Below are 115,343 nucleotides of genomic sequence, written 5' to 3'. Positions count from 1 at the left end.
CCACCCCACCAGCGGCCTCGCACGTGAACGCAATTCATCGGGCGATGTGGTAACCACCGGTGGCTCGGGTTTTGGCATTATGGCTATTGTTGCGGGCATTAACCGTGGTTTTATCTCCCGTGCCAATGGTTTAGCGCGGATGCAAAAGATTGTTGGCTTTTTAAATACCAAAGCTCAAAAGTTCCATGGTGCTTTTCCGCATTGGCTTAATGGCGTTACCGGTGCTGTTGTACCATTCAGCGCGCAGGATAATGGCGCCGACCTGGTAGAAACCTCCTACCTGGTGCAGGGCCTGATAACCGCGCGCCAGTTTTTTAATGGCACCGGTACAGATGAAACCCAGCTGCGTACCGATATCAATACTTTATGGAACGGTGTAGAGTGGGACTGGTTTCGCCAAAACAGTCAAAACGTTTTATACTGGCATTGGAGCCCCAACCAAAACTGGGCTATCAATATGAAAATTACCGGCTGGAATGAAGCGTTGATAGTTTATGTTCTGGGAGCAGCGTCAACAACGCATGCCATCCCTAAAGCAGTTTATGACCAGGGATGGGCAAATAATGGCAGCATTAAAAATGGCAGTACTTATTATGGTGTTACCTTACCGCTTGGTCCGGCGCAGGGCGGCCCAATGTTTTTTGCGCATTACTCGTTCTTAGGCATCAACCCAAAAGGCTTAACCGATGCTTATGCCAACTACGAAACGCAGAACAAGGCACAGGCCACCATCAATTATAATTATTGCGTTGCCAACCCGCAGGCCAATGGCGGCTACAGCGCCGATTGCTGGGGACTAACCGCAAGTGATATTGAAGGCGGCTATACAGCAAGCGCGCCAACTAACGATGTTGGAGTAATTGCGCCTACCGCGGCCATAGCATCTTTGCCTTATACGCCAACACAATCTATGGCGGCCTTAAGGTTTTTTTACTACACGCTTGGCGATAAATTATGGGGACAATATGGCTTTTACGATGCTTTTAACTTAACCAACCCATGGTTTGCAGATTCATACCTGGCAATTGACCAGGGACCAATTGTGGTAATGATAGAAAACTACCGCACCGGCCTGCTCTGGAACCTGTTTATGAGTGCGCCCGAAGTAAAAACCGGCATGAAAAACTTAGGATTCAGCAGTCCTAACCTATAAATTTTAATAACGATATTCTAAATGAAAAAAATTATAATAACCCCCATTTTGCTGATGCTTGCTCTGTGTTGCTTTGCACAAAAGCAAACAAAAACCACAGCAGCGGATGGCATTAAACCAGTAGGCATTATAAAAAATCTTAGCGATAGCGCATTACTTGATGTGGTGCAACGCCAAACGTTCCGCTATTTCTGGGATTTTGGTCACCCCGTAAGCGGCCTGGCGCGCGAACGCAGCAACAAATCATTTGATTATGGCGATGAGGTGGTAACAACCGGCGGATCGGGCTTTGGCATAATGGCGCTCATTGTTGCCGATAGCCGTAAATGGATCACCCATGAGCAGGCTGTTGACAGGATGGTGAAGATGGTCAACTTTTTATTTAAGGCCAATTCGTTCCATGGCGCTTTCCCCCACTGGATGAATGGCGAAACCGGCAAAGTGATCCCGTTTGGGCGCAAGGATGACGGAGGCGATATTGTGGAATCGGCCTATTTATTCCAGGGACTGATCTGCGCAAAACAATACTTTACCGCCAACAATCCTAAAGAGCGGCGCATCCGTGATGTGATCAGCTGGATGTGGGGCGAAATGGAATGGAGCTGGTACACCCGCGATGGTCGTGATGCCCTTTACTGGCACTGGAGCCCCAACAATGGCTGGGCCATGAATTTCCCTATCCACGGCTTTAATGAATGCCTTATAACGTACGTGCTGGCTGCATCTGCGGATAGATACCCGGTAAGTGCCGATGTTTACCACAGGGGCTGGGCACAAAGCGATTTCTTCAAAAATGGCAAAACTTTTTACGGTTATAAATTGCCTTTGGGCTTTGATTTTGGCGGACCGCTTTTCTTTTCGCAATACTCGTTTATGGGCTTAAATCCAAAAGGGTTAAAAGACCAATATGCCGATTACTGGGAGCAGAATAAAAACCATACCCTCATTAACTACGCCTATTGTGTTGATAACCCTAAAAAGTTTAAAGGCTATGGCGAAAACTGCTGGGGACTTACCGCCAGCGATAACTTTGAAGGTTATAATGCCCATTCGCCAACAAACGATCTTGGGGTAATAACACCAACAGCGGCATTATCTGCATTTCCATACACACCGGAGCAATCCATGAAAGCCCTGCGCCATTTTTATTACGATCTGGGCGATAAGATCTGGGGCGAATATGGCTTTACCGATGCTTTCAGCGAATCGCATAACTGGTATGGAAAATCATATTTGGCTATAGACCAGGGCCCAATTGTGGTAATGATAGAAAACTACCGCACCGGTCTGCTCTGGAAACTTTTCATGAGCAGCCCCGATGTGCAAAACGGTCTAAACAAACTTGGTTTTGAAAGCCCGGCAATCACAAAGAAATAACACGATTTAGGGATTTTTCAGGATTTACAGGATGCTGTGCAGTCGTTCAACTAAGTTGGGCGACTGTTTTTAATTTACACTACTCCTGTTCCGGCTTTTTAGGCAGGGTTTTCATGTTGAACTTTGGCTTATAAGCCGGTTTAGCGGTAGGAGTTTCTTCAGCCGGCTTTATTTCAGTTGATTCCGCCGATGGAGCAATTTGCTCCTCCTTTTCCGCGGATTTTTCCTCCGCCTCAACAGTTTTGGGCTTCATCATCGCGGCGTTAAAGCGCGGTTTAAAAGCAGGTTTTGCAGCTGGAATTTCTGCTGTTGGAGCGCTTGAGGACTCTGTAGGTTCCTCCTGTTTACCTTCTGCGGATGATTCCTCAACAACCGGCTTTGGTTTTACCATCGCGGCGTTAAAGCGCGGTTTAAAAGCAGGCTTTGTAACAGGCGTTTCTGCCGGTGGGGTAGTCGTTTCTTTTACCTCGGCCTTTTCCTCAACAGCATCAGTGCTTTCTGCAGGTTTAGGTTTTACCATAGCAGTGTTAAAACGCGGTTTAAAAGCAGGCTTTGTAACAGGCGTTTCTGCCGATGGAGTAGTTGTTTCTTTTACTTCCGGCTTTTCCTCAATAGCATCTGTGCTTTCTGCAGGTTTAGGTTTTACCATTGCCGGATTAAAACGCGGTTTAAAGGCAGGCTTTGCAGGTATATTCTCAACAGGAGGTTTATCCTCTTCGGCCTTAACCTCTTCCGGTTTTTCCTCCACGGGTTTAGGTATAGCTGTCGCCCTGAATTTTGGTGTAAAACCAATTTTTGGCGATGGCGTTGCCGGTTCTGTCAAACTATCGGTAATAGTTTGTTCGGCAAGAGGGTTTGCAATGGCAACCTTTTCGGTTTTTATTTCCTGCGGAACCGGGAACCGACGCCTTAGCTTATTGAACCAGTATTTCTTGGAATGGTCGAAACTCTTCTCTCCCATCTGTTCAAAGTGATCTTTAAATTCAGAAAACAACGATCCCTCAGCCGCTTGTAAAGCCGCCAGGTCAATCCTTTTCTTTTTAAAAAACTCTTCGAAAACCATTTAATTAGATTTGAGACGTGAGATATGAGATATGAGATAAAACCATTCCGGTCTCAAATCTCATATCTCACATCCCATATCTATGTTGCCACATCCACATCCAGCTGATTAAAATGGATGCCTTTATCTGTTTGTTTCCAGTCTGCACGCTCCTCGTCGGTAGCGTTCATCAGTTTGGGGAACCACTCCAGGGGGAAGGCCTGTTGCTTGCCATCAGCTTTTTCAACAAAAAGCAAGCCATTGGCAAAGGTTACCTTTACTTTCTTTTCTTCCTTACGTGAACTGAATAGTGGCATGGCATTAAATTTTAATCCCCGTCATTGCGAGGAACGAAGCAATCCCCTACCTACAGAGCAGCTTTGCAAATCCGATCTGCATAGTTTGGGATTGCTTCGTTCCTCGCAATGACGCGCTTTTTTTACTTGTCATTACTATTTTTTCCAGGTCACCCCTGATGATCACTCGCAATGACGCGTGGTAAAGAAATCTGAGATCCGTTTACTCCGCCATATTATGGTACACCGCCTGCACGTCGTCATCTTCCTCAAGGCGATCGATCAGTTTCATGATCTCGGTAACCTGTTCTTCTGTTACTTCATGAAATGATTGCGGCACACGCTCCAGCTTGGCTGATTTTACTTCAACACCTAATTCCTCCAGTGCTTTTTGCATTTTGCCAAAATCTTCAAAGGCTGTATGTATAACGCCAATATCGTTACCTTCTTCATCAGCTTCTACAAACAGGTCTTCCAGGCCGGCATCTATCAGTTCAAATTCCAGTTCTTCCAGGTCGCGCTCGCCGGGCTCAAATGTAAAAACAGATTTACGGGTAAAAATAAAATCCAATGACCCGGTTTTACCCAACGAGCCACCGTATTTTGTAAAGTAACTGCGCACGTTGGCAACAGTACGATTGGTATTATCGGTAGCGGTTTCAACCAAAACAGCAACTCCATAAGGTGCATAACCTTCGTAAACCAGTTCTTCGTAATCTTTTTCGTCGCGGCTTGTGGCCCTTTTAATGGCAGCTTCAACGCGGTCTTTAGGCATGTTAACAGCCTTGGAGTTTTGCACAGCTGTACGCAAGCGCGAATTGGTGGTAATATCGCCGCCACCGGCTTTTACAGCCATCACAATCTCTTTCCCTAAACGGGTAAACTGCACTGCCATTTTAGCCCAGCGCTTAAACTTTCTTTCTTTGCGGAATTCAAATGCTCTTCCCATAACTTTTTATTTGTCCATCGTCCATGGACGATAGACCATAGACTCAGCGAATATAATTTGTTTTTTGTATAAGTTTTGCAAAACAACAAAGGTAAAACCTTTATGCTTTCGCCTTTAACCTTTTATACCTCTATATTACCTTTTTCAAATTCTCCAGCATATCTGCCGTCATTTTTGGCAATTCGTATTCCAGTTTCCATCCCCAGTCCTGCTGCGCACGGCTATCATCAATTGATTTTGGCCAGCTATCGGCAATGTCCTGGCGCGGATCGCTTTCAACATAGCCCATCTCGAAAGCGGGAATATGTTTTTTGATCTCATCGGCCAGTTGCGCCGGGGTAAAGCTTATTCCGGCCAGGTTGTATGATGATCGGATCTTAACCTGCTCAGCCGGTGCATCCATCAAACTGATGGTGGCCCTAATGGCATCTTCCATATACATCATTGGCAGGGCAGTATCTGCAGAAAGAAAACTTTCATATTTGCCTTTTTTTAACGCTTCATGAAATATATGCACGGCATAATCGGTAGTTCCGCCACCGGGTGATGCCTTCCAGCCAATTAAGCCAGGGTAACGGATACTCCGTACATCAACCCCGTATTTGGTATAATAATATTCGCACCAGCGTTCGCCTGCCAATTTGCTGAAACCATAAACCGTGTTTGGGTCCATTACACAATATTGCGGTGTATTAAACTGCGGCGAATGCGGACCAAAAACAGCTATCGAGCTTGGCCAAAAAACCCTGGCAGTTTTAAATTCAACAGCAAAATCAAGTACGTGAATAAGGCCGGTCATGTTCAGATCCCAGGCCATTTTAGGTTTTTGCTCGCCTACGGCCGATAATATGGCTGCCAGCAGGTAAACCTGTGTCGGACGATGTTTATCAAAAATATGGTGCAGGTTATGCTTATCCAGCACATTTACAATTTCATAAGGGCCGCTATTTCGTATGGCATAAGTTGGGTCGTTAATGTCGGATGCTATTACATTTTCAGCTCCGTGAATGCCCCTTAAAGCCATCACCAGTTCGGTACCAATCTGACCATTGGCGCCAATCACTAAAATTTTTTCGGTCATCAACTTTTAGTTTTGGCAAAGGTAGGAATTTGGGTGAAAAGTTGATGGTTGATTGGTGAGTAGTTGATTAAGTTGTGACGTGTTTGAAAAGTATTCCTGTGTAAATAGTTTTCAGGTCACGCGGTTCAGGATATAAGCCACAATCCACTTAACCTACCCTTCACCTGATCAACGATTCACTAAAAACCTACTATTTCAGTAGATTATCCAAAAAATTATGCATCTTTGAAGTTTAATATTTTATTACATAACAAATTAACTCAAAATGAACCTCCAAAGGAGCTCATTACATTTAAAAACAAATTAACACAATGAAAGTCGCAGTAGTAGGTGCTACAGGATTAGTAGGCACCAAAATGTTGCAGGTTCTTGCAGAACGCAACTTCCCCGTTACAGAATTAATTCCCGTAGCTTCAGAGAAAAGTATTGGTAAAGAAATTACTTTTAAGGGTAAGCAGTTTAAGGTAGTTTCTGTTGAGGATGCGATTAAGATGAAGCCGGATGTAGCTATTTTCAGCGCCGGCGGAAGCACTTCATTACAACAAGCTCCGCTGTTTGCGGCGGCCGGCACAACTGTTATTGATAATTCATCAGCATGGCGCATGGACCCAACCAAAAAACTGGTTGTACCCGAAGTTAATGCCGATGTGCTGACTGCGGATGACAAGATCATCGCCAATCCAAATTGCTCAACCATACAAATGGTAGTGGCCTTAAAACCGCTGCACGATAAATATAAAATTAAAAGGGTGGTTGTTTCAACCTACCAATCGGTAACCGGTACAGGTGTTAAAGCTGTGGACCAGTTATTTAACGAGCGTAAAGGCATCGATGGACCAAAGGTATACCCTTACACTATCGATTTAAATGTTATCCCGCAGATTGACGTTTTCACCGAAAATGGTTACACCAAAGAGGAAATGAAAATGATCCTGGAAACCAAAAAGATCATGGGTGATGACAGCATCAGGGTAACTGCTACTACTGTGCGTATCCCGGTTATGGGTGGTCACTCCGAATCGGTAAACATTGAATTTGTAAATGATTTCGATTTGGGCGAAGTAAGAGAACTATTGGCTAACTCGCCAGGCATTGTAGTGGTTGATGATACCGCCAACCTGAAATATCCTATGCCGCTTGACGCGCACGATAAAGACGAAGTTTTTGTTGGCCGCCTGCGTCGCGACGAAAGCCAGGATAATACCTTAAATTGCTGGATAGTATCTGATAACCTGCGTAAAGGCGCGGCTACCAATGCGGTACAGATTGCAGAATACCTGGCTGCCAAGCATTTGATTGGTCAGCCGGTTGAGGCGTAATCGCAGTTAACCTATTTTAGATATACAAGCCCTGCGGTGAAAATTGCAGGGCTTTATTTTTTCAAAAAAAATAGAAACCCGGCAAATATTTTGAAAAGGCAAAAGAAAAATAAGTCAGTTTAGTTATAAAATTTAACTATTATTTACCACTTATAGCATTTTTTACTAACTTGTAAACGATGAAAGCCTTTAAGCTATTTGTTGTTTTCTGTTGTTGCTGTTTTATCACAGCAAATTTGTTTGCTCAGGAAGGTGTCAATCCGGATGCTATTGAGAATGACCTCCTCAGGGTTTTTAAAAGGGTAAATTATTATGGCGCTCACAAAAAAGAGTGGAAAGCCATTGATTCCCTCAAAAAAATGAATAGCATATTCGCTTATAAGCTTAAGTACTATACGGCTAAATATCCATATACTATCCACCTGAATTTTACCGCGCTAAAAAAGGAGCGCCTGGTTATAGCCACCGCTGCAGATGGCCTGTTCCGTACATATTCATGGGATACCAACCTGGGTACTAACGGGTACGATTTTGATAACGTATTGCAATACAGCGTTAAGGGAAAAACCTTTTCCCTGTTAAAAATGGATCCGCCGGGCAAGGAGGCTTACTGGTACCCTAAAATATACACCTTTGCCGCAAACAATAAAACGTATTACTTAGCGGTATATAATTCCATTCTTTCGGCCGCTAAAGCCGCGCAGGGCATCCGGGCTTTTGCCATCGAAAACGGGTTATTAAACGGACGGGTACCGATGGTAAAAACACCTACAGCAGTATTAAGCAGGTTATATTACGAATACAGCCTGCAATCGGTAGCCGACTGGGAAGCCTTCCCAAGTATATATTTTGATAAAGAAACTAAAACTATCCATACCCCCCTGGTTGATTACAGCGGCAAAATGACCCATAAACTTATTACCTATAAATTTACCGGAAGGTTTTTTGAGAAGGTAAAGAATTAACTTAGCGGAATGATATCCTTCGCCCACCGTGTTTTTATGGAAGTTGCTGCTAATTTGAGTTTCTCAAAAGCGGCGCAGGTACTGTTTGTAACCCAACCGGCCATCAGTAAGCACATCAAAGCGCTGGAAGATCAGTATAAGGTGCCGCTGTTCGAGCGTAAAGGCAACAGCATCCTGCTCACCGAAGCCGGCAGCAAGCTTAACGAATACCTGCAGCAAGCCACCGAGATTGAGCGAAAAATAGAATATGACCTATCGGTATTAAGCAACCTATCGCAGGCTGCCGGGCATTTGCGTTTAGGGGCCAGTACTACCATCGCACTTTATATATTGCCATCTATACTCTCAGGTTTTCAGCGGGAGTACGCCAATGTGGATGTACAGCTGGTTAACCGAAACTCCGAATATATTCTGAATGCCCTGCTTAATCACGAGGTGGATATTGGCATCATCGAGGTTGATAACAAACTCACCACCGTATCCTACAAGCCATTCATGAGCGATGAGGTGATCCCGGTATGCTCGGCTAAAAGTCAGCTGGCGGGCAAATCATTAACCTTAAAACAGTTTGTAAAAACACCATTGGCCGTAAGGGAGCGCGGTTCGGGTACGCTGAACGCGGTTTTGAAATCGCTATCCGCATTGCACATTAAACCGGCAGATCTATCGGTAAAGATCCGCCTTGGCGGCACCGAAGCACTAAAAAATTTCCTGCTGGCCGATCAGTGCCTGGGCTTTATGCCACGTCCCTCCATTATACGTCAACTTGCCGAGGGCGACCTGGTGGAGGTACCTATAGAGGGCCTAAAGATCACCCGTGATTTCTTCTTCATCCGCCGTAAGGGTACAGAAGATTACGGGTTAACGAGCAATTTTATCAATTTTGCATTGCAGCATATAGAGGGTAAATAATCCCTCAAACTTACCTTCTTTCAATTTAAAATTTTCTAAAACCATCTCCTTTTTTGCCTGTAGTTATATAGTAAGTTAATTTTTGTATTCAATAATTAATATAATTATGACAAACTTAAATAATCGTAAAGTAGCAATCCTTACCGAAGAAGGATTTGAACAAGTAGAATTAACAAGCCCAAAAGCGGCACTGGAGCAAGCCGGCGCTATTGTACATGTGATATCACCAGAAAGCGGCAAAATAAAAGCCTGGAACAAGACCAATTGGGGTATCGAAATAAATGTCGACAAACAATTAAGCGAGGTCAATCCCGATGATTATGATGCTTTGGTGCTTCCAGGTGGCGTCCTCAATCCCGATAAATTGAGGCAGAACAGAGATGCCGTGGCTTTTGCATCCGCATTTTTAGATGAAGGTAAACCGGTAGCAGCTATTTGCCACGGCCCGCAATTACTTATTGAAACGGGATTGATTAACGGCCGTAAGCTTACCTCATACGCATCCCTGCAAACCGACCTTAAAAATGCAGGTGCCAATTGGGTTAACCAGGAGGTTGTTGTTGATAACGGCCTGGTGACCAGCCGAACACCCGCAGATCTGGATGCATTTAACCGCAAAGTAATTGAAGAAATTGCCGAAGGGGTACATCACAGCGCGTAAAGATAATTCCTAACAAAACCTCTTGTAGTCCTGCGTTCCGAAGGGAAGTATCGGTTATTCGCTCTTTACAGTCTACGAATCGATGCTTTCTTGCGGAAGGCAGTATGACGAGAGGCATTAGCCTTACTTAAATTTATTCTTCAAAGCCGCCAATTTTATAGCTATATCCGTTTCTGGTGCAGGCTCGGGTCTTTTATTAAATTGTGGTTTATTTCCCGCAGGTCGCCTGTCCTCATTCCTTCTTTCGGATGGATTGCTTTTATCATTTTCTTTCATTGATAGCGCAATACGCTTGCGGTTTACATCAACTTCAGTAACAGTAACCTCTACTTTTTGATGCACCTTCAGCACTTCATTGGGATCTTTAATAAAGCGGTTGGTGATCTGGCTTAAATGTACAAGTCCATCCTGGTGTACGCCAATATCAACAAAAGCACCAAAATTGGTAATGTTGGTTACTATGCCAGGGAGTTTCATTCCCACTTTCAGATCGCCAATAGCGTTTACGCCGTCGGTAAAACTGAAAGCCTCAAACTGCTCACGCGGGTCGCGGCCCGGTTTGGCAAGCTCGGCCATGATATCATTCAGCGTAGGCAAACCAACCGTTTCTGATGTGTATTTCTGCAACGGGATACTCCTGCGAATAGCGGCATCGCCCATCAGGTCCCTCACCGTACATTTCATATCTTTGGCTATTTGCTCCAATAAGCTGTAACGCTCCGGGTGTACCGCGCTGGAATCGAGCGGGTTTTCAGCATGATGGATTCGTAAGAAACCCGCTGCCTGCTCAAAGGCTTTTTCGCCCAGGCGGGGAACTTTTTTAAGCTGATCGCGGCGTTTAAAAGCGCCGTTCTGATCGCGGTACTCCACAATATTTTGTGCCAATTGCGGCCCAAGGCCCGATACATAAGCCAGGATCTGTTTAGATGCTGTGTTCAACTCCACACCAACAGCATTCACGCAGCTCATCACAGTATCATCCAATGATGTTTGCAATTTATTCTGATCCACATCGTGTTGGTACTGACCTACACCGATTGATTTTGGATCGATTTTTACCAGCTCGGCCAATGGATCCATCAACCTTCTGCCGATAGAAACCGCGCCTCTCACTGTTATATCTTTATCCGGGAATTCCTCTCTTGCCACATCAGATGCAGAATAAATAGAAGCCCCGCTTTCGTTCACCATAACTATGGCTACGCCTGGCAGGTTAAGGTTGCGCACAAACAACTCCGTTTCGCGACCTGCGGTGCCGTTGCCTATGGCAATAGCTTCGATGTTATATTTTTCGAACAAGTGTTGTACTGTTTTCTCAGCCTCTCTTGCCTGGCCTGCACCCGTATGCGGATAGATGGCCGTATTCTCTAACAGCTTACCCTGTTCATCCAAACAAACCAGCTTGCAGCCTGTACGGAAGCCCGGGTCAATGGCCATTACCCGTTTTTGGCCAAGCGGCGCGCCTAACAAAAGCTGACGGGCGTTTTCGGCAAAAACACGAATAGCCTCTTCATCTGCTTTCTTTTTGGTAAGCAGGCGCACCTCTGTTTCCATAGATGGTTTCAGCAGGCGCTTATAGCCATCGGCAATGGCTTGTTTTACCTGGTCGGCAGATGGATTGCTGGCTTTAACAAAGCTATCTTCCAACGCGGCAATAGCCTCCTCTTCGGCGGGTTTAATATCCAGCCAAAGAATCTCCTCTTTTTCGCCGCGGCGCATAGCCAGGATGCGGTGTGATGGGGCCGATTTTACAGGCTCGGTCCAATCAAAGTAGTCTTTATATTTAATCCCCTCCTGCTCTTTGCCTTCAATAACTTTTGATTGAAATGTTCCCTTCTCCACAAACAATTCACGGATGCGGGTACGTACTTCTGCATTTTCGCTCACGGTTTCGGCAATAATATCCCTTGCACCGGCCAATGCTTCCTCGATACTGTTTACGCCTTTTTCAGCGTCAATAAATACAGCGGCTTCGGTTTGCAAATCGGCTTTGCGTTGCTCCAGCAGCAAATCGGCCAATGGCTGAAGGCCTTTTTCGCGGGCAGCGGTAGCGCGGGTTTTGCGTTTTGGGCGATAAGGCAGATAAATATCCTCCAGGGTAACCATGGTCTCGGCTTCATTGATCTGCTTTTCCAATTCGGGAGTTAATTTCCCCATATCGGTAAGCGATTTCAGGATGGCCTCACGGCGTTTATCCAGGTCGCGCAGTTGTTGTGCCCTGTCGCGGATCTCGGCAACCTGCACTTCATCAAGCGTGCCGGTAACCTCTTTGCGGTAACGGGAAATAAACGGAACGGTTGCGCCTTCATCAAGCAAAGCAAGGGTTGCGCTTACCTGTTTCTCTGAAATAGAAAGCTCTGCAGCTATTTTTTTAGAATGAGATATCATACATCAAATTTCGGACTGCGAAGTTGAGAAGAATACCTTTACAATTCAAAAAAAGATTGTTAACAATTGAGGGGGGCCCTTTACATATATGTAGCTTTCCGGTGCGGTATTCTGTAGCTACTGCATCGGCTTTCATTTAAAAAATGCAAACCGGTGTCAAGGATGGCTCGGTTAAACGCTACATCAACTTCTTCATTCATGGTACAGAAATGAATATTCCCATACTGACAGATACTTATCAAAGCATTAAAATCCTGGTCACTAAAATGAGGAGTAAATACAATCCCATTACACCTAACCAACCAAAATATATGTTTCAAAAATTCAAGTACATCTATACTATCAACTTGAATAGCACCATTAAAGCTTTTGCTTATCTTGTGTTGTATCAAATAATCTAATCCTTGTTTAACGGGTTTGTAATCATGATCTCTGAACAGCCATGGAGAAGTTGTGTCACCTAAAAACGACAGCTCCCGAAACTCCAATTTCTTAATTAATACAGACAGCCCTATCGATACATTTCTACATATTCCTATTGTAGATCTGCCTTCAGCATAGAGAATATAGTTGTTATACGTTTGGGGGAAGAAGTATTTATTCCTGTAATAGCTGGCTACAGGAAAATCTGGGTTCTTTTTCAAAAAAATTTTTCGCGGGATCTTTTTTATCATCTCAGAAACTCTGTTTAAAAATTATCCTTCACAATCTTATTGATCGCTCTCCCCCAAAACTCACCCAACGCAACCGCGCCTTGTTTATTAGGATGCAGGTAAAATATTCCTTGTTTCCCATTCTCCGGGATCAGATCTGTTAAGTGATGCTTCCTGAAATATTTAAAAGCCCTTTTATCGCCACAAAAACATGTTTGGGGCTTATCGTTGAATAGCTTGTTGCCAGGCTATCAATTTTAGGTATATAACTTTGCAGCCTGATTAAACCTTCCTGCAAATACTTCGAACCGTTTTGAGTATTGGGACTATACCATATGGGATGCTGCAATACGATGATGGCTTTTGGAAAATCAGCCAGCAGTTTATCGATAATGGTTTTTACATTCTGGATATAATTTTCGGGCGATACCGGTGCGCCGCGTGGGCCTTGTATCGCGCTGTCGTTAGTACCCAGTTTAACCGAAAAGATCAGTAACGCCTCCTTGTCTGTAAAAGCATTGGCTGCTGTTTCAACTTTAGTAAATGTATCGCCTGCACCGGGCAAAAAGTTGAGTGTGGTATAACCGCTGTGGCCCTGGTTACTAAACTCAACTGCTCCCAAATTTTCTTGTTTACGTAAATAAGCAACCGCGGTAGCGGGTGGCGCATCATTAGCAGCATCGGGCAGTTGAACGCCCTGGGTTATGCTGTTGCCGATAAAAACAATGTTGAGGTTTGGCTTTTTATCCTGGGCAAAAGAGGATAAAATGGAAAATAACAGTATAGTTATTGATAAAAGATATTGTTTCATATTGTTATTTTTTTTCCTTTCAGGAAAGAATCATACATTCCATTACTTTTTAACCCCGGTAATTCGCTCACCACTTCACGCCCATATTCCAAAACATAAAAGCCCATTTATCAACCTGCCCGCTTATAACCTGCGCGGTTGACTGGCCTGCGCCGTGCCCGGCATTTGTTTCAATCCGGATAAGTACAGGCTCGGCCCCTTTCTGGTATTCCTGCATGCGCGAACCAAATTTAAAAGAGTGGGCAGGCACTACCCGGTCGTCATGATCGGCAGTGGTAACCATAGTTGCAGGGTATTCCCGCGGCTGTAATGCATGGTATGGTGAATACTTATACAGGTATTCAAACATTTCTTTTGAATCTTCGGCTGTTCCATAATCATAACTCCAGCCTGCACCCGCAGTAAACTTGTTATAACGCAGCATATCCAAAACGCCCACAGCTGGGAAAGCTACCTTAAAAAGATCAGGCCGCTGCGTAAGCATAGCGCCTATAAGCAATCCCCCGTTTGAGCCACCAGAAATAGCCAAATGCTCTTTTGAAGTGTATTTGTTTTTGATGAGATATTCGGCAGCGGCAATAAAATCATCAAACACGTTTTGTTTTTTCATTTTAATCCCCTTGCGGTGCCAGGTTTCGCCATACTCGCCGCCGCCACGCAAGTTGGGTACAGCATAGATACCGCCATGCTCCAGCAGGATAATATTTGACGTACTGAATGCCGGGGTTAGGCTTACACCAAAACCTCCATAAGCATATAGTAATGTAGGGTTTTCGCCATTAAGTACTGTACCCTTTTTGTAGGTGATGATCATTGGGACCTTTGTTTTATCCTTCGACGTATAAAACACCTGTTTGGATTCGTACAGTTCAGGATCAAACTTTACCCCCGATTTTTTGTAGACGGTTGATTGCCCGCTTGCGATATCAAGCTTAAAAATTGTTGGCGGGTAAACGTAGCTGGTAAACGTGTAATAGGTTTCTTTTTCCTCCTTTTTAGCTCCAAAACCCGCTGCAGTACCTACCGATGGCAGGGTGATAGTACGCTCCAGCTTTCCGTCCATATCATATTGCTGTACAAGCGAAGTGGCATCTTTTAAATACTCGGCGAAGATTTTTCCACCAGCCGTACTGGCGCTTAATACATTCTTTGTTTCGGGGATAAGGTTTTTCCAGTGGGTAATGGTAGGGGTCTCCGCATCCACCGTAACAATTTTAAAGTTTGGCGAATAAATATTAGTGATGATGTACAACTTGCCGCCCACATTATCCAATACCGAATGCTGGTTATCAAAATTATCAACCACGTTCACAATCTGGCTGCCCGGTTTGCCCAAATCCTGAATGTAAAGCTCATTCCCCGTGGTTGATGTAGCCGCACTAATCACCAAAAAGCGTTCATCCTCGGTAAGGTAAGCGCCTATATACCTCCGGGGTGTTTTATCGCCACCAAAAATGAGTTTATCGGTGCTCTGCGGTGTACCCAGTTTATGATATTGTGTAAGCCCCGATAGCTGGCTGCCCGCCTTGGGTTTATCATAACTGCTGTAGTAAAAACCATCGGTACCTCTCCAGGCCAGGCCGCTGAATTTTACATCGATAAGCGTATCGCCCACCACACTTTTATCACTTGTCTTTATCACAATCACCTTCCGCCAGTCTGATCCCCCTTCCGAGACCTGGTAGGCGGCCAGGTCGCCGTTTTTTGTAAAGTCTATCCCTTGTAATGATGTTGTACCATCGGCCGAGAATTTGTTGGGATCCAAAAATATTTCGGGGGCGCCTTTATCACCCAGCTGGCGGTATAATACGGATTGACTTTGAAGCCCGTCGTTCTTATAAAAGTAGGTGTATTTACCTTCTTTAAACGGGGCGCTGTACTTTTCGTAGTTCCATAGCAGCTCCAGGCGTTTGCGCATTTCTTCGCGATAAGGGATCTGTTGCAGGTAGCCTTGGGTAACTTTATTTTCTTCTTTTACCCATGCTTTGGTATCGGCAGCCTGGTCGTTTTCCAGCCAGCGATAGGGATCGGGCACCTGGGTGCCAAAATAAGAATCAATGGTATCAACCTTTTTTGTTTGGGGGTATAACAGTGCTTTAGTATTCATTAGTTGTGCGTAGGTATAGCTGCAAAATAAAACAGCTAATGCAAATAAACAGGTTGTTTTTTTCATCCGGATTTAAATTACAGGGAACTAAAGATAGGGATTTGAGCCAAATGCCAGCAAATGATTAAGTCAATAAAGGTTAAAAGTTGTTAATTTTGCCCATTTCTGCCATTTAATTGAGCGGGGCAAGCTATATTAGCAGCCGTAATTAAAATGAGGCCTCTGCTGATGCTTTTGCCTGTTGGCATGTATAATTATTTATTGGCGACTGGTTTTTTATTATCAGTACGGGCAATTATAATAATGCATTTTTTTACACGTTTGCTAAACCAAATAACAAGGGCAAAAGCAAACCTTATTTATTATTAGGACTATTAAAACATGAAACAAACTTTTACACTTTTTGCTGCAGCTTTTTGTATGCTGATAGCGCTTAACTCAAAAGCCCAGGATATTAAAGAGGATGATGATGTGGCTCCCGAAAAATCTAAAAGCTATATAAGTTTAGGTGCAGGTTTGTCGAAACCATTTGGTGCATTTAAAGTAGCTGACTATAGCAATCCGAAAGCTGGTTTTGCAAAAAAAGGTATAGTTTATTCTTTAGACGGTGCTCATTACTTTTTTAAGCGTGTAGCTTTAGGCTACACCGTAAGCTATCAGGACCAGGGAAACTTAACTTACGATGATGATGCAAAACTTTCACAAGGATACACAGACGATTATATAGCCGATGGCTCGATAGTTACTGCCAACAAGCGCTACAGAAGCCTTAATGTTTTATTAGGGCCACAATACACTTTGGTATGGCATGCTTTTTCCTTCGATTTCAGGGCATCGGCCGGGGCAATAAAAAGCTTTGCAACACCACAGGTAGCGGTACAGATACAAGGAGTAGATGCGCAAACCGGAGAGTTTATTCAGCAAAGTTCAAATAAATTCGCATTTGCTTATGGTGGTAGTGCAGCCATCCGCTTAAATACCGGCGCGGGATGGGGCTTATTTTTAAAGGGAAATTACATTAACTCAACCGGACCAAAAATCACTTACACCGGTCGTACACTTGTTCTTGGCCGCACGGTTGCTAAACAGCCAATCACCGAGGGCCAAATGTTGTTTGGCTTGTATAAAGAATTTTAATTAAAACACTAATTGCACGAATTTTGCGAATTACAAAATGATTAGATTGGATCTATCCCATTTAAGAATTCGTGAAATTCGATTCAATTGTAGCCCGCTTCCAAGTATTCGTGCCTCTTATTAAAATTCGTGAAATTCGATTCAATTGCAGCCCGCTTTCAGGTATTCGTGCTTCTTATTAAAATTCGTGAAATCCGATTCAATTGTAGCCAACCTGCAAGCATTCGTGTTTATTGATTTTTATCCGGAGCAGAGGCTATATCGTCATCAAGATTTAAAGTAAAGGCGGCCTCCGAGGCCCGGGTTGCGGCATCAATACCGGCTGTATCGGCAATATCCTTATCCAGGCGTTCATTACCTGTATCCTTGCCTTCATTCTGTTCATATTCATTACCGGGATCTTTTTCATCCTGGCTATCATCAAGATTTGGATTTTCGGGAAGTGGCATAATTTTTATTGTTTAATATATAATTTATAACCCTCAAGATAGCCCGTTGTTTGCTTGTATGCCCAAATAATCTGTGCAGATGAGGTATATTTTCAGTTTCATGTTTTAATATTTTTCCCTTCCCCCTTCGCCGGGTTGGGCTGAGGTTCATTTTTTCCTTTCATCGTTTAAATGTATTTTTGCAGGTATGCCAACCCGTAACAAACTTTATTTTGCTTCTGATTTTCATTTAGGTACCGGCGGATACGCAGCCAGCCGCGAACGCGAAGACAGGATAGTACGCTGGCTGGATACCATAAAAACCGATGCCGCCGAACTGTTTTTAATGGGCGATGTATTTGATTTTTGGTTTGAATATAAAACTGTAGTACCCAAAGGATACATCCGTTTTTTGGGCAAACTGGCCGAACTTACCGATGCAGGTGTAAAGCTTTATTTTTTTAAGGGCAACCACGATATGTGGATGTTTGATTATTTAAAAAATGAGCTTGGTGCAACCATCATCAGCGATGAATTAGTTATTGAACGTAATGGGAAAAAGCTTTTTCTTCATCATGGTGATGGACTTGGACCAGGCGACCGGTTTTACAAGGTTTTAAAAAACTTTTTCCGCAGCGGTTTTTGCCAATGGCTATTTGCCAGGGTACATCCTAATTTGGGTGTGGGCATAGCCAACTATTGGTCAACCCATAGCCGCATAAGCAATCAGAAGAAAGAAAACCCTAAACCCGGAGAACAGGAATGGCTGGTTAGCTTTTGCCGGGAGGAATTGAAGACTAACTATTACGACTATCTTATTTTCGGCCACCGCCATTTACCGCTGGATATACAACTTACACCCCAAACCCGCTACATTAACCTGGGCGAATGGGTGAACTACTACACCTACGCCGTGTTTGATGGCAATGAGCTTAAGCTGGAATATTTTGAAAAGTAAATGGTTAATAGTCAATAAAAGTCTTTGACAATCCACTATAATCTACTGACTTACTATTTCAGCAGAACTTACAATCCCCTGAAAAAATATATGCACTAAAATGCGTATTTTTGTGCGTTTTTTGAAGCAAGCCTATAAACCGACCGAAACGTGACGCATTTCTTAGCCGGACCATCACCCAGGATAGCTGCTTCAATTAGCTATTGAAAACAGATTATGTTAGAGAAATTAGAACTGATATATCAACGCTGGAAAAACGTTGAAGGTGAATTGAGCAATCCTGAAGTTATGCAGGACATGAAGCGCTATGCCCAGCTGAATAAAGAATATAAAGACCTGGCCAAGATTGTTGATGAGTACAATATTTACCGCAACATCATGAGCAATATTGACAGCAACAAAGAAATTCTGGCTACCGAAAAGGATGAAGAATTTCGTGAAATGGCTAAATCTGAGCTTGACGAACTGCTAACCCAGCAGGAGGAAAAAGAAGAGCAGATCCGTTTGATGCTGATCCCTAAAGATCCGGAGGATTCTAAAAATGCCCTTGTGGAGATCCGTGGCGGAACAGGTGGTGATGAAGCAGCTTTGTTTGCCGGCGATCTTTACCGCATGTACATGCGCTATTGCGAAAAACGTGGCTGGAAAACCGAACTGGTTGATTATACCGAAGGTACAAGTGGTGGCTACAAAGAAATTGTATTCAACGTAAACGCCGAGGATGCTTATGGTACCTTAAAATATGAATCGGGTGTGCACCGCGTACAGCGCGTGCCGGATACCGAAACGCAGGGCCGTGTGCATACTTCTGCCGCATCTGTTGTGGTATTGCCCGAGGTTGATGAGTTTGATATTGATTTGCAGGTGAGTGATATCCGTAAGGATCTTTTCTGCGCCTCAGGCCCGGGCGGACAATCGGTGAACACCACCTATTCGGCCGTGAGGTTAACCCACATTCCTACGGGAATTGTGGCACAATGCCAGGATCAAAAATCGCAGTTAAAAAATTACGATAAAGCCCTGCAGGTATTACGTTCAAGGGTTTATGAAATGGAGCTGCAAAAGCACCTCGAAGAAACATCAAAAAAACGTAAAACCATGGTTTCCACCGGTGACAGATCGGCCAAGGTGCGTACTTATAATTATCCCCAGGGTCGCTTAACCGAGCACCGTATAGGGTTAACCATATACAACCTGCCCGGTGTATTAAACGGCGATCTGCAGGAAATAATGGAAGCATTACAATTTGCCGAGAATGCAGAAAAGCTTAAAGAAGGAACTGTTGTTTAAGCCGAATACTTAAAACTAAAGACAGAAAGTTTTTTTTCGAAAAAATTTATATCAAAGGCTTTGAGCATCGTGCTTAAAGCCTTTTCTTTTACCCCAAAAAAGCTTTCTGCCCTCAGCTTTGTGCTTTAAGCTTTTTTGTACCTTTAATACCATGGAAGAATCTGAAAAACTTGATCGTATTATCGAGGCCCGGATGAAACTTAAGGCCCGATTTGAAGAAAAGATGAAGCTTACACCTTCTGTTGCTGATGATACACCACGCGGATCGGGCAAGATAAACAGGCATGGCATGCCGGTTGTTCCAATTGGGCAAACCATCACAACAAAATGGCCCGTGCTCGATCTGGGTTATCAACCCAATATACCTACCGATCGCTGGCGGCTCACTATAGATGGCGCCGTTGAAAACCCGGTAAAGCTCTCCTGGAAACAGTTTATGGATTTGCCGCAAACCAAAGACACATCAGATTTTCATTGTGTTACCACATGGTCGAAACTGAATATGTCATGGAAGGGAGTAAGCCTGCTTGACCTTGCCGCATTGGTACACCCTCATGAAAATGCTACCCACATCATGTGCTATGGATACGATACCTACACTACCAATATTTCGCTTGAGGAAGCCTTAAAACCCGATGTGTTATTGGTGCATACTTTTGAAGGGCAACCTTTACCAATTGAGCATGGCGGACCAGTACGTATGATAACCCCGCAGCTATATGCCTGGAAAGGCTCCAAATGGATAAAGCGCATTGAGTTTTTAACCGAAAACCAATTAGGCTTTTGGGAAGACCGGGGTTACTCAAACACTGCCTACCCCTGGCGTAACGACAGATATAGCGATTAGCTGAAAGCTTAGGGTTAAAAGTCCAAAGCTTCGTCAAAAGGCCTTTAGCCTTTATGGTTTCCCGGTTATTTTTGCAGATTGCTCAAGTTCGCTTGCCACCGCATCATCAAAATACAGGCGGAATATTACCCAGTCATTTTTAGGTTTGTAAAACATAAATGTAAACCTTAGCGGCTGTGTTTGGTGTTTTACAAGGTAGCTGTAAAGTACAAAACTGTTTGATGCCTTACGCTGCGCAATTAAATCTTTACCAAGATAAGGCCCCATTACACTGCGCGTGGTATCTATTTTAGTTATCAATTTTATCAGGCTGTTGGTATCAATAAGCGGGTTGGTTTTAAAAATATCCAACATCGCTTTTGTGGTGCTTTCCTTATCGTAGCTTTTAAAAAATCTATCTATCAGGATAACCGGTGTAATAATCCCGGCTGCCGGTGCTTTAACTGCGGTTTCAGCCTTTACTACTGGCGGTGCGGTTTGGGCAGATGCACTACCGTAAATAGCTGATGCTAATAAGATGAAAGAAAAGGACTTTATGCCTTTTAAAAGGAGATTTCGCATGCTCATGGTGTTTGTGTGCCTAAAATAGGGAAATTATGCAAGATGGCGTATATCAACCAATTTTAAAATACGGTTCGCGATGTTAAACCCGTCAAAATTTACAGGAAGATTATTTTGACGATCAATGATGCGCGATTTATTTTGCTATCCGCTGCTTTATCAAAAACACAGAAACTGCTACTATGCCGACAGTATTATGTCCAGTAATTCCATTACTAATACTGTAGAAATTTATGCTCAGCATCACTAAAAAAGAGGCCGGTAAATAGCTATAATGTCCGATGCTGTTTTGCCATGATCTAAATTATTGATATTTAGATTAAAAATCAGATAGCAGCGGCTACCTTTTCTTCAAAAATTCGGTTTTTAGCACAATGCTCATGCCGTCAATTTTGCAATCCACTTCTTTATCATCATCGGTAAGGCGAATCTTTTTTACCAATGTGCCTTGTTTAAGGGTGACGCCGCCACCTTTAACTTTTAAGCTTTTAATCAGCGTTACCGAATCGCCGTCATTAAGGATGTTGCCGTTGCTATCTTTTACGTTTGATGTTTCCATTGTTGGTTGTATAAAAATAAAGAGCCCGGTACTTAAATACAGGGCTCTTTGTATATTTAAATTTAAAGGCGACAAGAAATCATGTCAATCCTAAAATCGTGTTATTATTTAGTAACGTACATTACCTCTTTAACTGCTTTAATAACCCTTTCCGGATTTGGCAGGTATTCCTGTATTAAAGTTGGTGCATAAGGCAATGGCACATCGCCACCCATAATACGCAGAATAGGCGCATCAAGATAATCAAAAGCGTCTTTTTGTACTTTAAAAGCAACCTCGGTGGCTATTGAGCCTAAAGGCCAGCTTTCCTCAATGATCACTAAACGGTTTGTTTTTTTAACCGAATTGATAACAGTTGCATAATCAATAGGGCGTACAGTGCGTAAGTCGATTACTTCGGCATTGATACCTTCTTTTGCCAGTTCGGCAGCAGCGGCAATAACTACTTTCATAATCTTACCAAAACCTACCAACGTTACATCGGTACCTTCGGTTACTACTTTAGCTTTACCTATTTCAATATAGTAGGTTTCTTCAGGCACTTCACCTTTATCGCCGTACATTAATTCTGATTCCATGAAGATAACCGGATCAGGATCAAGTATTGCTGATTTTAATAAGCCTTTTGCATCGTATGGGTTTGATGGAACTATTACTTTTAAACCAGGGCAGTTGGCGTACCAGTTCTCGAAACACTGACTGTGCTGTGAGCTAAGCATACCTGCATTGCCGGTTGGGCCGCGAAAAACGATTGGCACAGAAAACTGGCCACCGCTCATCGACATGATTTTGGCCGCGCCGTTGATGATCTGGTCAATGGCCACTAACGAAAAGTTAAAGGTCATGAACTCGATAATAGGGCGCAATCCATTCATAGCCGAACCTATGCCTATACCGGCAAAGCCTAATTCAGAGATGGGCGTATCAATAACGCGTTTTGCACCAAATTCATCCAGCATACCCTGGCTTACTTTATAGGCTCCGTTGTATTCAGCAACTTCTTCACCCATTAGGTATATTTTATCGTCGCTGCGCATTTCTTCGACCATGGCCTCTCTTAGCGCTTCTCTGAATTGTATTTCTCTCATTATATTATATAAAATGACGTTTTTTGCGACCGCAAATATAATCACTAATGTGTGAAATGCAATTACAGCCCACGTACTTTGCATTTTTAACACATATATTTTACAAAATGTAGTTGCATTGGTGGCTTAAACCCCGTCACAATGAAATTTTCGTCAATAAAAACACCGGCCAATGGCTTTTCATTCACTATAAAACGCTATCCTTTCAAGTTTGCTTTAATGGGCACAGTTGAAGTCGAGCTGCGCCACGGAAGCTTTCCGCACGTATCTAAATAAAATAGATGCCGAAACCTTAACTCAACTGTATAACCAGTGGTTCACCTTGCATTTCTTTAACCGATTTGGCCATCCGTTTAATAAACAGGTAATTAGTAGTGCCACCAATTACAGCGCCTACCACAGGCACTAACCTTTCGGCAGTGCGTACACCTAAATTCAGGATTATTTTTTCGGCAATGCCCTCCATCATGGTTTTGGTTAGGGCTACGCCTGTTTCTACCTTAAATGAAATAGCAACCAGTTTCATAAATTCTTCAAAACCCATCTGGTAGCTGCCCCTGTTATAGTACATAATAGCCATAGTAACCCTGAATTGCTGGGTTATCAGGTTCAGCACATCAACGGGCATGCCTATTACCATGGTTAAAACACCGCCGCTGCCGGATATAGCGCCTGTGCCCGCCGCCATGATGGCACATTGGTTAATAAATTTATCTAAACCAAGCTTATCAACGCCGTTTTTGATCTTGAATTGATCTATATGATCAAATACTTGTTTAAATCCATCGTGCGAGAGCTGTTCAGAGTAGCGTCTTATATCGGTGCCTGCTTTTTTTAATGATACCATTGGATTATTGAGTTAAATGTAACGGATATAAATCCTTATAAACTTATCCATGCTATTCCCGTGCCAGTTTATTTGGTTGTCAAATGTGGCAGGTTATTAGTCGGTATTATGTAATTAAGTTATAGGTATAAACAGGTAATCACATAACTATCATGGCTGTTTCGTAAATTTGCGGTTCATAAAAAATTTTAAGTTCAGTTGAAAAATAACATTCTTATTGTTGATGATGTACACCCCATTTTTATGGAGCAGGCCGAAGCCAGGGGATACCAATGCGATTACAGGCCCACAATAAAAACCGAAGAAGCTTTGCAGATCATTGGCAATTACGCCGGGCTGGTTATCCGCTCCAAATTTTTGGTTGATAAAAAAGTAATTGATGCAGCCACCAGCCTGCGTTTTGTTTGCCGGGCAGGCGCCGGCATGGATAATATCGACGAAGCTTATGCCATAGAGAAAGGCGTTACCCTTATAAATGCGCCCGAAGGCAACTCTGACGCTGTAGGTGAGCATGCCATTGGCTTATTACTTTCCCTGATGAACAACCTTAACCGAGGCAACGCCGAGATCAGGGCGGGCAAATGGGATCGTGAAGGGAACCGGGGCTATGAGCTAAAAGGCAAAACAGTGGGTATTATTGGTTATGGCCATATGGGGCGTAGCTTTGCCCGTAAGTTAGCCGGTTTCCAGGTTGACGTAATTGCTTATGATAAATACAAAACCGACTTTAGCGACAAATATGCCCGTGAGGTAAGCATGGAACAAATAGTTAAAAATAGCGATGTACTTAGCCTGCATATTCCCCTCACACCAGAAACCAACGCACTGGTGGATGACGAATACCTGTTCCATTTTAAAAAGCCTATATTTTTCATTAATACCTCCCGGGGTAAAACGGCTAAAGTAAGCGCTGTGCTGAATGCCATTAAGCAAGGCAAAATTTTAGGCGCCGGATTGGATGTACTGGAGATGGAAAAATTCCCTGCCCTTACCCAACAAGCCTGGTTTGACGAACTGCGACAAAGTGATAAGGTTATACTTAGCCCTCACGTTGCCGGCTGGACGTTTGACTCGTACCGAAAGATTAGTGAAGTAATGGCCGAGAAGCTGATTAATTTGATTGATTGAAAATAAATAAGTGCCTGCAGCTTAACCAAGCCAACTCTATCAACCATTCACTGCTCTCCATCAAAAAAATTTGGATATTAAAACTTAAATCACTTATCTTCGTTAAATACACAAACAAGACTATGTAGGCATGCCCATATAGTCTTGTTTGTTTTTATAGTCATTGCGTCCTTCTTAAAAAAGGGAGGGCGGTTTTTTTTGGATAAACATTAGGATAAACAATAATTAATTTACGTGTTATGGCAGAGGTATCATACTTTACCAAAGAAGGTTTAGAGAAATTAAAAGAAGAATTACAAAAGTTAAAAACAACCGGACGGTCGGACATATCAAAGGCCATTGCCGAAGCCCGCGATAAAGGCGACTTATCAGAAAACGCGGAATACGATGCCGCAAAAGAAGCCCAGGGGCTTCACGAAGCTAAAATATCCCAAATGCAGGAAACACTGGCAAATGCCCGTTTATTGGATGAATCTAAACTGGATTTATCAAAGGTGCTTGCCTTATCGATAGTAAAAATAAAGAACCTGAAAAACGGCGCCACTATGAGCTACCAACTGGTAGCAGAAAGCGAAGCCGATATGAAAACAGGTAAAATATCTGTAGCATCGCCTATTGCAAAAGGCTTGCTGGGCAAAAGGGTAGGCGAAAAAATTGAGATCACGGTACCTGCCGGAAAAATTGAATTTGAGATTCTGGAAGTGAGCAGGTAGTTTTAATTTACGAATTTGAAGATTTGATAATTTGAAAATGGTTGAAAAGCTATTAATTTTCAAATCCTCAAATTTTCAAATTGTTTAATCAATAGATAATGACCATCTTTTCAAAAATTATCGCAGGCGAGATTCCGGCACACGTTGTGGCCGAGAGTAATGAGTTTCTGGCTTTTTTAGATATTAGTCCGCTGGCCGAAGGGCATGTACTGGTGATCCCTAAAAAAGAGGTCGACTATATTTTCGATCTGGATGATGAAACCTATACCGGCTTGCAAATCTTTGCTAAGATAGTAGCAACTGCTATTAAAAAAGCCATTCCCTGCAAAAAGGTTGGTGTCGCGGTTATTGGCCTGGAGGTGCCTCACGCACATATCCACCTTATCCCCATGAACCAGGTAAATGATCTAAACTTCTCTCGTCCCAAATTGAGCTTTACCAACGAGGAGCTAAGCGCTACCAAGGATAAGATAAAAGCAGCATTTTAAATATGTTAATTTGAAGATTTGAAGATTTGAAAATTGATTGATTCATTTTCAAATCTTCAAATAAACACATTTTCAAATTCTTCAAACTACCCTCTTCGCGTTATCTTTCACAAAAGTATCCCACCCGGAATATGATTTTTTACTGCCTGGGCCATACTTACTCCCGGTGGTCATCCTTTGAAAGGAGTGACATACAGCAACAGCAAGGCCATCGGTAGCATCTAAAAAGTCGGGCGTTTCTTTAAAGGTGAGTAAGTTTTGCAGCATGGCGGCTACCTGCTCTTTGGTAGCGTTACCATTGCCGGTTATTGATTGTTTTATTTTACGGGGAGCATATTCTGTAATATCCAGATTGCGTGATAGCGCAGCAGCTATAGCCACCCCCTGCGCCCTGCCCAATTTAAGCATTACCTGGATATTTTTGCCATAAAATGGCGCCTCAATAGCCAGGCAATCTGGGTGGTAGTTATCAATAAGTGCAACGGTTTTTTCAAAAATGCGCTGCAGCTTCAGCATATGGTCGTCCAGCTTCTCCATTTTTACAACACCAAGGGCAATAAGTGCTATTTTAGGACCGGTTTCCTTAACCAATCCGTATCCCATAACTGCTGTTCCGGGGTCGATGCCTAAAATTATCCTCTCTTTTGTGTTAGCCTGCTGCATACCCTTCAAAGTTAACCAATCAAAGCAAACTATTGTGCAAAACGGCTATATATTGCTCCCGGTTTATCATCCTTGCCCCCATTGATTCCAGGTGACCGGTATGTACCTGGCAGTCTATCAATTTAAACCGATTGGTTTCACACAAGTAGATTAGTGCTGCTTTTGATGCATTGCTAACGCGGCTAAACATGCTTTCGCCACAAAAAACTGCGCCAACCCACATGCCATATAAGCCACCTACCAACCTGTTTTGCTCCCACACTTCAACGGAATGGGCGTAGCCATCTTTATGAAGTTTAATGTATGCAGCCTGCATATCATCGGTTATCCAGGTGCCGTCCTGGCCTTCACGCGGGGCTATTGAACAAGCTTTTATCACTTCGGCAAAGCAGGTATTGGTGGTAACCCCGAACTTACCAGAGCGCAGCACCTGCCGCATTGATTTAGAGATCTTCAACTCCTGTGGATAAAGCACAAAACGCTCATGCGGCGAATACCAAAGGATGGGTGTATCATCACTATACCAGGGGAAGATTCCATTTTGATAGGCTAATAATAAACGATCGGTTGATAGGTCGCCTCCTACAGCTAAAAGCCCGTCTGGTTCGGCCAGCTCGGGCTCAGGAAATAGTAAACGTTCATCAAGCCTGAATATCATCAGGGGCAAATTTAAGCTTTGCGGCGTATCACCAGTTTTTTATTTTGCGCTTTGGCAACAGCGTCCATATAAACCTGCATTTCGGTGTATTTAGCAGCGGGGATAATATAATTGTTAAGATTAAACTTAGCAGTACTTATCACCTGGTTTTTGGCAGCATCATAAGCATATTTTACATCATAGGTGCCATAGCTAAATTTTAAGCTTTGGCTGGTTGGCAGCGTTTCTAATTCAAAACCGGCAGGAAGGTCAATTGTGGTTATGCACGATTTTTGCAATGGCGTGTCGAAATAAAAATCATTTTTCCTCTTTTCCTCAATTGGCACTGTGTTTTGCCAAAGGGAAAACACGCCCGGTCTATAAAATTGCTTATCTCCTGTGGCTATGTCGCAAAACTTATCGTACTCCAGGATGATATCCACTTCTTTAATGCCATCCTTATCTGTTGCAGGTTTAAAATCAAATACAGATGGTTGCTTCATATGCAGATCGCGTATGATATATTCTTTTTGCTCATCTGTTTTTAAAGCGGCAATCCCTATGTAATCAGACCGGTATATCCCTGTACTAAATATTTTTAATTGTGCTTTAGCTCCGCCATCGGCATCCAGCACAATATGAACTTCACTATTAAACTGGTTATCGACAGCTAAGCTTCGGGGTGTATTTATTAGCCTGCCTCCATTTTCGGTAATTATTAAAGCCTTGGTGTTTTGTGTGGATGGATCTAACTTTCCAAAGGGTCTTGTATTGCTTGTGCACTCAAGCCAGGTAGTATCATTTTTAAAAGGGATACACAAAACAGCATGATTAAATGTGTTGGCCGGAAAAGCGGCATCAATAGGCTCGCTGTTACTTGCAGACCTGATGATGGTATAATAAGAATCAATATTAACGGCTTTGAGCAATGCACGCATATAATTAGACAAGGCTTTACAATCGCCGTACTTTTTCTGGTCCACAAAGGTTGCAGGGAAAGGTTTATATCCGCCAATACCCAATTGAATACCTACATACCTCATGCTTTTTTGCATATAGTTATACAAAAAACGAGCCTTATCTTTATCCGTTTTAATTGAGTCAGTCATCTTTTTTATCTCTGCTGAACGCTCGGGGCTTAATATGCACACATCGCCATTTAGTGATTTAATCCAGTTACCAAAAGATTGCCAGCTACTAAAATCACCAGGGTAACCATAGCAATCAAATGAGCTTGCAGCAAAAGAAATTTTTGGTAAAATAGTCCAGGCTAAAACATGCTCTTCTTTTTTAATTGCTTTCAAATTTTGAACCTTCCACAAATAGCTATCTAAACCATCGGCATTCTTTTTTTCGGGTTTGATGTTTGTGTTGGTATTTTTAAACCGAAGGCCAACTGAGGGACTAAATGAAATTTTATAAGACGAAAACTGAACAGATTGCTCAACCTGATTCTGAATATACCAGCTACCTAAACCTATAAAGCTACTTTCATCTTCTTCATAAATTTTCTCAATTGTAATTGGATAGGCCGCGATAGCATGCCTTACAGCCAGAAACCTTTCGTTTGTAACCATGGTTTCATCATCAGCGGCAGAGCCGTCATACATATCGCTTTTACGATATTTTTTTATTTGCTTGCCAGATGCATCAAAAATATTCATCTCGATATTACTATAAGAATCATATTTTTTATTGTAACCCATCTCCAATATAGCTTCACTATCGTCCTTTTCGTTTAGAATAGTTACAATGCTATGATGTTTCAGGAGCATTTTCCCCGGGCCTTTCACAATTACCTCATCATTTGAATACCTCAGCACCGAATTTGCGTCCTCCTTCAAAGAATCAGGAATGGTTGCTGCGATATATAAATCTTTAGGAATATTTTTATCCTGACTATAACCTTTACTGTATAGCGCACATAAGGCCGTTGTAATGAACAGCAGCCTGGTATAATATTTAATAAACATAGTTCTATCAGCCCTTTTTAAGTACAATCTGTTCGTTAAGCATATCGTACATCTTTTTACAAAACTCACGGAATTCGGGATAATTCTCCTTAAAGTACAACGACTTTTTATGATCAATACTAAAGCGCACCATTACAGATCCCTCCTGTTCGGCAACAAAGCGCTTAAAAATAACAGTACCATCAGGAATGGCCATACTTACGCTTTTGGGCATCGCATCTATCTTATATCCAGCGGGTATTTTAAAAATGCCGGTTATTGCATAGTTATCGCGGTAACCAAAATCAATATCGGTAAAGCGGTTTTCGGCCAAAAACGGGTTTGTTTTAAGGCCGGTAAACAGGTTTGAATTAAAGTAAATATAATTATCATCGCTCCCCGTTAAATCGAGGTTAAAGTTGAGTTTTTGGCGTAACGGCAGGGTGTCAACATCCAGGTTTTCAAAAGTCAGCGAGGATATTTTAAGGCTGTTGTTATCTTCTCTCAAAAAGTCGTTATACTTTTTTTCGCCGTCGGTTTTGTACTTTTTAGTGTAGTACATTTTGTTGTAGCTAAAGCTGCTGATATCGGCACTGCCGTTCATTTTACCATCGGGCTTTATTTCGGCATTTAGCAAAACAACCTGGCGTACAGGTTCTGGTTCCTGTAAAAACGAAAGGTCATATATCTTGTTCGCGTCATCAATGTAAAAGCCAAATGAGTTTAAAAAGGTACGGGGCACCCTGTTGTAAAGATTGTATTTACTGGTAGCATCAAGTGCATAATATTTAGCACTATCAACCGGTATATATGCTATCATACTGTTAAATTGATAAACACTTGGGTAGCTTGGGTTTATTCGGCCATTATCGCGTGTGCTTACCATCATCGGATAAACTGTGAGGCCCGATTTTTTTAGTAAGTGGTAAAGCACTATGTTTATTTCGGCTGAGTTACCTACCTTTTTTTCCCATGCCTTTGGCGTACCATCAGTACTGTTAATGTCATAAACATCATTCCACTTCATTGCATTTTTAACCTCGTTAAAAACATAAGCAATTTTTTCATCATCGGTTTTAAGGGCCTTTGCTTTGCTAATAATTAGTTCTTCGCCGGTAAGTTTCCTGTTTAGCTGACCGCCAAAATCCTCATTATTTATCCTGTTTTCGCCAACTTTTTTCCACGAGTCCTGGAAGTTAGGATAGAAATAGCCGGGTATGCGTATACTTAGCAGTTGGAAAAGAATACGCTCAGAATTGTCATTACGGGCATCCATGTAGGGCTCATCTTTTAACGATGGAATGTTGGCCATAGCCTCGATATGGGTATTTGACGAACTTGTTTTATCAACTACATATGGCAAATGTAAGTTTGGCAACCTTTTATAGGTTAAAATATCCGGTATGTTGGTATCTAGTTCGCTGTACCGCGTAGGCAGGTCGCTTTGAAAATACCAGTCGGGAAAACTGCTTACAGAGGCGCTGGTCAGCCTGTATTTATATTCAATTATACTGCCTGGTTTTACATTTGGGAATGAGAAAACGATTGCTGAGTAGTACTTATCCACGGCTTCGGTGAATATCTGTTTTTTATCAACCTTAACAATTTCAACCGCGCCATTGGTTAAATTAATGGTTTGCGCCTGCAGGCCGGTTATATATTGAGAGCGGTTGTTGCTATAAAACTTTATGCGGATGTTGGCCTCATCTTTACCGTTATCATTAAAAATTTTAATGCGCGTATGCCTGTCGGTATTGATATTGTATTGGGTATCAAAATAAGTATCGCCTTTATCAAAAAGAATTTCGGCGTTGGCGTCCGGCTCAAAATCGCATTTTGTCATTTCAAGATCGGCTTTATCTACTTTGCCAAAAGATTGAGCAGTGGGTACCGGGGTCGTAGTTTGGGCACCTGCAGAAAGGCCAAGCGTCCCTAAAAATAGCAGGGTAAAAAGTTTGTTCATTGCTGATAAGGTTTAATCAGCACGAATATAATAATTAGGTAAATGATTATTATAAATAAATAAAACTATTTCTGAGGTTATTTGTATCAATCCTTCAACACCATTATTAACTAATTTTATAATTTTTTATAGCCCCCCTGTTTTTAAATTACATTATACATGTTATTTTGGCATAAAGTACCCCCGTTTGTGTATATATTAGTAAACTGGCACTTTGATTGATAAACCATAGTTAATGAAGCAAAAATTTTACGATACTGCTGTGAAGCAGGAAAAAGCTATTTTGGTTGGCGTAATGACACCCCACGTAACCGATGAGCAGGAAAAGGAGTTTTTAGAGGAACTGGAGTTTTTGGTGGCCACAGCCGGTGGCGAAACCGTAAAAAGCTTCACCCAGAAACTGCAACGACCGGATAGGGCAACGTTTGTAGGCTCGGGCAAGCTGGAGGATATTAAAGCCTTTGTAATAGAAGAGGAAATTGACATGGTTGTTTTTGATGATGAACTATCACCATCACAACTCCGCAATATTGAGAACGAACTACAGGTAAAGATATTAGACCGTAATAACCTGATTCTGGATATTTTTGCAAACCGTGCGCAAACCGCGCAGGCTAAAAGCCAGGTTGAGCTGGCCCAGCTGCAATACTTATTACCCCGCCTTACCCGTTTATGGACCCACCTTGAGCGTCAAAAGGGTGGTATTGGTATGCGTGGCCCAGGTGAATCGCAAATTGAGACTGACAGGCGTTTGATCCTGAATAAAATATCGCTACTAAAAGAAAAACTAAAGCAGATTGATAAGCAAAACGAAACGCAACGCAAAAACCGTAACCAAATGGTGCGTGCTGCTTTGGTAGGGTATACCAACGTGGGCAAATCAACCATTATGAATATGATCTCCAAATCGGAGGTTTTTGCCGAGAATAAGCTGTTTGCCACGCTTGATACTACTGTACGTAAAGTAGTTATTGAAAATGTGCCATTCCTGTTATCTGATACGGTAGGGTTTATTCGTAAACTACCCCATCATTTGGTAGAGTGTTTTAAATCGACCCTTGATGAAGTGCGCGAGGCCGATATTTTGGTTCATGTTGTTGATGTTTCGCACCCCAACTTTGAAGATCAGATTCGTACGGTTAACGAAACACTGAAAGATATTGGCGCTATTGATAAAAAGATGATCACGGTATTTAACAAAATAGATGCCTTTAAACCCGAGCAGCATCAATTGGAACAGCAGGCCGAACCCCTTACCCTTGATGATTTTAAACATAGCTGGATGGCTAAAAACAACAGCCCGGCCATATTTATATCGGCCACAAAAAAAGAAAATGTAGATGAATTCAGGAGTTTGCTTTATGAAGAAGTAAAAGCTATACATACAGAAAGATATCCGTATGATCAGTTGCTTTATTGAGACCAAAATCCCGTAACTGTTAGGCTTGGCTAAAGCCCACTACATTCTGCAAATAATTATCCATCATATCAATATCAATTACATCGTTGATAAAACCGATATGCATATCCGGGCGGATGATAAGTGCTTTTTTTTGTTTTTCCTTAATCTCAAAAACATCAAATACCTGTTGGTTTTTGGCTGATGGAGGCAGGTAAAAAAAGTTGAGATTGTAAGGGTATTTCTGTGTGATCCATTTGGCAAGCGTAAACAGGTCTATCTCCTGCAGTTTGCCAAGGGCTATTATCGTAAAGCCAGGTTTGCTACACCAGTCGTGCAGGTCGGTTTCCTGTTGTTTTTTTTCATCAAACACTTTAAAGTATGGCAGCCTGTCGCCCGCCTTTATTTGGGTAGCGTTACTCAGGTGCAGGTTGATCTGGCTTTCGCGGTAATCTATTCCTATTTGCGAAACACGTATAAAAAATGCTTTTCTTAAATCGGGTTTATTCCAAACAGCTTTCAATACCGTTGGGAGCAGCCATCTCTTAAACAACCCTACAAACCAATTGCGGGATAGAATCATTTTAAAAACGCGGTCGGTGGTATTAAGCAGGGCTTTGGCTACGGGCATGCGCTCTTTGGCGTAACTGTCCAAAACCGATTCCTTTAGTTGCTTATTTACCACACAGGCCAGTTTCCAGGCTAAATTATAAGCATCCTGCAAGCCTGTGTTCATTCCCTGGCCGCCAACCGGTGAGTGGATATGGGCTGCATCGCCCACCAAAAAACAATTTTGCGACCTGAATTTATCTGCCATGCGGTGGTGCAGCCGGTAATCGGTGAACCAATTGACCTGTTCAACCCGGATATCCTGCCCGGTTATCTTATTAAGGAAGGGCAACATCTCTTCTATCTGTAAATCCGTTTTTCCATCAAATTCATCGGGCAGGTTACCAACAATACGGTAGCACTGTTCCTCGGGCATAGGGAAAAAACCGGCAAAGCCTTTTTTGGCCATGAACAAATTTACCCTATCGCCAAACTCATTCCCAATCTTAACATCGGCTAAATAAAATTTATGCTGATAGGTATCACCACTAAAAGGTATTTGTAATTGTTTGCGTACAACACTATGCGCCCCATCAGCACCTACTAACCAATCACAGGTGAGTCTTTGTATCCCGTCACCTGCCTGTAGCTCAACAATTGTCCTGGATGCATTTTGCTCGATGCTCAACAGCGAAGTATTCCAGTAAACCGGGCAGCAATTAAGGGTTAAAAAGTCAAGTAGCAGGCGCTCGTTCTTGCTTTGTTGGTACATTATAATATAGGGGAAAGCGGTTTGCCCTTCGCCTACATTATCCAGCGAAAGTTGGACACTTTCTTTTCCTTCCTGGTTAAATATAACCCCGTTGGCCTGCTTTCCCCCTTCAATTATCTTGTCGATAACACCCATCTGCCGGTAAATTTCCAGCGAACGGGCCTGCACCGCCAATGCTTTTGATTGATTGGTTGGGCCTTGCCTGCTATCAATAATTACGGGCTGCACGCCATAGCGCAATAGCTGGGCTGCCATCATTAATCCCGACGGACCTGCTCCTACTATCAATACGCTGGTATGCTGCTGCGTAATGGTCATTACTTAGCCATGATAAAGTAAAAAAATAGTTGGGCGTTTATGCAGTTCAGGCACTTTCTTCTGCCAATCCATGATAGTTTTGGTTTGCACAAATTCGGTAGTGGCGGTAAGATCACAGGCAATGCAAAGTTTTGTTTTGGGACTGGCTGTTTTCAGGATCTCTTCAAGCAACGGATTGTTGCGAAAAGGTGTTTCAATAAATATCTGTGTCTGATCAAGCCGGGTGGCCAGGCCTTCCAGTTCTTTGATCTTTTTACTGCGCAGTACCTTATCAATTGGCAGGTAACCATTAAAGGTAAAGCTTTGCCCATTAAACCCCGAGGCCATCAGCGCCAGCAAAATAGAGCTCGGACCAACCAAGGGTACTACTTTTATACCCATACGATGGGCTTTATCAATAATTTCTGCGCCAGGGTCGGCTATGCCGGGGCAACCGGCCTCGCTCATCAGGCCAACATCATTACCGGCCTGCAGTCCCTTAAAAAAATCGGCAGTGCCCATATCACGATTATACTTGCCATAATCATGAATTACGAGCTCACTTTGCGGGGTTTTCAATCCGGCCTCTTTTAAAAACTTACGGGCGGTTTTTTCATTCTCTACAATATATTCCTTAATACTATTAATAGTATCAACCAAATAAGGTGTAAATGACTTGGCAGCCGCTTCTTCGGCAAGAGGTACAGGGATTAAATAAAGGGTTCCATAGGGCATATTGCAAAGTTGGTGTTTTTTGTTTAATTTAAGCTATTGAAAGGAGCTTGAAAATTATGAAACCATTAGGTGTTAACTGGTTTATTGAGGGGTATATTGATTTTGAGCATAAAAAGTATCTCCTGCTTAACTATTTACAGGAAATTAACCGCCACTTTGATAAAAGCCGGCTATATCCCAACCTTGCCGACCTAATTTTCCACTATAATAACCTGGTAGATTTTAAAAAAAATAAAACGCTAATGCAGCAGGCCTTTCCGCAACGGTTAACCCAGGCAGATATTGATGCTGTAAAGCTTACCTACCAAAAAATTATCAGGGATGATCAAAGCATGCAGGAGATAGAGCAGATCATCTCCTATGCTATGTCCAAAATGAACCCGGCTATCCAAACAGGTAAAGAAATTTATGACTTTGTAGAGCGCCACCTCAATATCGATCCGATAGGCATAATACCGCTGATGCCATATCATGGCTACTTTTCGTTACGTAACGGCAAGGAACGCACAAGCTGGATCTATGAATACCAGATTACCATTTTTGAGGGAAAGGATGATAAGTACCGGGGCATTCACGTAAGTTTTATCGACACTTATGAGCATAGCATTGTCAATACGCCCGAAGCTATTAAACTGAATTTAATAAACCGCAATAAGTTTATGCCCAACCCGGCGGTATATTATGTACATAGTGATATCACTTTCCCGCTGGAGCAAACGTTGCTGCCAGTGGCCAAAAGGAGTTTGGTGAAGTATATTTCGAAAGCGGCATAATTTCTAAACCGGAATTTATCGTTTTTTTGAACTACAATTAATTTCCGAAGCTCGCTTTTAATTAATTCTTTAATGCGATAAATTCAGGCTCAGGCACAAAAAAGACCATTACCCTAAGCCTAAACTTAGCATAACAGCCCATTTTAAAAAATCATTAAAATCTTAAGTACCGTTTACTCCAAGGTAATCTGCCTCCTTATACTTTCTTCAAGCGAAATGAAGGTTTCTGTACGTTGAATGCCTTTTACGCCCTGAATCTGCTCGTTTAATACTTCGCGCAGGTGCGTGGTGTCATGGCATACAATTTTGGCAAAAATACTCCATTCGCCGGTGGTATAATGCAGCTCAACTATCTCTTTTATAGTTTTTAGCTGCTTAACGGCTTCATTATATTGCGAGCCTTTTTCCAGGTATATACCCAAAAAAGCTGTAATATCGTACCCTAATTTTTGCGGATCTACCTCTAAGCTGGCTCCCTTTATTACACCCATCTCTTCCAACTTTTTCATCCGCACGTGTATGGTTCCGCCAGAAACTATTAACTCTTTAGCTATCTCAGTGTATGGAGTGGTAGCATTTTTCATCAATATTGATAAAATCTGGATATCGAGATTATCAATTTCTAAATTTTGAGCTTTTCTGTGGGACATAAATTTGAATATCTATATTGAAATACAAGTTTAATTAAAATTTGAATAAAAATAAAATATTTTTGTTGAAATATTTGCAAGGAATTGATAGGTCTATTAGATTTGTATCATAGCAAACGACAAAATGCTTATCGTTCTTTAACAAGAAAAATAATGTTGGGTGGTGAAATTTTTGGCAGACACACCTCCTTGTCCCGGTGGCGGAGATCATAGAAAACCCGAAGCGGGCTAACTACTCTGTGGAGGTTCGAATCCTTCCCCAACAGCAAATCCATGAAAGACGGGATTTATATAATGTAGGATGGTGAAATTTTTGGCAGACACACCTCCTTGTCGCGGTGGCGGAGAAATTGGGAAACTTTCAGCAATGAAAATAACCACTCCGTGGAGGTTCGACTCCTTCTCCTACAGCTCTTCTCATAATTTAGGTTTATAATTGGTTAGTAAAGGCCCCTGCCCATCAGGGGCTTTGCTGTTTCTATAGGTTTTTTTCTCGGGAGCGGTGACTTTTGGAGCAAGGAATAAGGATTACTACGATTTTTGACTAAATTGTATGGCAATTTTATTCACCACTCACCACTCACCACTCACCACTCACCACTCACCACTCACCACTCACCACTCACCACTCACCACTCACCACTCACCACTCACCACTCACCACCACTCTTCCTATCAAAAATATTACTGTGTCATTATTACACATTGGTATTGACACATCAATATTTAATTATAAATTTGGCGGGAGCCAATTGATTGTAATAAATTGATACAATAGCTCCTGCAAACCGACATCTAAACTCCAATTAACTCAAACCCATATTAAGCCAATATGAAAAAAATCGCCCTTTTGGTCTTTGTAGCACTTAGCTGCATTTACTTTTCATGTAATAAAACCAGGCCCGGCAAACCCCGTGTACTTGTATTTTCAAAAACCATGGGCTTTCACCATGCATCAATAGATGCAGGTATAGCAGCCATCCAAAAACTGGGTAAAGAAAACGGCTTTGATGTAGATACTACCAAAAACGCAGCAATGTTTAATGAGGATACTCTTAAAAAATATGCGACTGTGATTTTTTTAAGTACCACCGGCGATGTGCTGGATTACCGCCAGGAAGCCGCTTTTGAACGATATATACAAGCTGGCGGCGGCTATGTAGGCATACATGCAGCAGCCGATACCGAGTACGACTGGGGATGGTATGGCCGCCTCATGGGCGATTGGTTTTATGACCACCCGGGCATTCATGATAAAAATCCGAATGTACAGCCGGGTACCTATAATGTAGTTGATGCCACCAATGATGCTACCAAACACCTGCCCAAAGTATGGAAACGTACCGATGAATTTTACAGCTTTAAAAAGGCCCTTGCCCCCGATGTTCATGTGCTGATTACACTTGATGAAAACACCTACAAGGGCGGCAAACGGATGGGCTTACACCCGGCCACCTGGTACCATGATTTTGATGGAGGCCGCGCCTTTTATACAGCAATGGGGCATACCGAAGAAACTTACAAAGACGACAACTACTTAAAAATGCTGCTTGCCGGCATTAAATACGCCGTCGGCGAAAACAAAGAGTTGAACTATTCAAACGCCAAATCGCAGTTGCCGCCAGATGAAGACAGGTTTGCCAAAACCCAGCTTTCAACAGGCCAGTTCTTTGAGCCCACAGAAATGACCGTTTTGCCCAATTTAGATATCCTGGTGATACAACGCCGCGGCGAGATCATGCGGTACAATCACGAAACTCAAAAAGTTAAACAGGTGGGCTTTTTTGATGTGTACTACAAAACCCTGCATACGCCCGGCGTAAACGCAGAAGAAGGTATGCTTGGCCTGGCTAAAGACCCTGATTTTGCCAACAACAATTGGATTTATATTTATTATAGCCCTGCTGATAGCTCTGTTAACCGCCTGTCGAGGTTTACATTTAAAAACGATACGCTGGATAAAAAGACCGAAAAAGTAATCCTCGAAGTAAAAGCGCAGCGCGAAATTTGCTGCCATACGGGTGGCTCTATCGCTTTTGGACCAGGCCCGGATAAGATCCTGTTCTTCTCGGCCGGCGATAACTCTACTCCTTTTGATGAAAAAGGACAAAAATATGTAACCAGCGGTTATGCCCCCCTGGATGACAGACCAGGCCACCTGCAGTTTGATGCCCGCCGGTCGGCAGGTAATACAAACGATCTGAGGGGCAAAATCCTGCGTATAAAATTAAAGGATGATGGCACTTATGATATTCCCGAAGGAAACCTGTTCCCCAAAGGTACGCCCAAAACCCGTCCCGAGATTTATGTAATGGGCGATAGAAACCCTTACCGTATTTCAGTCGATCAAAAAAACGGCAACTTATACTGGGGAGAGGTTGGCCCGGATGCCCATAATGATAGCCTTGACACCCGCGGGCCAATGGGTTATGATGAAGTAAACCAGGCACGCAAAGCCGGCAACTTTGGCTGGCCATATTTTGTTGGCGATAACAAATCTTACCGTCTTTATGACTATGGTACAGGAACTATTGGTCAGACGTTTGATCCCAAACACCCGGTAAATAATTCGCGCAATAACTCCGGCTTAACAAATTTACCACCCGCGCAACCGGCATTTATATGGTATCCATACGGGGCATCTGCCGAATTTCCGCAGGTTGGTTCGGGTGGGCGTAATGCAATGGCCGGCCCGGTTTATTATGCCGATATGTTTCCTGCCGAAACACGCTTGCCCGATTATTACAATGGTAAGTTTTTAGCATATGACTGGATGCGCGGCTGGATTAAAGCAGTTACCATGACGCCCGAAGGGGATTTTGATAAGATGGAACCATTCTTCCCCGGTTTGAAGGTAAACTCCATGATTGATATGGAAATTGGACCAGATGGCCGCCTATATGGTTTAGAGTATGGAAGTGGTTGGTTCACCCATAATCCGGATGCCGGTTTAATAAGGATTGATTATATCAAAGGCAACAGGCCCCCTGCTATATCCTATTTAAAAGCGAATAAAACATCGGGGCTTTTACCTTTTGCTGTTAAGCTCAGCACGAAGGCTAAAGATCCCGAAGGCGATAAAGTTACCTACACCTGGACTTTGGGCGATGGGACTACAAAAGAAACAGAAGTACCGGAACTTGATTATACCTACACCAAACCGGGCGATTATAAAATTACCGTGGACGCAAAGGATAGCGAAGGCGCAAGCAGCAAGAGCTCGCCGGTGAGCGTTTATGCCGGTAACGAGCAGCCGCAGGTAACTGTAAAATTAACAGGGGGCAACAAATCTTTTTATCTGCCTGGCTCGCCTTTAAGCTATGCGGTTACTGTAACCGATGGCGCCGACACTAAAAAAATTGATCCAAAACGTATAATTGTTAATGTTGATTATATCGATGGCTACAAAAAACCGGTAGAGGCATCAAAGCTGGAACAGGCATCGCCCGAAAACAGCGGCAAAGCATTAATGCTTACCATGGATTGCAAAAGCTGCCATAAAGAGGTTGGTAAATCAATTGGCCCTTCATTTATAGATGTGAGCACCAAATACCAAAAAGATCCTGATGCCATGGCTAAACTTAGTCAAAAGGTAATAAAAGGAGGCGCAGGAGTTTGGGGCGAAACTGCAATGTCAGCTCACCCAAGTATTAAAAAGGGAGACCTGGACCAGATCATCAGCTGGGTGCTTGGGTTGGGTAAGGATAACCAAAAGAAATCCCTGCCGCCATCAGGCACCATTTCGCCCGATCCTGGTAAACAACCTGCTGCCACGCTGGTACTCACGGCTAAATATACCGATGATGGCACCGATGCCATTAAAGCATTAACCGGTATCGGCATAGCTACATTAAACAGCAGCAACTATCTGTTTAACGGAACCGAAAAGGTTAACGGATTTACCTCGTTTAAGTACAACGGCATGAGCCTGCTAATCTTCCCGCCAAATGAAGGCTGGTTTGAGGTAGAGAACATTGATCTGACGGGAGTAAAATCAGTTAACATGACCGCCTTCTGGCAAACACCGCCGCCAATGGGCTTCAATGCTGAACTAAGGATTGATGCCCCAAATGGCAAGCTGGTAGGTAAAGGTGGCATGCCAACCCCAACCAAAGACCAAAAAGCGGGTATTGCCCATATAACCATTAACCCGGTAACCGATGGTAAAATGCATCAGTCGTATTTTATTTTCAAACCAATAAAACCGGGGGCCATGGTTGGTGGAGTTACCGGATTGATATTTAGTGCTAAGTAAAAGAATCTCACTCAGCCCTCTCCTTTTGGGGAGGGCTTTTTAAAAACAAAAAATCCGTCCATTTTTCAGGATAGTTTTTGTTTCTCAAACCCTGTACCAATCACACACCTTTGGTACACCGTTCATATACCTTTTGGTATACCTTTCAGGTACTTTTTAATATCTCTTCGAACGCCGCAAAAAAATATCCAACTACCTATAAATCATAAAGTTAAACACAGATTAATTACTTTGCACGATCTTTTTAACTTAAAAAACCAAGGCATTTATCGGGTTTGATAATTGCCTTGGTTCTTACAATACAAATTGTACAAAAAATGCGAAAAATATCTAACTAAATCTGTCCGGATCGGTTCACATTTTTAAAAAGTTGATTGTGTCCCCACAACCAACTTTTCAATCAGCCTTAAAATATTTTGAAGCCCACACTTAAAGCCCAAAGATTTTGGCGCTGGCCGTAGTTTGAATTTACTTTAGATAAACCGCCTTCATAACGTAGGTCGGCGGTTATAGCGCCGATATCAACACCCGCGCCGGCCTGGAAACCTAAAGTGCTTTTGTTATAACTTCCAAAATCATTGTAAGCACCGCTTACGTTATCGCTAAAGCTTTGATTTTTATCAAGTGCGTAACTATAAACCGGCCCGGCCATTATTCTAAAATTCAAATCTTTAGCTCCAAATGATTTTCCTAAAAGCAATGGAACGTTTAAGGTTGTAAACCTTACTTTACCTTGAGTTGTAACAGTAGCATTATTGGTTTGAAAATCAAACTTCCCTCCTTTACTGGCTAAATAAAGTTCGGGCTGTAAATAAAGACCGCTGCCAATCCGGCCAAATAACCCGGCCTGGTAACCGGTTACCGATGATTCACCAACTGCAGAAGTGTTAATTTTTGAAAAATTGACACCACCTTTAACACCTAAAGAAAACTGTGCTTGCGCACTGATGCTTACCGCTATCAGCAATGCTGCACTTAATAGATACTTTTTCATAGAATTTAATTTTTAGCGGGGCGAAGCTATGCTTTTTTGTATTATTTGCATAAAACCCCATTGTTAACATAGATAGTTAGTTATAAAACCGGCTGTATAGATAGCCTGTAATCGCCTATCAATTGACACGCCAAATTCTTAAACGTTGCCTTAAGCGTATTTTTTATAACTGCATCGAAATAATTTTTTCACAGCATTAACGTGCCGCCAATAGTTTTGTAAGTATTTCTACACAACATTCCAGCTCGGCCGGTGTTGAGGATGCAAAGCCCAACCGGGTAAAATTAGGTACGGCCGGGCTATTATCTCCCTGGAAGTAGAGGCCTTTTTTTAAAGCGCTTTGAGCCAAACGGGGTAAATCTATCTGCTCATCAAAATGTGTCCATACTGCCAGGCCGCCATCCGGCACTTTAAACTGCACGTAGTTTTTGAGGTAATCGTTCATCAGGCTGCAAAAAACATCCCGCCGCTGTTGGTACATCCGTAATGATTTACGCAGATGGCGTTGAATGATGCCATTTTGCAATAGCTCGGCCATTGCATTTTCAAGCAGTGTGTCGCCCTGCCTGTCAATGGTTCTGCGCAGTTGCGCCAGTTGTTCAATAACATTTTCGGGGCCAACCAAATACCCAACCCTTATGGCCGGCGATATCGTTTTTGAAAAAGATCCGCAATACAAAACCATACCGGCATCATCGGCACTGGCAAGCGGCATCAGGGGCTTGTTCTGATAATGGAAATCATAATCGTAATCATCCTCAAAAACAATGAAGCCATATTTTTGAGCCAATGAAAGTAAATGTACACGGCGGTCGGCCCGTAAAGCTACGGTAGTGGGGTAATGATGATGCGATGTAACATATACCAGTCGTACCGGCTGTTTAAGGCAAAGCGCTTCAAGCCTGTTAATATCCATCCCGTACTCGTCAACCGGAATTTTTAACAAGTTTGCCCCCGCCTGCAAAAAGTTGGTTTCGGCCCCGGCCCAGCCGGGCTCCGCTGTTACAACGGTATCACCAGGCTCCAGCAAACCTGCACAGGCTAAGTGCAGGCCCATTACGGTTCCGCGTACAATAAGAATATTGGCAGGCGTAACCCTTAATCCCCGGGTAATATTTAAATAAGCCGCCAGCTCCTGACGCAGCCATGCCGAACCTTTAGGATCTGCATAACCCAGGCGGCTATAAGGATTCCCGGTTAAAAGCTGGGTGCGGTAAGCCCGGGAGATATCAAGCACAGGCGCTATCCGCACATCCGGAAAACCGTCATCAAGGTGCAGGCCGATATTCAGATCCGCCATTGTTCGTTGTAGATGAGGTGCCGGTTTAATCCCGAATCCGGCTACCCTGGCCACATCCGGGGTATTATTTAATAACGACTGCGGTTTTGATACAGGCAAATGCGCCGCTACAAATGTGCCGCTGCCTGTCCGGCTTTCCAGCCAGCCCTGCGCCATCAATTCGTCATATGCCCTAATAACCGTTTTACGGTGAACATTTAATACAAGGGCCAGTTGCCGGGTGCTTGGCAGCCTGTGCCCCGCACTTAAAGTACCGGCCCTTATTAACCCCATTAATTGATTGGCCAATTGCATGTAAACGGGTAATACCGCTTCTTTATCTATAATTAAGCCTGATGAAAATACCTGCATAAAATTGGACTACCTATTTTGTTTTAATTGGGCGACAATGGTGATCCAATAAACGCATAATTTTATAAAAAAACAACATTATGACAACTCCGGCAGCACACCTTATTCCCAGCAGGGCAGCTAAAAGGGCAAATTATGAGCCCGAAACCATCAACAGCATTCTTGATGAAGCGTTGTATTGCACCATCAGCTATTCGTCAGAAAATAAACCCTATTCCATTCCTACCGCCTTTGTGAGGTACGCAGATCGTATTTATGTACATGGTTCTGTAGGCAGCCACCTGATGCGGGAGCTTGAAAAAGGTATCCCGGTTTGCATAACTGTAACACTGATGGATGCGCTTGTGGTAGCAAAATCAGCTTTTCACCACTCTGTTAACTACCGGTCGGTAGTGATATTTGCACAGGCCGAAAAGATTGAAAGCCCCGCCGATAAAATAGAAGCTTTTAAATGGCTCACAGACAAAATTGTACCTGGCAGCTGGAATTACCTGCGCCCGATAACCGACCGGGAAGTGCTTAAAACAACCGTGCTGGCCTTTAAAATTGATGAAGCATCGGCCAAGGTACGTACCGGCATGCCTGTTGATGACGATGATGACCTGGAGCTGCCTATTTGGTCGGGCCTTATTCCCCTGCAAACCAAACGACTGGCCCCCTTACCCGACAAATTAAGCGAAGAAATGCCATTACCAGCTCATCTTATGCATATTTAGTTTTAAAAATAAGGCATAACCTGATTTTTAGATTCTGCTGCCATGTATTTTTTATATTTTTGCTTAAAATAATTTAACGATGGCCGAGATCAGTATTACCAATAAAGATTGGGAACGTGTAAAAATTAAAGTTCAACGTAAATATAACAGCCTTACCGACGAGCAGTTAAAATATACCGAAGGACAGGAAGAAGCCCTGATAACCAAGCTAATGRATCTTGTAAACCGTAACAGGGAATATGTAGTATTCACCCTAAAAAAGGCATTGGTAAATATTGATAATAACAGGCTGTAAATAAGGCCGGATTTGTAAAAATCGATAAGCTTTTCGTATTTTTATATGTTTTAATGTTGTACAGGGTATGGTGATCTTAAGAAAATACAAAAAGATAGGCTTATTTGCCGGTATTATAACACTGGCGGTAGGTGTTGCGGCTTTTGATGACGACCTGTTCCAGATTTCAAAAAATCTTGATGTTTTTGCATCGGTATATAAAGAGGTGAACATTAATTATGTTGATGATATCAACTCGGCCAAGCTGGTTAAAACCGGTGTTGATGCCATGCTGGATGGCCTTGACCCCTATACCGAATTTGTACCCGAATCGGAAATTGAAGATTATAAGCTCCATTACGTAAGCACCCAATATGGAGGCATAGGCGCCAGTATCTTTGCCCGCAATGGCAAAGTGTATGTATCTGATGTATTTGAAGGCTTCCCGGCCCAAAAAGGAGACGTGCGGCCCGGCGACCAGGTATTAAAAATAAATGATATTGACCTTAGCAGTAAAAATAACGACCAGGTAAGCCTGTTGCTTAAGGGCTCAAAGGGTGCTGCTATAAAATTGCTGATCAAGCGCGACAATGTGGCCCAGCCGTTTGAAAAAAACCTGGTGCGCGATGAGATAAAACAACCAAATGTTTCTTACTACGGCATGGTTGCGGGCAATATGGGTTATATCAAACTCGATAAATTCCTGGAAAACTCTGCCGGTGAAGTTACCAACGCACTGGTGTCGCTAAAAAAAAGCAATCCCACTGGTATCATATTAGATCTTCGCTCCAATGGCGGGGGCATACTGCAGGAAGCGGTAAAGATAGTTAACCTTTTTGTGCAAAAGGATGTTGAGATAGTTTCGCAAAAAGGAAAAATAAAAGATAAAAACTTCACCTACAGCACTGTTAGCGCACCGCTTGAGCCTAATTTACCATTGGTAGTATTGGTTAACAGCCACTCGGCATCGGCATCAGAAATTGTTGCAGGCTCGTTACAGGATCTTGACCGGGCCATTATTATAGGCCAGCGCAGCTATGGCAAAGGGCTGGTTCAGCAAACATTTAACCTGCCCTATAATAGTTTGGTGAAAATAACCATCGCTAAATACTATGTTCCATCGGGCCGCTGCATCCAGGCACTCGATTACACCCATCGTAAGGATGATGGCAGCGTAGTTAAAGTGGCCGATTCACTGATCCATGAGTTTAAAACCAAAAATGGCCGCTCGGTTTATGATGGCAGCGGTATTTACCCGGATATTTTTATTAAACAGGAAAAATTTGCCAATGTAACCCAGGCTTTAGTAGGTAAACTTTTGATATTTGATTATGCCACCTTATACCGCGACAAACACGCTAAAATAGCTGATATCAAATCGTTCGGCCTATCAGATAATGATTATAACGATTTTGTAAAATACCTTGCTGACAAGAATTATAACTACATAACCTCATCAGAAAAATTGTTAAACAATCTTAAAACCGAAGCCGCCAGGGAAAAGCAGTTTAATGATATTCAAAATGAATATGATGTTTTGAAAACTAAACTTATCGCCAGCAAAAAGAACGACCTGCAACAGCATAAAGATGAAATAAAACAGGTGCTTGAAAATGAGATAGCATCCAGGTATTACTATGAAAAAGGCCGCTACGAAGCCAACTTTAAATATGATAAAGAACTTGCCCAGGCTGTAAAAACCATGCAGGATAAAACCCAGCTGGCATCTATACTGAAAGGCGAAGGAAATTACAAAGTTATTGGTAAACCAATGCTTGCCATGACCGCCAAAAAAGTGGCAGACAAGGATAGCGACGACGAGTAATTTAATCCACCGATATTTACCTACTGTTTAGTCTACAGCACTAAGTAGTAAGTTATAAGCCGGATTTGCGCTTTTTTGACTTCGAACTTAATACTTTCTACTAAAGGCTAACGTCAATTCAAGCTTGACACGCCCCCCAGTTCTTAGAAGCTGTTTAAATTTGATTTATTAATGTTTTTATACCTCCAATGAACCACATATCCACGCGTCATTGCGAGGTACGAAGCAATCCCCACCTTACAGAGTAGCTTTGCAAATCCGATCTGCATAGTCGGGGATTGCTTCGTACCTCGCAATGACGGTCTTTTTTTTATTTTTAAACAGCCTCTTAGCAAACTACAACTATCTGATTATCACCCTTAATAAACAATACACTAAACTTTTTTTATTTGTTATTGTCATACCTGCAAACAAAACAATAACGTTATGAAAAAAATCATTTTAACAGCCGCTATTTTTTTAGGTTGTTTATCAATAAAGCCTGCCGCCGCGCAAATAAGTTTAAGCATCAATATTGGCAATCAGCCCGAGTGGGGACCAGTTGGATATGACCATGCAGATTATTACTACATGCCCGATATTGATTCATACTACGATGTAAATGCACATCAGTATGTTTATTTCAATAACAATGTATGGGTGCATTCAATCGTATTACCTCCACGTTACAGCAATTATGATGTTTATAACGGTTACAAAGTTGTGGTAAATGAACGTACCCCATGGGTTCGTAATACAGTATACCGTACCAGGTATATAAAGTATAAAGGTCGCCGCGATCAGGTTATTATACGCGACAGCAAAGAAGCAAAATACAGTAAGCATTGGAACGGAAATGGCAAAGGTAACAGGGTAACTGAGCGCAAAGATGACCGCCAGGAACGCAAAAATGAGCGCAAAGAACGTAAAGATGACCGCAAGGCCGATAAAGGCCATGGTCATAAAGATTAATGTTTGATTGTTAGTTTTTGTATACAACAGGCTTCTTGTAACAAGGAGCCTGTTTTTTTATATTCGCCCCTTGTTTGGCCGCCGGTGAATATTTAATTTTTAAACTATTTGGATCAAACATTGTCATACATCACAAACAATGTAATCAGCCGGGGCTTTTAAGCTTATCAATGATTACACAATATTTAATTAAAACCATCAAATGAAAAAGATCATTTTTTCGGCAGCAATACTGCTAAGCTGCTTCGCAATTAAAACAGCCAATGCCCAGGTAAGCGTTAGTTTAGGGATTAACATTGGCAGTCAGCCAGCCTGGGGCCCGGTTGGGTACGAACATGCAAGCTATTATTACATACCCGATATAGATACCTATTACGATGTGCCTACTCATCAGTATGTGTATTTTGATAACAATGTATGGGTACACCGTACTTACCTGCCGGTACGTTACCGTAACTATGACCTGTATCACGGCTACAAAGTTGTAATAAATGATAGAAACCCATGGTTAAGGCATGACGTTTACAGAACAGAATATGCCGGCTACAGGGGCCGTCATGACCAGGTTATTATCCGTAACAGCCGCGATGCAAGGTATGCCAATTATTGGAGAGGCAATCATAACCGTAGAGTAGTTTATAATCGCGGTGGTGGCAATGGTCACTTTGATAATGGCAACCATGGTGGCCGCGGTCCGCAATTTCACGGAAATGGTGGCGGTCATGGTGGCGGCGATCACGGGAATCGTGGCGGTGGTCATGGTGATCACGGAAACCGTGGTGGTGGTGGTAATCATGGCGGCCATGGTGGCGGCCACGGTCATCATTAATCAGTAAATTAAAAAACAAAACAGGCCTCCCTTTAAATAAAACGGGGGCCTGTTTTGTTTAAACCGGTTTTTAGTAATTAGCCATCAGGGAAATCGCCTTTAAATATCTATAATATTTTTTGGCTAAAGCCCTAACTCATTTCTGCCAATTTAACCGTTGGCTGAAGCCCAACGGCAATGATTTAAGGACTGGTCCTGTTTAAGGCAGCTAAAAGTCCATTACCGTCCCATTTATGGGACGGTAGCGAAGGAACAAAAAGCGGCTTCAGCCAAAATTGCCATGCAAATATTTTAAAAGCGATTTCCCTGAATTAGCCGTGCCTGGCTATTACAAACAGGCTGGTTTTTATTTATGTTTGTATTATAAGGTCAACCGTAAATGTATACATTATCCGAAGAGAATTATTTAAAGGCTATTTACAGGATCGCACAGCAAAAGGATGTTAAAATAACCCCAACCGCAATTGCCGAAACCCTGGGTAACAACCCTGCTTCGGTAGTTGACATGATCCGCAAGCTTACCGAAAAGCAACTTATAGCATATGATAAAAAGCAGGGCGTAAAACTTACCTCACAGGGATTAAAAGATGCGGTGTTAATAGTTCGCAGGCACCGTTTGTGGGAAGTTTTCCTGTTAGAGAAATTGGGTTACCACTGGGATGAGATACATGATATTGCCGAGGAGCTGGAGCACGTAAGCAATGCTACACTTGCCGATAGGCTGGATAAATTCCTGGGCTTCCCAGACTACGACCCACATGGCGACCCTATACCGAAAGCCAATGGCAAAGTACCCAAATCATTTTCAATTACACTAACCGATCTTAAAGCCGGTACAGCATGCCGTGTAGCCGCCGTTCGCGATACCAGCAATGCATTTTTACAATACCTCCTGAAACTGGATATAGGTATAGGTACCCACATACAACTGATAGAAAAGATCCCCTTTGATAACTCGCTTGTAATTAGCATCAATAGCGGCGAAAACACAACGGTATCCCAAAAGTTTGGTGAGAATATTTTAATAGATTAACACCGGTACCAATTCAAAAATTTAGAATACCAGGTCTCTTTGTCTTCGCTTCATCGTGTCGTGTCAACCTTGAATTGACGTTAGCCTCTAGTCGAAAGTCATAAGTTCGAAGTCAGAATAGAGCAAATCCGACTTATAACTTACGACTTAGTACTAATGACTTAACACTGGTTCTTTTGTCCCCGGTCTTTAATCCCTTATCCTTTTTATCTTTTTAATGTTAAATAATATGAAAACCACCAATTTGCATTATTTACAACCCCGTTTTCATCTTATTTTCATGCAAGGCCGCTACTTTAGTTTTTAATAGAGTGGCGATGTAGTGTTTTTTGCTAAAAATTCCGCCATTTCTGTAACAAGGATTTAGAGGGTGTTTGATTTTTGACATAAAGAATTTATTTATGCTGGCTGTAAAAACTTTAAGTAACAATTTAACCATCTACAGGCGTAATGTATACGCAATGGGTGATAAGTTTGAGATTAGTGTAGTTGGAACCGATCATTTACTGGCCAACAAACAAATAGATATTGCTATTGGTGAAATTAACCGGGTCGAAAAACTACTCTCGGCTTTTGGTGATGACAGTAATATTAAACAAATTAACCGTAATGCAGGGATTGGGCCAGTAAAAGCTAATGGCGAAATATTCAGGCTGATCAACAGGGCTTTGCAAATATCCGATCTTACCCATGGCGCTTTTGATATTACCTATTTTACAGGCAACCGCATAGCAGGTAACGAAAACGCACTCGTTGAAAATTCACCCGTTAAAACTGCCCCCTATTCGGTAATGCAAACCAACTACCAAAGCGTTATACTTGATGCAACTAAACAAACCATCTTTTTAAAGGAAAAAGGCATGCGCATTGGCTTTGGAGCCAATAGCAAGGGTTACGCTGCCGACAGGGCAAAATATATTTTACAAATGAACGGTGTAAACAGCGGTGTTATTAATTCAGGCGGCGATTTGTTAACCTGGGGAACACAGCCAAATTCTAAACCATGGACCGTTGCAGCTGCCGACCCTGAGCAAAGGAAACAACCTTTTGCCCATCTCGACATTAGCAATATGGCCTTCGCGACATCGATAAGTGCCGAAAAATATGGCAGCGTAAGCAAGAAAAAGTTCCAAAGCGTTGCAAACACCGGCAAAGGATTTCCGGTAAGCGAAATTAAAAGTGTAAGCATCGTTAGCCCAACGGCAGAACTTTCTGACGCCATGGCATCACCGGTAATTAATATCGGCGTTAATGCGGGCATGTATCTAATAAACCAGCTGAATCAAATAGCCTGTATCATTATTGATGATCAAAACCGCGTTTACACATCAAAAGGTGTAAACATTTGATACGAATTTAAATTACAATCTATCATAATTATTCCGGCAAGGTGTGCATTTGCAAAATTATTAAGGCAACAATTGACCTTTAAATAATTTTGTAAAGCAATTGTTATCAACAGTACCCTTCCCCTTTGGGTTTTACTGTTTATATTGACCGATATTTGAATACAATTTTAAGTTTTTCTTCCTCCCAATGATAAAGTGGTTTGCGTATATTGTACTGTTATTGATATTTGCACCATGTTTATCATCTGCCGGTAATACCAACAACCCGTTAAATTCTGTTTATAATAATAACATGATCACGGTATCGCGTAATAGTTTGCCAGCGGACACGTTATTACCGAAAAGTAAAAAACAGCAGGAACAGGATGAAAAAAATAAAATTAAAGAAGTAGCCAAGGCAAAAAGGCAGGCAAAGCCCGAAAAGGTTGACGAAAATGGCACACTTGTGCCGGCCAAACCCAAACCAAAAAGACAGCGCCGGCCCGAAGGGTTGGAGCGCCCGCCCGAAATACCACGAAGAAATGGCAATTAAACAGGTTAACAAACAATTTACCAATTTTTGATGAAGTACCTTTGCTTACTTTTTTTAATTACCGGTTGTAATGCCTTATATGCCACCGGTATTAAAGCAACTGTTATTACAGGTAGCTACCCCCATGTTGTTGCCGATACTGATACTATTATCAGAAAGCAATCTGTTTCTGTAGGGGTAAACTATGGCAGCGATGCGCTTTTTTTCGGGCGTACAAGTCCTGTTAAATATCCGTTTGTTACCGGCGATATCATATATAATAGTAAACCCGGGCTTTTTGTATATGGCTCGGTGCTTAAAGTTTTGGGATATAAACCTATAGACGAGGTTGATGTTGGCGGTGGCTATTTCTACAAGTTCTCCAAACAATTCTCGGGGGCGGTAAGCTATACCCGGTTCATTTTTAATAAAAATGCCAATGTGATAAAATCGGCATCCTCTAATGATATCAACCTTAAAAACTCCTACGACTGGAAATTCCTAAAAACCAGCGTGATCACAGATTACCTTTTTGGTAAATCGAATGATTTCTTTGTTACCGTAACCAACTCCAAATATTTTGAAACCAGCTGGGGCATTTTTGACGACAAGGACTATCTTTCATTTAATCCATCCTTTAATTTTATAGCGGGCACACAAAATTTTGTGCAACGCTACTCTCTCGACCATCGCTTTCAGAATGAGATAGACAATATTTACGTGCATAACGACCCTAATTCTGCCCGTTATAACAGGCGGTTTAAAATGCTTAATTATAGCTTTAAACTACCTGTTGCTTATAACAGGCCGCATTATACCTTTGAAGCATCCTGGCGATATTCTATGCCCGTTAACGTTGAAGGTGCGCTTGAAAACCGCAGAGAATCGTTCTTTAACTTCACCTTTTACTACCTTTTTTATTAAACCGGCCGTATGAATGTTTTAATAATTGAAGACGAAAAAGCACTTGCACAGGAACTTGAAATTTTTCTGACTAATTATAACTACATCTGCGAGGTTTGTTTCGACGGGACTTCGGCATCAGAAAAGATAGCTACCAATTTGTACGATTTTATTTTAATAGACCTCGGATTGCCAGACTATGACGGACTTGATCTGCTGAAAGAAGCCAAAAAGCTCGATTCGGATGCGGCCTGTATAATACTAACTGCACGTGCCGAAATTAATGACCGCATTAAAGGCCTCGATCTTGGTGCTGATGATTACCTGCCCAAACCATTTTCATTACTGGAGCTTCAAAGCCGGATGCAGGCTATTATCCGCCGTAAGTTTGGGGTTAAAAACAATATAATTGAACTCGACGGCTTCCTCATCGATCTTACAAACCGTACCATATCACACGGCAGCAGCGTGGTAAACACCATCACCAAAAAAGAATTTGATCTTATTGCCTATTTAATTCTGCATAAAAATCGCACCCTCACCCGCATGCAGCTAAGCGAACACATTTGGGGCAGTGTGGTTAATAATGATTACGACTCTAACTATATTGATGCGCATATTAAAAATATAAGGAAAAAATTAAACGCCTTTGCATCGCCCGATTGGCTTGAAACAGTAAGAGGGCTGGGCTACAAAATAAAAATCAACGCTTAAGTATTGAAACTCAGAACAAAACTTACGCTCTTTAACGCCATATCAAAACTGGTGATAGTGATACTGTTTGTATTGCTTGTCCCGGTATTGATTAAAAATATCAGCAGCAATTATGTAGATAGCAAGCTGATAAAACAAAAAAACAAATTACTGCAAATAGTAAAAAGCCGGGGCATTGAAACCTATATTGTAAACGGCGAAGGCTATGGAAGCTACCTCCCCCTCAAAGACGAATACATAAGCCTTGATGAAGTTGAACCCGATTACTATTTAGATACCATTCAAAGGGGTAAGCGCCTTTTTAGCGAGGGCGATACCCTTGAATACCGGATATTGAGCCATACTTTTAAAGTAAAAAATAAAAATTACCTGCTGGAGATAGGCAAAAGTGTAGATACACTTGACGAAACCAGTAGCCCGCTACAAAGTATAGCATTCCAGGTACTGCTGGGGATGATCCTGCTTACCATCCTGGCCGACCAGGTTTACTCCACCTACGTGCTTAAGCCACTCCGAACAATTATAAAAACAAAACTGATAGGGCAAAAATTTCCCAATTTCCAGTCGTACCGGAAGGTACGCACCACCACATCTGATTTTGAGCACCTTGATCTGAGCATCCATAAAATGATTGAGACGATTGCCGATAAATTTCACAGGGAGCGCGAGTTTATCTCCAATGCATCGCATGAACTAATGACCCCTATTTCTATTCTTCAATCAAAAATTGAGAATATGTTTGAAGAGGAGGATATCAGTGATGAGGTTAAAGTACGTCTGCTAGAGATGCAAAAGATCCTGAACCGTTTAAAAAGCATTACCAAAACACTGCTCCTGATATCGCAAATAGAAAATGAACAATTTTTAAAGGAAGATAAAGTAGCCGTAAATGAACTGCTGCAGGATGTGTATGATGAGATCTCTATCCGCCTGCAGGATAAAAATATCAGCTATGATATTGCTGTACCCTATAACTGGTACATGGTTAACATCAATAAATTTTTGCTTTTCAATTTATTTTATAATCTTATCAATAACGCAATTAAATATAACCGGGAAGGCGGCAGCATCAGGATAGCGGCTGTGGCTGTAAATGATAAATTTGTGATCACCATTACCGATACAGGTATTGGTATTGCAGCAGAAGCACTCCCTTCTATATTTAACCGCTTTAAAAAACTCCGTCAATCTCTGCAGCAGGATAGTTTTGGCCTGGGCCTGCCTATTGTAAAATCAATAGCCGGCTTTCATGATATCGAAATTGATGTGGTATCAGAAAAAGGGATAGGCAGTACTTTTAAACTCATTCTTCCGGCTACATTAATAGTGGTTAATTAATTTAGCCGGGCACATCTCTTTTGTATCAATAATTTTACTTTTATGTACTAAAAATTGGCCATTCCTTTTGGTTCAGACTAAATGTCCATTACAAACCTGACATTAACTTTCCTAATTGTTAAAAAATTAAAACTATTTGGCGTATTTATCTCGATTTATATGGGATTTACCTTTTGGCATCCGCTTTGCAAATAGCAATTTATATATACAAATATTATTATGAAATCTTTAAGAATTAAGATTGCTACTTTCAGCTTAGCATTAGCAACAGCAGGCATTTTAGGTGCAGGTTGTAACTCATTAACCAAAACACAAAAAGGTGCTGCTATTGGTGCGGGTGCAGGTGGTACAGTAGGTGCCTTTATAGGTAAAGCTGCCGGTAACACCGCATTGGGCGCAATTATAGGTGGCGCTGTTGGTGGCACCGCAGGTGCTTTTATTGGCCGTAATATGGATAGGCAGGCTGCCGAAATAAAACAAACAGTTCCAGGCGCAACCGTAATCCGCGAGGGTGAAGGCATCCTGGTAAAATTTGATTCGGGGATCTTGTTTGATACCGATAAGTCGGCTCTTAAATCAGAGGCTCAAAGCAATTTGCAAAAACTGGCTGTATCGCTTCAAAACAACCCCGAAACCAATATTTTAATTGTTGGCCATACCGATAACACTGGTTCAGATTCGCATAACATGGACTTATCTGTACGAAGGGCTGAATCGGTAAAATCATTTATTGCAGCCACTAACGTTCCTTCATCACGTTTACAAACATCGGGTAAAGGCGAAATTGAGCCAATTGCCGATAACACAACAGCTGATGGCCGCTCAAAAAACCGTAGAGTGGAGATTGTGATTGTTGCCAACTCAACCATGAAAAACCAGGCTAAACAAGCCGGTCAATAATATACAGTTAAGTTAATATAAAAGATCAAGTTAATTATAAAACCTGGCCGCGAGGGCCGGGTTTTTCTGTTTTTACCGATATTACAATGGCACAAAAAACTATTTGTAATCAACAAGTTAATCTTCTATTTTTGTTATATGTTAAAAATATCCGGATATGAAAACGCTTAAAATATTCATCATCCTGTTTTCCCTTTCTGCCACCGTTGCCAAAGCCCAGTTTACCCGGGCCGAACTACAGGTTAGCGGTCTTACCTGCGCCCTTTGTGCCAGATCAACGGAAAAAGCTTTACGTGCACTGCCTTTTGTAGGCGATATTAAAACCGATCTGATCCGTAACACTTATCTCATCACCTTTAAAAACGATGTGCCTGTAAATTTCGAGCAGATCAGCAAAAAGGTACAGGGTTCGGGCTTCTCGGTAAACAGCCTTAAGGCCACCTATAATTTTGATACCACCAAAGTTACCGATAACTACTTCAGCTATGGTGGCGATACCTACAGGTTGCTTAACCCAGCCGATAAATCAATTAGCGGCGCTATTAATTTCACCATTGTCGACCAGGGTTTTGCGCCGAAATCGGTATCAAAAAAATACCTGGGCCAGTTAACAGATACAGCTCCTGCATCGGGTCGTATTTACCACTTAGCTATATAAATTCCGATTATATTATATAAAAGCAAAAAGCTAACGCTTTGGTGTCAATCATGTCAGATTGTTAAACTTTATATAAATAAAAAGCGCGATCATTTACATGGTCACGCTTGTATTTAGGGCATTAAAAATAGCTGTTAAACTCTGATATAGATCTTATTCTTATCCAGCACCCAACCCACAAACCAGCAGATGAGCATATAGCTGATAGCAAACAACAGCGAACCTATGGCTCCTGGCGTTATTACCTGGTAAAAATTATCGTTTATCCAGCCATATAAACTACCGCCTTTTACGGTTACCATGTAGAAGAAGATGACGAGTGTTTCTGACAGCACATATATTGGCAATGGGTTTTTCCCCATAATGGTGAAAAACCTTGTCCAGTTTCCTTTGTTCCAGTCTTTTATTTCGAGTGCATAAATCAGGAAGGATAGGATCACCAGATCGAGCCCAGTGGTTACAAGCACAAACGGGCTGCTCCACAATTTTTTATTGATCGGGAACACCATGTTCCAGCATAGGGCAAGGAATATGAACAGGCAGCCCATTAGCAACATCTTAGAGATCACATCGTAACCTTTTCCTTTTTGCTGAATGAATTTACCGGCATAATAACCAACAACTACATTCACAATAGCGGGGATTGTGCTCAAGATTCCTTCCGGATCAAAAGCAATCTTTTCACCGTGGTACAAGTGATTATCGCCCAAAACAAACTTATCAAGAAAAATACCGGCGTTGCCTGTCATGCTCAGCGGATTTGATGGATCGCCAAAAACCAGCAGGATTACCCAGTAACCTATTAAAAACAGCACTGATAATATGATAACAGACCGTTTTGAAAGGAAATGGATCATGAGTGACGCAAAACAGTAACACAAAGCTATCCGCTGTAAAACCCCCAATATTCGGGTATGGCTTATTGGCGAAAAAACAAGATGCCCGTTATCGAACCTGAAGAAAGGGAACCAGTACATAAGGTACCCTATTAAAAATATCAGCAGTGTGCGTTTAAATATCTTGGTAAGCACGGCCGCGTTACCCATCTCCAGGTAGCGTTTCATAGAAAAGCTCATGGCATTACCAACCGCGAATAAAAATGAGGGGAATACCAGGTCGGTGGGTGTGAAACCATGCCAGGCTGCATGATTAAGTGGTGCAAATGCTTCTGCACCGCTGCCGGGTGTGTTTACAATGATCATAAAACATATGGTCATCCCTCTAAAAACATCCAGCGATAAAAATCGGGTTGATGATTTGTTCATAAATTGGGTTAAAATAGTTTTACTGGTTTATAGCAGGGAAGTAATAAGCGGCAATTTGATAAAAACTGCCGGGATATTCAAACCCCGGCAGTAATAATTAATTAATGATAACCGGGGTTTTGCTTAAGTACCGGGGTACCACCTTTTGCGCTTAAATCAATTTCGGCAAGTGGGATAGGATAGTATTCGCTTTTACCTTTCACAAATTTACCGCCTTTAACATCGTTAGTTAAAGTACCCTGGTAAGCTATGTAAGCATTAAGTTCGGTATCGGCAATACCCCATCTTACCAGGTCGAAAAAGCGATGACCTTCCATGGCTAACTCAATTTTTCGCTCAAAATAAATGGCTTTAAGTGCAAAGTCCTTGCCGGCAAAAGCGCCTGCCAAATAAGGGCTAACTTTGTAATTAGCAGCAGCTGTATTGGTAAAACCGGCGGTCGGGTTATCGTTATCCTTATAATTATGCACCCACCCGGATGTATTGGCGGCCCTGTTACGTACCATGTTAACATAACTTTCGGCTTTATCAAAATTGCCAAGTTGTGCCTCAGCCTCGGCGGCCATTAGTAATACATCAGCATAACGGATAAGGTTATAATTGATGCCAGAGCCAGGTGCCCATGAAGTATTATCGCCGTTGGTAGTCTGCTCGGCCTGGCCGTATACATTTTTAATAGGCGAGTACGGCCCTCCGTACTGTTGATCCCGTATCCAATCGACTCCCGGATGTAAACCCCAGTCAAGATAAGGTATTCCACGGCGGCCAACTGTCCAGTCCAGCCGCGGATCTATTGTACCGGCATCTGGGGTAAAATCCTGGTTAGCGGCTATATTCAAATCTGTTTTTATTGCATGGCTGTTGTAATCATCAAGGTATGGCAGCCCGGTAAGCGAATTTGTGCGGTAATGATTTGCCAGGTCAATTGAAGGCTGGTAAAAACCGCAGCAACTAAACGGGCTGCTGTTACCGTACGGAAAATTCAGCATATCGCCATTATTGGCATTTGAAGGGCCGTTAGGATCGGTATTGGCTGCTGCCTGCACTGCAAATACCGATTCGGGGCTATTATTTGTAGCCGTCCGGAAATTATCATTAAAATTGGCATTCAACTCATACTTCTGGCCCGAGGCTGTTACACCCTGTGCTATAACTGCATCAAAAACCACCTTGGCTTCGGCGTATTTATGCTCATATAAATATGTCTTTGCCAAATAAGCACCTGCAGCCCATTTGTTTGCCCGGCCAACATTAGGTTGTGTATTAGGCAGGTTATCATATGCATATTTAAAATCGGCCTCAATTTTTGGCCATATATCGGTTGTATTCGGCTGATTGAGATCGGTTGTGGTTTCATCAATATATGGCACATTATTAAACATTTTTTTAAGGTCGAAATAATAATGACCCCGTAAAAACTTTGCCTGGGCCAATATATTGGTTTTTGCCGCATCCGCAATTGAAGCAACTTTTGCAGTAATCTTAATAGTGTTGTTAGTACGTGAAACACCCTCGTAATCGGCCCTCCATTTACTGTCAAAAAACCCGTTACTGGCATCCGGGCTATACTTCATTATCGGCTCAATAGGCTGCTGATCGCCTGCTATACTCCCTTTTGAAGCATCACCTCCTGCAACACCACCATATATCCAGTTATCGGGCGATACTTCCCATGCACTGCCGCCACCTATGGCAGCGTCTCCACCCTGCTGCCCATCTAAAGCTGCATAAGCACCTACAAGCAATTCGTTGGCACCGGCTTCTGTTTCCAAAAATTTTGGCTCAAGCGCGCCTGTAATTGGTTTATCAAGAAATGTTTTTTTACATGCACCAAGCGACAAAACGCTGAGCAACATAATACTGAAATATATTTTTGCTTTCATTGTAATACTTTTAATGCTGTTGTTATAATGAAAAATTAACTCCGAATAAAAATGTACGCGGACTGGCATAACTACCTTCGTCAATACCAAAGTCTTTGGTGTTGCCGCTCAGCTCCGGATCAATGCCGCTGTAAGCTGTTAAGGTAAACAGGTTGGTTGCCGATACATAGATCCTTAACTTTTGGATACCGTCTTTCTTTAAACTACTGATATTAAAGGTATAGCCAATCTGCGCGTTGCGCATACGTACATAGGTTCCGTTTTCAACAAAGTATGAGTTAGGTGTTGCACCGCTGCTTGTAGATGCATCCAATTCCTGGATAGGCGCTTTTGCATTTTGATGCGTTGGCGTCCATGAATCATAAAGAGCGGTGTTGCTTTTTGCGGTTCCAAACGATGCATAAAAGTCTCTCCAGTATTTAACGCTGTTCCATAATTTGTTGCCGAATGAACCATACAGGAATATGCTGGCATCAAAGTTTTTATAATTTACACCCAGGTTTAACCCTGCAGTAACTTTGGGATTGGGATTGCCTATGAATGTACGGTCGGCATCCGTTATTATACCATCCCCGTTTACATCTTTATATTTAAAACGCCCAACCTTTGTATCTGATTGATAAACAGCATTTGGATCATTACTTATTTTTTGAGCACCGGCATCGGCGGCATCAATCTGGGCCTGGGCATTCCAAAAGCCGACTACCTGATATCCGTAAAATTCACCTAATGAATGGCCAACAGCGCTCCTCGTAATTGGACTATCAAAACGACTTGTGGCATCGCCCACAAAATAGTCTCTGTCATCAGATACTTTTAAAATTTTGTTGTTATAGGTGGTTATTGTACCTGTGGCATTAAAACTCAGATCTTTATTTACCGCTATATTGCCTGTTACAGATATATCAAGCCCATCTGTTTTCATTTTACCTACATTTTGAGCAGGCACATTACCGTTACCGGCAGTACCCAACTGCCTGGCAGCATATAAAAGATCCTTAATATCCTTGCGATAATAATCGGCTGTTACGGCTATTTTTCCGTCGAGGATGGTGGCATCAAAACCAAAATTGGAGTTGATATCTTTTTCCCACAAAGCATGGGGGTTGGCAATCTGATCCTGGTAAAAGCCCGGTGATAATTCTGCATTACCATCCAACGGATAATATGACTGGCCAATATTAGTACCAAAGGTGGTATAGGCATCCTTTGACCCCATATTGATCTGGTTACCCATTATACCCCAGCCGCCTCTTACTTTAAGATCGGTAAGCCATTTTACATCCTTCAGAAAACTCTCCTGCGATATACGCCAGCCTGCACTAAATGCGGGGAAATAACCATAACGCTGGTCTACCGGAAATTTTGAAGAGCCATCCCGGCGAATTGTTGCATTAAACAGGTATTTATTGTCGTAAATATAATCGAGGCGGGCAAATTCCGAGAAAAGGGAAGTTGAGCTTTTGCTACTATAATTGTTTTTGTTGTTTGTACCGGTGGAAAGACTAACGTAATCGGGATCAAAATTATAAAAGCCCTGTATGCTGCCTCCAAGGCTTTTATCATAAGTTTCAACCGATTCGGTACCTACAACTATATTAAGACTATGCTTGCCAAAGGTTTTTAGATAAGTAAGGGTATTGGTCCAGTTGTAATTATAACTATTGGCCGAATTTTCATTATAGACGTTTATTTGAGAATTTTCAACATTTTCATAAGTTGGATATGTAAATGCATGATCATTACTATTAACAATATCGCCGCCAAAACTGGTACGCAGGGTTAGGCCCTTAAAAATATCCACTTCGGCAAACACGTTACCCAGCAGGCGATAAGCTGTAGAACCGTTTACCTTTGTGCGTTGCTGTATGGCTACGGGGTTATTGGAATCACCTAAGCCTGTACCATAACTGCCTGCATAATTACCCATTATATCATAAACAGGTATAATTGGTTGCTCCCTTAAGCCCATGGCAATAACACCATCCGGATTATTGGCACTTATCTGCGCATGATTGGCGGCAGCTACCTGGGGCGTTTTTGTGATAGAATAAGCCAGGTTTTCGCCTACCCTGATATGTTTGGTTATATTAAAGTTTGTGTTTGAGCGCAATGTATATCTTTTAAGATAGGTATCTATCAATGTACCTTGTTGATTGAAATAATTAAGCGAAAACAGGTAGTTTGCCTGTTCGGTGCTGCCGCTTAATGTTAAGTTGTGGCTGCTTATGGGCGCGGCTTTAAATAACTCGTGATACCAGTCGGTACCGGCCTTATTTGCCTTGGTTATTCTGTAAAAGGAATTATAATCGTCGGGCGTTGTATAGTTAGGATTAACGTAGTATAATGAAGGATTTACCGAAGGATCGCCTTCTTTTGCCCCTGCGGGCGTTATATAATCGGGCAGTGTAAAGGTTGAGCCCGTGCCCGAAGGATTATACAGCGGGTCCTGAAAATCGGTAATGCCAGAGTTTTTTTCGGCTGTTAGCTGCAGGTTGGCCATTTGCTGCGGATTGAGTGTATTCCAAACGTTGCCGCCCCTGGGTAACTGTGAGCCATAATAAGCATCGTACTGGATACTCACTTTGCCCTTGCCTCTTTTGGTAGTAATGATGATAACCCCGTTTGCTGCCCTGGCGCCATATATAGAAGCCGAACTTGCGTCCTTTAACACCTGTAACGATTCAACATCATTTGGGTTAATAGTACTTACATCATAGGTTTCCATACCATCAACCACATATAATGGTGTATTATCCCCGAATGTATTAAAACCCCGGATATGTACCTGGGGCTCTTCGCCCGGCTGGCCCGAGCCTGTTACCGTAACGCCCGATGCCTGGCCTTGCAACTGGCTGTTTACTGATGATGAAGACTGTTTGTTCAGGTCCTTAACATTTACAACGGCTACGGCGCCGGTAAGGTCCTTTTTCTTTTGGGTGGTATAACCCACCACAACCACCTCGTTAAGGGCTTTTGATTCTTCGGTAAGCTTTACATTAATAACAGTTTGCCCGTTAACGGCAACTTCCTTTGATGTAAAACCCAAAAAGTTGTATATCAGTGTGCCGGTACCATCGGGCAGTGTTATAGTATATTTACCATCAATGTTGGTTATGGTACCTAATGTACTTCCCTTTAGCTTTACGCTTACTCCGGGTAAGGGTAAACCACCGGCATCGGTAACAACACCTGTTACTGTTACAGTAGCAATGGCCTTTCCATCTGCAGGTTTAATAACAATAATATCACCAACCACCTGGAATGTAAGCTGTTGATTTTTAAGCACATTTTTCATTACCGTTTCAATACTGGCGTCTTGTAGCTCAACGTTTATCTTTTTATCTACGTTAACCTGGTCAAGCCTGTAAAAAACCGTGTACTTGCTGCTTTTCTCAATCTGTTTAAACATCTGCTTAACAGATATATTATTCACGTTAAAGTTGTAAACGTTTTGCGAGTAAGCGGCAGCGTGTATTTGCATTATTCCCGTTAAGAGTAAAACAGTTACAAGCTTCATAATTTTAATCGTTTTTTGCCATGCATGCACAGCCCTTACAGGTTTTCTGTCAAAATTTATCATAAATTTGTTTGTTAATCAGTTAATACGATGCTTCCCCAAGCGTAGGGTATTAGCTATTGATTTTATAGAACCCGGGTGTTAGCGCACTTCGGGTTTTTTATTTTGAAAGAGAGCGTTAGTTTTTTATCATAGTTGGATTTTTGTTTTTTAAAGGTTTACAGATTAGTTTTTATTGTTTTTAGTAATATTTACAGTGTTACCGGTTATGGAATAATTGATAGCTGTATTGCCCTTAATCAGTTCCAAAACCCTTTCAATACTGGCAATGCTTTTAAAGCTGCCAGAGTAGCGGATATTTTGCAGCCCGGTATCGTCCATAACTATTTTTACATTGTACCTGCGCTCCAGCACCCGGGAGATCTCATCAAGCGTATTACCGTCAAACACCAGCAGGTCATCTTTCCAGCCGTCATAACGGTTCATTTTTGCCGAATCTACCTGTAGCACCTGGATCTCATTCAGGTTTTTAAGATCATCATCCTGCTTTACCGCATATTTTTCTGGCTTTGGATAGTAGATCCTGAGCACCTGTTGTGGCTTAACATATATGCGGTTCATTTCCCGGGCGTTATTATCCACATTGCCCTCAACTGCAACCTCGCCTTTTACAACTGTTGTTTCAAAAAACGAATCGTTAGGATAGGCTTTCAGGTTAAACTTTGTGCCGATATCCCTGATAGTGTAATTTTTAGTGTTCACCAAAAACGGGATAGTCTTTTTTCCTGGGGCGATCTCAAAAAAGGCCTCCCCCTCCAGGTAAACCGTGCGGTTGGTTTTATTAAAATCGGTATTGTAATTGAGTTTGCTGCCTGCATTTAGCCAAACCAGCGTTCCATCACTTAAAACTATCTTTTTTATCCCCCCGTTTTGAGCCGATACCTGTCTTGCGCTTTGTACATTTTGCGAATAATGATTTACCAGGAGTACCGTAAGTACACCAAACATGGCTATAACTGCGGCAACCCTGCCCCATACAGCAAACGTTCTGTACTTTGCTTTGCGCGGAATTGTCGCCGAAGAAAATTTATCAAAGGCTTTTTCATCGTTAATAACTTCTGGCTGCAGGTACAGCATATTCTGCCAGGTTTCGTACAGTTGGGCAAAATACTGTTCATTCTCCGGGTGCGCACTTACCCATTCCCTTACCTGCTCCACCTCTTTTTCATCAGCTTCGCGGGTTATATACTTTACCAGTAAAAGTTTAATTTTTTCGTTGTCCATTCTTATTATAATAGCAAGACAATTAAAAAGGGCCATACCCTCAAACGGGATGAAAATATTTTTCATTTAATTTGGATATCCTCTATAAACCTAACTGCTAATTGCGCGGAGCATCTCTGTCACAAAATATTTGCAGATTAGTTTATCATTATTTCCATATTAAATTTGAAGCATTCGAATATTTATTCCTAACTTGTTAAAGTTTTTTAAAAAGTAATTCATTTTTACTGATTATATGCATAGATGATTACCCAAACCAACAACACCTTAATTACAAAACTTACACAGGGTGACGCCCGGGCTTTTGAAGTTTTATTTAAACTTCATTATACCCGGCTTACACTTTTTGCCAATCGTTTTGTGAATGATTTGTCGGTTGGCGAGGAGATAGTCGCTGATGTATTTACCGATTTGTGGGAGAAAGGGCACGAGGTTACCTTTTCAACATCGGTAAGCTCGTACCTATATAAGATGGTGCAAAACCGCAGCCTTAATTATTTAAAGCACCAAAAGATAGAGAATCTGTATGTTAGCTATCTGGAAAAAAATAACCTGTTTGATGAAGTGCGCAACACTGTTGAAAATGGGTACGAGGAAAAGGAGCTTGTTTGCCAGATAAAGGCCGCAATTAATACCCTCCCCGAAAAATGCCGTGAAATTTTTGTGCTGAGCCGCTTTAGCGACATGAAATATAAAGAAATTGCCAGTCAGCTTAACATCTCGCCTAAAACTGTAGAGCGGCAGGTAAGCATCGCCTTAGAAAAGTTGAGGCAGGTGTTGAAGCATGTGAGTTATTTGTTTTTGTTTTAGTAATGATAACGACATTGATGTATACAAAACAAAAACCACATGTACAACAAGCTGTACATGTGGTTTTGCAAAGCATTTTCTATTTAATCCCCATTTCCTTTTTCAAAAACTGCCCGGTAAAACTATCTTTCACCTTACACAAACCTTCGGGAGTGCCGCTGAATAGAATCTTTCCACCACCAGAGCCACCTTCAGGACCAAGGTCAATTACGTGATCTACTACCTTAATTACATCAAGGTTATGCTCTATCACCAATACCGTATTGCCTTTATCAACCAATTGGTAAAGCACTCCTAATAACACATTGATATCTTCAAAATGCAAGCCTGTTGTAGGCTCATCCAATATGTAAAAGGTGTTGCCTGTATCCTTTTTAGATAGCTCGGTTGCCAGTTTAACACGCTGTGCTTCGCCACCCGATAAGGTAGTTGATGCCTGGCCCAGGGTAATATAGCCCAAACCAACATCAAACAAGGTTTTTATTTTACGGTAGATGGCCGGGATATGTTCAAAAAATGGTGTGGCATCTTCAATGCTCATATCCAGTACATCGCTGATGGATTTACCCCGGTAACGCACTTCCAGTGTTTCGCGGTTGTACCTGCGGCCCCCGCATTCTTCGCAAGGCACCTGTACGTCGGGTAAAAAGTTCATTTCAATAACCTTCATGCCTGCACCCTGGCAGGTTTCGCACCTGCCCCCTTTTACGTTGAACGAGAAACGGCCGGGTTTATATCCCCTGATCCTCGACTCGGGCAAAGCAACATACAAGTTACGGATATCCGAGAACACACCTGTATAAGTAGCCGGGTTTGACCGCGGCGTACGCCCGATAGGTGTTTGATCTATCTCAATCACCTTATCAATATTCTCCAGGCCTTCAATTTTTTCATAAGGCAACGGGTGCTTTTTAGCCCTGAAAAAGTGATGATTTAGTATTGGGTACAGTGTTTCGGTAATCAAGCTTGATTTACCGCTACCCGATACGCCTGTAACCCCTATTAGTTTACCTAAGGGAAAATCAACCGATACCTTTTTTAAATTATGACCGGTAGCTTTTTTAAGGCTTAATGTTTTGCCATTACCTTCTCTCCTTTTTTCGGGTACTGCAATGGAACGCTCACCATTAATATAGGATGTGGTAAGGGTATGCTCTTTCATTAGTTGCGCGGGTGTTCCCTGGGCAACTATCTGTCCGCCGTGTACACCGGCTGCCGGGCCCATATCAATTACATGGTCGGCTTCCAGTATCATATCCTTATCGTGCTCAACTACCAAAACGGTATTGCCAAGGTCGCGCAGGTTTTTGAGGGCGTTTATTAAGCGCTCGTTATCACGCTGGTGCAGGCCAATGCTTGGCTCATCTAAAATGTACATCACGTTCATCAGCTGCGAGCCAATTTGCGTGGCCAGCCTGATACGTTGCGCCTCGCCGCCCGAAAGGGTTTTGGCAGTACGATCCAGCGTTAAATAACTCAGCCCTACATCCAACAGGAACACGATACGTGCGCGAATCTCTTTCAGGATTTCTTTGGCAATAACATTCTGGCGCTCGGTAAGCCTGTCTTCCAGGCCATTAAACCATTCCTGCAGGTGATTGATATCCATACAGGCCAGCTCGAATATATTTTTATTATCTACCTTAAAATGTAACGATTCTTTCTTCAGCCTTGCACCATCACAAACCGGGCAGGTTTTAAGTACACGATAGTTTTCCATATCGTCCATCCCTTCATCGTTACGGCGTTCCTGCTGCTCTTCCAGCATACGCACAATGCCATCAAAAGTGATAGAGTAGCTTTGTACATTCCACTTATTGTATTCAACAGAAACGTTGATGGTATCGGGCGCTCCGTTCAGGATAATATCCAGGTGATCTCTGCTCAGCTTTTCTATTGGAGTAGTTAATGAAAACTCATATTTTTTTGCCAACGCTTTCAATACCTGGAAGATCCATGTTTCACGATACTCGCCAATTGGCGCAAGGCCGCCGTTCATGATGGTCAGTTTTGGATTTGGGATAACCGAAGCTTCATCAACCTCAAATATATACCCAAGTCCATTACACTTTTCGCAGGCTCCGTAAGGCGAGTTGAACGAAAATGTATTAGGCTGCGGCTCATCATAAGAAATTCCCGAAACCGGATCCATCAAATACTTACTGTAATAGGCTACATTATTGTCCTTATCGCCAACACGAATGATGCCTTTAGCTATCTTGAGCGCTGTTTGCACCGAGGTGTATAAACGCTTGCTATCTTTTTCGGATACCACCAAGCGGTCAACCACTATATCAATATCATGAATCTTGTACCTATCCACCTGCATTTTGGGTTCCACATCAGCCATTGCACCATCAATCCAAACCTTAAGGTAGCCCTGCTTACGTATCGATTCAAATAACTCGCGATAATGACCTTTACGGGCCTTTACCACCGGTGCCAGGATATTAACCGGCTGCCCGTCGAACTTTTCGGTAATGGTTTTCAGGATCTGATCTTCAGACATCCGCTCCATTTTCTCGCCCGTAGTATAGGAATAAGCATCCCCGGTACGGGCAAAAAGCAAGCGCATAAAATCGTAGATCTCGGTAATGGTGCCCACCGTAGACCGTGGATTTTTACTGGTTGTTTTTTGCTCAATAGCAATAACCGGGCTAAGGCCCGATACCTTATCCACATCGGGGCGTTCCATACCCCCCATGAACTGCCGCGAGTAGGCCGAAAATGTTTCCATATAACGGCGCTGCCCCTCGGCATAAATGGTATCAAATGCCAGTGATGATTTCCCGCTGCCACTTAAACCGGTAATTACCACCAGCTGGTTGCGCGGAAAAGAAACATCTATGTTTTTTAAATTATGTACCCTGGCTCCATAAACTTCAACTTCGCTTTGCTCGCCCAGGTCTAATGGTTTTTCGTTCATACGTGTTTTTAAAAACAATACAGCCTGGCCGGGTAAAAAAGGCCAGTTAATTATACTAATATTTTTCGCAAATATACGTAAAAAGCTGATGCTTATAAGGCACACACCTGGCCGTTAAGTTATTTGACGTAAAAACAACAGCGCTAAACTTACGCTATTGTTTCAAGTTGTTTTTAAGTTAATAATATGTTTACAACACCGGGATTTATTTGCAGAAATAAAAAAATGTTTTTTAACTAACCTTTTATCTGATGAGAAAATTACTCCCCTTTGTTTGTATGGCTGCCGCATTAGGCTTCCAGGCCTGTAAAAAAGACCATCCCCAATCAACAACTGCCATCACCTACCCAGACATGGCCGAAGCCACAAACCCGGCATTGCTGATGACGACTGCTACCGGTGTGAAAGTTTATAACGGTGGTTTTGGCTCCGCTGTTGCTGCCGACCCAAAAGACCCATCGGTATTTTATTTACTTACCGACCGCGGGCCAAACGTTGCCGGTACAATTGCCAATTCTATCATTATTGGTAAACCCGATTTCGACCCTCAAATAGGCAAATTCAGATTAAAGGATAATAAGCTGGTATTGGAACAAACTATCGAATTAAAAAATGCGGCCGGGGTTAAACTTAACGGCCTGCCAAATCCGGTTGGAATGGGCGCCACCGGCGAGGTTCCATATGATCTTTCCGGCACGCAGCTTAGCCCAAGCGCAGATGGCATTGACTCTGAAGGAATTGCTCTGGCATCTGACGGTTCATTCTGGATAAGCGATGAATATGGGCCCCACATAGTACATTTTGATGCAACCGGGCGAACAATTGAACGCATAAACCCATTTGGTACGGGTACGGGCGGGCGTAAAATACCGCTTGTATTTGCCAAACGCAAGCCCAATCGCGGAATGGAGGGCCTTACGATTACACCAGATGGTAAAACACTGGTAGGCATAATACAATCGCCAATGTATAACCCAACAAAGGCCGCCGTAAGCAATTCATTGGTATTGCGCATTTTAACTTTTGATATTGCTACCGGAGCAACCAAACAGTACATCTATTTAATGGAAAATGCATCACTTACCGGCTGCAGCGAAATACTGGCTGTAAATGCCACCACATTTTTAACCATTGAACGCGATGGCAATTATGGCGGCGCGCCAACCAACCCCGCAACCTTTAAAAAGATATTTAAAGTTGAGCTAACAGATGCCACCGATGTTTCTGATGCTGCAAACAGCGAAACCGGCAAGCTATACAGCGGTAAAACCGTTGAAGAGTTAAAAGACATTGCCGGTTTAACTACGGCCGGAATTACCCCGGTTAAAAAAACAGTTGTACTTGATCTTTTAAAAGATCTCCCAACCGTTTACCCGCATGATAAATGTGAAGGTATAGCTTTATTACCCGGCAACATCCTGGTGATATCAAATGACGATGACTTTGGTGTAACCGATAACGGTGCAAGTGGCTTTATGGCAAAAATACTTCCGGGTACGGGCACCGTTGACCATAACAGGCTATATTTTAAAAAGATAACCCTATAGTTAAATGACCACAAAAAAAAGACCGACCTTCCAGCTGGGAAGATCGGTCTTAAAGTGCTCCGTATGTAATCTTTAACTAATTATGACATTTACAATCAATGTTAATTAAATGCCAGCAGTTGCGTTGGCTGGGTAATATTAATGTAGTTTTTATACCCAAACTTTTTAGGCTGCTCAATAATTGCTTTCATGGCAATAAGCTTGTAAACATATGAACCGGTTTCACGGTTCAGGCTCATGCGGAAATAATTATCTTCGTTTTGCTTATTAATGGCTTTAGCTAATTTAATAGATCCATTATTATAAGCGGCGGCAGCCAGCGTCCAGCTGTTAAATTCACCGTATAGTTCCTTGATATACTTGCAGGCCGCGATAGTAGATTTACGAACGTTTTGCCGTTCATCAACCCCATGACCCACCTTTAGCCCATAGGTACGCGCGGTACCTGCCATAAATTGCCATAAACCCGATGCCCCTTTTGGAGAAGTGCCCGATTTAAGGCCCGACTCGACAAGCGGGATGTATTTAAAATCATCAGGGATACCATAAAACTTCAATATGGGCTCAATAATAGGGAACAGTACTTCGGCCTTACGGTGTAGCAAGGTTGATTGTACGTTCTTAAAAGCATGTTGTCTGAGCGATTTGTTGAGTTTAAATGTAACCCTGGCATCATTAACAGGTAAAGCTTCGTCTGCAAAATTATAAGCAGCAGCGGTGCTTTTAATAAAAATAAATTCCGAGGTTCGATGGCTTAATTTGGCTGGTTTTGCAACCGTTTCAGTAATAGTTGTACTGAAAATATTAAGCTTGGAAATGAGAACCAGCACCAGCGTTACGGAGCACGTAAGTAAGTGTTTTTTAATCATTTCTTTTTTTATCATTAACTATACATTAGGTAAAATGTGCTGCAAAGGTAGGTCATACAAATCACATAATCAAATACTTAGCTTTTTACTAACTTTTTTAGCGCTGGTTTTCGGTTCAAAAACACGGTTTAAAACAGTTTAAACCGTGTTTTTGAACCGCATTATTTTTTTGATTTTTTTGATTGCTTTTTGCCAAAAAACCGTAACTTTGATCCTCACGCTGCGAAAGCGCTAAACAAAAAAATATGGTATTTAAGAGACCAACAGGTAGTCGCGACGACAAGCCGGGAAAATCAACAGGCAGAAGCTCAAGAGGCGACGATAAGCCTAAAAGACCGGCAACCGCAAAAGGCAAAGCCTCTCCGGACGGGGAGAAAAAGAAACTATCCAGACCGGATAAATCATTCCAAAGCAACAGATTTAGTGACGATAAGCCCAAAAGCAATTTTAGGGACAGCGCGTCATCAGGCGATAAAAAATCATCTACAAGATCAAGACCATATTCTGGTCGCCCAACATCCGGCGATAGCGATAAACCCAAAAGCAATTTCAGAGACGGAGCTTCGTCTGGCGATAAAAAAAGCTTTTCGCCACGCGCCAAGCCATACTCTGGCAGGCCAACCTCTGGTGACAGCGACAGACCGCCAAGAAGCTTTGGTGCAGGTTCAGGTGGCGGTGAAAGAAAACCTTACTCAGGCCGGCCATCATCCGGCGAAGGCGAAGAAAGGCCTAAAAGAAACTTTGGCGGCAGTTCTGCCGGCGAAAAAAAGCCATACTCTTCTCCACGCACACGTTCATCTAATGCAGATTTTGGAGACAAGCCCAAAAGAAGCTCCGGTGCCGATAAAGGTGGCGAACGTAAATTTGGTGCGGGTACAGAAAGATCAACAGACAGAAAATTTGGCGACAGGCCTGCCGAAGGCGGATTTAAAAAACGCGAAGGCAGCTTCTCAAAAGATAAACCGGCTTATAATGCCGACAGGCCGCAACGCAAGCCGGTATATGATAAAATAACCAAAGACCTTGACGCACCGGCCAAAACTATGCGCGGCCGTAAAAAACCCGCCGAAAGCAAAACCAAGGACGATGGACTGATCCGCCTTAACCGTTATATTTCAAACGCAGGCATTTGCTCGCGCCGTAAGGCCGATGAGCTGATTATTGCCGGTGTGGTATCGGTAAACGGCGTAGTAGTTGACGAGCTGGGTGCTAAAATTGATCCGGCAAGAGATGAGATCAAATACAATGGCGAAACCCTGCGCCGCGAAAAAATGGTTTACGTATTATTAAATAAACCAAAGGATTATATAACCACAACAGAAGATCCGCAGGAACGCCGCACAGTAATGCACCTGGTTGAAAAAGCAACCAAAGAGCGTATTTACCCTATTGGCCGTTTAGACAGGAACACTACTGGCTTACTATTAATGACCAATGATGGCGAGCTGGCCGATAAACTATCGCACCCACGTAGCAACATCAGCAAACTATACCAGGTTGAGCTGAGCAAAAGTTTATCACAGGGCGATCTGAATAAAATTCAATTCGGTATTGAACTGGAAGATGGTTTAATAAAACCAGATTCGGTATCATATGTTGCAGGCGCTTCAAAAAGAGAAGTAGGTATCCAGATTCATAGTGGTAAAAACCGTGTGGTACGCCGCATATTTGAAAGCCTGGGTTACGAGGTTGTTAAATTGGATAGGGTGGTTTATGCCAACCTCACCAAGAAAGATCTTCCCCGGGGGCGCTATCGCCACCTGGAAGAAAGCGAGATCATCCAGCTAAAACACCTGATAAAATAATAAGAATGCCTCGTTAAACAACGGGGCATTTTTTTTGTCTATTTTATTAACTTGCATCCCTTAATCAATTCATACCAACATGAAAAAAGCCCTTTTGATCATAGCGATGCTATCGCCTTTGCTTAATTACGCCCAGGATAAAAAACTCGTCCCCAAAATGTTCAATCTTGTTGTGGGTACTTATACCACAGGTTCAAGTAAAGGTATTTTGGTTTATCGTTTTTATACACAAAGCGGCAAGCTGGCTTATTTAAGCCAGATAGATGGTGTAGATAATCCATCCTACTTAGCAGTAAGTAAAAACAATAAATTTATTTACGCCGTAAATGAGTCGACCAAAGGTGAGGTGAGCTCATTTTCATTTGATGCTAAAAGCGGCAGAATGGAATTTATCAACAAGCAATCGTCATTAGGCGCCAACCCATGTTATATTGCTGTTGATAAGGCGCAAAAAAATGCATTTGTTGCCAACTATTCCAGCGGCCAGGTTGCTGTACTGCCCATTAATAAGGACGGTTCATTAGCTAATGCCATTGAAACCGTGCGTAATGAAGGCCAGGGACCAAACAAGGAACGCCAGGAAGGCCCGCACGCGCATATGAGCATATTATCGCCAGATGAAAAGTACCTGTTTTATAATGACCTGGGCACCGACAAGATAAATATTTACCGTTTCCGTTCAGGTAAAAGCTCACCCTTAACAGGTGCCAATCCCTCGTTTGTAAGCATTACACCTGGCAGTGGCCCACGCCACCTGGAATACTCGCTTGATAAAAAACATGTTTACCTGCTAACAGAAATGGCTTCAAATATTATTGTGTTTGATTACGATAATGGCAAATTCAAACAAAAACAAGCAATAACCCTATTGCCTGATGGCTTTACAGGCAAAACAGGGGCTGCAGCTATTCATATATCGCCCGACGGCCGTTTTCTTTATGCCTCAAACCGTTTAGAAACCAACGAGATCATTTGTTACGCCGTAAACCAGGAAACAGGCGAGCTTACTTTTGTATCGCGCCAGTCAACCTTTGGTAAAAACCCGCGCGATTTCGCTATCGATCCAACAGGCAATTATTTGGTAGTAGCCAACCAGGGCAGCGATAGCATGTTTGTATTTAAAATAGACCAAACTACTGGTAAACTACGACAAACAGGCATCAAAATAGACGTTGGGAACCCGGTATGTTTGAAGTTTACACCAGCTGAATAAGCTTAAAGCCTAAGGCTGAAGGCCAAAAGCTAATAAAGTAAAAAGCTCAAAGCTAAAGGGAAATTCCTTTTTTGCTTTGAGCTTTTTGCTTTATGCCTTAAGCTTAATTGGCTTTAGTAAACGAATAAATAATATATCCCGTTCCGCCACCAACAGTAACCGGGGATTTAAGTGTCATGGCCGAGCCATTGTTACTTACAATATCCAAACGGTAGCCTTCTGCTACATTTTTGGCTTTATCTCCTTCAAATATTTTTTTGAACTGGAATTGCGTGCCGGTTGTTCCTCCGTTAAAAACCGACCAAAATATGGTTTGGGCCGTACCATTTGCAAGGGTGTAGATACCGTTACCGCTATTGGTTAGTTTCCAGGTACTGCCAACAAATGCTTCTGGGGCGGCCTGGTCAAACACGTTTTGAACAGCATTTTGAACCAACCCATCGTAACTTACATTGTTAAGTGTCCAGGTGCCCACAAATTTACCGCGGGATACATTGGTTGTAGTTACATTTTTTGTAGATGAACAGGCAGAGAGTACAAAAATAAGGGATAGGATAGCTATCGGGGTTTTAAGAAAATTTTTCATGACAGTGTTTTATTTAAATGCATATAAGCATAAATCCTGCCAAAGCTTAACCTAATTCAATACTTTTTGACTTAAATGTCTTTTGAATCTCCAGTAAACGTTCGGTAATTGATGCGCTCACCTCATCAGCCTCTTTTACTTTCTTAAGGCTTTTAGCAAAGCAACGATCTGTATCTGTTGAAAGCAACTTGTGTTTAATTTGAGCTATTAATTCCATGAGGTAATCGATATGGCCCTATTTACGGATAAATAGCATAAAAGTTACATCAAATTAATCACTGTTTAATATTTTTCTCGTTGATTAAAAAATCAATTAACAGTTCCATGGCTTTAGCCCGGTGACTGATCTTATTTTTCTCATCCATGCTCATTTCGGCAAAGGTTACATCGTAGCCATCGGGCTCAAATATGGGGTCGTATCCAAAACCATCTGTTCCGCTGGGCGCAGTGCGAATAGTGCCTTCAACAGTTCCATCAAAAAAATGCTCTTCCCCGTTCCATATCAATGATATTACTGTACGGAAACGGGCCTTGCGGTTGGTTTCGTCTTGTAAATTATCCAATACCTTTTTAATATTGGCCGCATGATTACCATGCTCGCCTGCATAACGTGCCGAATAAACTCCCGGGGCGCCATTAAGCGCGTCTATCTCCAGGCCACTGTCGTCCCCAAAGCAATTAAGATTATATTTTTGATAAATGTACCTGCTTTTTATTGAAGCGTTCTGTTTAAAGGAGGTACCGGTTTCTTCAATATCATCATAGCAACCAATATCATTAAGGGTTAGCAGTTTGATTTTTTTTTGAAGCTTGTTCTCAACCTCCTCAAGTTTATGGCGGTTATTTGTTGCGAAAACCAATTCTGTCATATTACTTTTAACCTTTTAGTTGTTCAATTCGTTCTTTAATCCGTTTCAAAATATCCTCACTTGAATCTGCATGAATATCCCGGCAAAGAAAATCCTTATTTGATGGATTATTTTTATCCCGAAACTGATTGATATCTAAATTAAACAGGAGTTGTCCAAAACGTTGCGAAGGATTCTCTTCAGCGTATTCGGTTAAGATCCGTATAATTTCTTTGTTGAAGCTAATGTGATCGTCCATCCTGTTAAGTTACAATCCTTTCATCTGCTCCCAGAAGGCTTTTTTATTATCAACACTGTCCATCATCTCGCCAAAGCTAAAGCTATATAGCCCTGTAAAGCCCTCAAAGGCTTTAGGAGTATTTAACACCAGCTCCGGGATCCCTTGGGGCAATGCACTTTTACCTAATATCAACAGCTTCGCGGGTTTAAAAAACTTCACCAATCCATCATAATGGGTATTACCCTGCTTAGCCAGGTTAACTATGGCCAAATCATCCACATTTAATTCTTTGCGCTTAATAATATTGGTTAATGCGGTTAAATGCGCATCATCAATAAATTCCAGGTGTGGATAATGTACCAGCACCAAAAAATTCTTTAAATTTTTACCCAGATAATTAAAGCCCGGCAACTGCGTTTTTATTTCGGGTTGTGATGCTGTTATTACGGGTTCTGGCTGTTTAACTATTGGTACAGCTTCATCAGCTACTGGTGCGGCCGTTGCCATGTTATTATATAGCGGCCTATCAGCATTTAGCAGATAAAGCTCATCCTGCAAAACAAAGCGTAGGGCAACCGGGTTTTCAACTTTCACTTTAACAAATTTTAACCAAAAGTAGTTAAACGGTTTCAAGCATTATAACCATATTAGCACAATTATAGCCAACCGTGTTTATTGAAATTAATTGTACAGCTATAATTAATAAATTTTACCGAAATTTGAAGTTTTAACGGATACGTTATTTCCGTTTTATTTAGTACAGAAGCATTACATGAGAAAGTTAGGGTTATTAGTTTTAAGTTTTATATCCATTATATCAGTTACCAGGGCACAGGTAAAAGCCGATTCGGCTGCCGCGGCCAAAGCCGATACAATTACGGCAAGAACGCCGGGCAAAACACTGGATAAAATTGCCGCCGTTGTTGGTAACAGCCCCATACTACTATCTGACATTGAACAACAATACGCCCAGTATCTTGTACAGGGCATGCAGCCAAACCCGGATATGAAATGCCGGATTTTGCAATCATTGCTAACTCAAAAATTACTGGCTCAGCAGGCAGTTATTGATAGTATCGACGTAAAAGACGATGATATTGATGCCAGTGTTGACCGCCGCATGCGCGAAATGATGCAAAGGGCCGGAGGCCAGGACAAACTGGAAGGCTTTTTAGGCCGCTCAATTATCCAATACAAGGATGAAATACGTCCCGATATGAAAGAGCAAATGATTGCACAAAAAATGCAGTCTAAAATTACCGAAAAGCTGAATGTGACCCCGCAGGATGTAAAAGATTATTTTAACACCATTCCGAAAGACAGTTTACCCTCCTTTAATAAAGAGGTAGAGATTGGCGAGATAGTTTTTCAGCCTAAATTGAGTAAAGAAGAGAAGGAATTATATAAGGAAAAGGCAGAGGAATTGCTGGCAAGGGTTAAAAAAGGTGAAGACTTTGGAACCCTGGCAAGGCTTTACTCACAGGATCCGGCATCGGCGGTTGAAGGCGGCGATCTGGGTTTTGCAGATCGTACCACATTTGTAAAAGAATTTACAGCAAATGCATTTAAACTTAAAGCCGGGCAAATATCGCCGGTATTTGAAACCGATTTCGGTTTTCACTTTTTACAGGTTATTGAACGCCGCGGCGAGCAGGTGCACGTAAGGCATATATTAATTACACCTGCCATAACCCAGGCCAGCCTGGATAGGGCTAAAACAAAAGCAGATAGTATTTATACCCTGATGCAGGCAAACAAAAAAACAATTGACTTTTCATCAGCAGCCGCTTATTACTCAGACGATAAGGAAACCAAATTTAACGGTGGCATGATGCTGAATGCCGAAAATGTACAAACCCGATCAACCTTTATACCTACTGATAAACTTGACCCTAAAGTTGCGCTTATTGTTGATACCATGAAGGTGGGCAGCATTTCAAAACCCGATTTGTTTACTGGGGCCGATGGTAAAAAGAGTTACAAAATTTTATACTTAAAATCGGCTACGGATGCTCACAAGGCAAACCTGGCACAGGATTTTCCTAAACTGAAGGAGTTTGCTTTTGAGGACAAAAACAGTAAAACCGTAAACAAGTGGTTTGATAAACGCCGAAAGGAAACTTTTATCAAAATTGACAAGGAATACCAAACCTGCGATATCCTGAAAAAATGGATAGCCGCTCCAACCGCAACCGCTCAAGCTAAATAACAACCAATTTATGCCACACCGCTCTGATGTTGAAGCTGCCGATGCTTTAAAACTGGCTTACCAGCAAATACGATCCGAAATAGGGAAAGTTATCATTGGGCAGGATGAGGTGGTGAAATTTGTGCTGATCTCTATCTTCAGCAATGGGCATTGTTTACTGGTAGGCGTACCGGGCCTTGCTAAAACCCTGTTGGTGCAAACCGTATCGCAGGTGCTCGACCTTGATTTTAAACGCATCCAGTTTACTCCCGACCTGATGCCATCAGACATCATAGGTTCGGAAATTTTAGGCGAAGACCGTAATTTTAAATTTATACCCGGCCCTGTTTTCAGCAATATCATCCTTGCCGATGAAATAAACCGTACCCCGCCAAAAACTCAGGCTGCCTTACTGGAAGCCATGCAGGAAAAAGCGGTTACCGCCGCCGGGGTTACGCACAAACTTGCCAAACCTTTTTTTGTATTGGCCACGCAAAACCCCATTGAACAGGAAGGAACTTATCCCCTGCCCGAGGCCCAGCTGGATAGGTTTATGTTCAACGTAGCATTAGATTACCCATCGTTTAAAGAGGAGCTGCAGGTTGTTAAAAACACCACAAGCACTTTAAAGGTAGATGTTAAAAAGATATTGAATGCCGAGCAAATCACTTACTTTCAGCAATTGGTGCGCAACATCCCGGTTACTGACCATGTGATGGAATATGCCGTAAAGCTGGTGTCAAAAACCCGCCCCAATACCGCGTTTGCCGCACCACAGATAAACCGCTTACTTACCTGGGGTGCCGGTCCGCGGGCATCACAGTTTTTGGTTTTGGGAGCTAAGTGCCATGCCGTGATCAACGGAAAATACTCACCCGATATTGAAGATGTGCAGGCCGTTGCCAAACCTATTTTAACCCACCGTATTGTACGCAGCTACCACGCCGAGGCAGAAGGACTTTCGGCAGCTGATATTATTGAAGGGTTGTTTTAGGGGGCGACTTCAAAGTACTCGTCAAATCTATTTTTGTGTTTTTTTTCTTCGTGTTAAAAAAATGGGACATCAGGAGTTCGGTTCTCGTCGGGACCACTAAATGACCCACCTTGGAAACGACATGGGAAGATTATTAAAACCCTTTAGATAAGATCTGAGGGGTTTTTTGTTGGGATAGTTTTTTATCTTTACTTCAGGCTTGAATCCCAATCATTAATAATGTTTTTCAAAAAACCATTCGATTACGAAAAAATGCTTCTGAAATATATAGATGAAGATTTTTCGCTTTTCGCCTGTGGCAAAGACGCACCTCAACGTGATGTTTTAAATAAAGTTGAGAAACGATATAAAATCAAGTTACCAAAGGATTTTAAGGATTATTCACTTTCGCCATTAGGTGGACTTAGGATTGAAATTAAAGAGGATATCTGGCCTCGACCTAAACAGTTAGAAGTTGGTCCATTTTGGTCTTTTCTTTATGGATTGGAAGTTTTTGGATTTGCAGCTGATATACCAGAGTGCTTGGATATTAATATCCAAACAGACGCCTTTACGAACCAAACTAATAACGACTATATTCCATTTATGAAAGTCATTGGAGATGCTGATGTGTATTGCTTTAACAAAAAGGGGATAATTTATAGATGGGATCATGAACTTGACCTCTTTAATAAAGTAGATAAGTCGTTTATTGAATTATTGGAATATGAAACTGCAGAATTGAGAAATCGAAAAGACAAAAAAATACTGACACTTAACTCCTAAGAAATACTTCAGAATCGTAACTACGATCTTCTAAACCAGCCGCACAATGCAAATCAGCCATAAAAGAGTTCGAGTTTTGTAGTCTAAGGACCACATTTAAACCCATCCATGGGAACGGCATGGGAAAATTATTTAAAAGCCCTTGGATGAAATTCTGAGGGCTTTTTTGTTGTCGTATTCAAAACGATATTAATTACCTTTAGCTACAACTTATGAAACATATTATTCTGCTTTAATTTTTGACAGAATATTTACTTAGCAAGAAATGAAAATGAGGAAAATATTCGGGCTCCTAATACTCGTTTTAAGTATATTTTTTTTGATAAAAAAAATATACCCGTCTCGTGAAAAATTGGATGTTAAGAGAATAAATAAGTTGTACTACGCCAGAGAATTTGAAAAAGCAAAAAATGAGTTAGATGCACACATAAAGACATATCCCGGTTCTTCTCAAAGTTGGACTTATCTGGGCTTGGTAAAACTTGAGCTAAATGATACACTTGGGGCTGAATTGGCTTATAGAAAGGGCTTTGAACTAGATAAAGAGAATGATAAAGCTATTGTAGGCTTAGGAATAGTAGAAAGGATGAAAGGGAATTATGCAAAAGCAAGGCAATACTATGAAAATGCAATAGCGATAAATCCTAACAATCCCGATTGCTATGCGAGTTTGTTGGTGCTGGAGATTAAAAATAAGAACTACTCAAAAGCTGTTGAATTGGGGGAAAAAGCTAGGAGACTGAATCTGACTAAAACTCGCCCTGGAATTCTCGGAAATTTAGTAATTGCCTATCATTTTAATCATCAGATAAAAGAACGAGATAATGCATTAGCTGAGCTTCAGAAAATGAATTATCCGGATATTAAATACACTAAAATGATAATTAACAATGAGCTTGATGTCAATGACTTTCTTTAGGGTGAGGCCATTCTTAATTAAGAAAATGCTTTTAGAACACGGCATCATACATCGATGTTTTATAGATCGGCATTTTCAAAACTCGGACAAATTATCCTCTAAACCCGCTGCTTTATGGAAATCATCCATAAAAGAGTTCGAGTTTTGTAGTCTAAGGACCACATTTAAACCCATCTATGGAAATAATGTGGGAAGCAATTCAAGTACAACCTCACGCCGGGGCACTAAACAAACAATTTAGCTTAAGCAGGATTTACTCCACAAATCTCTATTGTTATTTCAGGTCGAATCGCTTTTAAGCCCCTTATTACGCCGTAATACTTTAAACCCAAATGTTAAATATGATAATTTAACATTTTCCTGCCTCCTCTTTTCATCCAATATTCATTTATTCCCCCTAACTTTATCCAATGTCATCCCATCATATTGTTCGCGAAAAACAGGAACCCGCACTGCTGGTGCTGGGTATAGATAATTTTGAGGAAGAGTTGCTGGGACAATTATTGGAGTGGAGCCCAACGGTGATTACTACACCCGATACTGCCGAAAAGTTAAACAGTTTTGGGATTAAGGTAGATTGGATAATTAGCTATGGTGATGAAATGATCCCGCAGTCGGATATTAAACTGATCCCGGCAGGGAACAACAGCCTGGCGGTAGCGGCTTTAAAGTTCCTTACTGCTAATAATTACCCGGCGGTGAACATTATTACTGACGAGTTGGCATTAGCGGATTTTTTGCCTTACGCAGGTAAAATTAACCTGGTTATTTTTAACGCGCAGCAAAAAATTTATCCCGTTACGTCGGGTTTCAGCAAGTGGAAACCGGCCGGGGAGCAAATTGAGTTATTGACAAAACCTAACGCATTGCAATACAAAGGCTTGCAAAATAATGGGCAGGGGCTTTACAAAACTACCGGCGATGGTTTTTTCAGCCTGCAGTTTGAAGACCCTTTTTTGCTGATTGCCGAGGCATTAAATTAGTAAGTGTATTGCAATAAAAAGGTAATTTGAGGGTTGTTGTTAAGGTAAATTTTATATTGGTGTACTTTTTGTAATATTTCTAAATAATTATAAATATAAATTAAACCGTTTAAACATTTTTTGGTCTAAATATATACTCAGCAAAATACCTGCTGAACAGTAAAAACTTTCAATCATGAAAAGGACATATAAAAATTTATTTTCATTCGCTTTAGCAGGCTTGTTGAGCTTGCCTTTAGCTTTTACAGCATCGGCACAACGCAGAGGCGGCGGCGGTGGTGGCGGAAGCAGCAGTGGCGGTGGCGGCGGCTCAAGATCCGGCGGCGGCGGTGGTAGTGTTAGCGTTTCCCGTCCTTCTGGTGGCGGCAGCGTTGGTGTTGCCCGTCCTTCATTTAATGGCGGCGGCGGCGGTCAGCGTGCTGCAGTGGCTCCCCCATCACGTGGCTTTAGCGGCAGCGGCGATGTAAATCGTGGTAATGTAACCCGTGGCAACGTAAATGTAGCGCCCCAGCGTGGCAATTACGGCATGGGCACAAGGTCAAATAACGTAGCTGTGGCCCCTCAGCGCAGCGGCGTAAACACAAACGGGCAACGTGTTTACACTGGTGGCACCCGTAGCTATAACAGTGTTGACAGGCGTGCTTATAATGGCGGCCGTGGCTCTTACTACAACAACGCTAACGGATACGGTACCAGGGTTTATAACCGCGGTTCTTATCGTTACGGTGGCCGTGGCGGATATTTTGGAAGCCACTATTATTATCCATATCATAACTACTACAGTTCATATTACTACCCACGTATTGGTTTCAGCATAGGATTTTTACCTTACGGATATTATCCATTCTGGTATGGCGATTACCAGTACTACTATAGCGATGGTTTATACTACCGTCAATATAATGATCAGTACACTGTTGTTGAACCACCTATAGGTGCCGAGGTTAAAACCTTACCAACAGATGCAAAATCAATTACCATTAATGGCGAGCAGTACTATGAATTAAATGGTGTGTACTATCAACCATATACCAAAGATGATGGCACACAGGTTTATGTAATAGCAGGTAAAGATGGCGAGTTGAATACCGATAACAGCGGCAATGGCGACTATCAGCAAGGCCCCCAAATAGGTGATATTGTTACTCAGTTACCTGATGATTGCCGGAAAATAAAGATCAACGGCGAAAAATTATATGTTTCTCCTGATGGTTTTTATTACCAGGAAAGCAAAAACAACAACGGCGATACTATTTATAAAGTTGTAGGTACACCATCTGATGAACCAGATCAGCAACAATAAATTCCGTTTAAATACATAATGAACAGGCTGCTTCAAATTTGAGGCAGCCTGTTTTGTTTATGGAGCCTGCCCGAAACAGCTGTGTAAACTCAGCGCAGGATTAATCACCAAAAGAGCAAACTTTTTCAGGGCGACACCTTATATTTCCCCGTATCCTGGCAAATATTACGCAATTCATAAAAACCTAACATATTGGCTTACAGGACAAAGGCGTTCCATGCCTTGTTTTGACCATATGTTAACTTATTGACCTACAGGCAAAAAGATGTTCCACCCGTTCCAGTCTTCAGGGGCGTTCCGGTGGAACGCCTGTTATTTTAATTGCGGTCCATTGAACGTTATAAAAGTATTAATTGCATACCTTAGCTATTTTTACAATAACCATTGCGCTTTACCCATCATGAAATATTTAGCTGTTTTATTACTTACTATATTATCATTAAGCGCCAAGGCGTCTGCGGTTGATTCCCTTATACTATACAAAGCCAACAACCCGCTCATACAATATGTTGGCCGGGTTGATCTCTCGAACCCAATAAGGCCAAGGATGTGGTCGCCGGGAGTGTATATTAAGGTGCGGTTTAAAGGCAGCAAATGCCAGGTACTTATTAACGACCAGGTAATTTATGGTAAAAATCACAACTACCTGGAGATAGCCGTTGATAACGAAAAACCCTATCGCATCCAAACCACCGGCAAAACCAATGTGATTACTGTGGCTGATGGATTGGCGGATGGCATCCACACCGTATTGATCTGTAAAGACACCGAATCAATGATCGGATTTATTGATGTTGTTGGCATCCGCTGCGAAAAGCTGTTGGCACCCCTACAGGCAAAACATAAGATAGAGTACATCGGCGATTCCATCACCAGCGGTGCTGGCATGGACCAATCGGTAGTGCCATGCGATAAAGGCGAATGGTATGATCAGCACAATGCCTATATGAGCTACGGGCCAACCACATCACGTAATTTAAATGCCGACTGGCAGCTTACCTCCGTTGCAGGCATTGGCCTTGTACACAGTTGCTGTAATATGGATGTAGTAATGCCACAGATATTTGATAAGGTATTCCTGCGTAATGATTCGATCGCCTGGGATTTTAAGCGTTATCAGCCCGATGTGGTTACCATTTGCCTGGGTCAGAATGATGGTGTGCAGGATTCAGCCCTGTATTGCAGCGCTTATCTTAAGTTTATTGGCACATTAAGGCAAAAGTACCCCAAGGCCGATATTGTTTGTTTAACCAGTCCCATGGCCAATGGCATCCTTACCGACGTTTTGCAGCGTTATATTAATGCCATAACTGCCTATGCCAACGCCAGGGGAGATAAAAAGGTTTATAAATACTTTTTTTTACGCAAGTACAATAATGGCTGCGGTGGGCATCCCGATCTTTATGAACACCAGCTTATTGCCGGAGAGCTCGTCGCTTGTTTAAAAAAGCTGACTGGCTGGTAATAAGCCCCATATCCAGGGAATTTACGGGGGACGTATTTTTATTTTACAAACGCATACCCAAATTATCATAAAACACGTTGCTTTGCTATATAATCACATACTCCTATGAGCAACATTCTTCATATTCTTAATGGCGACTCTACCCTGTATGGTTTTAACCAGACCGGGCTTGATGGCGATGTAATGGTATGGCGCGAGGTATTATCCGAAGGCCCATTGCAGGAAAACATTTCCTCGGGAAGCTTTTGGAGTGCCCGTTCCAAATGGATCCATAAAACCTTTAATGAGCCTGTTGAAGAGTATCAGCATAAAGTGATTGATGAACTGGGCAAACTGAATGAACCTTATGAAGAGATTAACCTATGGTTTGAGTTCGACCTGCATTGCCAGGTAAACCTATTGGGCGCAATGCGAATGTTGAACCAGCAAACCAACATGTCGGCCCCGGCGGTTTACCTTATTTGCCCGGCAGATTATCCGGAGGTAAAAGATTTCAGGGGCATGGGTGAGTTAACCGGAGATCAGTTGGAAGATCTTTACGACAGCCGGGAGCAGTTAAACGAATGGGAATTTGAGCTGGCAGCAGAAGCCTGGCCCCTGTATGTAAACGGCAATGCTGATGAACTGGAACTATGGCTTAATGAAAACTCCTTTTGGGGAGTATTACACCTGCTTAAGCCCGCCCTGCAAGCCCACTTAAAAAGATTACGAACAAATGCAGAGGGCCTAAATTACATAGAACAAAAGCTGTTGGGTATCTATAATAGCGGCATCAAAACAAGAATCGAAATATACCTGGCTTTTTGGTCGACAGAGAAAATATATGGCATGGGCGATTCGGAAATTGATATTTATCTTAGCCGCCTTAAACAAAAACAGCTTATTGAGCTATAATAATTATTAGCTCCTATATCATCAGCTGCGTGAAGAATAACCAGCCAAAGTATAGCTATCAATTGCAGGAGCTACAATGAACAGCTAAACATTAAGGTACCGTGACCGCTATGGTAGGCGATCGTTCACTCTCGTTCTTGAGCCTGTCCAATGCCGTTACTACATAAAAATAAGTTTTACCTTTTTGAACAGTGTTATCCTCGTAGCTAAGGTTAGCATTATAGATGATCTTCAGGATGTTTTTGGGATCGTCGATATTTATTTTCTCATTATCAAAGCGGTAGATAACATAGCCGTACACAGCCTCTTCATCTTTTGCAAGTGTGGGTGTAAGCCACTTTACCATTACGCTGTTTTTATTTACCGATGGTCTTGCTGTAACATTTTGCGGGGCATTAGGAGCTACTGAATCGCGCCAAAGCATAACAGGCGGCAATGCCGGATACCTGTAATAATTATCCCGTAATGAATCGATAATGCCGAGGGGGTTATTGGTAAGCGAGGTGGAACTGAAATAAACACTCCCCTGCACTCTAGGGTTATTTCTGATCATGTTAATCTGGTCGGGCAACTGAGTGGGATCTTTAAAAGCTGCGGTTTTTCGTTCATTAATGCGGTAAGCGGCCTGGCCTATATACAAATGCCGGCCATAGGTATTATTGCTCCACCAGTTTAGTAATTTATCAAAGGCTGCGGCCCGGTTGCCAATAGGCCAGTACAGTTGCGGGTTTATATAATCTACCCAGCCTTCTTTGATCCACTCGCGCGAGTCGGCATAATTTTCATAATAGGATGATCCGCCATTGGTTTCAGATCCCTCTTCGTCCTGGGCTTTATTAGCCCAGATCCCAAACGGGCTGACGCCGAATTTAATGTTGGGATCATGCGCATGCACGCTGTCACCAATCATTTTTATCAATAGGTCAACATTATGGCGCCGCCAGTCTTTTATATTATCGTATCCTTCGCCATATTTGGCATAGGTATCTTCATCGTTTATTTTTTGCCCGGCAATAGGATAGGGATAAAAATAATCATCCATATGTACGCCGTCGATATCATAATTATCCACCACATCCAGTATTACCTGTACTATATAATCGCGCACTTCGGGCAGGCCTGGGTTAAATGTTTTAATACCACCGTAGGTAAAAAACCATTCGGGTTTTATTTTAGTGATGTGCTGTGGACTAAGCGCTGCAAAATTGCCGTCAAAAGTTGCTCTATATGGGTTAAACCAGGCATGTAGTTCCATGCCTCGTTTGTGGGCTTCGGTAATGGCAAATTCAAGCGGATCATAAGCCGGGCTTGGTCCCTGCCCCTGCTTGCCCGTTAAATATTTTGACCATGGCTCACGGCTTTTGGTGTAAAAGGCATCAGCAGCGGGCCTTACCTGTAGCATAACCGCATTAATACCGGTTTCCTGGTGCGAGTTTAATATATCAATCAATTGCTGTTTCTGACGGTCGGATGTTAGTTTGGTGCTGGTTGGCCAGTCGATATTCACTACGGTTGCAACCCATACCCCTCTAAATTCGCGCTTTGGTTCTGTTTTAGCTACCGCAGGCGAGTTTGTCGGTTCAGCCGGTTGTGCCTTAATGCTTATTACAATAAACAAGAGGGTTATCAGCAGTAAAAAATGGCGGTATATATACATTAAAACGAATTAATTAGAAGATACAAAGATATAAAACTCCTATGGTAGGCCTTTTATTATCCTATATAAATTTGCTTTGATATTGCGATTTTGGCATATTGTACTTATTTTTATGCGTCGCCAGCATAATTTTAAAATCTCAATTTTAAAAAAAAATCATATTTTAAATCTTTTTACGTTTAATAGCGTTGTGTAATTAATTTGAAACAACACTTAAAATTGCAATAAAAGCAGGTTATATCAATTTATATGGATATGCTTGTAAACTAAACACCACAGTTAAACAGAAGTTTTTTTAATAGCTTTCTACTTTAAACTGTATTTAAACTTTAAACATTTAATTGCTATGGAAAATCAATCTGGGCAACCACCTAAAAAAAATTCGAACGTAATTTATTTTCTTATTGTGGTGGTATTGGCTTTATTAGGTACCGATGTGTACCTGTACCTCCAAAAAAACAAATCGGATGTGCGGATAGTTACCCAACAGGATGAACAAACAAGGTTAAAGGCCGATCTCGACAGCCTTGAGGCCCAGGTTGATCAGGTGAATGCTGGTAAGGCCAAAATGTCCAAAGAGCTAACAGCCAAAAATGACTCGTTAAAAGCGAAGATTCAGGTATTAAGAACCCAGTTGGCCAAGGGTAAACTTACCAAAGCCGAATTGGTAAAAGCAGAGGAAGATGTTAAACAGCTACGGTACTTTGTAACTAAGTATACGGCCGATATTGAAGAGCTGCACAAACAAAACGCCACCTTAACAACCGAACGGGATACCTTAAAAAGCAACCTGGCCAATGTTGCTAAAAAGGCCGATACCCTCCAGAAACAAAACCAGGATCTTGACGCTAAAGTAAAAGTAGCACAAGTCCTTAAGCTGGCCACATCAAATATAGTTGCCTATAAAATTAAAGGCAGCGGTAAAGAGGTTGACGTTACCCGTGCCGGACCAGCTAAAAAAATCAAGATCAATTTTACAGTTGCAAGCAACACATTAGCTGACAAATCATTGCACGATATATATGTACGTATCATTGACCCAACCGGTAACCTCATTACGGCGCCCGATGGAGGAACTTTTACTGCTGATAATTCGGAGCTGCAATACACCTATAAAACATCAATTGATTTTAAGGATGACGGTACCGAATATACAATTGACTGGCTTAACCCTACCCCACCTTTTGTAAAAGGCACTTACACCGTATTACTTTATGCCGATGGTGGCACTATGGGTAAAACGGGTTTTACACTAAAATAAAAACAACTAATTAAATTAAATATCCAAAGCCCTGTTCCGTGATCGGAACGGGGCTTTGTGCCTCATAGTCGCCCCCAATCCACTCCGAAACATAGGCTCCGGGTGAAATATTAACTTTTCTGTTACAACTTTTTAATATTCTTTAAAAAGTTTAATTTGCATGCTGTTTCCCAATTAAGTATTTCAAAACCAAGTTCATGTATGAAAAAACTATTCCTGTTACTATGCTGCTGCTGTCTGCATTTTTTTTCATTTGGCCAGGCGCCCAATAATGGTTTGTCCATTATTCCGGAGCCGGTTAAGGTCACCCGGAAGGTGGGCAAATTTATATTACCCAAAATTGTTATTCTTGAAGCCGGTAATCAGCCCGAATTAGTGCCTGTAATTACCTATCTTAAAAAGAAGCTAAACACCGCGGCAGGTGCCGCTGTCGCTGTAAAAAGCATAGCGCCATCTGCATCCATCAAATTCGTTTTGAACAAGAAAAATGATCCGCTGATCGGGACTGAGGGCTATAACTTATCGGTAACCGCAAAAAAGGTGGTAATAAAAGCCAACGAGGCCGCCGGCATATTTTACGGCTTACAAACCTTTATACAGCTATTACCTAAAGAATTTGAAGGTAAGGAATTTGCAAAGGGCATTAAATGGACAGCTCCTGCCGTTGAGATAACCGATTATCCCAGGTTTGGATGGAGGGGATTAATGTTTGATGTATCGCGCCATTTTTTTACCAAACCCGAGGTTGAACAATATATAGATGCTATGGTTAAATACAAACTTAACCTGCTGCACCTGCATTTAACCGACGACGAAGGATGGCGGGTTGAAATTAAAAGCCTGCCAAAACTTACCACAGTTGGGGCTTATAATGTTAAAAAAGTTGGACAGTTTGGTACATTTACCCCGCCCACTTTGGATGAGCCGCGCACCTACGGTGGCTTTTATACCCAGGAAGATATTAAGGAACTGGTACAATACGCAAAAGACCGCTTTGTAAATATACTGCCAGAGATTGATGTACCGGGCCATAGTCTTGCCGCTGTAGCCGCTTATCCGGAACTTTCCTGTACTCCGGGTGCTGATAAATATGTAGTAAACTCTGGCGAGCCATTTATGAAGTGGGAGGGCCCGCATAATACCGCCATTGTTGATAATACCTTATGCCCGGCCAATGAAAATGTATATGCATTTTTAGATAAGGTTGTTACCGAAGTTGCCCAGCTTTTCCCTTTCCCATATATTCACATGGGTGGCGATGAGTGCGCCAAAAACTTTTGGGAACAAAGCGAAGCCATAAAAGCCTTAATGGTTAAAGAAAACCTGAAAACCCAACAGGAAGTACAAAGCTATTTTGAAAAACGCTTGGAAAAAATTGTTGAATCAAAGGGCAAAAAATTTATGGGCTGGGATGAGATCCTGGAAGGCGGCCTGGGTCCTAATGCTGCTGTAATGAGCTGGAGGGGTATTGCAGGTGGAATTGAAGCTGCAAAAATGGGCCATGATGTAGTGATGAGCCCTACCACCTTTGCATATCTGGATTACATGCAAAGCGATGTAAACGAAACCAAAGTTTACGCCAAATTACGCCTGAATAAAACCTACGAGTTTGAGCCGGTGCCTGATAGCGTTGATGCTAAACTGATAAAAGGTGGCCAGGCTAATTTATGGACCGAGCAGGTTTATAACATCCGCCAGGCCGAATATATGACCTGGCCAAGGGGCATGGCCATTGCCGAATCGGTATGGTCGCCAAGAGAAAAAAAGAATTGGGAATACTTTTTTGGCAAGGTAGAAAAACAGTTTGAACGCTTTGATGAATCTGAAACCAAATATGCGCCGAGTGTATATGATCCATCATTTAGCGCAACTAAAAACCCCGATAACACCCTCAAAATAACGCTTATCAACGAAGCGCCGGGACTGGATACTTATTACAGCTTTGATAACTCTTTACCCGACAATTTTTATCCTAAATATACAGCTCCTATTGATGCGCCTAAGGATGCAACAATGCTAAAGGTAATTACCTACCGTGGTAAAAAGCCCATCGGCCGTATGGTTACCATGCCATTGGCCGATCTGGCTAAACGGGTTAAATAAAGGAGTAAAGATGTATAGATAAAGGATCAAGGACTTTTATGATCCAACGATATTCTAAGCAACTTTAAAAACTATAAAGATTCAAATAAGAAAGCCTCTCGGATATATGAACCGAAAGGCTTTCTTATTTTGCATATGCGTCTTCCTTAGTGTAAGCGATTGAAGCATGCGCCCATGAATGGAAAGCGCAGGCCAAATAAAACGCCCATATGATAGAATTTCATCCTTGTTCCTTTATCCTTCCATCCTTGCTCCAAAAGCCCTTGCTCCCAGGAAATTAATGCTTATTGCCAAAACCAAACTCCTTATAAGTATCGGGCATGGTACCATTATTGGTAAAGGCGAAAGTGAAGGTAGTACCCCAGCTTTCAAAGTCTGCATTTTTATCTTTAGATGTTTCGATATGTACCGAGCTTAACATATAGATCCCTTCACGGCTTAGCTTAAAATAAATAAGCCCGCCTGCATCGGCACTCAGCTTTTGCGGAAATACGTTACCATTAATGGTTTTAACATACAGTATAACCACAGCCTCTTTTAACGGCTTTCCCCGAAAAAGCACCTGGGCCGTTACATCGTCGCCATAATCGGCTTTGTATGGGTTTTGTTTTATAATTATTTCGTATTCCTCGTTTAATGATTTATCAAAATCCTTATCGCTCGGTTTATCAACTGTTATAAGCGTTTTTAAATAGCGGGTTGTTTTTTCTACAAAATATTGCTGATTATTATTTTTGGCCTCTTCTGCAATTTTATCAAGACCCTCGTTGTTCAGGTATTTTAAAAACTTATTCCTTTCAGATTCCACATTTTCACTTTTAACCACCTCTATCATCGCCAAACCCGGACTTTCCAGTTTATAGTTCAAAAAATTAGCCGAGGTATCTTTAGGAGACTTACTGAGATCGGTTTGCTTCTTTCCTTCGTACAACATAAATTTAGAGATCTTTCCGCTTTCATACTTGTATTCACCCTCTTTTACAAATTCACTGCCGCTTAATAAATGCAGATCGAGTTTATCTCCCTTTTTCATATAAAAGCTGCCGGGTAATAAAAAATAATCCTGAGAAGAAGCCGCAAAACCAATGAGCAACAACACCACTATAAGTAAAAATCCAATTCGTTTCATAAGTTTTTTGTTAGGATTACCAAACATACAAAGTTTAACCCGAAAATATTATTTTTTAGCCTTGTTGAGGGCGTTGCCATTTAAAAACTTCAGTAGTTTTACATTATGATTTTTGACCGTAAAAACCTTGATACTGAAACTTTAGTGTCTTTTTACAAAAAATTGTTGCTTCCGCGCCTGGTTGAGGAGAAAATGCTGATCCTGCTAAGGCAAGGGCGCATCGGCAAATGGTTTTCAGGAATTGGCCAGGAAGCCATTGCCGTGGGCAGTACACTGGCCATGCAGGCCGATGAGTATATTTTACCCATGCACCGCAACCTGGGCGTTTTTACAACCAGAAATATCCCACTCTCGCGTTTAATGGCACAATGGCAGGGCAAGCCATCGGGCTTTACCAAAGGGCGCGACCGCTCCTTTCACTTTGGCACGCAGGAATATAAAATCATCGGGATGATATCCCATCTTGGCCCGCAACTGGCCCTTGCAGATGGCATTGCCCTGGCTGACATGCTATCCAACCAAAAGAAAACCACCCTGGTATTTACCGGCGAGGGCGCTACCAGTGAAGGAGATTTTCATGAGGCCCTTAATATTGCTGCCGTTTGGAATTTACCCGTTATTTTCCTGGTAGAGAATAATGGTTACGCCCTATCCACCCCTACTAACGAACAATACCATTGCAGCCAGCTGGTTGATAAAGCCAAAGGTTACGGCATGGAAGGCCGCCGCATTGATGGCAACAACATTTTAGAAGTTTACCATACCATAACTGATATTAAAAACAGTATCCAGGAAAACCCACGCCCGGTTTTGCTGGAATGCATGACCTTCAGGATGCGCGGGCACGAGGAAGCATCGGGCACCAAATATGTTCCGCAAAATTTGTTTGAGTGGTGGGGTGCTAAAGACCCGCTGGCTAATTTTGAGAAATACCTGTTGAACGAGCGGGTGCTACTCCCCGAATGGATCCCACTGATCAAAAAGGAGTTTACCACGCTTATCGAGTCGGAGTTTGAAAAGGTTTATAGCGAGGCCGATATTGTTCCGGATATTGAAACAGAGGTGGCTGATATGTATAGGCCTTATCACTTCCCGGCGAATCAGCCATCGGTTACGCCAGCAACCGGCAAACGTTATATTGATGCCATAAGTGATGGCTTAAGGCAAGGCATGCGCAAACATGCCAACCTGGTGATCATGGGACAGGACATTGCAGAGTATGGCGGGGCCTTTAAAATAACCCAGGGCTTTGTGGAAGAATTTGGCAAAGGCAGGGTACGTAATACCCCTATTTGCGAATCGGGTATTGTTGGTGCCGGCATGGGCCTGGCGCTTAACGGTTATAAAGCTATTGTTGAAATGCAGTTTGCCGATTTTGTAACCTGCGGCTTTAACCAGATCATTAACAACCTGGCCAAAACCCATTACCGCTGGGCACAGGCTGTGGATGTGGTAATACGCATGCCTACAGGTGCCGGCACGGGAGCAGGACCGTTTCACTCACAAAGCAACGAGGCCTGGTTCACCAAAACGCCGGGATTGAAGGTTGTTTACCCGGCCTTCCCGGCAGATGCCAAAGGGCTCCTGCTGGCCGCTATTGACGACCCTAACCCGGTGATCTACTTTGAGCACAAATACCTGTACCGCAGCATCAGCGGTGAAGTACCTGATAATGATGTACTAATAGAAATAGGCAAAGCTAATATTGTACAACAAGGCGAAAAAGCCACTATTATTACCTTTGGTTTGGGTGTACACTGGGCGTTGGACTATGCAGCGAAACATCCAGACCAATCTTTAGAGATCATCGACCTGCGCAGCCTGCAGCCATGGGATAAAGAAGCTGTTGAACAAAGCGTAAAGAAAACCGGCCGGGCACTGGTACTGCATGAGGATACCCTCACCAGCGGCTTCGGGGCCGAAATAGCTGCCCACATAGCCGAGCACTGTTTTAAATACCTTGACGCGCCTGTAATGCGCTGTGGCAGCCTTGATACCGCTATACCAATGAACAAAGCATTGGAAGACCAGTTTTTGGCGAAAGCGAGGTTGGGGGAAACGGTGGACAAGTTACTCACCTATTAGCCGAATTAATACAATAGGGTGTTCCACCGGAACGGTGGAACGCTGCGGAACGGCTGGAACGCTATTTATGCTGATAGTCAACACTTTAAGCTTTACTAAAAATAGGCAATGGAACACTATATTTCCTGACAATCAGCAAGTTACATTTTTAACTAATTGTAACTTTTAAGCTTTAAACTTCAAATTAACCGATGTTTTACAGAATTAGCGCAGGGCCTACGGGATCTGGCACCAATGCTTATTTCTTATTTCCCGCTTGTTAATTGGTTGAACATAATGCGCTTTTAATAAATATATATCTACTTTTAGAATACATACATCTACTTTTAGTTGTATAAGTCAAGGCATAATAATTCCTTAATTTAACATTACTTTAAATGCAAGTCTCACCTAAATACTACCTGATATTTGGCGCCGTTTTGTTGTTGCCAATGATGATTGCAATGCGTGCACTGGCGCAAAGCGACCCCGAATTTAAACCAATACCAGCAGAAACTATAACGATTACCTCAAAGGTCCTGAATGAAAAAAGAAAGATATATATTTATACTCCGGCTAAAGATTCTTTAAACACCGGCAAACGTTACCCGGTATTGTATATACTGGATGGCGACAATCATTTTGGCATGGTAGCCGAGTATTGCAGGTACCTGAGCCGGCCGGATGTAAATGTGATGCCCGAAATGATTGTTGTTGGCATAGCTAACACAAACCGCACCCGCGACCTTACACCTACACATTCAAATACTGATTATTACGGAAAACCCGATACCAGTTCAACATCATGGCTTAGGCCAAGCGGGGGCAACGAACAGTTTTTTCAATTTATACAAAATGAACTTATACCTTATATAAAATCGAATTATAAAACCCAGCCGTTTAGTGTTTTCGCAGGCCATTCATTTGGTGGTATTACCGCCATTAATTGCCTTTTAACGCGCCCGGAAATGTTTAACGCTTATATTGCTGTAAGCCCGTCATTTTGGTGGGATAGAGAATATTTGCTGAAGTTGGCCGATAAAAAACTGCAAAAAGGATCAACCCTTAATAAGATACTTTTTTACAGCGATGCCAGCGAGGGTGTAGCCGATAAATCGGCATTTCATGCCAACCTGCTTACATTTGATTCGCTCCTTATAAAAAGGCAAGTCACAGGGCTCGATCATAAATATGTTCATTACCCGGAGGATATACATATGACCGAGCCTATAACCGCATATTATGATGCACTGCGTTTTATTTTTAAACAATGGGACCTTCCGGAGCAGGACGCCAGGCAAGTTAACAGCACTGTTATAGCTAAACACTATCAGCAATTATCGCAGCGATATGGATACACTATTTTGCCCGGGGAAACAGCTATTAACAACTGGGCATTATACCTGGTGCAAAATGCCGCAACTATTGATAATGCCATCAGTCTTTTTGAGATGAACACGGTAAATTACCCCCGGTCATATAAAGCTTTTAACAATCTTGGCGATGCGTGGTTAAAAAAAGGGTTTAAAGAAAAAGCAATAACCAATTATAAAAAAGCCCTTGAAATAAATCCTTTGGATACCGGTTTAAAGGGAAAAATCAGGATGATGGCGCAAGGGAAATAAAACCCTGAATTGACGTTGGCCTTTAGTCGAAAGTTTCAGAGGCTGTCGAAAAATAAAAAAAAACCGTCATTGCGAGGTACCACCAGGAAAATCCCGGAAAAATGGGGATCACGTGCTGGCTTTAGCGGGCTCACAACAACCATGTCATTGCGAGCGCAGCATGGCAATCGCGAACTGTGCAGGTCCGCCCTGTATAGCATGCGATTGCTTCGTGCCTCGCAATGACATAGATTATATTAAAAAATAGCACTGATAATCAGCAGCTTGCAAACACGTTATTATAAGGCACGAAGTAATCCCCGATTTACAGAGTAGCTGTGCAAATCCGATCTGCATAGTTGGGGATTGCTTCGTACCTCGCAATGACGGTCTGTTTTTTTATTTTTAGACAGCTTCTTAGCCAAGTCAAAAAAAGAAAAAATCCGACTTATAACTTACGACTTAGTACTATTGACTTAACACTCCTGCCTATCTCCATTTAAAACTTTTGATCAAAACCTGAAGGTCTTTCTTAACAAAATTAAGGGCAGGCTGAATGGAATCCAATTTTGGTTCGGAGTTAAAATAAAGTGCCCCCCTAAGATAGTTTTTTGTACTATCCGTCAGGAAAAACTGCACAGAAGATGCTGCATTACCATCAATGGTGTAATAAATGCCATAAACTTTGCGCCCGGGGTAAGCTATTATACCTTCATCAATTGAGGTTGCTTTTACCGTATGTTTAAAAGCAAAGGTGCGTGCATCCTCCACTAACTGATTGAATTCTTTTTTTGAAGTAACCTGCTGGTAGCTTAAATGCAGCGTTGCATTAAACTGCGGAAACTGCATATTTACCCAGCATGGTTTTGCATTTCTGCTCAGATCCGGCTCAATAAATGCATATTTGGGATAGGTAAATGTGTAAGGGCAGCCTGCCGTATAATCCTGGTATTCTTTTTTAGGGAACTTTATACGGAAATACCCGCGCGGCTTGGGTGAGTAATCATGATTGCCGCCACAGGCAGCAAACAACATCAACACTAAAACTATTAAACCTGTATATCTCATGTGCGCAGGTCTGGCGTATTCCATATTTCCCATGATTTTTCTGCCTGCAACACCAACATTTCGTAGCCGTTTTTGATGGTTGCTCCCTGCTCACGTCCGCGTTTCAAAAACAGGGTCTCTTCTGGGTTGTAAATCAGGTCGTACAATAAATGCTCATCGGTAATAGCCTCGTAGGGAATCGGCGGGCATTCATCAATATTGGGATAAGTACCTACAGGTGTTGTATTAATGATGATTTTATGCTGCTTAATGTGGTGTGGTTTCAGATCGCTGAATAGCAAATGATCTGGATGGGGTTTCCGGGTTACTGTTTTATAGGCGATGCCCATATTTTCCAACACGCATCTTACTGCTTTTGCAGCCCCTCCATCACCCAATATAAGCGCCTCGTCATTTGTATCGTTGATGAGCGGCTTTATCGACATTTCGAAACCATACAAATCTGTATTATATCCTTCAAGCCTAAAATCGTGACCTTGTATTCCAACCTCGCCGGTAAAAGCCGCCTGCAGCGGGCTTTCGCTACTGATACAGATACAATTTACGGCTCCGGCCATGCGGGCATCATGCTCAACCCAATCAAGGTATGGTATAATGGAAACTTTGTGCGGTATGGTAACATTAAGCCCCACAAGGTTAGGGTTTTCATCCAGCAGATCCTGCAGATCTTTAACATGCTCAAGCGGATATAGATCATAAACGGCATCTTCAATACCTTCTGCTTTAAACTTTTCGGCAAAATACTTTTTTGAAAAGGAGTGCGAAAGCGGAAAACCTATTAGCCCGTAATGTTTCATGTATTATTATTTGTTATTGCCTAAAATAAACGCCTAAAGATATACACAGAAACGATAAGTGCCATACTCAAAATTATAATACAGTATTTATTATCAAAGAAGCTTATCTAAAAATAACAAACAGACCGTCATTACTGCAAATGGGGCTGTTGTAGAGACGCATAAGGACATTCAGGATTTGCAAGGCAAATTGCAAGTTCAATTTGCATGTGTGATTTGCACGCGGGAGACACAATTATGTGTCTCTACGTTGAAAACTCAAAAAAACATATTTAATAATCAATAACTTACGGTCACATCATTATAAGATACGAAGATAACCGACCGCAGGGAGCTCATTAATACCTGTAAAAATAAAAACACAACATTAATAATCCCCAACTTACAGAGTAACCGTGCAAATCCGACCTGTATTTTGGGGATTGCTTCGTCGTACCTCCTCGCAATGACGATCACGAGGCGATTGTGGTGTCCCCATACATGTAATTACTGTTTTTTCCAGCCTGGCTGGTGGATACTTGTATGACAAGCCTGTTTTTTATTTTTAAACAGCTTTTAAAGAAACGCTTGACTATGAATTTATTAGTATAAAAAAGCCCTCTGAATTTCATCCGAAGGCTTTGTCAGTATATGATAAGGTTAATTATAAGCTCAGAAAATGATCAAAGGTATCGCTCCGGATACCCAGGCGCAATGTTTCCAATGGGATAATATCCGAAGGAGCAATATTGCCTAAGCTTACGTTGGCCCCAATAAGTTTGATGAACCAAACCTGTTGCGCCTTTTGCGGGGCCTCCCAAATAATAGTACCCTCAGGAATCTGGGTAAGAATCTCGTCAACCAAACCCTGTCTTACCTCGCCAGAATCACGATAGATCCCCACATTACCACTTTCGCGGGCCTCGGCAATTACTTTCCATGAACCGGCTTCAATTTCGGCGTTCATCAATTTTATCCATTTATATGGGGCAAATATTTTTTGCACATCTTTTGACCCTACTTCCGATATCACTGTAACGTGCTTTGCCAGCTTGCTGATGTATTCGCATTTAACATCGTGTTCAATGGTGATCGAGCCATCTGATACTTCGCAATGCTCCATCTGGTATTTGTCGAGCAGGCGGCAATAATCATCAAACTGGTTACGCACAATAAAGGCTTCAAACAATGTACCCCCAAAATAAACAGGGATTCCCGCTTCCTTGTATAGTTTTAATTTCTCGTTGAGATTGGGTGTAACGTATGATGTGGCCCAGCCAAGCTTAACAATATCGGTATGTGTACTGCCAACTTCAATAAAATCCTCCACCTGCCTTAAACTTAAACCTTTGTCCATCACCATCGTAATACCTTTATCGCGGGGTTTAAATGTGCGCTCTGGTAAATTATTGATATTGTAATTCATATACATTGCTGGTTATAGCCTATAACTAAAAGTTCTAACGGGGTAAATGTCGGAAAAAAAATGCAAAGGATAAATGATGTAAATGTTAAATCTTAGACGCAGTTTAAAAATAGATCATCATTGCGAGTATCCCACCAGCCTGGCTGGAAAAAACAGTAATGACATGTATGGGTACCATAATCACCTCGTGATCGTCATTGCGAGTATCCATCAGGTAAGAACCTGAAAAAAACCTTGATGACGTGCTGGCTTTTGGGGCTCACAACAACCATGTCATTGCGAGCGCAGCGCGGCAATCGCGAACTGTGCAGGTCCGCTCTGCATAGCATGCGATTGCTTCGTACCTCGCAATGACATAGATTATATTAGAAAATAACATTGATAATCAACAGCTTGCAAACACGTCATTATAAGGAGGTACGACGAAGCAATCGCAATGACGCGTGTTTTTGAGATGCAGGCGCGGAATTTAAAATCGTGTTAATGATGTAAAATCCAGGAAATCGTGCACAAAAAAGCCCCGCATTACGCAGGGCTTAACACATATTAACTATTTATAACTGAAAAAACTTAAGTTTAAATAATCGCCTGCACCTATCATCCCTAATATTTTATTTGCTGTAGTAATTGGGGCCTTATTAGGGCATCTTATATCAAAAATATTATTCTTAAATTATCATTCAATTTTAGAGTTTTCCACATTGTGTTTACAAGTGCACGTTTTTACTCAAAATTGTAAAATTGTTGTCATAATTTTTAAGCACAAAACCCGTATTTCACTCATTTTATGTAGCTTACGGTACTTATTTACCGATGCCCCTTATGAAAAAACTGTTTTTTATAACTTTGATCTCTGCATTTGCCTTTAGTGCAAAGGCACAGGATAAACCCCATATTTACAATCCAGCCGCCGATGCAAAAGCAGATATTGCCGCTGCTGTTAAACAAGCGGCAAAGCTGCACAAAAATGTGCTTTTACAAATTGGCGGTAACTGGTGTAGCTGGTGTATCCGTTTTAATGAGCAGGTTACTACAGATACCACGCTGGATAAATACCTGAATGACAATTACGTTGTTTTGCATGTAAATTACAGTAAGGAAAACCAGAATGAGGACGTTTTAGCCAACCTGGGCTATCCTCAACGGTTCGGCTTCCCGGTTTTTATAGTGCTTGATAGCAAAGGTATACGCCTGAACACTCAAAATTCCGAATACCTGGAAGAAGGTAAAGGCTATAACCGGGACAAAATTTTAGACTTTTTTAAAAGCTGGTCGCCAACCGCGCTTGACCCTAAAAGCTACACCAAAACCAAATGATTTTTTTGATAAAGCACTAACCAACAATTCCTTACCACACATGCCTGTTTGCTTGACAGGTAATAAACCATGATTTGCTATTGTAATAAAGCTGATACAAGGGAAATTTAATTTTTTCAAAGGTTAAATATTTTCGCAAATGTTAATTATCTTAGGTTTTTATTGTTTCACCCTTTAAAACTCTAACTTATGGCAAAGCACACAACATTAAAACGTGGTCAGTTACTTAAGTACATTGGTAAAAGGTGGAAAAACCTTAACATTAGCAACCCCTTCATGAAATTTTTAGGTTATGATGGCAACGGCTTTGCCGATGTTTGGGTTGAATACCAGGGCCGCCTTATGTTGCTGGCTATTAAAGAGGTTGAGCTTGTAAGCTTAACCGCCTGATTTCTGCCGTGTAGGTATTCAAAAAGCCCTAATCAAATTATAAATTGATCAGGGCTTTTTGCTGCAGTATTTTTCAATAAAACTATCGGCTTTGTTGCTGCCAATATTGCGGATAAAATTCCAATCGGTGCAGGCGCCTTCGGTATCCCTTTGTTTTAGCTTTTGGTTAGCCTGGCCAAGCAAATCATTTACCAGTTCGTCATCAAATCCTAATTGTTTTTTAAGGGCAATAATGGTTGCTTCTTTAGATAGATCGGCCTTGCCCTGGTATTTATTGATGTAGTAATTGGTAACCGCGTTCTCCAGCTCCTGCCTGTTCTTATAATCGTCAATGGCGGCCTGCATATCATTTGCGGATGATGAGCTGCAACGTGTTTGATCGGGGTTAAAGCGGATAGGCTGCACCAGGTAAGTAGTTGATTTATAATCAGCCGGAATTACCCATTGCCCCGATGTTAATTTGATCACCCTTAAAGCTTCGTCATCCAGGTCGATACCAGGTCCTTTTTGCACCCTGGCATCAATCACCTTACCACTTTTATCGAGCCGGAAAGCGATATTAACAATCCCCGAAATACAATTTCGCCTCGAATATTCGGGATAAACAATTTTCGACAGCAGGAAATTATCCAGTGCCCGTTGGCCGCCTTTAAATGCTGGCTGAGCGCAGGCAGCAAATGCTGTGGCTATTGAAATAACACCGATGAGCAAACACCTTATCATAGTATAAATATCGACAATAAAACGCGGATAATGTTTGGGATTGTAAAGGCAGCTACTAATATTTATTATCAATATAAAACTGTAAATCTGGATTGTAATCTTTGGCGACGAGCTCAAACTCTTTATAATCACAGTTGAGATACCCTTCCTCGTCTAAGTGGATAATTCCGTTACCATAGCATTTAGCTATCACATTAAACATAATTGTTAACGAATTATATGTGTAATCCGGATCGGTACCAAATGTATTAGTCCAAAATATTTTGCCGAAGTTAGCTGTAGCGTCATTTAAGTCAACCCAATAACAATTGCCGGCATTGTCTTCTAAAAAAGGGAATAATTTCACATCTACAGAAAAGCCATACTTCCAATTATAGAAACTTTCTTTAAAGTCAATTCCTTGCTTGTAGTAGGTTATCGCGTCATTTAAACTTAACAAGTCATGAATTGGTATTAATCCGGTAAAGCCGGAAGGTGTGATGCCATCTAATTCTATTCCATCGGCTAATAGGTATAGCTCCTTTAATTCGTTGTTAAACTTAAATCCAAGCCGTGCATCCGCATCGGAAATATCTTCAATTCCAGCAGGAGATCTTAGCATTTCCGGCATAGGGTATTTCAATCCTTTCTGTTTAGAGATGATTTTTTTAAAACAATTTGTTATCGTTTCCATCGTCAGGGCTATTGGTAACTCATTTTCAAAACCCCAGTACCAACGCCGGATCAGGGACATTAGCCTTATACTTTTCCATCTCCGAATATTTACATACACCTGGATAATCGCCAAACTTGCCTTCCATATCAAACATCAGTTGAAAGTGCAGGTGTGGCGGCCATTGGCCATTCTCGGTATTGTTACCAAGTGTAGCTATACGCTGATTCTTTTTAACCGGCATACCTACTGTCAACCCGTCCAGGCTTTTGCGGCTTAGGTGACCGTAAAGGCTGTAAAGCGTTAGTCCATCCAGGTCATGCTCCAGTATAATTGCCGGGCCGTAATCACCCAGGTTATTATTATCCTGGAAACTGTGCACCTTACCATCAAACGGACTGTAGATAGGCGTACCATCGGGCCCCCAGATATCAACCCCTAAATGAAGCCGGCGGGGCTCACCTTCGGTATCAAAATGGGCGCTAACTGCATAAATAGTCCGATGTTCCAGGTAACCGCCAATACCGTACCTGCAACCGTTGGCCTTTAGCTTATCATTTACCCAATTGGTAAACTTTTGGGTATCGGCAATTATCGCGGTAGATAATTCTGTATTGGCAGCGGTAAAATCCAACGGAAAAAGCCGGTCGGTGCCGGCATTATAATCAACCACCTTGCCTGCGGCTCCGGGGTATTTTTGCAAATACGTTTTTAGCTTTTCGTGTCTATCCATCAGGATAAATAACTATTCGGTATCCGGCTGGCGTTCTTCTTTGCTTATCTTATCAAAAATTTTATCCATGCGCTCTACATATTCGCTGGTATCATCCACAAAAAATTCCAGCTGCGGTATTATCCTCACCTGGTCTTTAATACGGGCGCCCAGTTTATAGCGGATCTCCGACGCATGCATTTTGATAGTTTGCAAAGCCAGCTGTAAATTGGTATTGCCAAAAAAGCTTAAAAAGATGCGGGCAATAGCCAGGTCGGGGGTTACGCGCACTTTGGTTATGGTTACCAGTGTATTAGGCAAATAGTTCATGCCTTCGCGCTGAAATATAGCTGCCAGGTCCTCTTGTATTACTCCGGCAAATTTTTGCTGACGTTTTGATTCCATGATGATAAGTTAACGCCAATTCAGGCAGATGAGTTTTATTTATTTTGATTTACCAATGCTGAATATCGTGTTAATTACACATATCCTGCGGTATCTCTTTTGTTATTTTTATTACTTTTTTTACAACAAGGGTACTGTCATATTCAGACCCCATACCCTCCTTACCCGATTTTGATTTGAGCCCTTCTACCTCAACGTAAACCGGCTCATAAGGTTTCTCGAAATTCATTTGCGAATATTGCAGTTCAAGTGTTGCCGAGCTATCGGTAACCCAAAATTCAGTCCCGCTATCGCAATCTTTAAACGACTTTATTTCGGGACCAAAACTGTATAAACCTTTGAAAACAACAGGTGTTTTTGTTTTTTGCGACTTTTGGTTACATGAGCATGCCGCTATAAAAAGAATAAATAAGAAGGCGAAATATTTAATATAGCTTATCCTCATATAACAAATTTACAAATCCTGTTTGATTTCATCCAGTCCTTTGATACTTAATCGTGCACTAATACCCGATGCAATAACCGAAATGGCCCCTACTGTTAAAAATACCAGCCCAAAATCGGATACTTCCAGGTCAACCGGGTAGGCATCAATCACCGTGTTAGCCGCTCCCATCTTTATTAATCCAAAATGCTGTTGAACAAGGCAAAATGCCAGGCCCAGCACAATCCCCACAACACAGCCAAATACCGATATCATCATTCCCTCGAAAAAAAATATGCCCTGTATAATTCGTTTATTGGCACCGAGGCTGCTTAAAATGGCTATATCCTGTCGCTTATCAATAACCAGCATGGTTAACGATCCTATAATGTTAAATATAGCAATGATAAGTACAAAGGTTAATATCATGAATATACTCCAGCGTTCGTAGTTCAACGTTTTATACAGCTCGGTATTTTGTTCCTTGCGGTTTTTTACAGTAAACTTATCGCCTATGGCATCCTTTATCTTATTTTGTACAGCCGCAACGTTGGTACCCGGTTTGTACGTAAGCTCAAGCGAGGTAATTTCTTTTGGCTGATCGAGCAGATCGCGCGCAAACTCGATGGGTGTAACCACAATATCATCAAACTCCTGCTGAATGCCAAACACACCGGATGCATTGATGGAGCGCACAACAAATTCATCAAGCGGATTAGCTGAGTTTACTACGGTGCGCCGCGGTGAAAATATTTGAATAGGCGACAGGTCATCATGAACATTGATGCCCAGGTTACCCTGTATGGTTCTGCCTATAACCGCAAAATACCTATCGCCGCTTTTAAGGGTAAACGAGCCGTTTTCAACGGTACTATCCAGCTGTTTATTTTTTAAAAAATCATCACTTACACCCTTTATAGTACCTATTAATGGCTTATCTCCATATCTTATCAGGGCCTTTTCCTGCAATACCTCCGTAAATGAAAAAAGGCTGGCATCCTTATGCAATGCTTTAAAATAAGGCGTATTAGGATCAAAGGTTTTACCCAGCCGGGTTTCGATCTTTAATTCGGGCGTAAAGTTGCTATACAAGGAAAGTATAACTTTCTCGAACCCATTAAACACCGACAAAATAATGATCAAAGCCGCGCTGCCTATCAAAACACCCAGCATAGATATGCCCGATATGATATTAATGACATGCATTTTCTTGCCCGAAAACAAGTATCTTTTAGCTATATATACCGAGGTGTTCAAATTAGTGACAAGTATTAAGTTATATGCTTAAGTAAGAAACGGGTTGTTTTGTTTTTCAAAACCAATAGTAGTTTCGGGCCCATGACCCGGATAAACGGTACAATCATCGGGCAGGGCAAAAAGTTTGGTTTCAATATTAGCTATCAGCTGTGTAAAATTACCTCCCGGCAAATCTGTACGGCCAATACTCATTCTGAATAAAACGTCGCCGCCTATTAAAATATTGGTCGTTTTATCATAAAAGCATAAATGCGCAGGTGAATGCCCCGGCGCGAAGATCAGATCGAGGGTAGTATTACCAAACAGGATAGTTCCTGTTTCAGCCAGGTACTCGTCCGGCACCGGCGATACCTCGTACCTGATGCCCATTTGAGGAGCGTAAGCAACTACAGCCGCTAACACCGGCAACTCACCCACATGAAATTTAGGCTTTAGTCCGTATTTATCAAAAACAAATTTATTACCAAGCACATGATCTATATGGCAATGGGTATTCAGCAGCAAAACGGGGGTTAAATTATTATCCTTTATAAAATTCACCACCACATTTTGCTCGGTGGCGGTATACATTCCGGGATCAATAATTACACATTTACCTGTTTCGTCATATAAAATATAAGTGTTTTCCTGGTAAGGATTATTCACAAATGATTTAACTTTTGCCATGGGGTAAAAGTACGGATTTAATTTATTGGGTATGAAGGTTTGAAAAAAACGTGATTGGGGTTGTAAAATTTGGGGAAACAGAAAGAGAAAGGACGTTTTGAAAGGTTTGTCATCCTGAACGCAGTGAAGGATCTAATCGCAGACTTTACAGGGCGAAGAAGCATGGCGAATAACAGATTCTTCACTGCGTTCAGAATGACAAATCTTTTTTATAAACCCCATTGACAGGGGATTATACTTTACCCTCAACCAACTCCACCTCGGCAACCGGGCTAAACAGGTAAACCCGTTTGGTTTCTATTTCCACACATTTAAAACGCTTGCGCAACTGCTCCTCCTTCCGAAAAACGCGATCGCCTTTTATTTTAAACAGGGCTTTAAAAGGCACTTTATCTATAGTAAGTACCGATTCTTTTGGTGCATCATATTTGCGCAGGGAACGGTACAGGTTCAGGTCTGAACAACTGGAAGCCGCAGGGTTATCAAGGTAGCTGGTTATGGCATGCTTTACATCGTGCGGAAAAATGTCCTTTTCAAAAAAGGGCTGCATCATTTTTTTGAAATTACTTTTCCACTCGGTGCCATGCGGCTTAGCCTTTTGTTTATGCTCGTTCCAGGTGTGCAGGTGTGCAAACTCATGTACGGTGGTAACCAAAAAAGCGTAGGGGTTAAGATCATAATTTACCGAGATCCGGTGACCTTTACCGGCATGGGGCGAACGGTAATCGCCAAATTTTGTGCCCCGGTTGCGCGAAATTTTAAATTCGCATTTAAAATAGTCGATCCAGCGGCCAATGAGCGGAGCAGCATCGGGTGGCACATATCTTGCTAAAACTTTTACTTTATCCAATTTTTACCTCAATACAAATATATGTTTTGAAGACCATAGTCCATAGACGATGGTCCATAGTTTTAGGTTGTAATTAAATAAAATAACAATTGATTGATAATTACCCTGGTCTATGAACTATCAGCCATGGACTACGAACCTATTTAAGCAAATTGTAAACAATAAAACTGGCCACATATGCCAGCGCTGTCATGTAAGCAAATTGGGTGGCCGGCCAGCGCCAATCTTTGGTTTCGCGGTATACCACAGCCACAGTACTGGCGCACTGCATGGCAAAGGCGTAAAACATCATGAGCGAAAACGCCACAGCCAAAGTAAACACAGGCTTCCCGGTATCGGGGTTAGTAGCACTATGCATTTTTTGCTGTACCGATTCCAGCTTGTCTGCATCGCCGTCCACACTATAAATAGTGGCCATGGTACCAACAAACACTTCGCGGGCGGCAAAGGAGCTGATGAGGGCTATCCCTATCTTCCAGTCGAAGCCCAGTGGTTTAATAACCGGCTCTATCACATGGCCAAACACACCGGCGTAGGAGTTTTCTAATTTTTCGGATGCCACAACTTTGTTCAGGCTATCGGGCTTCATGGTTTTGGTGTATTGCGGCTGGCTGTATGTTTTATCTATCTGCGCAAACCTGTCGCCAGGGCCGTATGATTTCAACACCCACAAAATAATAGATACCGCAATGATTACCTTACCCGCCTGCAGCACAAAGGTTTTTGAACGATCGTACATGGTAAAAGCCACATTTTTCCATCGGGGCATGCGGTAAACAGGTAACTCCATAATAAAGTAACCACGCTCGCGGGCCTTTAAAATGAATTTCATTACAAAAGCTACCAATACTGCCGATATGATGCTCAACAGGTACATGGCTGTAAGTGCTAATCCCTGAAGGTTAAACAGCCACCAAACATTGCGGTTTGGCACTACAAGGGCAATTAACAAAGTGTAAACCGGCAAACGGGCCGAGCAGGCCACCAATGGGGTAACCATAATGGTTATCATCCTGTCCTTCCAGTTCTCGATGTTACGGGTGCTCATGATAGATGGCACGGCGCAGGCAAAGCCGCCGATTAGCGGCACTACCGATTTACCGTTGAGGCCAACCTTACGCATTACCTTATCCATCATAAAAGTAACACGCGACATATAGCCTGTATCTTCCAGTATGGATATCATGGCAAACAAAATGGCTATCTGCGGTACAAATACCAAAACACCGCTTAAACCGGCAATAATACCATTAACCAGTAAGCTGGTGAACGGACCGGTTGGTAACGCCTTATTTACGCTGCTTTGCAGCCAGATAAATAAATTTTCGATAAGCGACATCGGATAGGCCGACCAGGAAAATATAGCCTGGAATATGAACATTAGTATGGCAAAAAATATCACAAAGCCGAATATTTTGTGCGTAAGTATCTTGTCAATTTTATTGCTTACAGATTCGTCATGTGCTGTTTCTGGTTTTTTAACGGTATCGTACAGCAGATCGTTAATAAAACTGTAGCGGGCAATGGTTTCTGTAGCCTGGGCTTTTTGGGAGTGAAAAGAATGCTCTTTTTCCAGGTCTTCTATGCGATCGCTTTCTTTGGCAGACAAAAAATCAAGCGTTTCGTGCTGATGGGCAAGCTGCAGGGCGAAGTACGGATTATCTATTTTTAATTCTTCCTGTATCTGCGCTATAAGTTGCGGGGCTATGGAATCAATATCAATGGTATCCTGCTGCAGCGCAATTTTATTGGAATAAGCTATAGTGCTTTTAAGCAGATCGATCCCTTTTATCTTGCGGGCCGAAATAGGAACAACCGGCACGCCCAGCTTTTTGGCAAACAGATCAATATTGATAGTAATACCTGCTTTATCCGATACATCTATCATGTTAAGCGCTACCACAACCGGTATTTTTAAATCGGCTATCTGTGTATACAGCAGCAGGTTGCGCTTAAGATTGGATGCATCAAGTATTACCACGATCAAATCGGGAACAAGCGCTTTGGCTTTGTCGGCTAATACAGAAAATACAATGGATTCATCCTTACTTTTTGGATAGATGCTGTAAGTACCGGGCAGGTCGATAATTTCGGCGGTACGCCCATCGGGCAACTGGCAAAAACCTGTTTTTTTATCAACAGTAACCCCCGGAAAATTTCCTATTTTTTGATTAAGACCGGTTAAAATATTAAAGAGAGTTGATTTACCGGTGTTTGGATTTCCTACAAGTGCAACTCTTATATCGGCTTTCAATGTTTACAAAAACTACTGCAAAATAATGGTGGAGGCTTCAAATTTACGCAAGCTTAACTGGTAACCCGAAACATGAATGGCTATAGGATCGCCAAGCGGAGCAATACGTGAAATTTTAATCTCTTCACCTGGTAAACATCCCATCTCCATCAATTTTACCGACATTTCCAGATCAGTAAATTCCTTTACAATTCCTATTTCGCCTACTTCAAGTTGTGAAAGTGTCATCCTATATCTTTTTAACCTGAGCAAATGTAAGCTTATTTATATTAAATCCAAATAAAGCAGGCGCTTTGATGTGCAAATTTTAGATGTGCAGATATGCAGATGAAAAAACTGATTTTCAAATGAGATTTATGATTGCGCTCACGCAGTCTGAATCAGATTTCAAGAATGAACAGAATTTCAATCTATCAGCACCAAATCTGCATATCTGCACATTTGGAATCCGCACATCCATTTTTCCCTACAGATTTTACCTTCCCAAACGTAGGGCATCCGCAGCCCTTTTTAAATATACCGCAGGATGAGCAGCTGAGCAGCAGGGCAACTCCTATTATGATCAGTTTACTTTTTTTCATTACCAATTGCACTTAATGTTAGCATAACACCAAAAATCCCCATACAAATTCCAAGCATATCACAAAACATATCATTCCAGTCGCCGCTGCGCCAGGTAAAAACAGTTCTTTGCAATACCTCTATCAACCCACCAAAAAATACAGAGGCCACAGTAACTAACAGTACCTGCTTATACGAGAATGAGCGGATTTTTTGTTGCCGTATGATACCATTGCAGAATAGTACAATCAGCGTAAAAAATAACCCGGTATGCGTAAGTTTATCAAAGCCCTCGAAAAACATTGGAGAATTATCTACCGAATCCAGTTTAGCTGAGCACATGATGAAAATAAATAAGGCCCACAAAATTGTGAGCCCATGATATTTTAATGTCGCTTTCATTTAAGCGCCAACAACAGCTTTATAATCACCGGCAGATAACAGGCTATCTATTTCTGATACATCAGCAATACTGATTTTCACCATCCAGCCTTCGCCATACGGATCAGCGTTTACCAGGTCGGGTTGGTTGTTAAGTGCAGGGTTAATTTCAGTTACCGTTCCTGTTACAGGCATAAACAGGTCTGATACCGTTTTTACAGCTTCAACAGTACCAAAAACTTCATCTTTAGCAACTTCTTTCCCTAAGGATGCAATATCCACATAAACAATATCGCCAAGTTCGCTTTGCGCAAATTCGGTAATACCGATAGTAGCTTCATTGCCTTCAACCTTTATCCACTCGTGGTCTTTAGTATATTTTAATTCAGCGGGAAAATTCATGTCGTTAATTTTATGTGCTCAAAAATAACAAAACTTTAGGCTATAGCAATAATTAAAGATTTATTGTAATACAGCTTAGGGTAAGCTACAAAACCCTGACTACACCCCCACAAATTGACACCTCGAATTTAAAATCATTATGAGTTGTCATAATGTTTAAGGGTGTGCTTTTTCTTCCCGTGTTTAATTGTTAATTTCCATAAACGGTTTAAAAAATTTATTTTGCACACTTTTAATGACCAATTTTATTAAACCAGGAAAAACAGCCACATCAACCGATGACCAACTGCTTAACACCTACCGTGAAAACGGCGATGTAGCGGTGTTAGGAAAACTATATGAAAGATACATGGTTTTACTATATGGGGTTTGTTTAAAATATCTGAAAGATGAGGAACTGGCCAAAGATGCGGTGATGGGAATATTTGAAGAGCTGGTAGTAAAGGTTAAAAATCACAATATCAACACATTCAGAAGCTGGTTATATGTATTAGGGCGCAATTATTGCCTGATGCAGTTAAGGGCAGGCAAAAAAATAGAGACGGTAAATTTGCATGATGTTATGGAATTTACCCCGCTTTTGCATCCTGATGATAGTAACCGCGAAGAGGCCTATAAAGCATTGGAGCAATGTATTGATAAACTGGCCGGCGCGCAAAAACAAAGCATTGATCTATTTTATTTAAAAGAGAAATGCTATAAGGAAATAGCCGAGATAACCAATTTTAGCCTGAATGAAGTAAAAAGTTACATACAAAACGGGAAGCGCAACCTTAAAATTTGCCTGGAGAAGAAAAGTGAATACTAAAAAAGCCGACATATTGCAGATCAGGAAGTACCTTAACGGGGAACTTGATGCCAAAGCTATGCACAAGCTTGAACGGGAAGCGCTTGACGATCCATTTTTAATGGATGCCATTGAAGGATTTGAAACAGCACCCAAAGATCAACAAGCTAACCTGGCCGACCTGGCCGGAAGGTTACAACAGCGAATTGAACCAAAGAAAGGCCGTATTATTTCATGGCAGATGTGGTCAATTGCCGCATCGGTTGTGGTGGTATTAACCATTGGCGGTTTGTGGTTAAAGAAAACACCCACTCTGCCCGAACAAAAAACCAATGACATTGCAATAATTAAAGAGGATAAGACCAAAGTTGAGCTAAAGGACACTGTGGCTTTAAGTGTTCAGGGTACAAAACAAGCACCTTTGCTTGCTCAAAACACCAAAAAGCACCCTCCCATATTAAAACCGGGAAATAAATCCGTTTACCAACAGGAGATCTCCTCGGCAGATAATGCAGATAATAATGTGGCGGCGGTTTACAAAGCTCCAACAACAGCTGCTCCAAAACCCGTAGTGCAAACTGATGATGATTCAAAAGAAGCTGCATCGGTAAGTGAGATAGTAGCTTCAAATTACACGCAAACCCGAAAAGAAAAGGATAATACCGATAGTCTCGCAGCTGTCGCTAAAAAAGCACGTGATAAGGCATCAATGCCCAACGAATCTAAATTACAGGGAAAGGTTGATGGTTTAACCATAGTAACCTCAAAAGATTCAAAATCGCAGTTTGGCTACACAAACATTAACGGCGTAATATACGGCAAACCCGATGGCGCCCCTGTTATTGGCGCAGCCATCCGCATAGCAGGAACCAATAAGAGTACAGTTACCGATGTTAATGGCCATTTTTCTATGCCTGCAACCGGGAGTAAGCAAACATTGGATATAGCATCTATAGGGTTTTTGCCCAAACAGGTAAGTGTAAAGAGCGGGGATAGCCTAAAAGTAGAACTTAATCCCGTCAGCAGTTCCCTCAACGAGGTTGTGGTTGGCTATGGTACGCAAAAAGCTGTGAGCGCGCACCCCCAGGGAGACATGAGCGCCCTTAAAAAATACCTGCAGGCCAATGCCGTTTTACCCGATAGCGACATTACAGGTACAGTAAGTGTAACATTTACCGTTAATGGCGATGGCGCATTGAGCGATTTCAAGATCAAAAAAAGCCTTACACCAGCAACCGATCAAAAAGCGATAGATTTGATAAAGGCGGGCCCCACATGGATTGGTAACAGTACAGGCAAACCAGAGGAAGTTACAGTTAAGGTAAAATTCCAGAAACAAAATTAAGAATCAAGAGGTTAGCGCCAGGAATCAAGACAAAAAGCAGTGTTTGATTTAAAGGTAATCGCTCAATACAACCCGCAATATCTCCACTAGTTCAGGATCATTAAACCGGTAATTGTCTTCAATTTCAAGCACAATTAATTGTTTGCCATTGAGTTGAAACCGCTGCTTGAGTAATTCTTTATGCTTATGCTCCATTACAAATATCACATCTGCCCTGTCAATCATTTTTTGATTTACCCTGGTACGCGCCTTATCACTTGTGCCGGCAGAATATGCCTTGTGTTCCGGGTGATCTTTAAACAACAGCTCGGCAGTAGGGCTGCGCCATTGGTTTTTACTGCAGATGAAAAGGAGATTGGCCAAACAGACTGGAGATTATTTTATAAAATTATTGACTAAAAGCCGGCGCTACTCGATAAATAATACAAAGCACGGTAACTGCCGTGGCTATGTACAAGATCCATTTTCCCTGCTGCCTGTCGTTTTCATTATAGGCATATACTCTTTCGCCATCGGGAAGTGTTTTTTTGCAGGTTGCCAGGTACCACCCTATAAAAATGCCAAATACGCCACCGGCCATGGCAAATATATACCCTACAATTATCCATGAGTTTTGAGGCGGTTCCGGCTTTTTTAATTTTTCCAGGCGATCATTTTTAAGTTCGGTTAACCTTTTTTCACTTATGGCAGCGCCACGTTCGGTAAGTATTTTACGGGCAAGCTGGTAATCAAAGGCACTCCATTCATCGGCCTTTGCAAGTACATCTACCAATTCCTCGTCAGTAAAACCATACAAATAATGATCCTTGTCTGCATTGTTAACGTTTTCCGTTTCGCTATCTTGTAGCAATTGATTCACCAGTTCAAAATCCCGGGCTTTTATTTTTACTGAGTACTCTGCTGCCAGGTCATTACTCCTGAATGCGGGATCAAATGATGCAGCACTTTCTTCAACGGTATATTCAATACCATGCTCATCCAATACCGTGGTAAGGGCATTGGCCAGGGCTAAATCATTAAACCTTTTAAACAATATAAACACTGGCTCCATAATAACAGATTTTGGGGATTAGATAGATCAGAGGCCATTTTTGGGCACCCAGGCCTGGCTTTTGATCAGCCATTTACCCCCTACAATACGAAACACAAAAGAAAACGCTCCTTCCTCATTAAACGGGTCGCCATTAACTGTACCGGTATATTCAACAGGTACAATTAAATAGGCTATTTCATCGGTTTGCCTAAAAATTTTTATGCGTTTAACAACAACCATAAAATCTTTTATCTTAAACTCCTTAACCGCCTTTTCAACCGAGTTTACCCATTGTACACCCGCAAGCTGACCATTCCATGAATAGGGCATCTGCTCATCGGTAACAACCGCGTTTGGCGCATACATATCGGTAACCTTATCAATATCAAAAGTATATGAGGCCTTTAATACAGTATTAACTGTTTGCAAAACTTCGGGGTTTAGCTTTTTTACAGTATCGGCAAGGCTTAAACCTGTCGCGATGGCTTTTTGTCCCGCCACTACAATTAGTAACAGCGTTATGTAAACCATTGTTAATATGTTTTTCCTCATCTTATTCAGTTAATATACTTCGCGCCTTTTGCCATTAAGTTTATAAAGTTAAACATCAATTACAATAAAAAGACAGCTGCGTCTATAAAACACGTCATTATTATCACTTCCCTTTTGATGCCATATAATCTAATGTTAAATTGCATAATGCCTTAACACCTAAAGTAAAACCACTTTCGTCAATATAAAAATCAGGGGTATGGTGCGATGGGGCTTTAAGCGGGTCCTGTCCTTTTGGCATCCCGCCTAAAAAGAAAAACAGTCCCGGTACTTTTTCCTCGTAAAAGCTAAAATCCTCGGCCCCGGTAACCGGCGGCTTTAACATTACATTTGCTGCCCCCGCGGTTTGCTGCAAGCTGGGCAACATTTTTTGTGTAAGCTCGGGGTTGTTATATGTAACCGGGTAGTGATTGCTATAGGGTATCTTAACTTCGGCAGTCGCGCCTTGTGCTTCGGCGGTTTTGGTAGCTATTAGCGTAACGCGGTCAATCAGCATCTTTTCGTCGGCAGCTGTAAATGAACGCAGGGTACCCAGCATTTCAACGCTCTCGGGAATAATGTTTGAGCGGTTACCACCCTTTATGGCTCCAATGGTTACCACCGCCGGGTTTTCGGTTATGTTGATATTACGGCTTACAATAGTTTGCAGGTTGTTTATTATCTCGGCAGAAACCACTATGGGATCAACGCTCGACCACGGCGCGGCTCCGTGTGCCGACCGGCCTTTTACAATGATCTGCATATCGTTAACACCGGCCATCGTTCCACCAGGGCGGTAGGTGATCTTGCCAACCTCGGTTTGCGAGTTAATATGCAAACCAAATATCACGTCAACCTTTGGATTTTCAAGTACCCCTTCTTTCACCATTTGCTCAGCGCCGCCCTTTTGACCCGGCTCAACGCCTTCTTCGGCGGGCTGAAAAATAAATTTAACGGTACCATGTAGTTCGCTTTTCATAGACGATAGCACCTGGGCTACCCCCATTAAAATAGCCATATGCGAATCATGACCGCAGGCATGCATTACGCCAACTTGTTGTCCGTTGTAAGTAGTTTTTTCTTTTGATGCAAATGGCACAGGAGTACGTTCAATTACCGGCAATCCATCCATATCGGCACGCAATGCAACTACCGGGCCTGGTTTACCTCCTTTTAAAATGCCCACAACCCCGGTTGTGGCTATACCTGTTTGCACCTGGATACCCAATGATTGCAAATGTTTGGCAACAATTGCCGATGTACGTACCTCGTGGTTACCAAGTTCGGGGTGTTCATGAAAATCGCGCCGCCAGGCAGTTACCTGGTCTTTTAAGGCATCGGCTTTAGTATTAACCTGTGGTAAGCGTGCGTTTTGCGCAAATGCCTGTACCGAAAACAATAAAAAAAACAGGATGGAAAATATTTTCATAGGGACTTTTTTGGAACAGTTAATATAAGAACAATACTTCAAATCTAATAACCTGTGGCTGATGATATTTCAGCCGCTGTTCCAACCCGCTCAACAAAGCAGCATTATGGGATGATTTATTTAAAATCGATAAGGTCGATATCAAATATCAATACAGCGTTTTCTGGTATCGGACCACCGCCGCTCGGACCATAACCCAATGCTGATGGAACAAATAACTGGATATTACCCCCTTTTTTAACATGCGGAATTCCAATTTGCCAGCCTTTTACCAACCTGTCCAACGAGCTCGAAAAACCATCAGCGGAATCAAAGGGCGCTCCGTTGATGAGCTTGCCATGGTAATTTACTGTCACCGTTGAATTGCCGTCGGGATAAGCGCCTGTACCTTGTTTAACTACCTGGTAGTACAGTCCAGATGGATCTTTAACCGCCTTAATCATAGGGTTGTTGGATAAATAAACCCGGATGATAGAATCATCGGTTTTGGCTTGCTTTATCATTTCTACAGATGGTGCTCTTGAGCAGGATGCCAGCGCGATTAATGCGATAAATAGCAGTAGCACTATATTCTTCATGCGTTAATAAGTTAAAATTTGGTGCCGGTTTACGGCTCGGGAAGATACCCAAATAAAGAGGTCCGAAATGATTAATTCCGGACCTTCTTTATTTTATTTTTCTATTTATTGATTAGTTACCGGTAGAAGCTCAACTGTAAAAAGCAGCTCCGAATTAGCGGGGATAATGCCATTAGCTGCATTCCGGTAACCATAAACAGATGGCACGATCATTAAAATTTTTGACCCTGTTCTTACATGCGGCAGCACAATTTTCCAGCCATCTATTAAATTGGCCAAAACTGCAATAAAGTTTGTATTGGAGTCAAACTGGGTACCATCAAGTAGTTTGCCGGTATAACTTACCCTAATAGTTGAATTTATGCCCGGATAATCACCTGTGCCCTGTGTAAGGGTTTGGTAATATACCCCTAAAGTATCTTTAACGGGGCTTATTTCGGTATGTATTGCAAGATAGGCCTTAATAGCGGCATCATCGGCGGCAGCCTGTTTTACCACATCATAAGATGACGGGTTGTCAAAGCCTTTAGAACAGCCCGATAAAATGACCATGGGAAGAATTACAAATAATAAAAAATTTTTCATTGTTAAAGATCAGTTTAATATGGATACGTTTTAACCGCAATAAACGCTACAATTCAAAAAAACTTACTTATACCGTTGTTTTAATTTTAAGTTCATTCATCTGGGTATCAGCAATGGTTGATGGTGAATCGATCATCACATCGCGGCCCGAATTGTTTTTAGGGAATGCGATTACATCACGAATAGAATCCAAACCGGCAAAAATAGACACCAGGCGATCAAACCCAAGGGCCAAACCACCGTGCGGGGGTGCGCCAAATTCAAAGGCATCCATTAAAAAACCAAACTGCTTTTGCGCTTCTTCTGCAGAAAAGCCTAAGTGCTTAAACATCAGCGACTGGGTGGCACGATCATGGATACGGATAGATCCGCCGCCAACCTCGGTACCGTTAATTACCAGGTCATACGCGTTTGCACGTACAGCTCCCGGGTTGGTATCAAGCAGGGCGATATCCTCTGGTTTTGGCGAGGTGAACGGGTGATGCATGGCATGGTAACGGCTGGTTTCCTCGTCCCACTCCAGTAAAGGAAAATCCAATACCCAAAGCGGTGCGAATTTATTTTTGTCGCGCAACCCTAAACGACTGCCCATTTCCAAGCGAAGCTCATTCAGTTGTTTACGTACTTTATCGGTTGGCCCGGCCAATACCAGCATTAAATCGCCTTTTTCAGCTTCAAACGCGGCAGCCCAGTTGGTCAGCTCATCTTCACTGTAAAATTTATCAACCGATGATTTTAGCGTACTATCATCGTTGTAGCGGCAATATATCATGCCGGTAACACCAATTTGCGGGCGTTTTAACCATTCGGTAAGCTCGTCTAATTGTTTACGGGTGTAGCTGGCGCAACCTTTGGCATTAATACCAACTACCAGTTCGGCATTATCAAAAACGCCAAAACCTTTACCTTTAACTATATCGTTCAGCTCTACAAATTCCATCCCAAAACGCACATCAGGTTTATCCGAACCGTACAGGCGCATGGCATCTGCATATTGCATACGCGGAAAATCGCCCAGATCGATACCTTTTACTGTAGTAAACAGGTGGCGGGTAAGGCCTTCAAAAATATTCAGGATATCTTCCTGTGTAATGAACGATAGTTCGCAGTCAATCTGCGTAAATTCCGGCTGACGGTCGGCTCTTAAATCTTCATCCCTGAAACATTTAACGATCTGGAAATAACGGTCGAACCCGCTCACCATCAGCAATTGTTTAAATGTTTGGGGCGATTGCGGCAAGGCGTAAAACTCGCCCGGATTCATGCGGCTTGGCACCACAAAATCGCGTGCACCTTCAGGTGTCGATTTAATCAGTACCGGGGTTTCTACCTCAATAAACTCCAGGTCGCTTAAATATTTACGAATCTCCTGTGCCATTTTGTGGCGAAGGATAAGGTTATTGCGTATTGGCGCACGGCGCAGATCAAGGTAGCGGTATTTGGCGCGAAGCTCCTCGCCCCCATCTGTTTCGTCCTCTATCTGGAATGGAGGGGTTTTAGCCGAGTTAAGTATTTCTATATCCTCAACGGCGATCTCGATCTCGCCGGTTGGTATTTTTGTGTTTTTATTGGAGCGCTCAAGCACTTTACCTGTAACCTTTATCACAAACTCACGA

107 protein-coding genes and 1 tRNA gene (2 of these 108 cut by a window edge) are annotated in these 115,343 nt (G+C 42.1%); 51 read left to right on the top strand and 57 right to left on the bottom strand.

The genetic code is table 11. The features are described 5' to 3' along the window. Positions 1-1,153, top strand: partial view of a glucoamylase family protein gene (locus AC1DQW_RS04635; protein WP_477453044.1) — the 3' portion only. Its footprint begins 491 nt before the window's first position; only the last 1,153 of its 1,644 coding nucleotides appear in the window; its start codon lies beyond the left edge, outside the window; its stop codon occupies positions 1,151-1,153. A gap of 21 nt (positions 1,154-1,174) precedes the next feature. After that, positions 1,175-2,530, top strand: coding sequence for a glucoamylase family protein (locus AC1DQW_RS04630; protein ID WP_477453043.1), 1,356 nt, complete (start codon positions 1,175-1,177; stop codon positions 2,528-2,530). Positions 2,531-2,609: 79 nt separating this feature from the next. On the opposite strand, the gene AC1DQW_RS04625 is transcribed toward AC1DQW_RS04630, so the two are convergent. The 4 genes from AC1DQW_RS04625 to AC1DQW_RS04610 form a co-directional block, all read right to left on the bottom strand. Next, the gene (locus AC1DQW_RS04625; RefSeq protein ID WP_477453042.1) at positions 2,610-3,593 is read right to left on the bottom strand and encodes a hypothetical protein; all 984 of its coding nucleotides are present in this window, start codon (positions 3,591-3,593) and stop codon (positions 2,610-2,612) included. Positions 3,594-3,673: 80 nt separating this feature from the next. After that, positions 3,674-3,889: a DUF2442 domain-containing protein gene (locus AC1DQW_RS04620; RefSeq protein WP_477415937.1), complete on the bottom strand. Its 216-nt coding sequence runs from the start codon at positions 3,887-3,889 to the stop codon at positions 3,674-3,676. Between the two features lie 202 nt (positions 3,890-4,091). Further along, positions 4,092-4,817, bottom strand: coding sequence for a YebC/PmpR family DNA-binding transcriptional regulator (locus tag AC1DQW_RS04615; protein ID WP_477400747.1), 726 nt, complete (start codon positions 4,815-4,817; stop codon positions 4,092-4,094). Positions 4,818-4,947: 130 nt separating this feature from the next. After that, complete coding sequence (locus AC1DQW_RS04610; protein WP_477453041.1) at positions 4,948-5,898, bottom strand: NAD-dependent epimerase/dehydratase family protein; 951 nt, start codon at positions 5,896-5,898, stop codon at positions 4,948-4,950. Positions 5,899-6,209: 311 nt separating this feature from the next. Here AC1DQW_RS04610 and AC1DQW_RS04605 point away from each other — a divergent pair, with 311 nt between their 5' ends. From AC1DQW_RS04605 to AC1DQW_RS04590, 4 genes are all read left to right on the top strand, one after another. Next, a complete protein-coding gene (locus AC1DQW_RS04605; RefSeq protein ID WP_477400744.1) occupies positions 6,210-7,217 on the top strand; it encodes an aspartate-semialdehyde dehydrogenase in 1,008 nt (335 codons plus the stop codon). A gap of 179 nt (positions 7,218-7,396) precedes the next feature. After that, a complete protein-coding gene (locus AC1DQW_RS04600) occupies positions 7,397-8,182 on the top strand; it encodes a hypothetical protein (RefSeq protein ID WP_477453040.1) in 786 nt (261 codons plus the stop codon). A 9-nt stretch (positions 8,183-8,191) separates the two neighbouring features. Beyond that, entirely contained in the window at positions 8,192-9,094 is a 903-nt protein-coding gene (locus tag AC1DQW_RS04595; RefSeq protein WP_477453039.1) for a LysR substrate-binding domain-containing protein, read from the top strand. 106 nt (positions 9,095-9,200) lie between these two features. Next, positions 9,201-9,755, top strand: a complete 555-nt coding sequence (locus AC1DQW_RS04590; protein ID WP_477453038.1) for a type 1 glutamine amidotransferase domain-containing protein — start codon at positions 9,201-9,203, stop codon at positions 9,753-9,755. Positions 9,756-9,878: 123 nt separating this feature from the next. Here the strand turns inward: AC1DQW_RS04590 and AC1DQW_RS04585 are convergent, their stop codons facing one another. The 4 genes from AC1DQW_RS04585 to AC1DQW_RS04570 form a co-directional block, all read right to left on the bottom strand. Further along, complete coding sequence (locus AC1DQW_RS04585; RefSeq protein ID WP_477453037.1) at positions 9,879-12,143, bottom strand: Tex family protein; 2,265 nt, start codon at positions 12,141-12,143, stop codon at positions 9,879-9,881. Positions 12,144-12,223: 80 nt separating this feature from the next. After that, on the bottom strand, positions 12,224-12,817 hold the full coding sequence (locus AC1DQW_RS04580) for a hypothetical protein (protein ID WP_477453036.1): 594 nt from the start codon (positions 12,815-12,817) through the stop codon (positions 12,224-12,226). Positions 12,818-12,956: 139 nt separating this feature from the next. Continuing rightward, on the bottom strand, positions 12,957-13,607 hold the full coding sequence (locus AC1DQW_RS04575; RefSeq protein WP_477453035.1) for an SGNH/GDSL hydrolase family protein: 651 nt from the start codon (positions 13,605-13,607) through the stop codon (positions 12,957-12,959). A 67-nt stretch (positions 13,608-13,674) separates the two neighbouring features. Beyond that, positions 13,675-15,714, bottom strand: a complete 2,040-nt coding sequence (locus AC1DQW_RS04570; protein WP_477453034.1) for a prolyl oligopeptidase family serine peptidase — start codon at positions 15,712-15,714, stop codon at positions 13,675-13,677. A 381-nt stretch (positions 15,715-16,095) separates the two neighbouring features. On the opposite strand from AC1DQW_RS04570, the gene AC1DQW_RS04565 reads away from it, so the two are divergent. After that, positions 16,096-16,851, top strand: a complete 756-nt coding sequence (locus tag AC1DQW_RS04565) for a hypothetical protein (protein ID WP_477453033.1) — start codon at positions 16,096-16,098, stop codon at positions 16,849-16,851. A gap of 230 nt (positions 16,852-17,081) precedes the next feature. Here AC1DQW_RS04565 and AC1DQW_RS04560 read toward each other — a convergent pair whose 3' ends face one another. Then, positions 17,082-17,300, bottom strand: a complete 219-nt coding sequence (locus AC1DQW_RS04560; protein WP_477453032.1) for a hypothetical protein — start codon at positions 17,298-17,300, stop codon at positions 17,082-17,084. A gap of 187 nt (positions 17,301-17,487) precedes the next feature. Here AC1DQW_RS04560 and AC1DQW_RS04555 point away from each other — a divergent pair, with 187 nt between their 5' ends. The 3 genes from AC1DQW_RS04555 to AC1DQW_RS04545 all read left to right on the top strand — a co-directional run bounded on the left by AC1DQW_RS04555 (position 17,488) and on the right by AC1DQW_RS04545 (position 20,374). Then, positions 17,488-18,237, top strand: coding sequence for a UDP-2,3-diacylglucosamine diphosphatase (locus tag AC1DQW_RS04555; protein ID WP_477453031.1), 750 nt, complete (start codon positions 17,488-17,490; stop codon positions 18,235-18,237). A gap of 216 nt (positions 18,238-18,453) precedes the next feature. After that, entirely contained in the window at positions 18,454-19,527 is a 1,074-nt protein-coding gene (gene prfA / locus AC1DQW_RS04550; protein ID WP_477400731.1) for a peptide chain release factor 1, read from the top strand. A gap of 151 nt (positions 19,528-19,678) precedes the next feature. Next, positions 19,679-20,374: a molybdopterin-dependent oxidoreductase gene (locus AC1DQW_RS04545; RefSeq protein ID WP_477453030.1), complete on the top strand. Its 696-nt coding sequence runs from the start codon at positions 19,679-19,681 to the stop codon at positions 20,372-20,374. Positions 20,375-20,425: 51 nt separating this feature from the next. Here AC1DQW_RS04545 and AC1DQW_RS04540 read toward each other — a convergent pair whose 3' ends face one another. The 3 genes from AC1DQW_RS04540 to AC1DQW_RS04530 form a co-directional block, all read right to left on the bottom strand. Beyond that, positions 20,426-20,941 carry a hypothetical protein gene (locus AC1DQW_RS04540; protein WP_477453029.1) on the bottom strand — a complete coding sequence of 172 codons (516 nt, stop codon included), beginning with the start codon at positions 20,939-20,941 and terminating at the stop codon, positions 20,426-20,428. Positions 20,942-21,275: 334 nt separating this feature from the next. Further along, positions 21,276-21,494, bottom strand: coding sequence for a zinc ribbon domain-containing protein YjdM (locus AC1DQW_RS04535; RefSeq protein WP_310504195.1), 219 nt, complete (start codon positions 21,492-21,494; stop codon positions 21,276-21,278). Positions 21,495-21,598: 104 nt separating this feature from the next. Next, positions 21,599-22,582 carry a pyruvate dehydrogenase complex E1 component subunit beta gene (locus AC1DQW_RS04530; protein ID WP_477453028.1) on the bottom strand — a complete coding sequence of 328 codons (984 nt, stop codon included), beginning with the start codon at positions 22,580-22,582 and terminating at the stop codon, positions 21,599-21,601. Positions 22,583-22,723: 141 nt separating this feature from the next. Here AC1DQW_RS04530 and AC1DQW_RS04525 point away from each other — a divergent pair, with 141 nt between their 5' ends. Further along, positions 22,724-22,858, top strand: a complete 135-nt coding sequence (locus AC1DQW_RS04525) for a hypothetical protein (protein ID WP_477453027.1) — start codon at positions 22,724-22,726, stop codon at positions 22,856-22,858. A 16-nt stretch (positions 22,859-22,874) separates the two neighbouring features. Here the strand turns inward: AC1DQW_RS04525 and AC1DQW_RS04520 are convergent, their stop codons facing one another. Then, positions 22,875-23,429: a hypothetical protein gene (locus tag AC1DQW_RS04520; protein WP_477415967.1), complete on the bottom strand. Its 555-nt coding sequence runs from the start codon at positions 23,427-23,429 to the stop codon at positions 22,875-22,877. 198 nt (positions 23,430-23,627) lie between these two features. Between AC1DQW_RS04520 and AC1DQW_RS04515 the strand changes: the two genes are divergently transcribed. From AC1DQW_RS04515 to AC1DQW_RS04505, 3 genes are all read left to right on the top strand, one after another. Continuing rightward, a complete protein-coding gene (locus tag AC1DQW_RS04515; protein ID WP_477453026.1) occupies positions 23,628-24,557 on the top strand; it encodes an NAD(P)-dependent oxidoreductase in 930 nt (309 codons plus the stop codon). A 239-nt stretch (positions 24,558-24,796) separates the two neighbouring features. After that, positions 24,797-25,270, top strand: coding sequence for a transcription elongation factor GreA (gene greA / locus AC1DQW_RS04510; protein ID WP_477415971.1), 474 nt, complete (start codon positions 24,797-24,799; stop codon positions 25,268-25,270). 95 nt (positions 25,271-25,365) lie between these two features. After that, complete coding sequence (locus AC1DQW_RS04505; protein ID WP_295718304.1) at positions 25,366-25,758, top strand: HIT family protein; 393 nt, start codon at positions 25,366-25,368, stop codon at positions 25,756-25,758. Positions 25,759-25,839: 81 nt separating this feature from the next. Here the strand turns inward: AC1DQW_RS04505 and ruvC are convergent, their stop codons facing one another. From ruvC to AC1DQW_RS04485, 4 genes are read right to left on the bottom strand one after another with little or no spacing between them, the layout of a single operon-like run. Further along, complete coding sequence (gene ruvC / locus AC1DQW_RS04500; RefSeq protein WP_477453025.1) at positions 25,840-26,421, bottom strand: crossover junction endodeoxyribonuclease RuvC; 582 nt, start codon at positions 26,419-26,421, stop codon at positions 25,840-25,842. A gap of 19 nt (positions 26,422-26,440) precedes the next feature. Beyond that, entirely contained in the window at positions 26,441-27,079 is a 639-nt protein-coding gene (aat, locus tag AC1DQW_RS04495; RefSeq protein ID WP_477453024.1) for a leucyl/phenylalanyl-tRNA--protein transferase, read from the bottom strand. Positions 27,080-27,090: 11 nt separating this feature from the next. Next, entirely contained in the window at positions 27,091-29,031 is a 1,941-nt protein-coding gene (locus AC1DQW_RS04490) for a DUF3857 domain-containing protein (protein WP_477453023.1), read from the bottom strand. 7 nt (positions 29,032-29,038) lie between these two features. Next, positions 29,039-30,973 (bottom strand): DUF3857 domain-containing protein, encoded by a 1,935-nt coding sequence (locus tag AC1DQW_RS04485; RefSeq protein ID WP_477453022.1) that lies wholly within the window; start codon positions 30,971-30,973, stop codon positions 29,039-29,041. A 235-nt stretch (positions 30,974-31,208) separates the two neighbouring features. On the opposite strand from AC1DQW_RS04485, the gene hflX reads away from it, so the two are divergent. Next, positions 31,209-32,393: a GTPase HflX gene (gene hflX / locus AC1DQW_RS04480; RefSeq protein WP_477415981.1), complete on the top strand. Its 1,185-nt coding sequence runs from the start codon at positions 31,209-31,211 to the stop codon at positions 32,391-32,393. A 19-nt stretch (positions 32,394-32,412) separates the two neighbouring features. Here hflX and AC1DQW_RS04475 read toward each other — a convergent pair whose 3' ends face one another. Both AC1DQW_RS04475 and AC1DQW_RS04470 read right to left on the bottom strand, forming a co-directional pair. Then, the gene (locus tag AC1DQW_RS04475; RefSeq protein WP_477453021.1) at positions 32,413-34,011 is read right to left on the bottom strand and encodes an FAD-dependent monooxygenase; all 1,599 of its coding nucleotides are present in this window, start codon (positions 34,009-34,011) and stop codon (positions 32,413-32,415) included. Between the two features lie 3 nt (positions 34,012-34,014). Next, entirely contained in the window at positions 34,015-34,725 is a 711-nt protein-coding gene (locus tag AC1DQW_RS04470) for an SAM-dependent methyltransferase (protein ID WP_477453020.1), read from the bottom strand. A 56-nt stretch (positions 34,726-34,781) separates the two neighbouring features. On the opposite strand from AC1DQW_RS04470, the gene AC1DQW_RS04465 reads away from it, so the two are divergent. Continuing rightward, the gene (locus tag AC1DQW_RS04465) at positions 34,782-35,498 is read left to right on the top strand and encodes a hypothetical protein (protein ID WP_477403196.1); all 717 of its coding nucleotides are present in this window, start codon (positions 34,782-34,784) and stop codon (positions 35,496-35,498) included. 173 nt (positions 35,499-35,671) lie between these two features. Here the strand turns inward: AC1DQW_RS04465 and AC1DQW_RS04460 are convergent, their stop codons facing one another. Next, complete coding sequence (locus tag AC1DQW_RS04460) at positions 35,672-36,148, bottom strand: Lrp/AsnC ligand binding domain-containing protein (RefSeq protein ID WP_076373882.1); 477 nt, start codon at positions 36,146-36,148, stop codon at positions 35,672-35,674. 154 nt (positions 36,149-36,302) lie between these two features. On the opposite strand from AC1DQW_RS04460, the gene AC1DQW_RS04455 reads away from it, so the two are divergent. Continuing rightward, positions 36,303-36,414: transfer RNA gene (locus AC1DQW_RS04455), tRNA-Asp, on the top strand. 566 nt (positions 36,415-36,980) lie between these two features. Next, positions 36,981-40,403, top strand: a complete 3,423-nt coding sequence (locus tag AC1DQW_RS04450) for a ThuA domain-containing protein (RefSeq protein WP_477453019.1) — start codon at positions 36,981-36,983, stop codon at positions 40,401-40,403. A gap of 406 nt (positions 40,404-40,809) precedes the next feature. On the opposite strand, the gene AC1DQW_RS04445 is transcribed toward AC1DQW_RS04450, so the two are convergent. After that, the gene (locus AC1DQW_RS04445; protein WP_477419696.1) at positions 40,810-41,397 is read right to left on the bottom strand and encodes a porin family protein; all 588 of its coding nucleotides are present in this window, start codon (positions 41,395-41,397) and stop codon (positions 40,810-40,812) included. Between the two features lie 196 nt (positions 41,398-41,593). After that, on the bottom strand, positions 41,594-43,048 hold the full coding sequence (gene pdxR / locus AC1DQW_RS04440) for a MocR-like pyridoxine biosynthesis transcription factor PdxR (protein ID WP_477453018.1): 1,455 nt from the start codon (positions 43,046-43,048) through the stop codon (positions 41,594-41,596). 80 nt (positions 43,049-43,128) lie between these two features. Here pdxR and AC1DQW_RS04435 point away from each other — a divergent pair, with 80 nt between their 5' ends. From AC1DQW_RS04435 to AC1DQW_RS04375, 13 genes are all read left to right on the top strand, one after another. Further along, positions 43,129-43,764, top strand: a complete 636-nt coding sequence (locus AC1DQW_RS04435; RefSeq protein WP_477453017.1) for a pyridoxamine 5'-phosphate oxidase family protein — start codon at positions 43,129-43,131, stop codon at positions 43,762-43,764. 79 nt (positions 43,765-43,843) lie between these two features. Then, positions 43,844-44,059 (top strand): hypothetical protein, encoded by a 216-nt coding sequence (locus AC1DQW_RS04430; RefSeq protein WP_477453016.1) that lies wholly within the window; start codon positions 43,844-43,846, stop codon positions 44,057-44,059. Between the two features lie 67 nt (positions 44,060-44,126). Then, positions 44,127-45,863, top strand: coding sequence for a S41 family peptidase (locus tag AC1DQW_RS04425; RefSeq protein ID WP_477419693.1), 1,737 nt, complete (start codon positions 44,127-44,129; stop codon positions 45,861-45,863). A 426-nt stretch (positions 45,864-46,289) separates the two neighbouring features. Beyond that, positions 46,290-46,814 (top strand): hypothetical protein, encoded by a 525-nt coding sequence (locus tag AC1DQW_RS04420; RefSeq protein WP_477453015.1) that lies wholly within the window; start codon positions 46,290-46,292, stop codon positions 46,812-46,814. Positions 46,815-47,016: 202 nt separating this feature from the next. Then, positions 47,017-47,643, top strand: coding sequence for a hypothetical protein (locus AC1DQW_RS04415; protein WP_477453014.1), 627 nt, complete (start codon positions 47,017-47,019; stop codon positions 47,641-47,643). A 379-nt stretch (positions 47,644-48,022) separates the two neighbouring features. Beyond that, complete coding sequence (locus AC1DQW_RS04410; protein WP_477453013.1) at positions 48,023-48,676, top strand: metal-dependent transcriptional regulator; 654 nt, start codon at positions 48,023-48,025, stop codon at positions 48,674-48,676. A 401-nt stretch (positions 48,677-49,077) separates the two neighbouring features. Next, positions 49,078-50,025, top strand: a complete 948-nt coding sequence (locus tag AC1DQW_RS04405) for an FAD:protein FMN transferase (RefSeq protein ID WP_477453012.1) — start codon at positions 49,078-49,080, stop codon at positions 50,023-50,025. 187 nt (positions 50,026-50,212) lie between these two features. Next, positions 50,213-50,557 carry a hypothetical protein gene (locus tag AC1DQW_RS04400; RefSeq protein WP_477453011.1) on the top strand — a complete coding sequence of 115 codons (345 nt, stop codon included), beginning with the start codon at positions 50,213-50,215 and terminating at the stop codon, positions 50,555-50,557. Between the two features lie 30 nt (positions 50,558-50,587). Next, a complete protein-coding gene (locus tag AC1DQW_RS04395; RefSeq protein WP_477453010.1) occupies positions 50,588-51,460 on the top strand; it encodes a hypothetical protein in 873 nt (290 codons plus the stop codon). Positions 51,461-51,469: 9 nt separating this feature from the next. Beyond that, a complete protein-coding gene (locus tag AC1DQW_RS04390; protein WP_477402701.1) occupies positions 51,470-52,153 on the top strand; it encodes a response regulator transcription factor in 684 nt (227 codons plus the stop codon). A 3-nt stretch (positions 52,154-52,156) separates the two neighbouring features. Next, positions 52,157-53,491 (top strand): sensor histidine kinase, encoded by a 1,335-nt coding sequence (locus tag AC1DQW_RS04385; RefSeq protein WP_477453008.1) that lies wholly within the window; start codon positions 52,157-52,159, stop codon positions 53,489-53,491. 219 nt (positions 53,492-53,710) lie between these two features. Continuing rightward, a complete protein-coding gene (locus AC1DQW_RS04380; RefSeq protein ID WP_477453007.1) occupies positions 53,711-54,391 on the top strand; it encodes a YiaD family glycine zipper/OmpA-like lipoprotein in 681 nt (226 codons plus the stop codon). A 157-nt stretch (positions 54,392-54,548) separates the two neighbouring features. Further along, the gene (locus AC1DQW_RS04375) at positions 54,549-55,049 is read left to right on the top strand and encodes a heavy-metal-associated domain-containing protein (RefSeq protein ID WP_477453006.1); all 501 of its coding nucleotides are present in this window, start codon (positions 54,549-54,551) and stop codon (positions 55,047-55,049) included. A gap of 134 nt (positions 55,050-55,183) precedes the next feature. Here AC1DQW_RS04375 and AC1DQW_RS04370 read toward each other — a convergent pair whose 3' ends face one another. The 4 genes from AC1DQW_RS04370 to AC1DQW_RS04355 all read right to left on the bottom strand — a co-directional run bounded on the left by AC1DQW_RS04370 (position 55,184) and on the right by AC1DQW_RS04355 (position 63,067). Then, positions 55,184-56,314: an acyltransferase family protein gene (locus tag AC1DQW_RS04370; protein WP_477453005.1), complete on the bottom strand. Its 1,131-nt coding sequence runs from the start codon at positions 56,312-56,314 to the stop codon at positions 55,184-55,186. A 101-nt stretch (positions 56,315-56,415) separates the two neighbouring features. Next, complete coding sequence (locus AC1DQW_RS04365; RefSeq protein WP_477453004.1) at positions 56,416-58,197, bottom strand: RagB/SusD family nutrient uptake outer membrane protein; 1,782 nt, start codon at positions 58,195-58,197, stop codon at positions 56,416-56,418. A gap of 22 nt (positions 58,198-58,219) precedes the next feature. After that, positions 58,220-61,717: a TonB-dependent receptor gene (locus AC1DQW_RS04360; RefSeq protein WP_477453003.1), complete on the bottom strand. Its 3,498-nt coding sequence runs from the start codon at positions 61,715-61,717 to the stop codon at positions 58,220-58,222. A 225-nt stretch (positions 61,718-61,942) separates the two neighbouring features. Further along, the gene (locus tag AC1DQW_RS04355; RefSeq protein WP_477453002.1) at positions 61,943-63,067 is read right to left on the bottom strand and encodes a FecR family protein; all 1,125 of its coding nucleotides are present in this window, start codon (positions 63,065-63,067) and stop codon (positions 61,943-61,945) included. 177 nt (positions 63,068-63,244) lie between these two features. On the opposite strand from AC1DQW_RS04355, the gene AC1DQW_RS04350 reads away from it, so the two are divergent. After that, positions 63,245-63,811, top strand: coding sequence for an RNA polymerase sigma-70 factor (locus tag AC1DQW_RS04350; RefSeq protein ID WP_477453001.1), 567 nt, complete (start codon positions 63,245-63,247; stop codon positions 63,809-63,811). 79 nt (positions 63,812-63,890) lie between these two features. Here the strand turns inward: AC1DQW_RS04350 and uvrA are convergent, their stop codons facing one another. Next, entirely contained in the window at positions 63,891-66,737 is a 2,847-nt protein-coding gene (gene uvrA / locus AC1DQW_RS04345) for an excinuclease ABC subunit UvrA (RefSeq protein ID WP_477453000.1), read from the bottom strand. A 251-nt stretch (positions 66,738-66,988) separates the two neighbouring features. Here uvrA and AC1DQW_RS04340 point away from each other — a divergent pair, with 251 nt between their 5' ends. Then, complete coding sequence (locus AC1DQW_RS04340; RefSeq protein ID WP_477452999.1) at positions 66,989-68,284, top strand: esterase-like activity of phytase family protein; 1,296 nt, start codon at positions 66,989-66,991, stop codon at positions 68,282-68,284. 101 nt (positions 68,285-68,385) lie between these two features. Here the strand turns inward: AC1DQW_RS04340 and AC1DQW_RS04335 are convergent, their stop codons facing one another. Continuing rightward, positions 68,386-69,168, bottom strand: a complete 783-nt coding sequence (locus AC1DQW_RS04335; protein WP_477401256.1) for a lytic transglycosylase domain-containing protein — start codon at positions 69,166-69,168, stop codon at positions 68,386-68,388. 230 nt (positions 69,169-69,398) lie between these two features. Here AC1DQW_RS04335 and AC1DQW_RS04330 point away from each other — a divergent pair, with 230 nt between their 5' ends. Continuing rightward, complete coding sequence (locus tag AC1DQW_RS04330) at positions 69,399-70,958, top strand: pseudouridine synthase (protein ID WP_477452998.1); 1,560 nt, start codon at positions 69,399-69,401, stop codon at positions 70,956-70,958. Between the two features lie 79 nt (positions 70,959-71,037). Beyond that, complete coding sequence (locus AC1DQW_RS04325) at positions 71,038-72,171, top strand: lactonase family protein (protein ID WP_477452997.1); 1,134 nt, start codon at positions 71,038-71,040, stop codon at positions 72,169-72,171. 103 nt (positions 72,172-72,274) lie between these two features. On the opposite strand, the gene AC1DQW_RS04320 is transcribed toward AC1DQW_RS04325, so the two are convergent. Genes AC1DQW_RS04320 through AC1DQW_RS04300 form a run of 5 tightly spaced genes read right to left on the bottom strand, consistent with a single transcriptional unit; the run spans position 72,275 to position 74,440 of the window. Continuing rightward, positions 72,275-72,757, bottom strand: a complete 483-nt coding sequence (locus AC1DQW_RS04320) for a hypothetical protein (RefSeq protein WP_477452996.1) — start codon at positions 72,755-72,757, stop codon at positions 72,275-72,277. 46 nt (positions 72,758-72,803) lie between these two features. Then, a complete protein-coding gene (locus AC1DQW_RS04315) occupies positions 72,804-72,974 on the bottom strand; it encodes a hypothetical protein (protein WP_477452995.1) in 171 nt (56 codons plus the stop codon). A gap of 58 nt (positions 72,975-73,032) precedes the next feature. After that, the gene (locus AC1DQW_RS04310; protein ID WP_477452994.1) at positions 73,033-73,626 is read right to left on the bottom strand and encodes a non-canonical purine NTP diphosphatase; all 594 of its coding nucleotides are present in this window, start codon (positions 73,624-73,626) and stop codon (positions 73,033-73,035) included. A 7-nt stretch (positions 73,627-73,633) separates the two neighbouring features. After that, complete coding sequence (locus AC1DQW_RS04305) at positions 73,634-73,864, bottom strand: hypothetical protein (RefSeq protein ID WP_477452993.1); 231 nt, start codon at positions 73,862-73,864, stop codon at positions 73,634-73,636. A 9-nt stretch (positions 73,865-73,873) separates the two neighbouring features. Continuing rightward, on the bottom strand, positions 73,874-74,440 hold the full coding sequence (locus AC1DQW_RS04300; RefSeq protein ID WP_477452992.1) for a hypothetical protein: 567 nt from the start codon (positions 74,438-74,440) through the stop codon (positions 73,874-73,876). A 178-nt stretch (positions 74,441-74,618) separates the two neighbouring features. Here AC1DQW_RS04300 and AC1DQW_RS04295 point away from each other — a divergent pair, with 178 nt between their 5' ends. The 8 genes from AC1DQW_RS04295 to AC1DQW_RS04260 all read left to right on the top strand — a co-directional run bounded on the left by AC1DQW_RS04295 (position 74,619) and on the right by AC1DQW_RS04260 (position 83,357). After that, positions 74,619-76,055, top strand: coding sequence for a peptidylprolyl isomerase (locus AC1DQW_RS04295; RefSeq protein ID WP_477452991.1), 1,437 nt, complete (start codon positions 74,619-74,621; stop codon positions 76,053-76,055). 10 nt (positions 76,056-76,065) lie between these two features. Further along, positions 76,066-77,028, top strand: a complete 963-nt coding sequence (locus AC1DQW_RS04290; RefSeq protein WP_477401267.1) for an AAA family ATPase — start codon at positions 76,066-76,068, stop codon at positions 77,026-77,028. A gap of 219 nt (positions 77,029-77,247) precedes the next feature. Beyond that, positions 77,248-77,793, top strand: coding sequence for an SMI1/KNR4 family protein (locus AC1DQW_RS04285; RefSeq protein ID WP_477452990.1), 546 nt, complete (start codon positions 77,248-77,250; stop codon positions 77,791-77,793). A gap of 271 nt (positions 77,794-78,064) precedes the next feature. Then, positions 78,065-78,712, top strand: coding sequence for a tetratricopeptide repeat protein (locus AC1DQW_RS04280; protein WP_477452989.1), 648 nt, complete (start codon positions 78,065-78,067; stop codon positions 78,710-78,712). Between the two features lie 410 nt (positions 78,713-79,122). Further along, positions 79,123-79,695: a thiamine pyrophosphokinase gene (locus tag AC1DQW_RS04275; RefSeq protein WP_477452988.1), complete on the top strand. Its 573-nt coding sequence runs from the start codon at positions 79,123-79,125 to the stop codon at positions 79,693-79,695. A 526-nt stretch (positions 79,696-80,221) separates the two neighbouring features. Beyond that, on the top strand, positions 80,222-80,998 hold the full coding sequence (locus AC1DQW_RS04270) for a DUF6515 family protein (RefSeq protein ID WP_477453071.1): 777 nt from the start codon (positions 80,222-80,224) through the stop codon (positions 80,996-80,998). A gap of 400 nt (positions 80,999-81,398) precedes the next feature. Beyond that, a complete protein-coding gene (locus tag AC1DQW_RS04265) occupies positions 81,399-82,463 on the top strand; it encodes an SGNH/GDSL hydrolase family protein (RefSeq protein WP_477452987.1) in 1,065 nt (354 codons plus the stop codon). Positions 82,464-82,568: 105 nt separating this feature from the next. After that, positions 82,569-83,357 carry a DUF1835 domain-containing protein gene (locus AC1DQW_RS04260; RefSeq protein ID WP_477452986.1) on the top strand — a complete coding sequence of 263 codons (789 nt, stop codon included), beginning with the start codon at positions 82,569-82,571 and terminating at the stop codon, positions 83,355-83,357. 91 nt (positions 83,358-83,448) lie between these two features. Here AC1DQW_RS04260 and AC1DQW_RS04255 read toward each other — a convergent pair whose 3' ends face one another. Continuing rightward, on the bottom strand, positions 83,449-85,014 hold the full coding sequence (locus AC1DQW_RS04255) for a glycoside hydrolase family 10-like protein (protein WP_477452985.1): 1,566 nt from the start codon (positions 85,012-85,014) through the stop codon (positions 83,449-83,451). 346 nt (positions 85,015-85,360) lie between these two features. Here AC1DQW_RS04255 and AC1DQW_RS04250 point away from each other — a divergent pair, with 346 nt between their 5' ends. Both AC1DQW_RS04250 and AC1DQW_RS04245 read left to right on the top strand, forming a co-directional pair. Further along, positions 85,361-86,275 (top strand): hypothetical protein, encoded by a 915-nt coding sequence (locus tag AC1DQW_RS04250; protein ID WP_477452984.1) that lies wholly within the window; start codon positions 85,361-85,363, stop codon positions 86,273-86,275. A 201-nt stretch (positions 86,276-86,476) separates the two neighbouring features. Next, positions 86,477-88,378 (top strand): beta-N-acetylhexosaminidase, encoded by a 1,902-nt coding sequence (locus AC1DQW_RS04245; RefSeq protein WP_477452983.1) that lies wholly within the window; start codon positions 86,477-86,479, stop codon positions 88,376-88,378. Positions 88,379-88,655: 277 nt separating this feature from the next. Here the strand turns inward: AC1DQW_RS04245 and AC1DQW_RS04240 are convergent, their stop codons facing one another. Beyond that, on the bottom strand, positions 88,656-89,507 hold the full coding sequence (locus AC1DQW_RS04240; RefSeq protein ID WP_477452982.1) for a DUF4198 domain-containing protein: 852 nt from the start codon (positions 89,505-89,507) through the stop codon (positions 88,656-88,658). A 105-nt stretch (positions 89,508-89,612) separates the two neighbouring features. On the opposite strand from AC1DQW_RS04240, the gene AC1DQW_RS04235 reads away from it, so the two are divergent. Continuing rightward, complete coding sequence (locus AC1DQW_RS04235; RefSeq protein WP_477452981.1) at positions 89,613-91,592, top strand: alpha-ketoacid dehydrogenase subunit alpha/beta; 1,980 nt, start codon at positions 89,613-89,615, stop codon at positions 91,590-91,592. Between the two features lie 377 nt (positions 91,593-91,969). Beyond that, positions 91,970-93,196, top strand: coding sequence for an alpha/beta hydrolase-fold protein (locus AC1DQW_RS04230; RefSeq protein WP_477452980.1), 1,227 nt, complete (start codon positions 91,970-91,972; stop codon positions 93,194-93,196). Between the two features lie 468 nt (positions 93,197-93,664). On the opposite strand, the gene gldD is transcribed toward AC1DQW_RS04230, so the two are convergent. The 3 genes from gldD to AC1DQW_RS04215 all read right to left on the bottom strand — a co-directional run bounded on the left by gldD (position 93,665) and on the right by AC1DQW_RS04215 (position 96,445). Then, positions 93,665-94,243, bottom strand: coding sequence for a gliding motility lipoprotein GldD (gldD, locus tag AC1DQW_RS04225; protein ID WP_477453070.1), 579 nt, complete (start codon positions 94,241-94,243; stop codon positions 93,665-93,667). Next, positions 94,240-95,040: a shikimate dehydrogenase family protein gene (locus AC1DQW_RS04220; protein ID WP_477452979.1), complete on the bottom strand. Its 801-nt coding sequence runs from the start codon at positions 95,038-95,040 to the stop codon at positions 94,240-94,242. Before AC1DQW_RS04220 ends, gldD begins: the two co-directional genes overlap by 4 nt. 643 nt (positions 95,041-95,683) lie before the next feature. Next, complete coding sequence (locus tag AC1DQW_RS04215) at positions 95,684-96,445, bottom strand: phosphosulfolactate synthase (protein ID WP_477406559.1); 762 nt, start codon at positions 96,443-96,445, stop codon at positions 95,684-95,686. A gap of 822 nt (positions 96,446-97,267) precedes the next feature. Between AC1DQW_RS04215 and AC1DQW_RS04210 the strand changes: the two genes are divergently transcribed. Together AC1DQW_RS04210 and AC1DQW_RS04205 are read left to right on the top strand one after the other, a co-directional pair. Further along, on the top strand, positions 97,268-97,762 hold the full coding sequence (locus tag AC1DQW_RS04210) for a thioredoxin family protein (protein ID WP_477452978.1): 495 nt from the start codon (positions 97,268-97,270) through the stop codon (positions 97,760-97,762). Positions 97,763-97,951: 189 nt separating this feature from the next. Next, a complete protein-coding gene (locus AC1DQW_RS04205) occupies positions 97,952-98,152 on the top strand; it encodes a hypothetical protein (RefSeq protein WP_477452977.1) in 201 nt (66 codons plus the stop codon). A gap of 48 nt (positions 98,153-98,200) precedes the next feature. On the opposite strand, the gene AC1DQW_RS04200 is transcribed toward AC1DQW_RS04205, so the two are convergent. The 12 genes from AC1DQW_RS04200 to gcvH form a co-directional block, all read right to left on the bottom strand. Further along, positions 98,201-98,875: an energy transducer TonB family protein gene (locus AC1DQW_RS04200; RefSeq protein WP_477452976.1), complete on the bottom strand. Its 675-nt coding sequence runs from the start codon at positions 98,873-98,875 to the stop codon at positions 98,201-98,203. Positions 98,876-98,930: 55 nt separating this feature from the next. Then, the gene (locus AC1DQW_RS04195) at positions 98,931-99,548 is read right to left on the bottom strand and encodes an SMI1/KNR4 family protein (RefSeq protein ID WP_477452975.1); all 618 of its coding nucleotides are present in this window, start codon (positions 99,546-99,548) and stop codon (positions 98,931-98,933) included. 25 nt (positions 99,549-99,573) lie between these two features. Beyond that, entirely contained in the window at positions 99,574-100,260 is a 687-nt protein-coding gene (locus AC1DQW_RS04190) for a peptidoglycan DD-metalloendopeptidase family protein (RefSeq protein ID WP_477452974.1), read from the bottom strand. Between the two features lie 12 nt (positions 100,261-100,272). Beyond that, positions 100,273-100,644 carry a 30S ribosome-binding factor RbfA gene (rbfA, locus tag AC1DQW_RS04185; protein ID WP_477401234.1) on the bottom strand — a complete coding sequence of 124 codons (372 nt, stop codon included), beginning with the start codon at positions 100,642-100,644 and terminating at the stop codon, positions 100,273-100,275. A 70-nt stretch (positions 100,645-100,714) separates the two neighbouring features. Next, entirely contained in the window at positions 100,715-101,089 is a 375-nt protein-coding gene (locus AC1DQW_RS04180) for a hypothetical protein (protein WP_477401233.1), read from the bottom strand. A gap of 9 nt (positions 101,090-101,098) precedes the next feature. Next, complete coding sequence (locus AC1DQW_RS04175; RefSeq protein ID WP_477452973.1) at positions 101,099-102,325, bottom strand: FtsX-like permease family protein; 1,227 nt, start codon at positions 102,323-102,325, stop codon at positions 101,099-101,101. Positions 102,326-102,352: 27 nt separating this feature from the next. Beyond that, on the bottom strand, positions 102,353-102,991 hold the full coding sequence (locus tag AC1DQW_RS04170) for an MBL fold metallo-hydrolase (protein ID WP_477452972.1): 639 nt from the start codon (positions 102,989-102,991) through the stop codon (positions 102,353-102,355). 232 nt (positions 102,992-103,223) lie between these two features. Continuing rightward, the gene (locus tag AC1DQW_RS04165; RefSeq protein WP_477452971.1) at positions 103,224-103,841 is read right to left on the bottom strand and encodes a SprT-like domain-containing protein; all 618 of its coding nucleotides are present in this window, start codon (positions 103,839-103,841) and stop codon (positions 103,224-103,226) included. A 139-nt stretch (positions 103,842-103,980) separates the two neighbouring features. Next, a complete protein-coding gene (gene feoB, locus AC1DQW_RS04160) occupies positions 103,981-106,095 on the bottom strand; it encodes a ferrous iron transport protein B (RefSeq protein WP_477452970.1) in 2,115 nt (704 codons plus the stop codon). Positions 106,096-106,107: 12 nt separating this feature from the next. Beyond that, positions 106,108-106,323 (bottom strand): FeoA family protein, encoded by a 216-nt coding sequence (locus tag AC1DQW_RS04155; protein WP_477401226.1) that lies wholly within the window; start codon positions 106,321-106,323, stop codon positions 106,108-106,110. A gap of 339 nt (positions 106,324-106,662) precedes the next feature. Further along, positions 106,663-106,998 carry a VanZ family protein gene (locus tag AC1DQW_RS04150; protein ID WP_477452969.1) on the bottom strand — a complete coding sequence of 112 codons (336 nt, stop codon included), beginning with the start codon at positions 106,996-106,998 and terminating at the stop codon, positions 106,663-106,665. A gap of 60 nt (positions 106,999-107,058) precedes the next feature. After that, positions 107,059-107,439, bottom strand: a complete 381-nt coding sequence (gcvH, locus tag AC1DQW_RS04145) for a glycine cleavage system protein GcvH (protein WP_477419640.1) — start codon at positions 107,437-107,439, stop codon at positions 107,059-107,061. A 235-nt stretch (positions 107,440-107,674) separates the two neighbouring features. Here gcvH and AC1DQW_RS04140 point away from each other — a divergent pair, with 235 nt between their 5' ends. Both AC1DQW_RS04140 and AC1DQW_RS04135 read left to right on the top strand, forming a co-directional pair. Beyond that, positions 107,675-108,247 (top strand): RNA polymerase sigma factor, encoded by a 573-nt coding sequence (locus AC1DQW_RS04140; RefSeq protein WP_477452968.1) that lies wholly within the window; start codon positions 107,675-107,677, stop codon positions 108,245-108,247. Further along, complete coding sequence (locus AC1DQW_RS04135) at positions 108,237-109,571, top strand: carboxypeptidase-like regulatory domain-containing protein (protein WP_477452967.1); 1,335 nt, start codon at positions 108,237-108,239, stop codon at positions 109,569-109,571. The genes AC1DQW_RS04140 and AC1DQW_RS04135 overlap by 11 nt, the downstream gene beginning before the upstream one ends. A gap of 48 nt (positions 109,572-109,619) precedes the next feature. On the opposite strand, the gene AC1DQW_RS04130 is transcribed toward AC1DQW_RS04135, so the two are convergent. The 7 genes from AC1DQW_RS04130 to aspS form a co-directional block, all read right to left on the bottom strand. Then, on the bottom strand, positions 109,620-109,934 hold the full coding sequence (locus AC1DQW_RS04130; RefSeq protein WP_477419634.1) for a low molecular weight protein tyrosine phosphatase family protein: 315 nt from the start codon (positions 109,932-109,934) through the stop codon (positions 109,620-109,622). A gap of 25 nt (positions 109,935-109,959) precedes the next feature. Further along, complete coding sequence (locus tag AC1DQW_RS04125; protein ID WP_477452966.1) at positions 109,960-110,622, bottom strand: hypothetical protein; 663 nt, start codon at positions 110,620-110,622, stop codon at positions 109,960-109,962. 27 nt (positions 110,623-110,649) lie between these two features. Further along, on the bottom strand, positions 110,650-111,156 hold the full coding sequence (locus tag AC1DQW_RS04120) for a DUF4440 domain-containing protein (RefSeq protein ID WP_477452965.1): 507 nt from the start codon (positions 111,154-111,156) through the stop codon (positions 110,650-110,652). 103 nt (positions 111,157-111,259) lie between these two features. Next, positions 111,260-112,564, bottom strand: a complete 1,305-nt coding sequence (locus AC1DQW_RS04115) for an amidohydrolase (RefSeq protein ID WP_477452964.1) — start codon at positions 112,562-112,564, stop codon at positions 111,260-111,262. A 116-nt stretch (positions 112,565-112,680) separates the two neighbouring features. After that, positions 112,681-113,142, bottom strand: coding sequence for an FKBP-type peptidyl-prolyl cis-trans isomerase (locus tag AC1DQW_RS04110; RefSeq protein ID WP_477452963.1), 462 nt, complete (start codon positions 113,140-113,142; stop codon positions 112,681-112,683). 105 nt (positions 113,143-113,247) lie between these two features. Next, positions 113,248-113,727: an FKBP-type peptidyl-prolyl cis-trans isomerase gene (locus AC1DQW_RS04105; RefSeq protein WP_477452962.1), complete on the bottom strand. Its 480-nt coding sequence runs from the start codon at positions 113,725-113,727 to the stop codon at positions 113,248-113,250. A gap of 67 nt (positions 113,728-113,794) precedes the next feature. After that, positions 113,795-115,343: the 3' portion of an aspartate--tRNA ligase gene (aspS, locus tag AC1DQW_RS04100; RefSeq protein WP_477452961.1), read on the bottom strand. Its footprint extends 197 nt past the window's final position; only the last 1,549 of its 1,746 coding nucleotides appear in the window; its start codon lies beyond the right edge, outside the window; its stop codon occupies positions 113,795-113,797.

It is taken from the genome of Mucilaginibacter sp. P5_A4, from assembly GCF_056400605.1.
The sequence above is the reverse complement of the archived record's forward strand: the minus strand, read 5'-3'. Positions and strand labels throughout refer to the sequence as shown.

What these genes read in the sequence shown, in the direction of transcription:
- hflX (WP_477415981.1), top strand. Translation starts at nt 31,209, where the DNA reads ATGAAGCAAAAATTTTACGATACTGCTGTGAAGCAGGAAAAAGCTATT.
- AC1DQW_RS04390 (WP_477402701.1), top strand. Translation starts at nt 51,470, where the DNA reads ATGAATGTTTTAATAATTGAAGACGAAAAAGCACTTGCACAGGAACTT.
- AC1DQW_RS04235 (WP_477452981.1), top strand. Translation starts at nt 89,613, where the DNA reads ATGATTTTTGACCGTAAAAACCTTGATACTGAAACTTTAGTGTCTTTT.
- AC1DQW_RS04545 (WP_477453030.1), top strand. Translation starts at nt 19,679, where the DNA reads ATGGAAGAATCTGAAAAACTTGATCGTATTATCGAGGCCCGGATGAAA.
- AC1DQW_RS04425 (WP_477419693.1), top strand. Translation starts at nt 44,127, where the DNA reads ATGGTGATCTTAAGAAAATACAAAAAGATAGGCTTATTTGCCGGTATT.
- AC1DQW_RS04255 (WP_477452985.1), bottom strand. Translation starts at nt 85,014, where the DNA reads ATGTATATATACCGCCATTTTTTACTGCTGATAACCCTCTTGTTTATT.
- AC1DQW_RS04150 (WP_477452969.1), bottom strand. Translation starts at nt 106,998, where the DNA reads ATGTGCTCAGCTAAACTGGATTCGGTAGATAATTCTCCAATGTTTTTC.
- gcvH (WP_477419640.1), bottom strand. Translation starts at nt 107,439, where the DNA reads ATGAATTTTCCCGCTGAATTAAAATATACTAAAGACCACGAGTGGATA.
- AC1DQW_RS04520 (WP_477415967.1), bottom strand. Translation starts at nt 23,429, where the DNA reads ATGGTATCATTAAAAAAAGCAGGCACCGATATAAGACGCTACTCTGAA.
- AC1DQW_RS04570 (WP_477453034.1), bottom strand. Translation starts at nt 15,714, where the DNA reads ATGAATACTAAAGCACTGTTATACCCCCAAACAAAAAAGGTTGATACC.
- AC1DQW_RS04575 (WP_477453035.1), bottom strand. Translation starts at nt 13,607, where the DNA reads ATGAAACAATATCTTTTATCAATAACTATACTGTTATTTTCCATTTTA.
- AC1DQW_RS04380 (WP_477453007.1), top strand. Translation starts at nt 53,711, where the DNA reads ATGAAATCTTTAAGAATTAAGATTGCTACTTTCAGCTTAGCATTAGCA.
- AC1DQW_RS04105 (WP_477452962.1), bottom strand. Translation starts at nt 113,727, where the DNA reads ATGAAAAATTTTTTATTATTTGTAATTCTTCCCATGGTCATTTTATCG.
- AC1DQW_RS04110 (WP_477452963.1), bottom strand. Translation starts at nt 113,142, where the DNA reads ATGAAGAATATAGTGCTACTGCTATTTATCGCATTAATCGCGCTGGCA.
- AC1DQW_RS04535 (WP_310504195.1), bottom strand. Translation starts at nt 21,494, where the DNA reads ATGGAAACATCAAACGTAAAAGATAGCAACGGCAACATCCTTAATGAC.
- AC1DQW_RS04565 (WP_477453033.1), top strand. Translation starts at nt 16,096, where the DNA reads ATGAAACAAACTTTTACACTTTTTGCTGCAGCTTTTTGTATGCTGATA.
- AC1DQW_RS04140 (WP_477452968.1), top strand. Translation starts at nt 107,675, where the DNA reads ATGACCAATTTTATTAAACCAGGAAAAACAGCCACATCAACCGATGAC.
- AC1DQW_RS04525 (WP_477453027.1), top strand. Translation starts at nt 22,724, where the DNA reads ATGAAATTTTCGTCAATAAAAACACCGGCCAATGGCTTTTCATTCACT.
- AC1DQW_RS04465 (WP_477403196.1), top strand. Translation starts at nt 34,782, where the DNA reads ATGAAACCATTAGGTGTTAACTGGTTTATTGAGGGGTATATTGATTTT.
- AC1DQW_RS04240 (WP_477452982.1), bottom strand. Translation starts at nt 89,507, where the DNA reads ATGAAACGAATTGGATTTTTACTTATAGTGGTGTTGTTGCTCATTGGT.
- AC1DQW_RS04620 (WP_477415937.1), bottom strand. Translation starts at nt 3,889, where the DNA reads ATGCCACTATTCAGTTCACGTAAGGAAGAAAAGAAAGTAAAGGTAACC.
- gldD (WP_477453070.1), bottom strand. Translation starts at nt 94,243, where the DNA reads ATGAGATATACAGGTTTAATAGTTTTAGTGTTGATGTTGTTTGCTGCC.
- greA (WP_477415971.1), top strand. Translation starts at nt 24,797, where the DNA reads ATGGCAGAGGTATCATACTTTACCAAAGAAGGTTTAGAGAAATTAAAA.
- AC1DQW_RS04350 (WP_477453001.1), top strand. Translation starts at nt 63,245, where the DNA reads ATGATTACCCAAACCAACAACACCTTAATTACAAAACTTACACAGGGT.
- uvrA (WP_477453000.1), bottom strand. Translation starts at nt 66,737, where the DNA reads ATGAACGAAAAACCATTAGACCTGGGCGAGCAAAGCGAAGTTGAAGTT.
- AC1DQW_RS04320 (WP_477452996.1), bottom strand. Translation starts at nt 72,757, where the DNA reads ATGAAAAATTTTCTTAAAACCCCGATAGCTATCCTATCCCTTATTTTT.
- AC1DQW_RS04250 (WP_477452984.1), top strand. Translation starts at nt 85,361, where the DNA reads ATGGAAAATCAATCTGGGCAACCACCTAAAAAAAATTCGAACGTAATT.
- AC1DQW_RS04560 (WP_477453032.1), bottom strand. Translation starts at nt 17,300, where the DNA reads ATGCCACTTCCCGAAAATCCAAATCTTGATGATAGCCAGGATGAAAAA.
- AC1DQW_RS04195 (WP_477452975.1), bottom strand. Translation starts at nt 99,548, where the DNA reads ATGGAAACGATAACAAATTGTTTTAAAAAAATCATCTCTAAACAGAAA.
- AC1DQW_RS04600 (WP_477453040.1), top strand. Translation starts at nt 7,397, where the DNA reads ATGAAAGCCTTTAAGCTATTTGTTGTTTTCTGTTGTTGCTGTTTTATC.
- AC1DQW_RS04360 (WP_477453003.1), bottom strand. Translation starts at nt 61,717, where the DNA reads ATGAAGCTTGTAACTGTTTTACTCTTAACGGGAATAATGCAAATACAC.
- AC1DQW_RS04615 (WP_477400747.1), bottom strand. Translation starts at nt 4,817, where the DNA reads ATGGGAAGAGCATTTGAATTCCGCAAAGAAAGAAAGTTTAAGCGCTGG.
- prfA (WP_477400731.1), top strand. Translation starts at nt 18,454, where the DNA reads ATGTTAGAGAAATTAGAACTGATATATCAACGCTGGAAAAACGTTGAA.
- AC1DQW_RS04485 (WP_477453022.1), bottom strand. Translation starts at nt 30,973, where the DNA reads ATGAACAAACTTTTTACCCTGCTATTTTTAGGGACGCTTGGCCTTTCT.
- pdxR (WP_477453018.1), bottom strand. Translation starts at nt 43,048, where the DNA reads ATGCAGGTATTTTCATCAGGCTTAATTATAGATAAAGAAGCGGTATTA.
- AC1DQW_RS04450 (WP_477453019.1), top strand. Translation starts at nt 36,981, where the DNA reads ATGAAAAAAATCGCCCTTTTGGTCTTTGTAGCACTTAGCTGCATTTAC.
- AC1DQW_RS04305 (WP_477452993.1), bottom strand. Translation starts at nt 73,864, where the DNA reads ATGGACGATCACATTAGCTTCAACAAAGAAATTATACGGATCTTAACC.
- AC1DQW_RS04220 (WP_477452979.1), bottom strand. Translation starts at nt 95,040, where the DNA reads ATGAAACATTACGGGCTAATAGGTTTTCCGCTTTCGCACTCCTTTTCA.
- AC1DQW_RS04580 (WP_477453036.1), bottom strand. Translation starts at nt 12,817, where the DNA reads ATGATAAAAAAGATCCCGCGAAAAATTTTTTTGAAAAAGAACCCAGAT.
- AC1DQW_RS04310 (WP_477452994.1), bottom strand. Translation starts at nt 73,626, where the DNA reads ATGACAGAATTGGTTTTCGCAACAAATAACCGCCATAAACTTGAGGAG.
- AC1DQW_RS04410 (WP_477453013.1), top strand. Translation starts at nt 48,023, where the DNA reads ATGTATACATTATCCGAAGAGAATTATTTAAAGGCTATTTACAGGATC.
- AC1DQW_RS04210 (WP_477452978.1), top strand. Translation starts at nt 97,268, where the DNA reads ATGAAAAAACTGTTTTTTATAACTTTGATCTCTGCATTTGCCTTTAGT.
- AC1DQW_RS04315 (WP_477452995.1), bottom strand. Translation starts at nt 72,974, where the DNA reads ATGGAATTAATAGCTCAAATTAAACACAAGTTGCTTTCAACAGATACA.
- AC1DQW_RS04475 (WP_477453021.1), bottom strand. Translation starts at nt 34,011, where the DNA reads ATGACCATTACGCAGCAGCATACCAGCGTATTGATAGTAGGAGCAGGT.
- AC1DQW_RS04405 (WP_477453012.1), top strand. Translation starts at nt 49,078, where the DNA reads ATGCTGGCTGTAAAAACTTTAAGTAACAATTTAACCATCTACAGGCGT.
- AC1DQW_RS04375 (WP_477453006.1), top strand. Translation starts at nt 54,549, where the DNA reads ATGAAAACGCTTAAAATATTCATCATCCTGTTTTCCCTTTCTGCCACC.
- AC1DQW_RS04180 (WP_477401233.1), bottom strand. Translation starts at nt 101,089, where the DNA reads ATGAGGATAAGCTATATTAAATATTTCGCCTTCTTATTTATTCTTTTT.
- aat (WP_477453024.1), bottom strand. Translation starts at nt 27,079, where the DNA reads ATGATATTCAGGCTTGATGAACGTTTACTATTTCCTGAGCCCGAGCTG.
- AC1DQW_RS04205 (WP_477452977.1), top strand. Translation starts at nt 97,952, where the DNA reads ATGGCAAAGCACACAACATTAAAACGTGGTCAGTTACTTAAGTACATT.
- AC1DQW_RS04260 (WP_477452986.1), top strand. Translation starts at nt 82,569, where the DNA reads ATGAGCAACATTCTTCATATTCTTAATGGCGACTCTACCCTGTATGGT.
- AC1DQW_RS04170 (WP_477452972.1), bottom strand. Translation starts at nt 102,991, where the DNA reads ATGGCAAAAGTTAAATCATTTGTGAATAATCCTTACCAGGAAAACACT.
- AC1DQW_RS04585 (WP_477453037.1), bottom strand. Translation starts at nt 12,143, where the DNA reads ATGATATCTCATTCTAAAAAAATAGCTGCAGAGCTTTCTATTTCAGAG.
- AC1DQW_RS04115 (WP_477452964.1), bottom strand. Translation starts at nt 112,564, where the DNA reads ATGAAAATATTTTCCATCCTGTTTTTTTTATTGTTTTCGGTACAGGCA.
- AC1DQW_RS04280 (WP_477452989.1), top strand. Translation starts at nt 78,065, where the DNA reads ATGAGGAAAATATTCGGGCTCCTAATACTCGTTTTAAGTATATTTTTT.
- AC1DQW_RS04605 (WP_477400744.1), top strand. Translation starts at nt 6,210, where the DNA reads ATGAAAGTCGCAGTAGTAGGTGCTACAGGATTAGTAGGCACCAAAATG.
- AC1DQW_RS04335 (WP_477401256.1), bottom strand. Translation starts at nt 69,168, where the DNA reads ATGATAAAAAAAGAAATGATTAAAAAACACTTACTTACGTGCTCCGTA.
- AC1DQW_RS04155 (WP_477401226.1), bottom strand. Translation starts at nt 106,323, where the DNA reads ATGACACTTTCACAACTTGAAGTAGGCGAAATAGGAATTGTAAAGGAA.
- AC1DQW_RS04245 (WP_477452983.1), top strand. Translation starts at nt 86,477, where the DNA reads ATGAAAAAACTATTCCTGTTACTATGCTGCTGCTGTCTGCATTTTTTT.
- AC1DQW_RS04395 (WP_477453010.1), top strand. Translation starts at nt 50,588, where the DNA reads ATGAAGTACCTTTGCTTACTTTTTTTAATTACCGGTTGTAATGCCTTA.
- AC1DQW_RS04555 (WP_477453031.1), top strand. Translation starts at nt 17,488, where the DNA reads ATGCCAACCCGTAACAAACTTTATTTTGCTTCTGATTTTCATTTAGGT.
- AC1DQW_RS04460 (WP_076373882.1), bottom strand. Translation starts at nt 36,148, where the DNA reads ATGTCCCACAGAAAAGCTCAAAATTTAGAAATTGATAATCTCGATATC.
- AC1DQW_RS04445 (WP_477419696.1), bottom strand. Translation starts at nt 41,397, where the DNA reads ATGAAAAAGTATCTATTAAGTGCAGCATTGCTGATAGCGGTAAGCATC.
- AC1DQW_RS04610 (WP_477453041.1), bottom strand. Translation starts at nt 5,898, where the DNA reads ATGACCGAAAAAATTTTAGTGATTGGCGCCAATGGTCAGATTGGTACC.
- AC1DQW_RS04595 (WP_477453039.1), top strand. Translation starts at nt 8,192, where the DNA reads ATGATATCCTTCGCCCACCGTGTTTTTATGGAAGTTGCTGCTAATTTG.
- AC1DQW_RS04530 (WP_477453028.1), bottom strand. Translation starts at nt 22,582, where the DNA reads ATGAGAGAAATACAATTCAGAGAAGCGCTAAGAGAGGCCATGGTCGAA.
- AC1DQW_RS04625 (WP_477453042.1), bottom strand. Translation starts at nt 3,593, where the DNA reads ATGGTTTTCGAAGAGTTTTTTAAAAAGAAAAGGATTGACCTGGCGGCT.
- AC1DQW_RS04270 (WP_477453071.1), top strand. Translation starts at nt 80,222, where the DNA reads ATGGGCACAAGGTCAAATAACGTAGCTGTGGCCCCTCAGCGCAGCGGC.
- AC1DQW_RS04265 (WP_477452987.1), top strand. Translation starts at nt 81,399, where the DNA reads ATGAAATATTTAGCTGTTTTATTACTTACTATATTATCATTAAGCGCC.
- AC1DQW_RS04490 (WP_477453023.1), bottom strand. Translation starts at nt 29,031, where the DNA reads ATGTTTATTAAATATTATACCAGGCTGCTGTTCATTACAACGGCCTTA.
- AC1DQW_RS04200 (WP_477452976.1), bottom strand. Translation starts at nt 98,875, where the DNA reads ATGATAAGGTGTTTGCTCATCGGTGTTATTTCAATAGCCACAGCATTT.
- AC1DQW_RS04400 (WP_477453011.1), top strand. Translation starts at nt 50,213, where the DNA reads ATGATAAAGTGGTTTGCGTATATTGTACTGTTATTGATATTTGCACCA.
- AC1DQW_RS04330 (WP_477452998.1), top strand. Translation starts at nt 69,399, where the DNA reads ATGGTATTTAAGAGACCAACAGGTAGTCGCGACGACAAGCCGGGAAAA.
- AC1DQW_RS04190 (WP_477452974.1), bottom strand. Translation starts at nt 100,260, where the DNA reads ATGGATAGACACGAAAAGCTAAAAACGTATTTGCAAAAATACCCCGGA.
- AC1DQW_RS04120 (WP_477452965.1), bottom strand. Translation starts at nt 111,156, where the DNA reads ATGAGGAAAAACATATTAACAATGGTTTACATAACGCTGTTACTAATT.
- AC1DQW_RS04340 (WP_477452999.1), top strand. Translation starts at nt 66,989, where the DNA reads ATGAGAAAATTACTCCCCTTTGTTTGTATGGCTGCCGCATTAGGCTTC.
- AC1DQW_RS04590 (WP_477453038.1), top strand. Translation starts at nt 9,201, where the DNA reads ATGACAAACTTAAATAATCGTAAAGTAGCAATCCTTACCGAAGAAGGA.
- AC1DQW_RS04215 (WP_477406559.1), bottom strand. Translation starts at nt 96,445, where the DNA reads ATGAATTACAATATCAATAATTTACCAGAGCGCACATTTAAACCCCGC.
- rbfA (WP_477401234.1), bottom strand. Translation starts at nt 100,644, where the DNA reads ATGGAATCAAAACGTCAGCAAAAATTTGCCGGAGTAATACAAGAGGAC.
- AC1DQW_RS04355 (WP_477453002.1), bottom strand. Translation starts at nt 63,067, where the DNA reads ATGAAAAATATTTTCATCCCGTTTGAGGGTATGGCCCTTTTTAATTGT.
- AC1DQW_RS04290 (WP_477401267.1), top strand. Translation starts at nt 76,066, where the DNA reads ATGCCACACCGCTCTGATGTTGAAGCTGCCGATGCTTTAAAACTGGCT.
- AC1DQW_RS04470 (WP_477453020.1), bottom strand. Translation starts at nt 34,725, where the DNA reads ATGCCCTATGGAACCCTTTATTTAATCCCTGTACCTCTTGCCGAAGAA.
- AC1DQW_RS04275 (WP_477452988.1), top strand. Translation starts at nt 79,123, where the DNA reads ATGTCATCCCATCATATTGTTCGCGAAAAACAGGAACCCGCACTGCTG.
- AC1DQW_RS04325 (WP_477452997.1), top strand. Translation starts at nt 71,038, where the DNA reads ATGAAAAAAGCCCTTTTGATCATAGCGATGCTATCGCCTTTGCTTAAT.
- AC1DQW_RS04295 (WP_477452991.1), top strand. Translation starts at nt 74,619, where the DNA reads ATGAGAAAGTTAGGGTTATTAGTTTTAAGTTTTATATCCATTATATCA.
- AC1DQW_RS04370 (WP_477453005.1), bottom strand. Translation starts at nt 56,314, where the DNA reads ATGAACAAATCATCAACCCGATTTTTATCGCTGGATGTTTTTAGAGGG.
- AC1DQW_RS04420 (WP_477453015.1), top strand. Translation starts at nt 46,290, where the DNA reads ATGAAAAAAATCATTTTAACAGCCGCTATTTTTTTAGGTTGTTTATCA.
- AC1DQW_RS04125 (WP_477452966.1), bottom strand. Translation starts at nt 110,622, where the DNA reads ATGGAGCCAGTGTTTATATTGTTTAAAAGGTTTAATGATTTAGCCCTG.
- ruvC (WP_477453025.1), bottom strand. Translation starts at nt 26,421, where the DNA reads ATGCAGCAGGCTAACACAAAAGAGAGGATAATTTTAGGCATCGACCCC.
- AC1DQW_RS04630 (WP_477453043.1), top strand. Translation starts at nt 1,175, where the DNA reads ATGAAAAAAATTATAATAACCCCCATTTTGCTGATGCTTGCTCTGTGT.
- AC1DQW_RS04540 (WP_477453029.1), bottom strand. Translation starts at nt 20,941, where the DNA reads ATGAGCATGCGAAATCTCCTTTTAAAAGGCATAAAGTCCTTTTCTTTC.
- AC1DQW_RS04285 (WP_477452990.1), top strand. Translation starts at nt 77,248, where the DNA reads ATGTTTTTCAAAAAACCATTCGATTACGAAAAAATGCTTCTGAAATAT.
- AC1DQW_RS04415 (WP_477453014.1), top strand. Translation starts at nt 47,017, where the DNA reads ATGAAAAAGATCATTTTTTCGGCAGCAATACTGCTAAGCTGCTTCGCA.
- AC1DQW_RS04435 (WP_477453017.1), top strand. Translation starts at nt 43,129, where the DNA reads ATGACAACTCCGGCAGCACACCTTATTCCCAGCAGGGCAGCTAAAAGG.
- AC1DQW_RS04230 (WP_477452980.1), top strand. Translation starts at nt 91,970, where the DNA reads ATGCAAGTCTCACCTAAATACTACCTGATATTTGGCGCCGTTTTGTTG.
- AC1DQW_RS04365 (WP_477453004.1), bottom strand. Translation starts at nt 58,197, where the DNA reads ATGAAAGCAAAAATATATTTCAGTATTATGTTGCTCAGCGTTTTGTCG.